The 115,343-nt window shown below is 64.3% G+C and carries 88 protein-coding genes, 4 pseudogenes and 2 riboswitches (2 of these 94 only partly in view); of the genes and pseudogenes, 58 read left to right on the plus strand and 34 right to left on the minus strand.

Features of this window, described 5'->3' with window-relative positions; all coding sequences use genetic code 11:
• Positions 1–2,763 carry the 3' portion of a dermonecrotic toxin domain-containing protein gene (locus LU684_RS04840; RefSeq protein WP_232894213.1) on the plus strand. The gene continues 1,716 nt to the left of window position 1, outside the view, so only the last 2,763 of its 4,479 coding nucleotides appear in the window; its start codon lies off the left edge, out of view; it ends in the stop codon at positions 2,761–2,763.
• Positions 2,764–2,936: 173 nt separating this feature from the next.
• Here LU684_RS04840 and LU684_RS04845 read toward each other — a convergent pair whose 3' ends face one another.
• Complete coding sequence (locus LU684_RS04845; protein WP_232894214.1) at positions 2,937–5,453, minus strand: UvrD-helicase domain-containing protein; 2,517 nt, start codon at positions 5,451–5,453, stop codon at positions 2,937–2,939.
• A 174-nt stretch (positions 5,454–5,627) separates the two neighbouring features.
• Here LU684_RS04845 and LU684_RS04850 point away from each other — a divergent pair, with 174 nt between their 5' ends.
• The 5 genes from LU684_RS04850 to LU684_RS04870 all read left to right on the plus strand — a co-directional run bounded on the left by LU684_RS04850 (position 5,628) and on the right by LU684_RS04870 (position 13,426).
• A complete protein-coding gene (locus tag LU684_RS04850; protein WP_016486065.1) occupies positions 5,628–6,326 on the plus strand; it encodes a pirin family protein in 699 nt (232 codons plus the stop codon).
• Between the two features lie 215 nt (positions 6,327–6,541).
• Positions 6,542–9,313 carry an amino acid adenylation domain-containing protein gene (locus LU684_RS04855; protein ID WP_232894215.1) on the plus strand — a complete coding sequence of 924 codons (2,772 nt, stop codon included), beginning with the start codon at positions 6,542–6,544 and terminating at the stop codon, positions 9,311–9,313.
• 97 nt (positions 9,314–9,410) lie between these two features.
• On the plus strand, positions 9,411–9,941 hold the full coding sequence (locus LU684_RS04860) for a sigma-70 family RNA polymerase sigma factor (RefSeq protein WP_023047927.1): 531 nt from the start codon (positions 9,411–9,413) through the stop codon (positions 9,939–9,941).
• A 2-nt stretch (positions 9,942–9,943) separates the two neighbouring features.
• Positions 9,944–10,891 carry a FecR domain-containing protein gene (locus LU684_RS04865; RefSeq protein ID WP_232894216.1) on the plus strand — a complete coding sequence of 316 codons (948 nt, stop codon included), beginning with the start codon at positions 9,944–9,946 and terminating at the stop codon, positions 10,889–10,891.
• A gap of 84 nt (positions 10,892–10,975) precedes the next feature.
• Positions 10,976–13,426, plus strand: a complete 2,451-nt coding sequence (locus tag LU684_RS04870; protein WP_232894217.1) for a TonB-dependent siderophore receptor — start codon at positions 10,976–10,978, stop codon at positions 13,424–13,426.
• Positions 13,427–13,587: 161 nt separating this feature from the next.
• Here LU684_RS04870 and LU684_RS04875 read toward each other — a convergent pair whose 3' ends face one another.
• From LU684_RS04875 to LU684_RS04895, 5 genes and pseudogenes are all read right to left on the minus strand, one after another.
• Positions 13,588–14,073 carry an isochorismatase family protein gene (locus LU684_RS04875; RefSeq protein WP_016486059.1) on the minus strand — a complete coding sequence of 162 codons (486 nt, stop codon included), beginning with the start codon at positions 14,071–14,073 and terminating at the stop codon, positions 13,588–13,590.
• 59 nt (positions 14,074–14,132) lie between these two features.
• Positions 14,133–16,619, minus strand: a complete 2,487-nt coding sequence (locus tag LU684_RS04880; RefSeq protein WP_232894218.1) for a TonB-dependent siderophore receptor — start codon at positions 16,617–16,619, stop codon at positions 14,133–14,135.
• A gap of 188 nt (positions 16,620–16,807) precedes the next feature.
• Positions 16,808–17,752: a FecR domain-containing protein gene (locus LU684_RS04885; RefSeq protein ID WP_023047922.1), complete on the minus strand. Its 945-nt coding sequence runs from the start codon at positions 17,750–17,752 to the stop codon at positions 16,808–16,810.
• A 3-nt stretch (positions 17,753–17,755) separates the two neighbouring features.
• Positions 17,756–18,265: a sigma-70 family RNA polymerase sigma factor gene (locus LU684_RS04890; RefSeq protein WP_016486056.1), complete on the minus strand. Its 510-nt coding sequence runs from the start codon at positions 18,263–18,265 to the stop codon at positions 17,756–17,758.
• Positions 18,266–18,405: 140 nt separating this feature from the next.
• Positions 18,406–18,741 (minus strand): annotated as a pseudogene (locus LU684_RS04895) (LysR substrate-binding domain-containing protein); the annotation flags it as partial.
• Position 18,742: 1 nt separating this feature from the next.
• Between LU684_RS04895 and LU684_RS04900 the strand changes: the two are divergent.
• A pseudogene (locus tag LU684_RS04900) lies at positions 18,743–18,937 on the plus strand (L(+)-tartrate dehydratase subunit beta); the annotation flags it as partial.
• Between the two features lie 43 nt (positions 18,938–18,980).
• Here LU684_RS04900 and LU684_RS04905 read toward each other — a convergent pair.
• Positions 18,981–20,039: a sigma-54 interaction domain-containing protein gene (locus LU684_RS04905; protein ID WP_016486053.1), complete on the minus strand. Its 1,059-nt coding sequence runs from the start codon at positions 20,037–20,039 to the stop codon at positions 18,981–18,983.
• A 293-nt stretch (positions 20,040–20,332) separates the two neighbouring features.
• Here LU684_RS04905 and LU684_RS04910 point away from each other — a divergent pair, with 293 nt between their 5' ends.
• The 6 genes from LU684_RS04910 to LU684_RS04935 all read left to right on the plus strand — a co-directional run bounded on the left by LU684_RS04910 (position 20,333) and on the right by LU684_RS04935 (position 29,323).
• Complete coding sequence (locus LU684_RS04910; protein ID WP_016486052.1) at positions 20,333–21,406, plus strand: ABC transporter substrate-binding protein; 1,074 nt, start codon at positions 20,333–20,335, stop codon at positions 21,404–21,406.
• 11 nt (positions 21,407–21,417) lie between these two features.
• On the plus strand, positions 21,418–22,641 hold the full coding sequence (locus tag LU684_RS04915) for a lipase family protein (protein ID WP_232894219.1): 1,224 nt from the start codon (positions 21,418–21,420) through the stop codon (positions 22,639–22,641).
• Between the two features lie 12 nt (positions 22,642–22,653).
• Positions 22,654–23,853 (plus strand): LLM class flavin-dependent oxidoreductase, encoded by a 1,200-nt coding sequence (locus LU684_RS04920; RefSeq protein ID WP_016486050.1) that lies wholly within the window; start codon positions 22,654–22,656, stop codon positions 23,851–23,853.
• 4 nt (positions 23,854–23,857) lie between these two features.
• Entirely contained in the window at positions 23,858–25,411 is a 1,554-nt protein-coding gene (locus tag LU684_RS04925; RefSeq protein WP_060516375.1) for an ABC transporter substrate-binding protein, read from the plus strand.
• A 218-nt stretch (positions 25,412–25,629) separates the two neighbouring features.
• Positions 25,630–28,206 (plus strand): TonB-dependent receptor, encoded by a 2,577-nt coding sequence (locus tag LU684_RS04930; RefSeq protein WP_232894220.1) that lies wholly within the window; start codon positions 25,630–25,632, stop codon positions 28,204–28,206.
• Between the two features lie 28 nt (positions 28,207–28,234).
• Positions 28,235–29,323, plus strand: a complete 1,089-nt coding sequence (locus tag LU684_RS04935; RefSeq protein WP_016486047.1) for an LLM class flavin-dependent oxidoreductase — start codon at positions 28,235–28,237, stop codon at positions 29,321–29,323.
• A 324-nt stretch (positions 29,324–29,647) separates the two neighbouring features.
• Here LU684_RS04935 and LU684_RS04940 read toward each other — a convergent pair whose 3' ends face one another.
• From LU684_RS04940 to LU684_RS04970, 7 genes and pseudogenes are all read right to left on the minus strand, one after another.
• On the minus strand, positions 29,648–31,432 hold the full coding sequence (locus LU684_RS04940; RefSeq protein ID WP_096425900.1) for a dipeptide ABC transporter ATP-binding protein: 1,785 nt from the start codon (positions 31,430–31,432) through the stop codon (positions 29,648–29,650).
• The gene (locus LU684_RS04945; protein WP_232894257.1) at positions 31,429–32,256 is read right to left on the minus strand and encodes an ABC transporter permease; all 828 of its coding nucleotides are present in this window, start codon (positions 32,254–32,256) and stop codon (positions 31,429–31,431) included. The genes LU684_RS04940 and LU684_RS04945 overlap by 4 nt, the downstream gene beginning before the upstream one ends.
• A gap of 24 nt (positions 32,257–32,280) precedes the next feature.
• Positions 32,281–33,324, minus strand: a pseudogene (locus tag LU684_RS04950) (ABC transporter permease); the annotation flags it as partial.
• Positions 33,317–34,888, minus strand: a complete 1,572-nt coding sequence (locus LU684_RS04955) for an ABC transporter substrate-binding protein (RefSeq protein WP_210668134.1) — start codon at positions 34,886–34,888, stop codon at positions 33,317–33,319. The gene LU684_RS04955 and the pseudogene LU684_RS04950, both read right to left, overlap by 8 nt.
• 10 nt (positions 34,889–34,898) lie before the next feature.
• Complete coding sequence (locus LU684_RS04960) at positions 34,899–36,086, minus strand: LLM class flavin-dependent oxidoreductase (protein WP_016486043.1); 1,188 nt, start codon at positions 36,084–36,086, stop codon at positions 34,899–34,901.
• A gap of 163 nt (positions 36,087–36,249) precedes the next feature.
• The gene (locus LU684_RS04965) at positions 36,250–36,981 is read right to left on the minus strand and encodes a class II aldolase/adducin family protein (RefSeq protein ID WP_016486042.1); all 732 of its coding nucleotides are present in this window, start codon (positions 36,979–36,981) and stop codon (positions 36,250–36,252) included.
• 18 nt (positions 36,982–36,999) lie between these two features.
• On the minus strand, positions 37,000–38,061 hold the full coding sequence (locus LU684_RS04970) for an ABC transporter substrate-binding protein (RefSeq protein WP_232894221.1): 1,062 nt from the start codon (positions 38,059–38,061) through the stop codon (positions 37,000–37,002).
• Positions 38,062–38,439: 378 nt separating this feature from the next.
• On the opposite strand from LU684_RS04970, the gene LU684_RS04975 reads away from it, so the two are divergent.
• From LU684_RS04975 to LU684_RS05030, 12 genes and pseudogenes are all read left to right on the plus strand, one after another.
• Positions 38,440–39,672 (plus strand): acyl-CoA dehydrogenase family protein, encoded by a 1,233-nt coding sequence (locus LU684_RS04975; RefSeq protein WP_016486040.1) that lies wholly within the window; start codon positions 38,440–38,442, stop codon positions 39,670–39,672.
• A gap of 92 nt (positions 39,673–39,764) precedes the next feature.
• Entirely contained in the window at positions 39,765–41,540 is a 1,776-nt protein-coding gene (locus tag LU684_RS04980; RefSeq protein WP_070086543.1) for an ABC transporter ATP-binding protein, read from the plus strand.
• Entirely contained in the window at positions 41,533–43,383 is a 1,851-nt protein-coding gene (locus LU684_RS04985; RefSeq protein ID WP_232894222.1) for an ABC transporter ATP-binding protein, read from the plus strand. The genes LU684_RS04980 and LU684_RS04985 overlap by 8 nt, the downstream gene beginning before the upstream one ends.
• Positions 43,384–43,802: 419 nt before the next feature.
• Positions 43,803–44,951 (plus strand): LLM class flavin-dependent oxidoreductase, encoded by a 1,149-nt coding sequence (locus tag LU684_RS04990; protein ID WP_016486037.1) that lies wholly within the window; start codon positions 43,803–43,805, stop codon positions 44,949–44,951.
• A 19-nt stretch (positions 44,952–44,970) separates the two neighbouring features.
• Entirely contained in the window at positions 44,971–46,035 is a 1,065-nt protein-coding gene (locus tag LU684_RS04995) for an ABC transporter substrate-binding protein (RefSeq protein WP_232894223.1), read from the plus strand.
• A complete protein-coding gene (locus LU684_RS05000; protein WP_016486035.1) occupies positions 46,032–47,090 on the plus strand; it encodes an ABC transporter substrate-binding protein in 1,059 nt (352 codons plus the stop codon). The genes LU684_RS04995 and LU684_RS05000 overlap by 4 nt, the downstream gene beginning before the upstream one ends.
• 205 nt (positions 47,091–47,295) lie before the next feature.
• Positions 47,296–49,540, plus strand: a pseudogene (locus LU684_RS05005) (TonB-dependent receptor).
• A 140-nt stretch (positions 49,541–49,680) separates the two neighbouring features.
• Complete coding sequence (locus tag LU684_RS05010; RefSeq protein WP_016486033.1) at positions 49,681–52,128, plus strand: TonB-dependent receptor plug domain-containing protein; 2,448 nt, start codon at positions 49,681–49,683, stop codon at positions 52,126–52,128.
• A 257-nt stretch (positions 52,129–52,385) separates the two neighbouring features.
• The gene (locus LU684_RS05015; protein ID WP_060518762.1) at positions 52,386–53,138 is read left to right on the plus strand and encodes an ABC transporter permease; all 753 of its coding nucleotides are present in this window, start codon (positions 52,386–52,388) and stop codon (positions 53,136–53,138) included.
• 10 nt (positions 53,139–53,148) lie between these two features.
• A complete protein-coding gene (locus LU684_RS05020) occupies positions 53,149–53,904 on the plus strand; it encodes an ABC transporter permease (RefSeq protein ID WP_016486031.1) in 756 nt (251 codons plus the stop codon).
• An 11-nt stretch (positions 53,905–53,915) separates the two neighbouring features.
• Positions 53,916–54,701 (plus strand): ABC transporter ATP-binding protein, encoded by a 786-nt coding sequence (locus LU684_RS05025; RefSeq protein ID WP_016486030.1) that lies wholly within the window; start codon positions 53,916–53,918, stop codon positions 54,699–54,701.
• Positions 54,702–54,990: 289 nt separating this feature from the next.
• Entirely contained in the window at positions 54,991–55,659 is a 669-nt protein-coding gene (locus LU684_RS05030; RefSeq protein WP_024717695.1) for a class I SAM-dependent methyltransferase, read from the plus strand.
• 59 nt (positions 55,660–55,718) lie between these two features.
• Here the strand turns inward: LU684_RS05030 and quiC are convergent, their stop codons facing one another.
• Positions 55,719–57,626: a 3-dehydroshikimate dehydratase QuiC gene (gene quiC, locus LU684_RS05035; RefSeq protein ID WP_060518764.1), complete on the minus strand. Its 1,908-nt coding sequence runs from the start codon at positions 57,624–57,626 to the stop codon at positions 55,719–55,721.
• 289 nt (positions 57,627–57,915) lie between these two features.
• Between quiC and LU684_RS05040 the strand changes: the two genes are divergently transcribed.
• Positions 57,916–59,289, plus strand: coding sequence for an MFS transporter (locus LU684_RS05040; RefSeq protein WP_016486027.1), 1,374 nt, complete (start codon positions 57,916–57,918; stop codon positions 59,287–59,289).
• A 137-nt stretch (positions 59,290–59,426) separates the two neighbouring features.
• Here LU684_RS05040 and LU684_RS05045 read toward each other — a convergent pair whose 3' ends face one another.
• From LU684_RS05045 to LU684_RS05065, 5 genes are all read right to left on the minus strand, one after another.
• A complete protein-coding gene (locus tag LU684_RS05045; RefSeq protein ID WP_016486026.1) occupies positions 59,427–60,839 on the minus strand; it encodes a DOPA decarboxylase in 1,413 nt (470 codons plus the stop codon).
• A 200-nt stretch (positions 60,840–61,039) separates the two neighbouring features.
• Positions 61,040–61,984 (minus strand): LysR family transcriptional regulator, encoded by a 945-nt coding sequence (locus tag LU684_RS05050; protein WP_024717697.1) that lies wholly within the window; start codon positions 61,982–61,984, stop codon positions 61,040–61,042.
• Between the two features lie 142 nt (positions 61,985–62,126).
• Positions 62,127–62,837 carry a YebC/PmpR family DNA-binding transcriptional regulator gene (locus tag LU684_RS05055; protein ID WP_016486024.1) on the minus strand — a complete coding sequence of 237 codons (711 nt, stop codon included), beginning with the start codon at positions 62,835–62,837 and terminating at the stop codon, positions 62,127–62,129.
• Between the two features lie 97 nt (positions 62,838–62,934).
• Complete coding sequence (locus LU684_RS05060; protein WP_210668144.1) at positions 62,935–64,326, minus strand: FAD-dependent oxidoreductase; 1,392 nt, start codon at positions 64,324–64,326, stop codon at positions 62,935–62,937.
• A 15-nt stretch (positions 64,327–64,341) separates the two neighbouring features.
• A complete protein-coding gene (locus tag LU684_RS05065; RefSeq protein ID WP_023048825.1) occupies positions 64,342–65,658 on the minus strand; it encodes an MFS transporter in 1,317 nt (438 codons plus the stop codon).
• Between the two features lie 244 nt (positions 65,659–65,902).
• Between LU684_RS05065 and LU684_RS05070 the strand changes: the two genes are divergently transcribed.
• Positions 65,903–66,772 (plus strand): LysR substrate-binding domain-containing protein, encoded by an 870-nt coding sequence (locus LU684_RS05070; protein ID WP_023048826.1) that lies wholly within the window; start codon positions 65,903–65,905, stop codon positions 66,770–66,772.
• A gap of 141 nt (positions 66,773–66,913) precedes the next feature.
• A complete protein-coding gene (locus LU684_RS05075) occupies positions 66,914–67,285 on the plus strand; it encodes a DUF2784 domain-containing protein (RefSeq protein WP_023048827.1) in 372 nt (123 codons plus the stop codon).
• On the opposite strand, the gene tam is transcribed toward LU684_RS05075, so the two are convergent.
• Positions 67,275–68,051: a trans-aconitate 2-methyltransferase gene (gene tam / locus LU684_RS05080; RefSeq protein WP_016486020.1), complete on the minus strand. Its 777-nt coding sequence runs from the start codon at positions 68,049–68,051 to the stop codon at positions 67,275–67,277. The two genes, LU684_RS05075 and tam, sit on opposite strands and share 11 nt — an antisense overlap.
• Before the next feature lie 104 nt (positions 68,052–68,155).
• Here tam and LU684_RS05085 point away from each other — a divergent pair, with 104 nt between their 5' ends.
• Positions 68,156–68,335, plus strand: coding sequence for a hypothetical protein (locus tag LU684_RS05085; protein ID WP_016486019.1), 180 nt, complete (start codon positions 68,156–68,158; stop codon positions 68,333–68,335).
• 3 nt (positions 68,336–68,338) lie between these two features.
• Here the strand turns inward: LU684_RS05085 and LU684_RS05090 are convergent, their stop codons facing one another.
• On the minus strand, positions 68,339–69,754 hold the full coding sequence (locus tag LU684_RS05090; RefSeq protein WP_016486018.1) for an amino acid permease: 1,416 nt from the start codon (positions 69,752–69,754) through the stop codon (positions 68,339–68,341).
• 325 nt (positions 69,755–70,079) lie between these two features.
• On the opposite strand from LU684_RS05090, the gene LU684_RS05095 reads away from it, so the two are divergent.
• Positions 70,080–71,504 carry an aminotransferase-like domain-containing protein gene (locus tag LU684_RS05095; protein WP_016486017.1) on the plus strand — a complete coding sequence of 475 codons (1,425 nt, stop codon included), beginning with the start codon at positions 70,080–70,082 and terminating at the stop codon, positions 71,502–71,504.
• A 141-nt stretch (positions 71,505–71,645) separates the two neighbouring features.
• On the opposite strand, the gene LU684_RS05100 is transcribed toward LU684_RS05095, so the two are convergent.
• Both LU684_RS05100 and LU684_RS05105 read right to left on the minus strand, forming a co-directional pair.
• On the minus strand, positions 71,646–72,884 hold the full coding sequence (locus tag LU684_RS05100) for a Zn-dependent hydrolase (protein ID WP_232894224.1): 1,239 nt from the start codon (positions 72,882–72,884) through the stop codon (positions 71,646–71,648).
• A 31-nt stretch (positions 72,885–72,915) separates the two neighbouring features.
• Positions 72,916–74,220 (minus strand): MFS transporter, encoded by a 1,305-nt coding sequence (locus LU684_RS05105; RefSeq protein ID WP_095114839.1) that lies wholly within the window; start codon positions 74,218–74,220, stop codon positions 72,916–72,918.
• 290 nt (positions 74,221–74,510) lie between these two features.
• Between LU684_RS05105 and LU684_RS05110 the strand changes: the two genes are divergently transcribed.
• The 3 genes from LU684_RS05110 to LU684_RS05120 all read left to right on the plus strand — a co-directional run bounded on the left by LU684_RS05110 (position 74,511) and on the right by LU684_RS05120 (position 76,980).
• On the plus strand, positions 74,511–75,419 hold the full coding sequence (locus LU684_RS05110) for a LysR family transcriptional regulator (protein WP_232894225.1): 909 nt from the start codon (positions 74,511–74,513) through the stop codon (positions 75,417–75,419).
• A 103-nt stretch (positions 75,420–75,522) separates the two neighbouring features.
• Positions 75,523–76,320: an SDR family NAD(P)-dependent oxidoreductase gene (locus LU684_RS05115; protein WP_095114838.1), complete on the plus strand. Its 798-nt coding sequence runs from the start codon at positions 75,523–75,525 to the stop codon at positions 76,318–76,320.
• A gap of 117 nt (positions 76,321–76,437) precedes the next feature.
• On the plus strand, positions 76,438–76,980 hold the full coding sequence (locus LU684_RS05120; protein WP_023048832.1) for a WYL domain-containing protein: 543 nt from the start codon (positions 76,438–76,440) through the stop codon (positions 76,978–76,980).
• A 51-nt stretch (positions 76,981–77,031) separates the two neighbouring features.
• On the opposite strand, the gene nfsB is transcribed toward LU684_RS05120, so the two are convergent.
• The gene (gene nfsB / locus LU684_RS05125) at positions 77,032–77,685 is read right to left on the minus strand and encodes an oxygen-insensitive NAD(P)H nitroreductase (protein WP_095114837.1); all 654 of its coding nucleotides are present in this window, start codon (positions 77,683–77,685) and stop codon (positions 77,032–77,034) included.
• Positions 77,686–77,796: 111 nt separating this feature from the next.
• On the opposite strand from nfsB, the gene LU684_RS05130 reads away from it, so the two are divergent.
• Genes LU684_RS05130 through LU684_RS05140 form a run of 3 tightly spaced genes read left to right on the plus strand, consistent with a single transcriptional unit; the run spans position 77,797 to position 80,234 of the window.
• Positions 77,797–78,720, plus strand: coding sequence for a LysR family transcriptional regulator (locus LU684_RS05130; RefSeq protein WP_016486010.1), 924 nt, complete (start codon positions 77,797–77,799; stop codon positions 78,718–78,720).
• 48 nt (positions 78,721–78,768) lie between these two features.
• A complete protein-coding gene (locus LU684_RS05135; RefSeq protein WP_016486009.1) occupies positions 78,769–79,599 on the plus strand; it encodes an AraC family transcriptional regulator in 831 nt (276 codons plus the stop codon).
• 50 nt (positions 79,600–79,649) lie between these two features.
• A complete protein-coding gene (locus LU684_RS05140) occupies positions 79,650–80,234 on the plus strand; it encodes a LysE family translocator (RefSeq protein ID WP_232894226.1) in 585 nt (194 codons plus the stop codon).
• Positions 80,235–80,407: 173 nt separating this feature from the next.
• Here LU684_RS05140 and LU684_RS05145 read toward each other — a convergent pair whose 3' ends face one another.
• Positions 80,408–81,607 (minus strand): sugar transporter, encoded by a 1,200-nt coding sequence (locus tag LU684_RS05145; protein WP_191087487.1) that lies wholly within the window; start codon positions 81,605–81,607, stop codon positions 80,408–80,410.
• Positions 81,608–81,812: 205 nt separating this feature from the next.
• Here LU684_RS05145 and LU684_RS05150 point away from each other — a divergent pair, with 205 nt between their 5' ends.
• Positions 81,813–83,129 carry a hypothetical protein gene (locus LU684_RS05150; RefSeq protein ID WP_023048835.1) on the plus strand — a complete coding sequence of 439 codons (1,317 nt, stop codon included), beginning with the start codon at positions 81,813–81,815 and terminating at the stop codon, positions 83,127–83,129.
• A 141-nt stretch (positions 83,130–83,270) separates the two neighbouring features.
• On the opposite strand, the gene calA is transcribed toward LU684_RS05150, so the two are convergent.
• Positions 83,271–84,323: a vanillin reductase gene (calA, locus tag LU684_RS05155; RefSeq protein ID WP_232894227.1), complete on the minus strand. Its 1,053-nt coding sequence runs from the start codon at positions 84,321–84,323 to the stop codon at positions 83,271–83,273.
• Positions 84,324–84,505: 182 nt separating this feature from the next.
• Here calA and LU684_RS05160 point away from each other — a divergent pair, with 182 nt between their 5' ends.
• Positions 84,506–85,411, plus strand: a complete 906-nt coding sequence (locus LU684_RS05160; RefSeq protein ID WP_060518777.1) for an AraC family transcriptional regulator — start codon at positions 84,506–84,508, stop codon at positions 85,409–85,411.
• 128 nt (positions 85,412–85,539) lie between these two features.
• On the opposite strand, the gene LU684_RS05165 is transcribed toward LU684_RS05160, so the two are convergent.
• Positions 85,540–86,139 carry a TetR/AcrR family transcriptional regulator gene (locus LU684_RS05165; RefSeq protein ID WP_095114835.1) on the minus strand — a complete coding sequence of 200 codons (600 nt, stop codon included), beginning with the start codon at positions 86,137–86,139 and terminating at the stop codon, positions 85,540–85,542.
• Between the two features lie 91 nt (positions 86,140–86,230).
• Between LU684_RS05165 and LU684_RS05170 the strand changes: the two genes are divergently transcribed.
• The 4 genes from LU684_RS05170 to LU684_RS05185 all read left to right on the plus strand — a co-directional run bounded on the left by LU684_RS05170 (position 86,231) and on the right by LU684_RS05185 (position 90,953).
• Positions 86,231–86,827 carry an NAD(P)H-dependent oxidoreductase gene (locus LU684_RS05170; protein WP_016486002.1) on the plus strand — a complete coding sequence of 199 codons (597 nt, stop codon included), beginning with the start codon at positions 86,231–86,233 and terminating at the stop codon, positions 86,825–86,827.
• Positions 86,828–86,949: 122 nt separating this feature from the next.
• Positions 86,950–87,456 carry a sigma-70 family RNA polymerase sigma factor gene (locus LU684_RS05175; RefSeq protein WP_016486001.1) on the plus strand — a complete coding sequence of 169 codons (507 nt, stop codon included), beginning with the start codon at positions 86,950–86,952 and terminating at the stop codon, positions 87,454–87,456.
• The gene (locus tag LU684_RS05180) at positions 87,453–88,427 is read left to right on the plus strand and encodes a FecR domain-containing protein (RefSeq protein ID WP_191087486.1); all 975 of its coding nucleotides are present in this window, start codon (positions 87,453–87,455) and stop codon (positions 88,425–88,427) included. Before LU684_RS05175 ends, LU684_RS05180 begins: the two co-directional genes overlap by 4 nt.
• A gap of 93 nt (positions 88,428–88,520) precedes the next feature.
• The gene (locus tag LU684_RS05185) at positions 88,521–90,953 is read left to right on the plus strand and encodes a TonB-dependent siderophore receptor (RefSeq protein ID WP_095114833.1); all 2,433 of its coding nucleotides are present in this window, start codon (positions 88,521–88,523) and stop codon (positions 90,951–90,953) included.
• A 7-nt stretch (positions 90,954–90,960) separates the two neighbouring features.
• On the opposite strand, the gene thpR is transcribed toward LU684_RS05185, so the two are convergent.
• The gene (thpR, locus tag LU684_RS05190) at positions 90,961–91,506 is read right to left on the minus strand and encodes an RNA 2',3'-cyclic phosphodiesterase (RefSeq protein ID WP_095114832.1); all 546 of its coding nucleotides are present in this window, start codon (positions 91,504–91,506) and stop codon (positions 90,961–90,963) included.
• Positions 91,507–91,664: 158 nt separating this feature from the next.
• Here thpR and lpxO point away from each other — a divergent pair, with 158 nt between their 5' ends.
• The 3 genes from lpxO to LU684_RS05205 all read left to right on the plus strand — a co-directional run bounded on the left by lpxO (position 91,665) and on the right by LU684_RS05205 (position 93,670).
• On the plus strand, positions 91,665–92,564 hold the full coding sequence (gene lpxO, locus LU684_RS05195; protein WP_060518784.1) for a lipid A hydroxylase LpxO: 900 nt from the start codon (positions 91,665–91,667) through the stop codon (positions 92,562–92,564).
• 113 nt (positions 92,565–92,677) lie between these two features.
• Complete coding sequence (locus LU684_RS05200; protein WP_013973174.1) at positions 92,678–93,022, plus strand: carboxymuconolactone decarboxylase family protein; 345 nt, start codon at positions 92,678–92,680, stop codon at positions 93,020–93,022.
• 78 nt (positions 93,023–93,100) lie between these two features.
• Complete coding sequence (locus LU684_RS05205; protein ID WP_060518786.1) at positions 93,101–93,670, plus strand: GNAT family N-acetyltransferase; 570 nt, start codon at positions 93,101–93,103, stop codon at positions 93,668–93,670.
• 132 nt (positions 93,671–93,802) lie between these two features.
• On the opposite strand, the gene LU684_RS05210 is transcribed toward LU684_RS05205, so the two are convergent.
• Positions 93,803–94,549 carry an outer membrane beta-barrel protein gene (locus LU684_RS05210; protein WP_016485995.1) on the minus strand — a complete coding sequence of 249 codons (747 nt, stop codon included), beginning with the start codon at positions 94,547–94,549 and terminating at the stop codon, positions 93,803–93,805.
• 160 nt (positions 94,550–94,709) lie between these two features.
• Positions 94,710–94,917: riboswitch (cobalamin riboswitch) on the plus strand.
• A 109-nt stretch (positions 94,918–95,026) separates the two neighbouring features.
• Between LU684_RS05210 and LU684_RS05215 the strand changes: the two genes are divergently transcribed.
• From LU684_RS05215 to LU684_RS05245, 7 genes are all read left to right on the plus strand, one after another.
• Entirely contained in the window at positions 95,027–97,153 is a 2,127-nt protein-coding gene (locus tag LU684_RS05215; protein WP_191087485.1) for a TonB-dependent receptor, read from the plus strand.
• A gap of 185 nt (positions 97,154–97,338) precedes the next feature.
• On the plus strand, positions 97,339–98,505 hold the full coding sequence (locus tag LU684_RS05220; protein WP_023048892.1) for a DUF1624 domain-containing protein: 1,167 nt from the start codon (positions 97,339–97,341) through the stop codon (positions 98,503–98,505).
• Positions 98,506–98,533: 28 nt separating this feature from the next.
• Positions 98,534–98,730, plus strand: a riboswitch (cobalamin riboswitch).
• A 111-nt stretch (positions 98,731–98,841) separates the two neighbouring features.
• On the plus strand, positions 98,842–99,852 hold the full coding sequence (locus LU684_RS05225) for an ABC transporter substrate-binding protein (RefSeq protein WP_023048893.1): 1,011 nt from the start codon (positions 98,842–98,844) through the stop codon (positions 99,850–99,852).
• Positions 99,852–100,868 carry a FecCD family ABC transporter permease gene (locus LU684_RS05230; RefSeq protein ID WP_016485991.1) on the plus strand — a complete coding sequence of 339 codons (1,017 nt, stop codon included), beginning with the start codon at positions 99,852–99,854 and terminating at the stop codon, positions 100,866–100,868. Before LU684_RS05225 ends, LU684_RS05230 begins: the two co-directional genes overlap by 1 nt.
• On the plus strand, positions 100,865–101,653 hold the full coding sequence (locus LU684_RS05235; protein WP_031312375.1) for an ABC transporter ATP-binding protein: 789 nt from the start codon (positions 100,865–100,867) through the stop codon (positions 101,651–101,653). Before LU684_RS05230 ends, LU684_RS05235 begins: the two co-directional genes overlap by 4 nt.
• Before the next feature lie 17 nt (positions 101,654–101,670).
• A complete protein-coding gene (locus LU684_RS05240) occupies positions 101,671–102,105 on the plus strand; it encodes a pseudoazurin (protein WP_023048895.1) in 435 nt (144 codons plus the stop codon).
• A complete protein-coding gene (locus LU684_RS05245) occupies positions 102,102–103,439 on the plus strand; it encodes an OprD family porin (protein WP_060518796.1) in 1,338 nt (445 codons plus the stop codon). Before LU684_RS05240 ends, LU684_RS05245 begins: the two co-directional genes overlap by 4 nt.
• Before the next feature lie 47 nt (positions 103,440–103,486).
• Here LU684_RS05245 and LU684_RS05250 read toward each other — a convergent pair whose 3' ends face one another.
• Positions 103,487–103,810: a hypothetical protein gene (locus tag LU684_RS05250; protein ID WP_332880187.1), complete on the minus strand. Its 324-nt coding sequence runs from the start codon at positions 103,808–103,810 to the stop codon at positions 103,487–103,489.
• Positions 103,811–103,932: 122 nt separating this feature from the next.
• Positions 103,933–104,430, minus strand: a complete 498-nt coding sequence (locus tag LU684_RS05255) for a GNAT family N-acetyltransferase (protein ID WP_024717700.1) — start codon at positions 104,428–104,430, stop codon at positions 103,933–103,935.
• 130 nt (positions 104,431–104,560) lie between these two features.
• On the opposite strand from LU684_RS05255, the gene LU684_RS05260 reads away from it, so the two are divergent.
• The 6 genes from LU684_RS05260 to LU684_RS05285 all read left to right on the plus strand — a co-directional run bounded on the left by LU684_RS05260 (position 104,561) and on the right by LU684_RS05285 (position 111,934).
• Positions 104,561–105,040 carry a hypothetical protein gene (locus tag LU684_RS05260; protein ID WP_016485985.1) on the plus strand — a complete coding sequence of 160 codons (480 nt, stop codon included), beginning with the start codon at positions 104,561–104,563 and terminating at the stop codon, positions 105,038–105,040.
• 64 nt (positions 105,041–105,104) lie between these two features.
• Positions 105,105–106,676 (plus strand): sensor domain-containing diguanylate cyclase, encoded by a 1,572-nt coding sequence (locus LU684_RS05265; protein ID WP_016485984.1) that lies wholly within the window; start codon positions 105,105–105,107, stop codon positions 106,674–106,676.
• A gap of 146 nt (positions 106,677–106,822) precedes the next feature.
• Positions 106,823–107,599 carry a ParA family protein gene (locus LU684_RS05270; RefSeq protein WP_016485983.1) on the plus strand — a complete coding sequence of 259 codons (777 nt, stop codon included), beginning with the start codon at positions 106,823–106,825 and terminating at the stop codon, positions 107,597–107,599.
• Between the two features lie 169 nt (positions 107,600–107,768).
• Complete coding sequence (locus LU684_RS05275; protein ID WP_016485982.1) at positions 107,769–108,179, plus strand: DUF2946 family protein; 411 nt, start codon at positions 107,769–107,771, stop codon at positions 108,177–108,179.
• Between the two features lie 68 nt (positions 108,180–108,247).
• The gene (locus LU684_RS05280; RefSeq protein WP_232894229.1) at positions 108,248–110,398 is read left to right on the plus strand and encodes a TonB-dependent receptor; all 2,151 of its coding nucleotides are present in this window, start codon (positions 108,248–108,250) and stop codon (positions 110,396–110,398) included.
• Positions 110,399–110,596: 198 nt separating this feature from the next.
• Positions 110,597–111,934 (plus strand): MFS transporter, encoded by a 1,338-nt coding sequence (locus tag LU684_RS05285; RefSeq protein WP_095114828.1) that lies wholly within the window; start codon positions 110,597–110,599, stop codon positions 111,932–111,934.
• Between the two features lie 32 nt (positions 111,935–111,966).
• On the opposite strand, the gene LU684_RS05290 is transcribed toward LU684_RS05285, so the two are convergent.
• Together LU684_RS05290 and LU684_RS05295 are read right to left on the minus strand one after the other, a co-directional pair.
• On the minus strand, positions 111,967–115,113 hold the full coding sequence (locus LU684_RS05290; RefSeq protein WP_016485979.1) for an efflux RND transporter permease subunit: 3,147 nt from the start codon (positions 115,111–115,113) through the stop codon (positions 111,967–111,969).
• A 16-nt stretch (positions 115,114–115,129) separates the two neighbouring features.
• Positions 115,130–115,343, minus strand: the 3' end of a protein-coding gene (locus tag LU684_RS05295) for an efflux RND transporter periplasmic adaptor subunit (protein ID WP_095114827.1). It continues 1,001 nt past the right edge of the window; only the last 214 of its 1,215 coding nucleotides appear in the window; its start codon lies off the right edge, out of view; it ends in the stop codon at positions 115,130–115,132.

Consider the following 115,343-nt stretch of genomic DNA (forward strand, 5'->3'; position numbering starts at 1 on the left):
GTGATTCGGGACAATGGCGCAGGCGCGTGGCGCGCGGCACACGAAGTGCCTCTGGAGTGGGATGACCTGCAGCTCTTGCGGCGTTTGGGGCCGATCAGTGAGGGCCTGACTGACAGCGAGTTGCAGGCCGCGCTGGAGTGCTCAGGGGTGCAAGGTGATGAACTGCGCCACACCCAGGTGGCCGCACAGTATCCGCCCACCTTGCTGGCCGACGCACTCGAGCGGTTGAAAGCGCCAAACCCGCCCAGGCTACCCGAAGAGGCCGGGCCGCTGGGCAGGCAATTCCCAGGCCTGCCGCAGCATGCCATCGAGCAGATCATGGCCAGGACCTGTGCCCGTGAACGCCTGCTGATGGCCCAAGGCAGGGTGCCCTTGCGCGTTGCCGAAGAGGCCCGGGCCCTGCAGGCACACACCCGCCTGAGCAGGGCCTTGCTGGGGCTGTATCGCACTGATCTGGCCACCGCCGACAGTGAGGTACTGGACCTTGCGCTGCAAGCAGAACACCCTGATCTCGATGCGCGCCAACGGTATCACGTGGCCATCGCCGACCGGGGGCATGCGGCCAGCCTGATCGGGCAACAGCCCATCAGGCCTGGTTACCGTTCGCCAATGCGCCTGGCCGATGGGCGCGTTGGCTACCCACTCAGCGGGAGGCTGCCTTGGCCCAATACTGCAGATCGACGTTTGCGTGCGCTCTACCCCGGCCTGAACGCAAGCGCACGCAATACATTGCGGGGCCAGCTACGCCAGCGCGGTAGCGTCTCGGCACAGCTCAGGGCACTGGAAATCGAGCGCGACACCCTTGACGACTCGCTGCGTGACTGGGCGAACCAAGGCAGTGAAAGCCAGCGCAACGCGCGCACCGTGGTGCGTGAACTGTTCAATGCCGCCTGGCGCCGTGACGACCCGTACAGCCTGACACTGCAAGACCTGGAACTCGACACCCTGCCATCACTGCCAGCGCGCTTCGATCACATCACCACCTTGAACATCCGCGCCATTGGCATCCGCCAGATACCGTCAGACTTTTTCCAGAGCTTCCCCTCGCTGCGCGTCCTGCGCCTGACGCAAAACCCAGAACTCGACTTCGAAGGGCTGTTCCAGGCACTGGCGGCCACCCCGCAACTCGAAGTACTGGATCTGGGCAACAACCAGTTGAACAGCCTGACTGAGGTAATGCGTCACCGGCTGGGTGGCCTTACCCGCCTGCGCCGGCTGAGCTTGCGTTTGAACAGGTTGCAGCTTGCCGAAGCCGACCTGCAGACCCTTGCACGGTTACCCCTCGAATACCTTGACCTGGAGAACAACCACATTGCGTTGAGTGAAGCCCTGGCAGCGCGTTTCGCCGACCTGCGCAGCCTGCGCCATCTGCGCCTGACCAACAACCCGCTGGGGCAGGCGCCTGACGTGACCGGCCTGACATTCCTGGCCAACCTGCAACTGCGCAACTGCGGCCTGCGTGAATGGCCACGTGGCCTCACCTCGCTGATGACGCCGACCGCCCCGCAATTGCGTCACCTCAGCCTGAGCTACAACCCGATCGGCGAGGTGCCGGACCTCGATCAGGTACTGGCCAGCCCCTTTGCCGAAGCCTTGCGTACGCCTGGACGCGATAGCTTCTGGGACTTCAATGAAAACAACCTGGATGCCGCCAGCAACCGCCGGCTGCGCACGGCAGGGGTCGAAGTGCACGGCGCCGATCAGCTGTCGGATATCAGCGAGGACTTCTGGCTGGTGGATGCCAGCCCGGAACAGGCGCAGCTCTGGGACGCGCTGTTCGAGGGTGATGCAAACCGCCATTTGCGCGAAGTGGTCGAACGCGTGGCACGCTCGCAGCAAGCCGAGCGCAACCTGCGAGCGCTGACCCAGCAGGTTTGGCAGCTGCTTGAACAGGCCGGACGTGACGAGGCGTTGCGCACCCATCTGGACAATGTCGCGCAAGATTACCCACCTACCTGTGGCGACGCCGGCACCGATGCATTCAGTGCCCTGGAGCTCGAAGCCCAGGTGTTCAGGCAAGTGGCCGAGGAAGCGGAGCGCCCTGCCTACCTGTTCACCTTTTTCAGAAACCTCTATCGCCGCGAAATGGTCAACGCGCTGGCCGAACGGATTCAGCTTGCCCGCCTGGCCCGCCAGGCGCGCCTGCTGGAGCTGGAACGGCTGCCCGCCCAGGCTCAGCCCGCAAGGCTTGACGTACCTGAACTGGACCCCCTGGACGAACTGAGTGACGACGCCCTGCTCACCGGCGGCACTGACCTGATCGAAATACGCCTGGCCTTGCGCCAGTCACTGGCAGAACCGCTCAATTTCCCGGAAACCAGCCAAGGCATGCTGTATCGCCAAGAAGCGATGATCTCGGCACGTGTGGCCAGCAATGTCGAACGCGCTGTCCTGCAGCTCGACGATACTGTTGCCGAACGCAGGGCCTGGGTTGCCCGGCAGCCCAGCTGGCAACGCTACCTTGCCCAGCGCTTCGCCAGCCGCTTCGCCGCGCTGGATGAGCGTTGGTACCACGGCATGCAGTACCTGGATTATTGCCTGGATGGCGAAAGCGAAGCCGTCACCTTATTGGATGGCGCGGTGCTGCAAACCCTCACCGAGGTACTGCCCGCGCCACCGCTGGATGTAAACGGTCAATTGCACAGGATGGACTTGGGTAGCCAGGCTTACGACCTGGCCAGTCGGCGCCTGAATGCCGGGCGTGACCAGCAGCGCGAAGCATTGTTCGAAACGCTGACCCACGCGCAAGACCCGAACCGCTGAGCCTCTCATTTGAACAGGTTCACCTGAAGCCTCTCAGTCACGCCATTTGGGGCCGCTTTGCGGCCCTTCGCGGGCACGCCCGCTCCCACAGGTACTGCACATTTGGGAAGCTGTGGGACCGGGCGTGCCCGCGAGGGGCTGCAAAGCAGGCCCAGGAGTGCTTAGGCTTTGGCCTACTGCCCACGCAGGTCTTCGAAAAAGGCCTGCCTGCCATCCACCTGGCTGGACGCCCGCGGGGCAGCGGCCGCATCACCATTGGCGGCCTCGACATGCCAATAGCAGTGCTGCACTGCGCGCGTCACCGCCACGTAGGCCAGGCGTTGCACTTCGTCCTTCTGCGCCGTATCGAACGGCTGGGCGTCACCGGCCTTGCCCAGACCGGCCTGGCGATACACCTGGTTCTTGTAAGGCGAGCTGGTCAGGTAATGGCAGTCGCCCAACATGAACACCGCATCGGCCTGCAAGCCCTTGGCACTGTGGTAAGTCAGCTGTCGCAGCCGGCGCTGCTCGGCCGGCAATGCGGCCTCGGCGTGCAGCACGCTTTGCAGGTGCTCGCTCATCAAGGCCCTGTCACTGCCCTTGCGGTACAGCATCATGACCGTCTCGCCCCGTTGGTAGTGCTCGATCAGCGTCTCGCCCAGGGCAGCCTCATCACGGTCGAACACCTTGACCGGCGAGCAGGGCAAGCCGGCTGCCGGGCCGCTGGCGCGGGCTTTCTTGCCGGCAATTGCCGGGGTCCCTTTGACCAGGTGCTCAGCCGCGTCGATCACCTGCTGCTGGCAGCGGTAGTTGTCGACCAGCATCACCCGCGTGCTGGCCGGTGACGGGAAGGCTTTGCTGAACTCCATGAAATACTTGGGCGAACTGCCACGCCAGCCATAGATCGACTGCCAGTCGTCACCCACACAAAGCAATGACGAGTGCTGTGCATGGCGCCCGGTGTGCATGGCGGGGCCACGCCGGCGGATTTCTGCAAGGCTGGCACGCAACCAGCTGACGATCTGCGGCGACACGTCCTGGAACTCATCGATCATCAGGTGAGCCAAAGGCCGCAACAACGGGTCGGGCAGCAGTTGAAGGTTTTCCGGGTTGTTCTCGCCGAACAGAGCGAACATGCGGTTGTAGCTCATCACCGGCGGCGACTGGTCCAGCAGGTGTGCCTCCAGTGCCTTCCAGTACAGCGCCAGGGCCTCGAAGAACAAGGCATCGCTGTCGCCGGAAGGAAAGCTCATTGCCGCCACCGCGCTGTTCACGTCCAGGCCAAGGTTCTCGATGAAGTTGGCCGCACCGACAAAGGCATCCAGCAACGGCGCCGGGGCCAGTTCACCCTTGACCTTGTACTCGAACCCGGGGCCGGCCACAGCATCGCCAGCCAGCGAAGCCGCCAGGCGCCGGGCCATGGCGTAGTTGTCGAGCCAGATCAGCGGCCGATCACAAAAGGCCTGCAACAGCGTGCGCTTGACCGCCCACTCGGCACGCACTGCCAGCTTGGCCCCGGGGCGCTGGTACTGCGCGCTCTCGGCAGGGTCGAAGCCCAGCACGACCAGAGGCCCTTGGCCAGCCAGGCGGCCATGCACATGGAAGCGGCTGCCCCGGATATCCACGGTTTCGCGGCAAGGCTCTATGCCCTTGATCGGCCAGGCGCCGGCGGCGAACCACAGGTCTTCGATCACGTCGCACAGTTCTTCGTCGCGCTGGGCCGCCAAATGGGTCACCTGTGCACGCTTCTGTACGTCGGGGTTGTTCGGGTCCAGTGGTTTCAGCTGCAAGGCTTCGCTGCGCAACAGGCCTACCAGCTCGGCAAAACGCGGGCTCTCGCCCAGCAAGCCGCTGTAGCACTGGTTAAGTTGCTGGCGCTGGGCATCGTTAAGGCGCAAGTCGAACGGGTTACTGTCAGCCTCGGCTTCGCGCCCGGCAGGCATCTCGTTGCCCAGGGTTTCGAATGCGCGTACCTGGCCGAAACCCGGCAGGCTGCGCACCAGCGGCAGGATGCGTGAATGGAAGGTACGCACCAGCTCGCGCGCCTGTGCCGGCTGCAGGTTGATCTGCCACAGGGCGAACACCTGCAGCAGGCGCTTGATGAAGTCCTTGCGCGACTCGCGGGTGAACGTGACCACGGTCATCGCGTCCAGTTCGTAACCCAGATAATGGCGCAGCAGCAGAATGCGTAACACCAGCGACGTGGACTTGCCTGCCCCGGCGCCGGCCACTACACAGGTAGACGGGGTGTCACTGAAGATCAGCTTCCACTGCGCGGCGCTGGGCTGCGCCTCGGCGGGCAGGCGCTGGGCGACATCGGCCTTGAAGCGTTTCTTCAGCTCGGCCGTCAGCGGCAGCCGCCAGTCGTCGAACAGGTTGTCGTCCCGGCCGGGTACCGCAGCGGTGTCAGGGCGCGAATCGCGAATCACCAGTACCTGGCGCCCAGCCTCATAGCCCTCCAGCCGGCCGCGCTCGAACCCCTCACGCACACCGTCGGCATGCCCAGTGCGCTGGCCCGTGGCGTGGCCCAGGAACCAGGAGTCACGATGCTGGGCTTGCAGGCGGGTCAGGCCACGCCCCAGCAGGCGGGCGGCCAGGCGGCGAAACCAGGGCAGTTGTGCAGGCGGCGTAAGGTCGGCGGGGGCCTGGGGTTGCTCGTGGGCCACGGTCACTCCGTTGAAAAACAAAAACAGCCGGCATGTTCGCCGCATCGACGGAAAATCGCCAGCGAATGCTTGCAGATCAGTGGATTAGGCGATGAAGCGAGTCAAACACTGCACAAATAATATCGACCAATATGATTGTTTTGAGCCGATATTTACGCTTATTTTCGATGTTTCTTTAGCGCATCATGGCGTCATTCCACTGATTCAAGGAGCACGATCATGCTGCAACTGCGACCCTTCGAAGGCCTTGGCCACGCCAACCACGGCTGGCTCGATGCCCATCACCATTTCTCGTTCGCCGAGTACCACGACGCGCAGCGCATGCACTGGGGCAACCTGCGTGTATGGAACGACGACCTGATCGCGGCTGGCAGTGGCTTCCCGCCGCACCCGCACCGCGACATGGAAATCATCACCTATGTGCGTGAAGGCGCGATCAGCCATCAGGACAGCCTGGGTAACAAAGGCCGCACCGAGGCCGGTGACGTGCAGGTGATGAGTGCCGGTAGCGGCATCGTGCACAGCGAGTACAACCTGGAAGACGTCGACACGCGTATTTTCCAGATCTGGATTGTGCCTGAGCGCACGGGTGAAGCACCGCAGTGGGGTAGCCGGCCGTTCCCCAAAGGCGAGCGTGGCGAAGGCTTCGTCACCCTGGCCAGCGGCCGTGCCGGTGATGAAGACAGCCTGCAGATTCGTACCGATGCCCGACTGGTAGCTGCCACCTTGCGTGCAGGTGAAACCGCCGAGTATCGCTTTGAGGCCGCACGCCGGGGTTACCTGGTGCCGGCCAAGGGGCTGGTGGAGATCAATGGGCTGCGGGCCAAGGCGCGCGATGGTGTGGCGATCGAGCAGGAAGAAGTCCTGCGGGTCACCGCCGTCGAGGACAGCGAGATCGTGCTGGTGGATGTGGCCTGAAATCGCAGCGGACAGGGCTCCCACAGAGTCCCTGCCAGATCAATGAGTCATGGTTTGTTCTAGGAGAGCGGGCTTGTGCCGCGATTGGGGCGCACAGCGCACCCGACTGTCGACAAGCCTCGCCCAATCCCGCTGAACATTGGCGCCATCGGCCACCCTGCACTAGCGTTGTGCTACCAGCCAGCCCCAACGTTCATGCGGAGCCCTCACCCATCATGCCGGACCTGCGCCCGAACCCGACGCTGTGCCTGGAGTACCGTGCCGACCAGCCGATTCATTGCGCCTTCCTCGAGCAGGTCGGCCGCTGCCCGGGTGCCACCGCCATCCTGGCCCGGCACACCACCTGCAGCTATGCCCAACTGGCGCAGATCAGCCAGGGCATTGCCGCCTGTCTGCTGGAACAATCTGCCAGTGGCGCCGATCGTGTGGTTATCGTCGCCAGCCGGGGCGCGGGTCTGGTGTACGCCATGCTCGGCTGCCTGCGCGCCGGCCTGGCCTTCACCGTGGCCGACGCCGCCTACCCGCCCGCGCGCATCGGGCAGATCATCCGCACACTGACGCCGGCTGTGGTCTTGCGCTGTGGCGAGGCATCCGTCGATACCGACAGCCCCCTTGTCATATCGGTGCCGGAAACCACCGCCGAGGCACTGCAAGCCTTCCCTTGCCACTGCGTCGCGCTGCCCAGTGTGAGCCCCGAGCAACCGGCTTACATCACCTTCACCTCGGGCAGCACCGGTGAACCCAAGGGTATCGTTACCCATCACGCGCCCCTGGTGCATTTCATCGACTGGCATGTGCGCCAGCATGGCTTCACCCAGGCCGACACCTTCTCTCTGCTTTCCGGTCTGGGCCATGACCCGGTGTACCGCGACGTGTTCACGCCCCTGTCAATTGGCGCAACCCTCGCCTGCCCCGCCCAGTCGACCCTGACCGACCCGGCACGGCTGGCAGGCTGGATTCACCAGCACGGCGTGAGCGTGATCCACCTCACCCCGCCGCTGGGCAAGCTGATCGAAACCGGCGCACACCTGAATGGCCAGCTACTCGATCAACTGCGCTACCTGTTCTGGGGTGGCGATGCACTCAGCCCGGCGCTGTACCAGCACATCCGCGCCATTGCGCCCAATGCTGTCAACGTGAACTTCTATGGCACCACGGAAACGCCACAAGCCATGGCCTTCCATACCCTTGACCCTGATTCGGACAGTACCCGGGTGCCCTTGGGCAAAGGCATCGCCAATGCGCAGCTGCTGGTGGTCGACTCGACCAATCAGCTGGTCAGCGTGGGCGAAACCGGTGAAATCCTGATCCGCAGCCCCTACCTGTCGCAGGGATACTGGGGCGACCCGGCGCTGACCGAGGCCACGTTCATCGCCAACCCGTTCACCGGCGCCGCAGGCGACCGCTGTTATCGCACCGGTGACCTGGGCACCTACCTGGCCGATGGCAGCGCCAGTTTCCTGGGGCGCGCTGACAACCAGGTCAAAATCCGTGGCCATCGCATCGAGCTGGCGGAAATCGAGAACGCCATTACCCGTCACCCGCTCATCGGCCAATGCGTGGTGGTGGCCAACCGCGACAGTGCGTCGCCCCGGCTGGTTGCCTATTGCGTTGGGCAAAAACCCATACCCGCCGATGACCTGCGCCAGGCGCTCACACGCCAGTTGCCGGACTACATGGTGCCAGCGCTATTCGTGTTCCTCGACGCCCTGCCGCTCACCCCTAACGGCAAGGTGGACAAACGCGCCCTGCCTGCGCCATTTGACGACAGTGCCCACCCACCTTTGTCCCCTCTGGCCGAAAAACTGAGCTCGGCCTGGGCTCGCATTCTGCAGGTGCCACGCCTGGACGCCAGGTTGAGCTTTGTCGAACTGGGGGGCGACTCGTTGTCATTCGTGCAGGCCTCGCGGGTGCTGGAGGAGCTGATCGGCCACCTGCCGCAGCGCTGGGAAACGCTGCCGGTGTGCCAGCTGGCCGAGCTGAGTGCGCCCCCCAAAGGCGCGTTGCGGTCGATGGAAATGCCGGTGTTCGTGCGCATGCTCGCCATCATCCTGATCGTGGTCGGCCACCTGAGCGAGTTCGACCACTGGCTGATCGTCGGCGAAACGTCTGTGCTGTTCCTGGTGTCCGGCATCAGCCTGGCGCGGTTCCAGCTCAAGGCAATCGACGAACGCGGCGATGCCCGCACGCTGCTCAGGTCGCTGGCGGCCATTGTGGTGCCGACGCTGTTGTACACCGCGCTGATCCAGTTGGTGTTCGACCGGTTGCACTGGCAATCACTGCTGCTGGTGTCCAACTGGTTCCCGGCCAATGAGGTGAGCCTGTTCAATTACTGGTACATCGAAGTGCTGGTACAGATGATCGTGATCATCGGTATCGTGCTGTCGATCAGGCGCGTACGTCGGGTCGTCCTCGCCGACCCGTTCCGCTGCCTGATCATTGCAACCTGTGCGCTGGTGGCGCTGGATGTGCTGCTCAACCGCTTCGTGTTCGACGCCAGTGCGCTGCTCAACCGGGTACCGCAGCACTTCCTGGCGGTCATGGTGCTGGGCATGGCCGTGCACCATGCCGACACCACAGCGCGCAAGTGGGTAGCCAGCGCGGTGGCCGTGCTGGTGGTCGCCGAGCTGGATTTGATGGCGGTTGCCGGCGTTGGCTGGGAGGCTTTCTCGCGCTATGTCGATATCGCCCTGCCAGCAATCCTGGCCCTTATCTGGTTCCGCTCGGTGCCAGTGCCTGCCCTGGTCGCACGGGCAGGTGCGGTCATCGCATCGTCAACCTTGTTTATCTACCTGACGCATTTCCAGTTCCAGTCGCTGGCAGACCATGTTTTAAGGCACCCGTTGTTCGAGGTAGCCCTGGCACTCGCCGGAGGGGTGCTGGTGGGTTACTGCTGGAACACCCTGTTGCGTCTGCTGTTTACGCGCAGGCACAAGCAGAACCAGGCGCGTGAGGCTGATTCGGCCAGGCGTGCTACCTCTGCCTGAGCTGAATTGCCGGCACGGGATCTGTGATTGCAAACCCTGAAACACTCTGCCTAAAATGCGAACAATTAACATTTGCAAGCATTTTCAGGCGGCACGGATGAGCATCCCGGATGTAGCGTTCACTTCTCAAGTCAGCCAGCTGTACCGGGCCCAGAGCAAATGGTTGCATAACTGGCTGAAACCGCGGGTGAACTGCAGCCACCTGGCAGCAGACCTGGTCCAGGATGTGTTCGTGCGTGTCATGTCTGCCGCCGACGCCGCCGTCAAGCTCGCCGCCGTACGCGAACCTAAAGGCTACCTGGCGACCATCGCTCGCCGCCTGATGATCGATCACCTGCGCCGGGTGCACCTGGAAAGGGCCTGGCTTCAGGTGCTCGCCGAGCAACCCGAAGCACTGGACATCTCACCAGAGCAACGTTTGGCCTTGCTGCAAACCTTGTTCGAACTCGACGCCATGCTGGCTTCGCTCGGGCCCAAGGTACGTGAAGCATTTCTGCTTTCGCAGATCGACGGCATGCCCTACAAGCACATCGCCATCCAGCTGGGTGTTTCCGAAGTCAGCGTGCGCCGCTACATTGCCAAGGCCGCCGAGCACTGCATGATCTACAGCCTTGGCCATGGCCAGTGAGCATGAACCTGAACGCCGAGCAACTGGCCTCGCTACGCCAGGCCGCGCACTGGTTCAGCCAGCTCAACAGCGGTGAGGTGCAGGCCAGTGATTACTCGGCCTGGCAACTGTGGCTGAATGCAGCGCCCGTCAATGCCTGGGCCTGGCAGCAGGCCGAGCGCCTGCAAACGCGCATGGCAGCAAGCGAAAACCCGGCATCGGCACGGGTGTTGGCGCTGGCAGCGCATGACCGCAACGCCAGCCGTCGGCGGGTGGTCAAGGCAGGCTTGCTGCTGCTGGGCGGCGGCGCGCTGGGCCTGGGGGGGTACCGCGAGGTCAAGCAGTCTGCAGTGTTGGCAGACCTGCGCACCGGGGTGGGCGAACAGCGCTCGCTGATGCTGAACAATGGCACCGCGCTGATGCTCAATACCGCCTCTGCGGTCGATGTGGATGACGCGCTCGACCCTGCGCGCTTGCGCCTGCGCCAAGGTGAAGTCATGGTCACTGTGCCGGCGCGCCAGCACTGCAGGGTCAGCACCCGAAGCGGCACGGTCGAAGCCGGCGAAAGCCGCTTTGCCCTGCGGCTGTTCGATGACGGCAGCAGCCTGGAGGTATTTGCCCGGCAGGCCCGTGTAACCCTGAGCTCGGGCCAGACCCTGCTGGTAAACAGTGGCGAGCGTTGTCGCTTCAATGAGCAAGGCTTCGCCGCGCTGGAACCCGTCCCCCTGGCCGCAGATGCCTGGGGCCGCGGGTTGCTGATTGCCAATGATCAGCGCCTCGACGCCTTCATCAGCAACCTTTCACGCTACCGCCCGGGCTGGCTGCGCTGCGCGCCAGCCGTGGCAGGGCTGCGTATCAGCGGCACCTACCGGCTCGACGATACCGACCAGATCCTGCGCGCGCTGACCACGTCGCTGCCGGTGCAGGTACAGGTGCGTACGCGTTTCTGGGTCACCATCACGGCGGCGTAAAAAAATGCTGGGCGCCTGATCACTTTGCCAGGGCTTATCCGACTCATAGGTATCCCGACTTTTACCTATCAGAGAAACGCGACGATGACCTGCCGCTTCAAACCCAGGCCTTTCACTGCGCCAGGCCTGCGCACCTGCCTGCTACTGACTGCACTGCTCGCGGGGCCTGGCGCTGCCAGCGCTGCGCAAGCCCATGACTACCACCTGCCACAGGGCGACCTTGGCGAAACGCTGACCCAGTTCGCTGCCGAGTCTGGCATCGTGCTGTCGTTCGACACCCACTGGACGCGCGGTAAACGTTCGCCTGCGCTTGAGGGGCGCTATGACGTCGACCAAGCCTTGCAGATCCTGCTCAGTGGCACCGGGTTGCAGGCCACCCGGGAAAGCGACGGGCGCTACTCGCTGCTGTTGAGCACCCAACAGGGGGATGTGCTTGAGTTGGCCCCCAGCCGCGTCGATGCGCTGGGGCTGGGTAACGTCACCGAGGGTACCGGCGCCTACACCACCGGCGGTTCCACCAGCGCAACCAAACTGCCACTGACCCTGCGCGAAACGCCGCAGTCGGTCAGCGTGATCACCCGCCAGGTTATCGACGACCACGGCTCGCAAGACATCGGCGACGTGCTGCGCAACACGCCCGGGGTTTCGGTCCAGGCGTACGACAGCGAACGCATGGAGTACTCCGCACGCGGGTTTGCCATTACCAACTACCAGTACGATGGCATCAATACCATTTACGACGGCGTTTACGATGAGGGCGTGACCCACGTCGACATGGCGCCCTACGACCGCATCGAAGTGATCAAGGGTGCCACCGGCCTGATGACCGGCTCTGGCGACCCCTCGGCGACGGTCAACCTGGTGCGCAAGAAGCCCACTCAAGACTTCAAGGCGTCGATCACCGCCAGCGCGGGGTCCTGGGACAACTACCGTACCGAAGGTGATATTTCGGGTTCGCTCAACGACAGCGGTAGCGTACGTGGCCGCCTGGTGGGGGCCTACCAGGACCGCAAGTCGTACCTGGACCACTACAAGCAGAAAAAGGATGTTTACTACGGCATTCTTGAAGCCGACCTGACACCCGACACCCTGCTCACCTTCGGCATCGACAACCAGACCACGACTCCGCGTGGGTCGTCGTGGACCGGTAACCCGACTTACTTTTCCGACGGCAGCCGCACCGATTTCTCGCGTTCGCACAACCCGGCGGCAGACTGGAGCCGTCGCGACTTCGAGTCAACCACGTACTTCACCTCGCTGGAGCAGGCCCTGGCCAACGACTGGAAGGTCAAGCTCAGCCTCAACCACATGATCAGCGACCATGACACGCGCCTGGCGTCTGCCAGCGGCGGCAACCCAAACCCGGCAACCGGCGAGGGCATGTTCCTGTACTGGGGGCGTTGGGAAGGTCACCGCGTGCAAAACACCGCAGACGTGAATATATCCGGCCCGTTCACCCTGTTCGGCCGTGAGAACGACCTGGTGGCAGGCTTCATGACCTCGCATTCGAAGCAGACCGGCGATACCTACGACGCCAGCGCGTTCGCCATGGTGCCCGGCTCCATCTTCGACTGGAACGGCAAACTGCCGGAGCAGAACTTCCCGAAAAACGGCGACTACACCACCACGCAAAGCCAGAATGGCGCCTATGTGGCCACCCGCCTGAGGCCGACCGACAAGCTCTCGGTCATTCTCGGCACCCGGGTCAGCACCTTCAAGTACAACGATGATCAGGACTATTACCCAACGTCTTCGTTGAGCGACACCCACGCAAGCTACAAGGAACACGGTGTGGTCACCCCCTATGCGGGCGTGGTCTATGACCTGGACGACACCTACTCGGTGTATGCCAGCTACACGTCGATCTATCAGCCGCAGGTTTACAAGGACATCAACGGCGCCACCCTCGCACCCGTCGAAGGCGACGGCTATGAAGCCGGGCTGAAGGCTGCCTGGTACGACGGCAAGCTGAACGGCACCCTGGCGTTCTTCCGCATCGAGCAAGACAACGTCGCTTCCAATATCGGCACCAACCCGGTGACCAACGAAGGCATCTACAAAGCCATCGACGGCGCCACCACCAAGGGCGTCGAACTGGAGCTGGCCGGCGAACTGGCACCCGGCTGGAACGTCACCGCCGGCTACACCTACGCCCGTACCCGCGATGCCGACGACCAACGGATTTTCGGCTTCCCACTGGCAACCACCAAGCCCGAGCACGTGGTACGGCTGTTCAATACTTACCGCCTGCCTGGCGCATTCGACCAGCTGACCGTGGGCGGTGGGCTGCGCTGGCAGAGCGGCTTCTACGGGAATATCTACAGCCCGATCGCCAACGACTATACCCGCATCAAGCAAGGCGGCTACACACTGGTGGACCTGATGGCCCGCTATCAGTACAGCGAGCACTTGAGCTTCACGGTCAATGCCAACAACGTGTTCGACAAGGTTTACCTGACCGGGCTTGGAAACTTCGATACCACGTACTACGGCGAACCACGCAACCTGATGGTCACGACCCGCTGGGACTTCTGACAGGGCGGTGAACCAGCGCCCAGCCATTGTGGGAGCGGGCTTGTCCCGCGAGGGGGACCGTGCACTGCATGGCACCGGCTTTGCCGGTGTTCGCGGGGCAAGCCCGCTCCCACAGGACTGACAGACTAGCCTGCCTGCACGATGATCTGGCACTGCAGGTCTTAGCGTTGTCCCGCCAGTTCGGCCAGCACTTCAGCCGAGGTCGTGACGTGGCGAAAGTGATGCTGCCACAGCTGGATCCCCAGCTTGGCCGACCGGTCCAGTGAAGACCCAACCGTCATGTCCGTCACCAGGGTGGGCGTCAGCCCCGCATCGAACAGGGCAAAGCCGGCGGCCAGCACACAGGTTTCGGTCTGCAGCCCACACACCAGCACGCGCTCCACACCCAGTTGCCTGATGTACTCGATGGCTTCGGCGCTTTGCCCGTAGCCATGCTTGACGAACACCTGGTCGGCTTCGACCAGGCTTTCGTCCTCGGCAGCCGGGTGCCAGCCGAGCTGCCGTTCGAACGGCGTGACCTGTTCGTCGTGCAACTCGACCGAGGCAACGGTAGGGATGTTCGCTGACAACCGTCGCAAGCCATCGACCAGCCACTCGGGCGGGCTGAAGGTGGACTGGACATCGACGATGAGCAAAACCTGGCGCATAGCGTTCTCCCGCCATTGGCAAAATGGCGCGGAGTATACCGCGTGGCGCGGGGGCTTGATCACCAGTCGTAGGTCAGCTCTACCGACGCAACCCGCTCCTGTCCGTAATAGCAGCCAAACGCGTAGTTGCAGTCAGAAACGTACTCGCGATCGAAAATATTCTGAACATTCACGCTGGCCTGCAGGCCACGCAGGCTTGGGTCGAGCTTGGCCAGGTCGTAGCTGACGGTAGCGTCATACACGGCGTAGGCCGGTACTTCGAAGGTATTGGCCGAGTTACCCTGTTTGCGGCCGGTATAACGTGCCCCGGCGCCAAAGGTCAGGCCATTGAGGGTGGCCTGGGTGAAGTGGTAATCCACCCACAATGTGGCAGACACCGGGGCCTGCGCCTCATTGCGGTTGCCCTGGTCGCCATAGGTGCTTTTGGTATAGAACGAGTCGATGTAGGTGGCCGCGGCCAGTACATCGACATTCTCGATGCTGGATTTGAGCTCCAGCTCCACACCACGGGAGCGCACCTCGCCATTTTGCGTCTGGTACTGCGGGTACTCGGTATCGCCGGTCAGCATGTTCTTCTGTTTTACCTGGAACACCGACGCCGTGAACAAGGTCCCGTCGACAGGCTGATACTTCAGCCCCACCTCGTATTGCTCGCCTTCGCTTGGCTCGAACGCCTTGCCACCGCGCTCGGGCGCTGCCGTGCCCACGGTTGGCAAGAACGACTGCGAATAGCTGACATACGGCGCCAGGCCAAACTCGGTGACATAGGTAAGGCCGATGCGCCCGGTGAACTTGCTGTCGCGCTGGGAGGCAATGCTGTGCGCCAGCAGATCCTTGTTGTCCACTTCCGCCCAGTCCTGGCGCCCGCCTACCGTCAGGATCCAGTTATCCAGCTTGATCTGGTCCTGCACGTAGACCCCGGTCTGGCGCAGTGTATTGTCCCAACGGGTATCCAGCACCGGCGTTACGTTGCTGGTGGGGTAGTTGTTCTTGCCATACAGGTCGACCGGCAACACGTTGTAGGCGTTGTAACCATCGTACTTGCGCGAGAAGTGACGGTAGTCCGCGCCGGCCAGCAAGGTGTGCCGCAGTGCGCCCGTGTCAAAGGTGTACTCCAGGTTGTTATCGAGGGTGTAGGCGATGTTGTGCTGACGCCAGTCAAGCTTGACCCGGTTGGCGCGGGTGTAGTCGACCACATCACCTTCTGTCACGAAGCTGCGCAGGTAAAAGCCTTTGTAGCGGTCTCGTACGTCGGTGTAGCGCGCGGTAGATCTGAATGCCAGCTCGTCATTGAAACGGTGGCTGAAGTCATAGCCGAAGATGTACTGGTTGCGCTTGTAATCGTTGTACCGCGAGTCCCCCGAAAAGAAGTCGCGGTCGATATGCTGGCCTGTCGGGCCACGCTTGAGCGAGCCGATCATCGGCAACGTCTGATAATCGGGCAGGCCATCATCACGCTGCACTTGGGCGAGCAGCGTCAGGGACGTGTCTTCGTTTGGCGCCCAGGTCAGGCTCGGCGCCAGCAACAAGCGCTCGCTGTGCGAGTGAGCGACCATTTCGTTGCCTTTGTCGGCAACCCCGACCAGGCGATAGGTAAAGACCTTCTGCTCGTCCAGCGGGCCGCTGGTATCGAAGGCGCCGTTGACCCGGTTGTAGCTGCCAGCGCCAAGCTTCACCTGGCTACGCGGCTCGCGGGTGGGGCGCTTGGAAACCATGTTGATCAACCCACCCGGCTGGTTCTGCCCGTACAGCACCGAAGATGGGCCTTTGAGTACTTCGATACGCTCCAGCGTGTAGGGGTCGATCTGGGGTGCACCCCCGAGGCTACCGGCGTACGGCAGGTATGCGCCGTCCAGGTACAGCGGGGTCGGAGCAAACCCGCGGCTGGTGATTTCGTCAGCAATGCTGTTGCGATCGGTAAAGCCGCCGGTGGCCAGGCCCGGGGTGTAGCGCAGCGCCTGGGTCAGGTTGCGCGCGCCCTGGGCTTGTACCTGGTCGGCGGTGATCACGTTGATGGCCTGAGGGATCTCCAGGATGGGCGTGTCAGTCTTGGTCCCGGTGGCACTGCGGCTGGCAACGTAGCCATTCACGGGCCCATAGGCGGACTCCGCAGCCGCACCGGTGATGCTGGTGGTATCAAGCTGCAGGGTCGAATCGTCACCGACCATGGGCAGCAGCGAGTAGCTGCCATTGGCCTGCTTCAACACCTGCAACCGGTTACCCGCCAGCAACTGGCGCAGGCCGGCATCGGAGCTGTAGCGGCCATGCAGGCCGGGCGACTTCAGTGCCTGCACCGATGACGGCTCGAAGGACACCGTCACTCCCGCAGCCGAAGCAAATTGCGTAAGCGCCGTGGCCAGGGGGCCGGCGGCAATATCGAACGAAGTTTCAGCCTGGCTTTGGGCAATGGCAGGGCTGGTCACCATCAGCGTTGCCAATGGCGTCGCCAGCACCACACTGAACATTGCGCGATTCACGGCACGCGCCAGTCTGGTTTTGGTCGAGTTGATCAAGAGGATGCGGTTGCAATCGTTGACAGCGAGCATGCGGTTTCCTTTCGCCCTGCGGCAGTGTTTTCATTGCGCTTGGTGCGCGTCTACCTACAAGTCGAACGAGAACGACAATCGATAACCCCCCCAGGCAAAAAAATCGCCAGCCTTCAGGCCATGACACTCAATCAAGCATCCTGGGGCCGCGTTGCGGCCCTAAAATGCTCAACTACCGGCATCAGGCTTCAGGCAGCCTCGACGCGCGTCCAGTAGCGGCTGAAGCGACGAATGCGCACAGGCAGCGTGGTCGTGAGGTTTTCCAGGACGATATCGATGTCGCCCAAGTGAAACGCCCCGGACAGTCGCAACCCACCCACGGCCTCATCACAGCCCAGGTACCCGGGCCGATACCGCTGCAGTTCGCTGACAACATCGGCGAGGCGCCAGTCATCCACGATCAACATCTCGCGGGACCAGGCGTCTGCCATCGCCGCTAGCGGTGTCACGTTGCCGGTTTTCCCCGCGCTGAATTCCAGCTGTTGCCCGGCCTCTACCCGCACAGACGCCAAGGCAAGTGCACTGCGCACCTCCACGGCATGCTGCAATACACAGACCCGCACAAGGTCGTTGTCGCAGCGCACGATGAAGCGCGTACCGAGTGCGCGGACGCTACCCTGCCCGGTATGCACGACGAAAGGCCGAGACAATGCATCCGAGGCGGTTTGCACCAGAATCTCTCCTTTGAGCAACTCAAGGGCCCGCCACTCGCCGTTGTAGCGAATATCAACAGCAGTGTCGGTGTTCAGGCGCAACTGGGTCCCATCGTCCAGCCGCAACGAACGCTGCTGGCCAACGCCTGTGCGCACATCGGCTGTCAACCGTGCAACGATGCCATCCTGCAACACTACCCCCCCTGTCGCGCTCCCGACCAGCAGCACTGAAAGCACCTTGAGGACCTCACGTCGCTTGGCCCTGGCACTGGTTAACGTCGGCCGTGCAATGCCGGGCGTAACCTGCGCCAGCTTGCCCTGCAAGCGTGCCAGGCGCTCCCAGGCCAGCAAGTGTTGCGGGTTACTCGACAACCAGCGCTGGTGCGCCGCTCGCAGGGTGTCATCCGCCCCGCAGCGCAGCTCGACATACCAGCGTGCGGCAGCCTCCAGTGTATCGCGGTCCAATGGTTCGGCCGCCATGGTTCAGGCCTCGGCCAGCATCAGGCAATGGGTCAGCGCCCGCACTGCATGCTTTTTGACAGTAGTGAGCGAAACATCCAGGCGCCGCGCAATTTCCACATAGCTCAAGCCATCGAGCTGGGCCATGAGGAAGATCTCGCGGGTACGCGAGCCCAGCCCGTCGAGTAGCCGATCAATTTCCAGCAGGGTCTCGATGATCAGCAGGCGCGCCTCCGGCGAAACTTCTACAGGCTCAGGCCGTGCCGCGAGGGTTTCCAGGTAGGCCTGCTCCACGGCACGCCGCCGAAACATGTCGATCATCAGGCTGCGGGCAATACTGCTCAGATAAGCCCGTGGCTGTTGCAGCTCGGCCGCCTTGCGCAGGGTCAGTACCCGCATGAACGTGTCCTGGGCCAGGTCGGCCGCATGCTCCACACACCCGAGCTTGCGGCGCAGCCACCCGCACAACCAGGCATGATGGTCCTCGTAAAGCGTGTGCACGGCTTTTTGCAGGGAAGGGTCAGCACAGGACATGGTAGAACCGATGAGAGCGTCTTTAATAATGACTCTCATTTAACCTGAGTCTGACCGGATTTCGCAATTGCTTTGCGCAGCGGTCATGGGAAACCAAGGTCTTCGGCCAGGCCCAAGAACGCTGAGCTGACGATGCGCCATCGCAGGTGGTCAGCCAGGTTCCACTCGGCCCGCATCAGGATGCCTTGCCCATCGAGGGCCCAGTTCAGGGCGACCTCGCCATCGTTTGTGCTCAGGCTGCCGCGCACTTTCACCGACTCGCTCTGCTTGCCGCGGCTGAGCCGCCAGATGCCGAACGCGGCATCGTTCTGGCGCAACACGATGCAGTTGTGGCTGGCCAGGTCTTTTGGTGCTTCAGGGGTGCCGTGGGCCTCCAGGTAAGCGGGCGCCGCGCACAACCGGCGGCGGTTGGCAGCGATCTTGCGCGCGATCAGGCGCGAATCAGGCAGCTCACCAAAGCGAATGGCCACATCGATAGTAGAGCGTGCGGAGTGGCAGGACCTGGGCATGCCGGAGCCCCTTTGGGTGAACCGTGTTCGCGAGTTCGGGCCGCTGATCATCTCCATCGATACCAAGGGCAACAACCTGTTCGAGCAGAACAAGGCCCGCTTCAACGAACGTAAAGGGGCAGTGATCGAGAAGATCATCAGCCAGGTGCGCTTCATCAAATAACCAAGCCACTTTCGGGCCGCTGTGCGGCCCCAAGACAAGCAAATCAAGCCTTCGACAGTTCGCCAATCTTCTCCAGCCGCGCCCGCACGATGTTGCGGCTGATGTTCAGCAACCGCCCTGTCTGCAACTGGTTGCCGTGGCAATACCGATACGCCGCCCTGAACACCGTCTCCTCAATATGCTCATACAAATTCGGCACGTTCTGCTCGAACAACGCCAGCAACGCGCTTTCCAGGTCAGGCGGTGCCGCGCTCGCTGCCGGCAAATACGCATGGGCCGCAGGCGCCGCCACCTGTGGCCGCATATCGACCAGGTGCAGGTCCGCCGGCGCCACCACCTGATACCGGCACACCAGCAACGCATGGTGAATGGCGTTTTCCAGCTCGCGGATGTTGCCCGGCCAGCTATGCGCCAGCAATTTGCGTTCGGCATCCGGGCTCAACGAAGCACGCTCGTAACCCAGGCGTCGGCAATGTTCCTCGATGAAGAATTCCGCCAGCGGCAGGATGTCCCCCGGCCGCTCGCGCAACGGCGGCAAGCGAATCGTCGCCACATGCAGGCGGTAGAACAGGTCTTCACGAAAGTGCCCCGCCACCACCGCATCGGCCAGATTGACGTTGGTCGCCGCCACCAGCCGGACATTGATCGGAATCGGCGTTCGTGAACCCAGGCGCACCACTTCACGCTCCTGCAGCACCCGCAGCAACTTCACCTGCATGTTCAGCGGCAGGTCACCGATTTCATCCAGGAACAACGTGCCGCCATTAGCCGCCTCGAACCAGCCAGCCTTGTTACTGGTGGCGCCCGTAAACGCGCCTTTTTCGTGGCCAAACAGCTCGCTCTCCACCAAGGTTTCGGCAAAGGCACCGCAGTTGACTGCCACGAATGGCTCACGCCCACGGCGGCTAAGGTGGTGGATATGACGGGCGACCAGCTCCTTGCCGGTGCCGGTTTCGCCGATGATCAGAGTGTTGGCCTCGCTGGGCGCCAGGCGCTCGATGCGGCTGAGCAGTTCCTGGGAGCGCGGGTCCTTGAACACGAGCACGGTGGCACGTACCGACTTGGTCAGCTCGCGGGCATTGGGGTGGGTGATCAGCGACATAGGGGCATTCCTGGCAGTTGACGCGCAGGCCCATAGTGCATGAAACAAATTAGATCAAAAAATTATTAATTAATATTTAGATATTCGAATTAAGAATATTCAAATTTTCAGCAGCTGATTGCTGCCACAGCAGCAACCCGTCAGCACTCCCCTGCCCGCCGATCAGCAGACCTTGCCTTGCACACCTACGTGCTCATGGCTGGAGGCCCTGTAAATAGGGGGCTTGCGCCACTTCAAGGCATGCTGGCATGCATTTCGCTCCTGGCCTGTAGAACCTTTGCCTGGAGCTGCACATGAACAATCCCTGGCGTAATGCCCTCGCCCTGCTGGGCGGCCTGTTCCTTAGCCTGACTGCGCTGGCCGCCGAGCCACCGGCGGCGGTGCGCATCGCCATTGTTGCCTTCACCCAGGGTGGCGCCCCGGTGTTCGGCGGCATCCCGGGGCGGGTGATTGAAGAAGGCTGGCTGGAACAGCAACTGGCCGCCCGCGGCGTGAAACTGCAATGGACCGCCCTGCCGCATGCCGGCGCCGGGCCGCAGATCAACGAAGGCTTCAGCAACGACAGCCTGGACTTTGCCGTACGCGGCGACCTGCCCTCGGTCATCGCCGGCGCCGGCCAGGTGCCGGGCAAGCTGGTGGTACCGGGTGGCAGCGGCAACAACATCTACCTGGTAGTACCGAGCGACTCGACGGTGCGCAGCATTCAGGACCTCAAAGGCAAGCGCCTGGCTTTGCACCGCGGCCGCCCATGGGAGTTCGCCTTCAGCAATTTCCTGCAAAGCCAGGGCCTGGCACTCAGTGATTTCAAGATCGCCAACCTCAACCCGCAAGTAGGCGCGGCTGCGGTGTCCGCCGGCAAGGTCGACGCTGCCGTGCTGCTCAACGAAGCCTATGCCCTGGAAGACAAAGGCGTGGCGCGCATCCTCTGGTCGACCAAGCAAGGCGCCAACGACTGGCGGCTGGTGTCGGACCTGTGGGGCACTGACCGCTTCGTGCAGCAGCACGCCGACCTGACGCAGCTGGTGGCCACCGCCTGGGTGCGCGCCGCCTGGTGGATTTCTCAGGAGCAGAACCGCGACGCCTACTACGGGTTGTCTTCGCGCGCCGGTGTGAGCGAAAGCGTGCTGCGCCGGGACGACCAGGACGACCCGGTCGTGTGGAAGGCGCGCTGGGCACCGAAAAGCGATGCCCAGCTCAAGGCCCACTACGACGCCCTGGGCCAGTACGCCCTGGCCAACCGGCTGATCCGCACGCCCTACGACATTACCAGCGACCTGGCCACAGGCTTTACCCGCCAGGCGCTGATCGACCTGCAACTGACCCACTACTGGCCGTCCCTCGACGCCCAGATCAGCCAACAACCTTGAGAGCCTTACCCATGAAACTGCCTGCTTCGCTCGTCTTCGGCCTCAGCGCCCTGGCCCTGTCCATCGGTGCCATGGCCGCCGAAACCTACGCACCCAAACCTGATCCGCAGCAGGGCGATGGCCGTGTGTCGGCCTTCTACACCTGGAGCAAGGCCATCCCCGGCACGCCCGGTAAACTGCTGCGCAGCGAACCGCTGGACCAGGCACTCAGCCTGCCCAACGCAGCCAGCGCGCAACGCATTCTCTACACCTCGCTGGATGGTATCGACGGCAAGACCCCGATCGTGGTGTCCGGCGCACTGTTCATTCCCAAAGGCCAGGCACCGGCAGGCGGCTGGCCGGTCGCCAGCTGGGGCCACGGCACCGTCGGCGTGGCAGATATCTGCGCACCGTCCTGGGCTGGCCGCAGCTACCGCGATGTGCAATACCTCAACCGCTGGCTCGATGAGGGCTACGCCATCGTCGCCACCGACTACCAAGGCCTCGGTGTACCGGGTGGCCATCCGCTGCTGAACAACCGCATGGCCGCCTACGGCATTCTCGATGCGGCCAAGGCGGTGGTCGCCGGCGTGCCAGGGCTGGCAGACAAGGTGCTGATCATTGGCCAGTCGCAAGGCGGCGCCGGGGCCTTTGCCGCCGGTGCCTATGCGGCGACCTATGCGCCCAAGCTGGGCGTCAAGGGCAGTATCGGCACGGGGGTGATCTACACCGTGGGCTCGAAGAATGTCGGTGAACAAGACCAGGACAAGGTCGACCCGGCCCTGGCCTATGGCTTCTACACCCTGCTGGCTGCGCAGCAGTACGACCCAAGCATCGACCCGCGCGACTTCTACACCGACAAGGCCTTGCCGCTGTTCGAGCAGGCGCGCACCAGCTGCCTGTCAGCCTTGGTCAGCGACGTGGTCGGCACAGGCCTGACCCCGGCCAACGCCAAGAAAGACTACAAGGGCGACCAGCTCAAGCCATGGCTGGCGCAGGTGTCGTACCCGACCCTGAAACTGGCCCAGCCGATCTTCATCGGCACCGGCGCCGAGGACAAGACCCCCGCCGCCGCTACCCAAGTGGCGCTGATGCAGGACGCCTGCAAGGCCGGCTCGGTGGTGCAGGGCCACCTTTACAAGGGCCTGGGCCACAGCGAAACGGTGAATGCCTCGCTGAAGGACTCGATCCCCTTCGCCCACCAGGTCATCAGCGGCCAGCCGGTCACCCCCAATTGCAGCCCAAGCGTCCAGTAAGGAGGCCAACCCATGAGCATCGAATTCTTCACCCGCCTGCCCTTGCATGGCGAAACCCAGTTCCTCCCCGGCGACCCGCGCAACCGCGGCGACTGGCATGCGGGCGGGCCCAGCACCGGTGCGGTGTCGGGGTTTGCCGTGGGTGATCACTTCACCTATATCGACTACCTCGGTCAAATCGCCCGCGCCGCTGAAATAAACGGCTTTGGCGGCGCACTGATGGTCAACGCCCCCACCGGCGAAGAGCCATGGACGGTGTGCTCGCTGCTGGCACGGGAAACCCGCACGCTGAAATTCGTCACCGCGTTCCAGCCCTATCACTACACCCCGTGGGTGGCCGTGCAACAGGCCGCGACCTACCAGCGCGCCACCGGCAACCGGCTGGTGTGGAACATCATCAACGGCGGTTCCGATGCTATCCAGCGCCAGGTGGGCGACTTTGAAGACCATGACCAGCGCTACGCCCGTGCCACCGAATTCATGGACGTGGTCCGCGGCTATTGGCACAACGAGCAGTTCCACTACGAAGGCACCTACTACCGCGCCGAGGGCGGTGGCCTGCGCGGCCCGCTGAAAAAGGCCGAGCTGCCGCTGATCTGCACCGCAGGCTCGTCGGTGGCAGCGCGCGAGTTCGCCGCCAAGCACGCCGATTTCTATCTGATGCGCGCCGAGCACCCGGACGAGATCGCCGCGCTGATCGCCGACATCCGCGCCCGGGCGCTGAAGTGGGGCCGTACCGACATCCGCTTTGGCCTGTCCATCGACGTGATCGCACGCGAGACCGAAGCAGCCGCGCTGGCCGAGGCCAAGCGCTTCTTCGACGAAGGCGTGGCCAAAGGCACGGTCAAGGCCCGCGCCGCCCACGCCGGCCTGCGCACGGCGCGCAAACTGAGCTACGAGCACGGCTACAGCGACCAGGACCAGCAGCAGGCCTTTGACGACTTCTTCATCCACCCCAATGTGTGGACCGGTTTCGGCTACATCGGCATCCCGCCGGGCTGCGCACTGGTGGGCAGCTACACCAACGTGGTGGCGCGTATCCGCGAGTATCACGGCATCGGTGTCGATCTGTTCTTCCTCGCCGGCTACCCGCACCTGGAAGAGGCCTACCGCATCGGCGAACACATCCTGCCGCACTTCCGTGCGCAGCGCGCAGCCCTTGCCCGCCCGGCAGCCGAACCCGTGCAACTGCACGCCAGCAACGGGGCCTGACGCCATGGCCAGGGACGGTTACCCACTGAGCCGGCGCGGCTTCCTCGGCCACGCTGGCGTGCTGGCGGGCGGGCTGCTGGCCGGCTGCGGCCCCGCCGACAGCCCCACCCACGCTGCAGCCGACCAGCCGCGCCACGGCGGGCGCTTGCGCCTGGGCATCATCGACGGCAACCAGAGCGGCAACCTCGACGCCCACAAGCCCATCGGCAGCGGCATCGTGCGTGGCTTTGCCCTGTACAGCAAACTGTGGGAATGGGACGAGCAGATGCAGCCGCGCCTGGCCCTGGCCGAGTTCGCCGAGCCCAATGCCGATGCCAGCAGCTGGACCTTGCGGCTGAAACCGGGGCTGGAATTCCACCACGGCAAGACCATCGACGCCGACGACCTGATCTTTTCCATCCGCCGCCTCACCGACCCGCAGCTGGCCTCGCCCTATGCGGCGCTGCTGCACTGGGTAGACCGCGACAACCTGGTCAAGCTGGACGACCGCACCGTACGCCTGGGCTTTCGCGAGGGGCGCAGCTACCTGCCGCTGGCAGAAACCTGGGTCAACTTCGGCGGCATCGTACCGGTGGACTACCACCCGGTCACCAACCCGGTCGGTGCCGGGCCGTACAAATTGAAAAGCTTCACCCCAGGCCAGCGCTCGCTGTTCACCCGCTTCGACAACTACTACAAGCCCGGCAAGCCCTACGCCGATGAACTGGAGATCATCGACTTCAAGGACCAGACCGGCCGCCTGGCAGCGTTGCGTGCGGGGCAAATCGACATGGCCAACGTCATGTCCACCGAGCACTTGCAGGTACTGCAGGCCGACCCTCGGCTGCGGCTGCTGAAATCGGTGAGCGGCAACTGGCTGTCGTTCGACATGAACACCGCCAAGGCGCCCTTCAACGACCCGCGCGTACGGGAAGCATTCCGCCTGCTGGCCGACCGTGACGAATTGGTGCGCCGTGCGCTGAATGGCCAGGGCCGGGTGGCGAACGACCTGTATGCACCGTTCGACCCCACCTTCGACCACAGCCTTGGCCCGCGCCCTCATGACCCGCAGCGTGCGGCGCAGTTGCTGCGCCAGGCCGGCCATGAACAGTTGCAGGTGGATCTGGTGACCACACCAGGGCCGGGGCTGGCTTCGGCCCTGGTATTGGCCGAGCAGGCCCGACGTATCGGCGTGACCCTGAACGTGCGCCAGGTCGACCTGGCCACCTTCCAGGGCCCGCAGCGCGACGACTGGACCTTGAGTACCGGCGGCAGCATCGGTGCGCCGTTCCTGGCCAGTGCCATCCACACCGACGCGCCGTTTGCTGTAGCCAACAAGACCCACTTCCACGACCGGGAATTCAGTGAGGCCTTCCTCGCCGCCATGGCCCAGCCGGACCTGGAGCAACGCAAAGCGCTGGTACACCGGGCGCAACGCATTCAGTACGAGCGCGGCGGCATGCTGATATGGGGCTTTGCCGACCTGCTCGACAGCGTCAGCACCCGCGTGGGGGGCGCGCAGGCCGAGCAGTCGCTGTTCAGTACCTGGCGGTTCGAGAGCCTGTGGCTGAAAACCTGATCCGCCCCAAGACAGCCTATTCCCCTGTGGGAGCGGGCTTGTCCCGCGAATAGGCCCGCCTGGACACCAGAGGTGCATGGCCAGGGCTTCGCCCTGGTTCGCGGGACAAGCCCGCTCCCACAGAACCTCCTGACAGGCTTGAGAGATACCCACCCAACCGCAGGCGCGGCTGCGCCCTCGCTTCTCCCACATTCCTGCTATTGAACGAGGCCCAGCCAATGTCCCGCGTGACCTTGCTGCACCCCAAATTCCCGCCCAGCGCCCTGGCGCTGGCCATGCTGGCCGCCAGCGCGCCGCTGGCCCACGCCCAAGACACCCAACTGCAAACCGTCACGGTGCAGGCCGAACAGACTGACGACGATGCCCTGCCCACCCGACCGCCCGCCTCGGTCTATGGCGGCCTGGAAGCCAAGGTGCTGGACACCCCGCGCTCGGTCACCCAGATCAACGCCGAGCAACTGGCCAACGACCCGATCCGCAGCTCCGACGACCTGGTCAAGTACGCCCCCGGCATCACCCGCGGCGGTGGCCAGAACGCCGGCATCGCCCCGCAGATGCGCGGGCAGAATACCGAGGTGTTCCAGGATGGCCAGCGCGCCTACGGCGTGCGCCACCCGGCCAACTTCAACGCCTACGAAGGCGCCGACATCGTCGCCGGGCCGTCGTCGGTGACCTACGGCTCGGTCAGCGGCAGTGGCGGCTACGTCAACTACCTGAGCAAGAAGCCTGACTTCAACCGTTTCCGCACCAAGCTCAGCGGCGAAATCGGCAGCTGGATCCCCGATGGCGAATCACGCGATGCCACCAAGTTCAGCATCGACAACACCGGCCCGCTGACGGACAACCTGGCTTACCGGGTGAGCATCACCCGCCAGCGCCAGGAAGACTTCTACGACAATGTCGAGAACAACTTCGACGCCTTCTACGGCGCGCTGGCCTGGCGCAACGACAACCTGCGGGTGGACTGGAACGCCGCCTACGACGACTACTTCGACTACAACATCACCCACGGCTGGAACCGCGCCACCCAAGACCTGGTCGACCACGGCAAGTACTACGCCGGCCGCGCCACACCGGTCATCCAGAACGGCAATACACTGTGGTCGCCAGTGCTGTCCTCCGGTGCCTCCGATGCCCAGGTGCTGGGCTGGGTGCAACGCCAGCGCAATGCCCAGGGCCAGTACCAGGTGGTCAACGGTAGCTTTCAGGGCGCGTCACCCAATACGCAGGCCAACCCCGGCAGCCTGCGGGGCTGGGTCTATGACCCGTCGCTGGCGGGCAACGGCCTGACCTCCTTGTCGTCACAAACCGGCCAGCGTGCGCAGGACGAAAACCGTTCGCGGCGCTTTACCACGCAACTGCGCATCGAAGGCGACCTGACCCCGTCGATCACCTTGGCCAACAGCACCTTCTACCAGCACTCCACCGACACCACCGATGCCGTCGGGGCGTTCCAGGTGCAGGGCAAGGACGACATCTTCGACAACCGCTTCGAATTCCGCGCACGTGGCCAGTGGCAACTGGGCGACCTGACCCTGGTCGACGACAGCAACACCGGGCTGATCTACCGCCGCGAGCGCAATGAGTCGATCGCCGCCAACAACAGCTTCGGTAGCACCATCAACGCCTATGACCTGACCCTCGACCCCACCTTGAAAAACCCCGGCGACCTGCTCGGCCTGAGCGGCCGCAACCCCGCCGGTGGCAACGCCGCCTGGATCGGCCAACCCGGTGTGCCGCAGCTTTCCAGCTACTACGGCTGGCTCAACCTGTCCGCCATGTACCCGGCCGGGCACGGTCTGTATGCAGAATCGGTGGCGCCCTACACCGCCGACAGCACCTGGACCACCCAGACGCTGTTCAGCCAGCACAACCTGCGCCTGGGTGAACGTGTGGGCCTGAACGTGGGCGCCAGCCGCAGCTGGATCGACGCCCGCATCGAAAACCCGTTCGTGCTGACCGGCGGCAACCCGCGCAAGGACTCGGATAATTACCGGCTGTTCTCGGTGCAGGTCAGTCCCTATTTCAAACCCACGGAAAACAGCACGCTGTACTACACGTTCGACCGTTCCCTCGCAGTGAATACCGGCTTCTTCACCAACGGCCTGGGCTGGGGCAGCGGCACGGGGGCCAACCAGCTCAACCCACTGGCCTTCGAGAGCCTGAGCGTGTTGCATGAGGTCGGTTTGAAGGTGGAGGCTGTGCCCGACCAGCTGTTCTTCACCCTGGCTGCCTACAAGCAGGCCCGTGACCAGTCGCCGGACAGCAACAACAACATTGCCCGGCTGATCGTCAAAGGCTGGGAAGCCACCCTGCGCTACCAGGACCAGCACCTGCGCGGCGGCCTCAACCTCAGCCGCATCAGCGCCTACAACGAGTTCACCAGCCAGGCCGGGTTTGCCTCGGCCGGCTTCATCCCCGACAACGGCACTGTGTTTGGCGACAACAACAGCCTCAACCAGCGCCCGGCCGGCAAGTTCGATGCGGTGCAGATCCCCAAATACAACGCTGGCGGGTATGTCGACTACCGCTTCGACTCAGGGTTTGGCGTTGAGCTTTCCGGCTGGTGGACCAGCAGCTGGTACCTGAACCTGAGCAAGACGGTGAAAGTGCCGGACGAATACAACCTCGATCTTGCCGTGTACTACCGCCAGCCGCAGTGGGGCGTGACGGTGCGCATGCTCAACGTCACCGACGAGCTGAATTTCGTCAGTGGCCTGGCCGGGTCCACCAATACCTTTCTGCAACCGATGCCGGGCCGCACGCTGCTGGCCCAGGTCGATTACCAATTCTGATTCCTCCTCAACCTGAAAGGCCTTAGCCATGTCCATTGAATTTGTCGGCATGATCTTCCCCCGCCAGTGGTCCGAGACCCGTGGCGTACGCACACCCGACTTCGACCTGCCATTCATCCGTCACCACGCCCGCGCCCATGAGCATGCCGGGTTCGACCGGGTGCTGATCGCCAGCGGCCCTGGCAGCGCCGACAGCCTGCAGATTGCCGCCTATGCTGCCGCGCACACCGAACGCCTGGGTTTCATGATTGCCCACCGCCCGGCGCTGACCGCGCCGACGGTGGCCGCACGGGCATTCGCCACGCTCGACCACACCACCGGCGGCGGGCGCATCCGCCTGCATGCAATCACCGGTATCACCGCCGAGCCGCAAGAGGGGGACACGCTGCTGGACAAGACCGAGCGCTACCGGCGTGCCGACGAATACCTGGAGATTGTCCGCCGCACCTGGACGGCCGAGGCGCCGTTCGACTTCGAGGGCCGCTACTTCAATATCAAGGGTGCCTTTTCACCGGTGAGGCCGCTGCAGCAGCCGCATATCCCGATTTCCTTCGGAGGCTCGTCCGACATCGCCTACCAGATCGCCGTCAAGCATGCGGATCTGTATGCGCTGTGGGGGGAACCGCTGAGCGGCGTCGCCGAGCAGATCGGCAAACTCAAGGCTGCCGCGAACGCCGCAGGCGTGGCGGCGCCTAGGGTCAGCTTATCGGTGCGGCTGATCCTGGGTGCCACCGAGGAACAGGCCTGGCAGCGTGCCGAACAGATCCTCGCGCAGATCAAGGCCAACCCGCAATTTGCGGCCGACAGCCCTTGGCAGAAACGCATCAAGGGCACCGGTTCTGAACGCCTGCTGGCAGCCGCCGCCCGTGCCGACCGGCATGACCGGGCGTTGTGGATGCCGACGGCGACGGCGGTGGGTGCCTATGGCGATACCACCGCACTGGTGGGCACGCCGGAGACCGTGGCCCAGGCGTTGCTCGATTATGTCGACCTTGGTGTGACCACCTTTCTCAACCGGGGCTATGACCCGCTGTATGACACGGTGGATTACGGGCGCTGGGTGATACCGGCGGTGCGCGAGGAAGTTCGACGGCGCCAGGCCCGGTTTGTGGGGTGAAGGTGGGGGGGTATGGCTGTGGGGTGCATCTGGTTTGCCGGGTGCATGCCTTGGGTTGTTTGGCGCCTGTGAGATCGAGCGCCGCCCGCGCGGCGCATCGCGACGCAAGGCCGCTCCCACATCTGTTTCGGGCCAATTACTCCTGTGACATGGGCGCGCGTCCCCTTGGCGCCCACCTCAATATCGAGACGGGCCAACAAGGCGGTCGCGCGCATTGGTACAGGTATGACTGGCCCGAAACAGATGTGGGAGCGGCCTTGCGTCGCGATGCGCCGCGCGGGCGGCGCTCGGTCTCACAGGCGCTGCATACCCCAAGGCAAGCACCTAGAGGCCAACACGCAACCTGGGCGAATGCTCCACCAGCGTGCGGGTATAAGCATCAACCGGTCGCCCCAGCACCTGATCGGCAATGCCCTGCTCCACCACCCGCCCCTGGCGCAACACCAGCACGCGGTCGGCAATCGCCCGCACCACCCCAAGGTCATGGGTGACGAACAGCAAGGTCAACCCCTCCCCCTGCAAGCGCTGCAACAAGGCCAGTATCGATGCCTGCACCGACACATCCAGCGCCGAGGTGATCTCGTCACATACCAGCAACTTCGGCTCGCAGATCAACGCCCTGGCTATCGCCACCCGCTGGCGTTCACCACCAGACAAGCTATGCGGATACAAGTCGGCCACACGCGCCGGTAGCGACACCCGCTCCAGCACGGCCTCGACCCGCTCGCGCGCTTTACCACCGCGCACCCCGAAAAAGTGCGCCAACGGCGCGCTGAGCGTTTGCCCGATGGTCTGCCTCGGGTTCAAGGCCCTATAGGGGTTCTGGAACACATACTGGATCTGGTGACGCAGCCCCGCATCACGTTCGCGCGCGGCAAACGCCAAAGGCGCGCCGGCGTAACTGAGTTGCCCCTGAACGTTTTCGCCCAGCCCGGCAATGGCCCTGGCCAGGCTGGTCTTGCCCGAACCCGACTCGCCCACCAGCGCCAGGCACTCCCCTTGCCTCACCCGCAGAGACACATCGAACAACACCTGGCGATCGTAAGCTACGTCCAGCCCCTGCACCTCCAGCAACACCGCTGCGCCCGGCGCAGCAGCCGCCTCGACAGCCGCTTCACCGAGGGGCAGCGGCTCTCGGTGCGGCACCAGGCAGGCCACCCGATGCCCGCCGTCATGCGCCAGCAACGACGGCTCGATCACTGAACACTCTGCACGACGCCTGCCGCAGCGCGGCGCAAACGCACAGCCATCCGGGCGCTGCCCCGGTGCCGGTGCATGCCCGGCAATCGCCTGCAAGGGCTGGCGCCGGGCAATGTCAGGTATGGCCGCGAGCAAAGCGCGAGTGTAGGGATGCGACGGCGCGCGGAACAACGCCTCACGCCCGGCCACTTCCACCAGCCGCCCGGCGTACATCACCATCACCCGGTCGACCAGGTCACGCACCACCGCCAGGTCATGGGTGACGTACAGCGCCGCCACACCTTGGTCACGGCACAGGCGCTTGAGGGTCTGCAGCACATGGGCCTGGGTGGTAACGTCCAGTGCGGTGGTGGGCTCGTCGAGTACGATCAGCTTTGGCCGCAAGACGAACGCCAGCGCCAGCATCACCCGCTGTTGCTGCCCGCCAGACAGTTGATGCGCAAAACGCCGCAGGAAGCCGTCGTCATCGGGCAAGCCCACATCCAGCAGGGTTTCGCCGATGCGCTGGCGCACCGCTTCACGCGACAGCGCAGGCTGGTGCGCCAAGAGGGTTTCACGCAGCAAAGCCCCCAGGCGCAGCGCAGGGTTCAGCGCCGTGGCCGGGTCCTGGGCGACGTAGCCGACCAGCCCGCCACGGGCCAGGCGCAAGGCCTCACCTTCGAGCTCGAGCAGCGACTGCCCGGCCACCACCACTTGCCCGCCAACGATACGCGCACCCTGCCGGGCATGGCGCAGCAACGCCGTGGCCAAGGTGGTCTTGCCCGAGCCGGACTCACCCACCAGGCCAACAATCTCGCCCGCTGCAACGCTGAAGGACACCTCGGCCAGCACATCGACCTGCCCGGCCAGCTCTACCCGCAGGTCGCTGACCTGCAACACTTCACTGGCCACATTCAACAGCGCGCTCATGGCTGCTTCTCCCCAATCCGGGCACTGGCCCGGCCAACCCCTTCGGCCAGGATGTTGGTGCCATAGGCAAACACCCCGATCAGCAATGCAGGTGCCAGTACGGCCCAGGGCTGCACCAGCAGGCCGGCCTGGTTTTCGTTGATCATCAAACCCCAGTCGGCCGACGGCGGTGCCACCCCGTAGCCCAGAAAACTCAAGCCGGACAGCATGCCCACCGCCCAGGTCAGCATGTTGCCGAAGTGCACCAATAGCGGCGTGAGGATGTTCGGCAGGATTTCATGAAAGAGGATGCGCCAACGCGGGTAACCCATCATCTGCGCCGCCTCCACGTACTCCTGCCCGGCGACCGCCACGGCACTGCCGCGGGCCAGGCGGACAACCCCCGGGGTAAAGGCGATGGCCACGGTCAGCACGATCAGCCAAGGTGCACGGCCGAGCATGGACACGATCAGCAGCACCAGGATCAGGTCCGGGAACGCCAGCGATACGTCCGCCGCCCAGCTGATCGCCTGGTCCAGGCGCCTGCGCGAGAAGCCGGCCAACAGGCCCAGGCTGCCGCCAACCAGCAATGCGAGGGTGGCTGCTGCCACCGACATCCACAGCACCGACAGGCCGCCGCTGAGCAACCGCGAGAGCAGGTCGTGGCCCAGAAAATCGTGCCCCAGCGGTGCCCCGGCAGCCGGGGGGCCGTACACCAGCCCGACCATCGCCGTGGGCGCATGAGGTGCCAGCCAGGGGCCGAAAGCGGCCAGCAGCGCCACCATCAAGGTGATTACAGCGCCACGCCGCACCTGTGGGTCGGCCAGCCAACGGGATTCAATCATGGTTGCCTCCTGGGCAGGGGTGCTGCGCGCGCGTCGCCACCAGGGCCGAATGCCGCGCCGGATACGGCGGATCATCCGCACCCGGCGCGCCGTGCGCAGCTTGGGGGTGAGCAATACGGTCAGCAGGTCGGCCAGCAGGTTGATCAGCACCACCGCCACGGTGATGACCAGCACCACGCCCTGGATCATCGGCAGGTCGCGCATCTGGATCGCCGCATTCAACGCAGTGCCAATACCGGGGTAGCTGAAAATCACCTCGGCCAGCAATGCACCGCCGACCAGCGTGCGCAGGGTCAGTGCCACGCCCTGGATCGCCGGGGTCAGGGCATTGGGCAAGGTGTGCCGCCAGACGATGCGCCGCTCGGGGACACCCCGCAGGCGCGCGGCGATCACATACTCGGACTCCAGCGCCTCGATCATCGAGGCCCGCACCATGCGCGTGAGGTACGGCAGGGCCGTCAGGCTCAGGGCCAGCACCGGTAGCACCAGTGACGGCCACTGCCGCCACAACGGCAACTGCGGGTCGAGGATCGACACCGCCGGCAGCCAGCCCATGCCCGGCATTGAAAACAGCAACACCAGGCCGATGGCCAGCAGAAAGCCCGGCGTGGCCTTGAGCAGAATCAACGCCGACAGGCCCCAGCGGTCCAGCCGGCTGTCGCGGCGCAGGGCCAGGCTCACCCCCAACAGCAAGGCCACCGGCACCACCAGTGCCAACACCCCGGCCAGCAGGGCAAGGGTGTGGCCCAACCGGCCGAACAGCAGTTGTGCCACCGGCACCTGTGAGTCCAGTGAAATGCCCAGGTCCCCGCGTAATGCTGCGCCTAGCCAGCGCAGGTACTGCACCAGAATCGGCTGGTCGAGGCCCAGTTGCCGTTGCAGGGTGAGGATGCTTTCCAGCGGCGCATCCGGGCCGAGAATCACCCGCGCAGGGTCAGAAGGCAGTGCCTGGGTGGCGATGAACACCACCAGGCTGATCACCCAGGCCGTGAGCAACCCGTAACCGAGGCGGCCGATGAACCAGGCCAGCCAGGCCGGCGTGCGGGGCGTGTGTCGAGGATCAGGCATTGGGGTTCAACCAGAGTTCGTCAAAGCGCCAGGAGGCGAAGGTGGTCTGTTCCGGGGCAAGCCCGCCAACCCTGGACGACGCCGCATCGAGCACGTCGGAAAAGCCCCAGATCAGCAACCCGCCACGTTCGTGCTGGATGGCCTGGGCTTCATGCACCAAGGCCCTGCGCCGCGCCAGGTCGGGCTGGGCCAGGGCTTGCTGGAACAGTTCGGTAAAGCGCGGGTCGTGGAAGTTGCTGCGGTTGTAGATGGCCTGCGGCGCATCGTTGTGCAGCGCCGAGGCGAGAAAGCCGCGCGCCGGGGTCGACCCGGGCGACAGCTGCCATTGCTCACGTTGCGGGCCGTTGAAAACGGACCCGTCCACCTGGTTGACCTTCACCTGCACCCCGGCCTTAAGGGCCTGCTGGGCAAACACCAGCGCGGCGTTGACGCCAGGCCCTGGCGTGGTGGTCAGTGCCACACGCAAATCGTCCTGCCCCGCCTGGCGCAGCAGCGAACGGGCCTGGTCCAGCGCGTAAGGGCGCTGGGCAATGGCGTGGTTGAAGGTGGGGTCGTGAGGCGAATACAAGTCGTTGGCCACCCGGCCAAAGCCATTGAGCCCACGCGCCACCAGCTCCTGACGGTCGGCCAACAGGCGGAATGCCTGGCGCACCCGTACATCCTGGAACGGCGCCTTGGCCAGGTTCAGGTTGAAGCCGGTGAACGAGGTGCTCGGCGAGGCGTACAGCCGCAGCCGTGGGTCGGCCTTGAGCAGTGCACTGTGCTCAGCCTGCACACCACTGGCCACATCGATCTGCCCGGCGCGCAGCGCTGCGGCCCGCGACACCTGGTCCTTGAATTCGATGATTTCCAGCTCGTCCGCGTAGGGGCGATTGGGCTTGTAGTAGTTTTCAAAACGGGTGTAGAGCGAGCGCTGGCCAGGTATGAAGCTTTTCAGCCGGTATGGCCCGGCGCCCACCGGGTTGGTCACCGGGTGGTAGTCGGTGGGCACGATGCCGCCGAAGCTGATCAACGTTTCATCGAGCGGGTAGAAGCTTTGCCCCTGCTTGAAACGTATTTCAATTGTGCGCTCGTCCAGTTTGCGCAGTGCCTGCCGATCGATAGCGCCGACCAGCCCGGCGAAGGGCGAGGCCAGCTGCGGGTCGGTCAGGCGCAGGATCGAGAACAGCATGTCGTCGGCGGTGATGCTTTTGCCGTGGTGAAACTCCAGCCCAGGCTTGAGGCGGATGGTCCATGCGCTGGCGTCGGCATTCGGCTCGGCGAACTCGGCCAGTGCCAGGCGCGTGCTGACGTCGGCGTTCCATTCCCAGCACTTGGCGTACAGCGCCCAGCCCCGGATGATGCCGCCGCCCACCGGCTTGTGCGCATCAAGGTTGCCGGCCTGGTCGCCATCAATAATGCCCACCCGCAAGCGCCCACCGTGCACCGGCGTGCCAGGCAGCGCCGCACTGGCCGCTGAAGACGCGCCGCTGTCGCAGCCACTGAGCAGCCCCCCCAGCAGCAAGCTGCCGCCAACGGCCAGGCTGTTGCCGAGAAACACCCGGCGCGAAAACAGCTCGCTCATTACCTTCTCCTTACGCCGGTTGCGCCACGCCGGGCTTGCTGACTGCGCCCAGGCGCGGCACCTCGAAGCCATGATCCAGGTCAAGCAGCGGGAACAGCAGGTCTGCCACCCGGTGCGCCTCATCGATCAGCGGGAAGCCTGACAGGATGAATGCCGACGTGCCCTGGGCCTCGTATTCACGGATGCGTTCGGCGACCTGTTCGGCGCTACCCACCAGGTACGTGCCGGCTGCCGGGCCGAGGATGTTGAAGCCGAACAGGCTGGGGCCCAGCCAGACGTTGGGGTAGATCTCCAGCTCGCGGGCGGTGGGCAGCCGCCCGGCGCGGAGGCTGTCGAGGTTGCGCTGGATGCGCGGGTCGTCGCTGACGTAGCTGTCGAAGGTTTGCCCCGGCGGCAACTGGCGTTCGATGGCCGCGCGCGCGGTGGCCAGCGAGGTGCGCTGCAACAGGCGCTCGGCATGGGCCCAGGCCTCTTCCTCGGTTTCGCGCACGATCACTTGCAGGCGGGTGCCGTAGGTCAGCTCACGGCCAATCTTCGCCGCCTCGGCCGCTACCCGGCGGAACTTGTCGCCGAGCTTTTGCGGGGTGTCGGCGAAGCTCAGGTACACGTCCAGCAACTGCACCGAATGGGCCACGCCCGGTGCCGACGTGCCGGCGCCCCACAACGGAATGCCGGGCTTTTGCTTCGGTGGGTGCCAACCGCCCAGCGGGTGATGGGCGGCGGCCGGCGAACGGGGTGAAAGCTTGACGTAGCGGCCGTCGTAACCCGCCGTTTCACCGGCGTAGAAACTCTGGAAGGCGCGCCAGTATTCCAGGCTGAAGTCGTAGCGTTCATCGTGCGGGTAGTGCACGCCCAAGGTAGCCAGGCCGGCATCGTTGCCGTTGACCACGTTGAACAGCAGGCGGCCGTTGGAAAACTGGTCGAAGGTGAGCGCCCATTTAGCCAGCACCGCTGGCGACAACTCCCCCGGGTGCTGGGCGACCAGAAAGCGCAGGCGCGTGGTGGCGTCGATCAGTGCTGCCGACACGGCCAGGCTTTCGTTGGGGCTTGAGCCGAGCAGCGAGCCGTAGAAGCCCAGACGGTCAGCGGCGATGGCCAGTTGCTTGAGGTGTTCGAAATCGGTGTGCCAGCGGCCTTCGGGCTCCCAGGGATAGGGGCCGTCGGGGGTGGTGAGGTACCAAAGGATTTTGACTGCCATGGGGCTGGGTCCTTTTCAGATGAGGTGTTTGAGGGCAGGCCTCTGGGGCTGCTGCGCAGCCCTATCGCGACGCAAGGCCGCTCCCACATTGGTCGGCGTACGCGGGCCTTGTGGGAGCGGCCTTGTGTCGCGATAGGGGCGCAAAGCGCCCCCAGCGATCGCATCAGTTACGCCGATCGATGCCAGGCACCAGGCCCAACTCGGTAGCACGGTCGTACAACCCGCTCATCTTCCACTGCTGGGTCAGCACCCCTGGCCCGTAAGGCCGCGACCCGCCCAGGGCATCGGCCAGCAACTGGATCTGCGCCCCCTCCTCCAGCAACAGGATGAACTCCGCCGTGGCCCGCAGCCCCTGCTTGCCCCACACCGTGGAGCCGCCGTTGGCTTCCAGGATGGCCAGGTTGAACGGGTTCTCGGCAATCTTGTCGAGGATGAAGTCCACCTCGGCCTGGCGCCGGTCGATGTACACCGGCAGCTCGCGGGCCAGCTGATAGCGCTGCACCGGCACGTAGTGGAACGGCAAGGTGCGGTGGGTTTGCGCCCAGGCACCGAGGTACGGGCTGTGCACGTGCGACACGGTGGTGACGTCGGCGTGGGTCTGGAACAGCTTGGTGTAACGCCCCAAACCGCCTTTACCTTTGCCGACGATGACGTTGCCCGCAAAATCGGTGACGGTGGCCTGCAGCGGCTTGCGATGGTTCCACGGCCCGCCGTAATTCACCGACACCAGCAGCTCTTCACCCGGCACACGTTCGATGAAGCCAACCGTGCCATTGGCGGTAATGGTGTTGGTTTCGCGAAAGACGCTGAAGGCCGCTTCGGCGTCGGCCACTACCTGGTCGATAAAGGCTTGCAGTTCGGCAGTGACAGGGCGTTCGTTGATCAGTACGGTCATGTTCAATCTCCAGTCAGGTCAGGCGCGGCGTTGGGCCAGCAGTTCATGGGCAGCTTGCAGAGGCCGCGGGTCGACCCAGTCGGCAATGGCGAAATCGGCTTCGAGGAAACCGTGCAGGTACAGAAAGTCCTTTTGGGTGCCGAGGAAGGCCAGGCGCTGTGCGGACAGGTCCGGCGCCAGCGTGGTGTGGAAGTCACCGCGGTAGGCCTCGGCCACACCCTGGCTGCCCGCGCGGGTTTCTTCTTCGAGAATGCGGTTGAGCGCGTCGCGGTTGCCGGCTGCCCACTCGGCGGCACGCAAGGTCTGGGCAAGGAAGCGCACCACCAGGTCGAAATGGTTGTCGAGCAGGCGTTGATGCACGGTGATCGGCCGTGGCGTGCCGTTGTTGATGCGGTGGCGCGGGTCGGGCAGCAGGTCGAGGTCGACGCCCACCACCAGGCCCAACCGGCGTGCGGCATCGGCTGCTGCCGCGCCCTTCACGTACACGGCATCGACTTCACCGCGCGCCAGGTATTCCAGCCCCGACCACAGCCGCTGCAAGCCCAACGCCGGGGTGGCGGCACTGGCCTGGTCGAGCAGGGCCACTTCCACCAGTTGCACGTCATCCAGGTGCAGGCCCGCCGAGGCCAGGGCGCCTTTGTAACCCTGAAGGCTCATGGCCCGGGCAATGCTGCCAGGCCGACTATCGCCCCAGGCCGGCAGCGCCAGGCGTTTGCCGCGCAAGTCGGCGGCGCTGCGGATGCCGGAGTCCGGGCGGACCAGGATGGTTTGCCATTCCTCGATCCAGGTCAGGCCGATCAACCGACTGGGGGAGCCGGCCGCACGTGCCGCCAGCGCCGGCACGTTGCCGCCTTCGCGAAACAACCCGGGCAGTTGGTGATCGTAGTGGTGATGGCCTAGCTGGCGGGCCTCCTGCAGGGTCGAGACGGGCAAGCCATCGGCAGCAAACTCTTGCTCAAGCCAGCCAAGCTTGTAGGCCAGGCCTGAGGCGGTGGGCACAGGGCAGCGGGTGAACCAGATGCGTTCCAGGGCGGATGGGTCGTCTGCCAGGCGTTTTGCTGTGGGGGTTGCGAGGGTCATGGGGTGGCTCCTTGGGCGTCGTGCAAGCACCATTGCAGCGTGCGTGCCAACCGCTGGAGGCCTTGATTTCCGTAGGATTGGCTGTTGTGTCGGAGGGCTGGGTGCTTGGCTGGGAGCAGGATTGCGGGCGGAGTGCTGCCAGATCAGCAACATGACTGCTGCTGAGGCAGCAAAGGCCGCTGGAAGCCACACAGGATGTGGCCTGAGGAGGGGTGGCAAAGATATTGCTCTAGGGCTTGGTACCGCGGTGTGGCCATTCGCGGGCATGCCCGCTCTCACAAGGGCCAGCACAACCCCCAAGGGCAGTGCTGCCTCTGTGGGAGCGGGCAAGCCCGCGAAACAGGCGCACTGGCCCTTCTGACAATTCGAGACCCCACCATGAGTGCCATAGAACCTTCCCCTGCCCGCCGCCTCACCAGCGAAACGGAAGCCATCGAAACCGCCCGCCAGGTCGCCGCGCACATCGCCGAACTGGCCGCCGACCCGCGCAACAACGGCCAGCTCCCCCACCGCCAGGCCGAGCTGTTGTCCAGCAGCGGCCTGACCGCCATCGCGGTGCCCGCCCAGTTCGGCGGCCTCGGTGCCTCGGTGCAGACTGTGGTGGAAACCGTGCGCCTGGTCTCCACCGCCGACGGCGGTGTCGGCCAGCTGCTGCAAATTCACAATGTGATGCTGCGCGGCATCTTTACCGGCTACCCCGACGAAATACGCGACCGGCTGATTGCCGACGTACTCGCTGGCAAGCGCTTTGGCAACGCCCTGGCCGAAGTCGGCGGCAAGAACAAGTTCGCCCTCAAGACCCGCGTCGAGCGCCGCGCCGATGGCCAGTGGGTGCTCAACGGCAGCAAGTTCTACTCGACAGGCTCCTACCTGGCCGAGTGGATCTCGCTGACCGCCGCCAGCGAAGACGGCGGCGTCGGCGTGCTGCTGCACCGCGACACTCCGGGGCTGACCCTGATCGATGACTGGCAAGCCTTTGGCCAGCAGAACTCGGTGAGCGGTACGGTGAATTTCGACAACATCGTGCTCGATGAGCGCTACCTGACCCGCCGCAACGGGCCGATGAAACGCACTGGCCTGACCTTCCCGCAGATCCTCCACGCCGCCATCGACACCGGCATCGCCGCTGGCGCCTTGCAGGCGGCTGTCGAGTACTTGCGCGAGCATGCCCGGGCCTGGGTGGAGAGCGGCGTGGAGCGCGCCAGTGACGAGCCGCATGTCATTCGCCAGGTCGGTGAGTACGCCGTGGCGCTGCGCGGCGCTGAGTCGGTGCTGCGCGAGGCGGCGCGGGTGTTCGACGAACACGAGCGCGACCCGGAGAACAAGGCGTTGCAGGATGAGCTGATCCTGTCGGTCGCTACCGCCCGTGCGCATTCCGATGCTGCATCGCTGAAGATTTCCAGCGACTTGTTCTCGTTGCTGGGGGCCAGCGCTTCGCTGAGTAAGTGGAACCTCGACCGCTTCTGGCGCAATGCCCGGGTGCACACCACCCACGACCCGATCCGCTGGCGGCTGCACAACGTGGGCAACTACTACCTGAACGGGGCAGACCCGGGGGAGTACACGGCGGTGCTTAATGCCAAGGAGAGCCAGGGCGCTACCCGCCGTTGAACCCAGCTGGAGCCGGGGGGGCGCGTCGCGCCCCATTCGCGGCACAAGGCCGCTCCTGCAAGGGCGGTGTCGCATTCTGATCGAGCATCTACATGAACCACCCGCTTCTTCGGGCATTGGCCATCTACCGCGAAATGCCTTGGCGCTTTGCTCTGGTCACTGCCTTGTACATCGCCGGCAACCTCGGCCTGGCCTGGCAGCAGTGGCTGATCGGCCATGCGGTCGATGATGTCAGCGCCGGCCGCGCCGTGCTGCGCCTGGCCGACGGCAGCCTGGACGCCAGCGTGGCCTGGCACTGGTTGTGGCTGCTGCTGGCCATCGCCCTGGGCCGCGGCCTGCTGCAATACGCCGCCGCCGTGCTGTCGCTGGTGCTCAGCCAGGCCCTGCTCACGCGCCTGCGTGAACGCATCCTCAGCCAGGTGCAGCGCCTGCACCTGGGCTATCACTGGCACCACGGCATGGGCGAACTGGTCACCCGCACCACCCGCGATGCCGACAAAGTGCGCGACGCACTGATCACCTTCTGGCGGCAGATCATCGAAACCCCGCTGGTGGTGCTCGTCGCGGTGGGCCTGTTGAGCTGGTACGACCCGCTGCTGGGGCTGGTGCCACTGCTGCTGACCGGCGCCGGGTTATGGCTGTTCGTGGTGCAGACCGATCGCCTGGTCACGCTTGACCGCGCCGTGGGCGCTGCCTATGACCAGGTCAGCCAGGACTTGGCAGAAGGCATCGGTGGGGTGCGGGTGATCAAGGCCTTTGGCCTGGAGCAGCAGCGCATTGCCCGCTTCGCCCGGCAGGTCGAGGTGTTCACCGACCATGCCCGCGCCGCCCTGGCCTACGCCAGTTCACGCATTCCGCTACCGCAGGCGGTGGTGGCGCTGGGGCATGTGTGGATCCTGGTATACGGCGCCCATCGCGTGGCGGCTGGCGCGCTGGGCATCGGCGAGCTGGTCACTTCGCTGCTGGTGGCCACCACGCTGGTGTTCCGCATCGAAGGCATAGGCCGAGTAATGCAGACCTTCGCCGATGCCCGCGCCAGCGCCGAACGCATCTGGCAACTGCTGGACGAACGCCCGGCCATTGTCGGCGGCCATGCCACCCTGCCTGCGGGGCCGTTGGGGCTGAAGCTTGACCAGGTGCAGGTCAGTGCGGCAGAGGCTGGCCGGCCTGTTCTGCAGGGCTGCTCGCTAACCCTGCTGCCCGGTGAAGTGGTGGCGTTGGTCGGCGCCACCGGCACCGGCAAAAGCCTGCTGGCCAGCCTGCTGCCACGTTTGGCCGATGCACAGCACGGCAGCGTGCAGGTCGGTAGCGACACTGCCGGTTGGTACAACGTACGCGACCTCGACCTTGCCGACCTGCGCCGCCGCGTGCACGTGCTGGCGCAGGAAAGCTTTCTGTTCTCCGACAGCCTGGCCGCCAACCTGCGCATGGCCGCACCACAGGCCAGCGACGCCCGGTTGCGTGAAGCCTTGCGCCTGGCCGCCGCCGAGGACGTGCTGGAGCGCCTGCCCCACGGCCTCGACACCCCGCTAGGCGACCGCGGTGTGACCCTGTCCGGCGGCCAGCGCCAGCGCCTGTGCCTGGCCCGGGCGCTGCTCGGTGCACCCGACATCCTCTGCCTGGACGACGCCACCAGCGCCCTGGATGCCCTGGGCGAACGCCAGGTGCTGCACAACATCCGCCGCCTGCACAGCGCCAGCGGCCAAGGCCCGACCTTGCTGCTGATCACCAGTCGCCTCTCCACCCTGCTGCTGGCCGACCGCGTGCTGATGCTGGAAAACGGCCGCATCACTGCCAATGGCAGCCATGCCGAACTGTGCACGAACAACGCCCATTATCGCGACTTGCTGGGGATCGACCATGACTGATGCGCAGCACACCCCCGCCAGCGATATCGACATCGAGCAGCGCTTGGCCCGCCAGGCGCTGGACCGAGGCATGTTCCACCGCTTGCTGCCGCTGTTGCAGCCCATTCGCGGGCAGATCCTTGCCGTGATCGGCATCGAGCTGCTGCTGGTGTTCACCGTGTTCCTGCGCCCGTGGTTCGTGCGGGAACTGCTGGACAAGGGCCTGGTGCCCAGCGCCGACCACTGGCTGCTCGACGAGCGCCTGGTACTGTGGTTGGGCCTGGGGCTGGCCGCGAGCTGGCTGGGGCGCTTTCTGCTGGCCGGGGTATCGCAGTTCATCGCCGGGCGCGCGGCGATCGGCGTGCTCAATGCCCTGCGGGTGAAAGTGTTCGCCCATGTGCAGGCGCTGTCGGTGAGCTACTTCGACCAGACCCGTGCCGGGCGCATCATTTCCCGTGCCGACCGGGACGTGGATGCGCTGGAGCCGTTGCTCGTGCAAGGCCCGCCCGAGCTACTCGGCGCCCTGCTGCGTTGCGGCCTGGCAGCGGTAATGCTGTGGCGTATCGAGCCCAGCTTCTTTTACAGCCTGGCGGCCACAGTGCCGTTGCTGGCCGTGGCCACTTGGCGCTTCAAGCGCGTGTCGCAACGCAACTGGGCCAAGGTGGCCGAGCAGCGCAGCCGCTTCACCGCGCACTTGGTGGAAAGTGTGAGCGGGGTGCGGCTGATCCAGCAATGCGGGCAAGCGCAGACCAACCAGGCACGCTACCGGCGCCTGCTGGAGGACTTCAACCAGGCGCTGATCCGCGGCAGCCTGCGCGCCGGCTGGTTCGCGCCGTTTACCGCGTTGCTCAGCACCGCCGGCATGGCCGTGCTGTTGCTGGTCGGTGCCCATGGCCTGGCCGAGGGCAAGGTCAGCGTGGGGCAGGTGGCCGAGAGCCTGTTCTACGTGTTCCTGTTCCTTGGCCCGCTGCAAGAGCTGTCAGACCTGTTCGAGCGCTACGCCACCGGCAGCGCTTCAGCCCAGCGCATCTTCCTGCTGCTCGACACCCGCCCGCAAGTGCTCGACCCGCCCGCGCCACACGCCCTGACCCGGGCGCGCGGCCAAGTGGACTTCGACGCGGTCGGCTTTGCCTATACCCCTAACAGCTCGCGCCCGGTGATCGACGGGCTCGACCTGCACATCCGCGCCGGTGAAGTGCTGGCCATCGTCGGCCCCTCCGGGCATGGCAAGAGCACCCTGGTGCAGTTGCTGACGCGTTTCTACGAAGTGCAGCACGGCGCCGTGAAGCTGGACGGCATCGACCTGCGTGCGCTGGCCCAGCATGACTTGCGGCGCAACGTGGGCGTGGTGCTGCAGGACAACGTGCTGTTCAGCGGCAGCATCCTCGACAACCTGCGCCTGGCCGCGCCCGACGCAGACGATGCGCGGTTGGTGGCCGCCGCCCGTGAGCTGGGTGCCGACGAGGTGCTGGAACGTCTGCCGCAGCGCTACCACACCGAAGTCGGCCCGCTGGGCGCGCACCTGAGCCATGGCCAGCGGCAGCTGGTGTGCCTGGTGCGGGCTTACCTGGCCGACCCGGCGGTGCTGGTGCTGGACGAAGCCACCTCGGCGGTGGACGTGCACACCGAGCGGCGTATCCAGCGCGCGCTGCGCAGGCTGTGCCAGGGGCGCACTGCAATCATCATCGCCCACCGCCTGGCGACCATTCGCGATGCCGACCGGATTGCCGTGGTGAAGCATGGTCGGGTGGTGGAACAAGGGGCGCATGCCGATCTGATCGGGCGTAGTGGCGCGTATGCGGCGCTGTACCAAGCGTATCTGCGCAGCGCCGGGGAGGTTGCAACCGAGCAAATCGGGGTCTGACTCGTCGGCCTCTTCGCGGGGCAAGCCCGCTCCCACAGGTATGGCGCCGGACTGACTGACAGCGCCGAACCTGTGGGAGCACCTCTTCGCGGGGCAAGCCCGCTCCCACAGGTATGGCGCCGGACTGACTGACAGCGCCGAACCTGTGGGAGCGCCTCTTCGCGGGGCAAGCCCGCTCCCATAGGTATGGCGCCGGACTGACTGACAGCGCCGAACCTGTGGGAGCGGGCTTGCCCCGCGAAGAGGCCGGACCTGTTCATGCTGCTACCCCAGCATCCGTTGCTGCCGCACTGCTGCCACAGCAGCACCCCTCCCCCCCTCTACGCCTCAAACCCCCGCCCCACAGGCCATGCGCCGCGCATGGCACAGCCGTTGCACCACCCTCCTCATCCGCACAACCGCCCCCTTCAGGAGCCCCCATGACCACCGAATTCTTCTGGCGCCTGCCCTTGGGCACCGATGGCCCGCAGCTGTCCACCGACCGCCACAACCGCGGCAACCCCGCGCACCGCCCCGGCAATATCGCCCCCGGTCGCCTGCCCGATGGCCAGGCTGACGGTTTCAGCTACATCGACTACATCGCCCAGGTGGCCAAGGCCGCCGAGCTGGCCGGGTTCGAAGGCGCCTTGCTACCCACCGGCCCGGAGCCGTGGATAGCCGCCGCCGCGCTGGCCCGCGAAACCCGGCGCATCCGCTTCCTGATCGCCTTTCAGGCCACCTGGACCCTGCCCGCCTATGCCGCTCAGCAGGCGGCAATTCTGCAAAACCTTAGCGGGGGCCGGCTGGACTGGAACATCATCACCGGCGGTAACCCGGCCAGCCAAAGGGCCAATGGCGACTTCCTGGAGCATGACCTGCGCTACAAGCGCACCGGCGAATTCCTCGACGTGATCCAGGGCCTTTGGACACAGGAAAAGTTCTCCTACGAAGGCGATATCTACCGCCTGGAAAACGGCAGCCTGCCGCCGGGCCTGCAACACGAACGCAAACCGGGCGTGTACTTCTCCGGCTTTTCCGATGCCGCACTGGACGTGGCCGCGCGCCATGCCGATGTGTACCTGAACTGGGCCGAGCCCATCGACAAGCTCAAGCCGCATATCGAACGCGTGCGTGAACTGGCCGATAAACAGGGCCGCACGGTGCGTTTCGGCCTGCGTGTCGACCTGTTCGCCCGCGAGACCGAAGAACAAGCCTGGCGCGAACTGCGCCAGCAGTTCGAGCGCCTGGAAGGCAAGGCCAGCGCCAGCGCCAAGGGCTTCGTGACCGGCTCGGACTCTGTCGGCGGTGCACGCCAGGCCGCCTATCACCAAGGCTTGCAGGGCTTCGATGAACTGATCCTGGCGCGCAACCTGTGGGCCGGCTTCGCCAAGGCCAAGCCCGGCCCCACCGTGGGCCTGGTGGGCAGCCATCAGAACATCGCCGAACGCCTGGCTGAATACCGCGATGCCGGTTTCAGCACCTTCATCCTCGCCGCCAACCCGCACCTGGAAGAGGCCTTGCGCATCGGCCAGGAAGTGTTGCCGCTGGTGCAGCAGGCTGCCACCACACCGTTGCAGGCCAGTGCCTGAACCCCAACCGGAGCTGAACATGAGCCAACCCCTCGATACCTTGTGGTACACCCGCTGTCCGGTGCCCACCGGCCTGGGCATTGCCGTGCAGCAAGGCTGGCTGCAGGAAGACCTGGCCGGCCTCGGCACCCAGGTGCAGTCCCTGCGCGAAGCCGACCAGCAGGCAGTGCGCGAATCGCACTTTGACCACAGCCTGCTCAATTCGGTACGCCACGGCGGCAGCATCCCGGCTATCTGGGCCCGCGCCCAGGGCCGCGACACCCGGGTCATCGGCCTGTCGTGGGCCGATGAGGCGCAGTTGATCCTGACCCGCCCAGACAGCGGCATCCACACCGTAAAAGACCTCAAAGGCCGCCGCTTCGGCCTGCCCGACTGGGCCGCCGCACAGATCGACTTCACCCGTGCCCAGGCCCTGCGCGGGCTGGAAAACGCCCTCAAGCTCGCAGGCTTGCAAGTGGGCGACGTGGACTTGGTCAACTACCGCTACGACGGTACCTTCAGCGACCGCCCGGTACGCAGCGTGGCCGGCACGCCGGTGTCCAGCACCCAGAGCGAAGGCCGCAACCTGGAGCTGACCGGCCTGCTGCGCGGCGAGGTCGACGCGATTTTCCTCAAGGGCGCCAGCGCCGTACAACTGGCCCACGCCTTCGCCCTGCACACGGTGATCGACACCGGCAGCCACCTCGACCCGCTGATCCGCAGCAACAACGGCACGCCACGCACCCTGGCGGTGGACAGCCACCTGCTGGCGCAGCACCCGCAGGTGGTGCGCACCCTGCTCGGTTCGGTGCTGCGCGCCGAACGCTGGGCCCACCAGCACCCCGACGAAACCCGCCGCTATCTGGCGCGGGAAACCAACAGCAGCGAGTACTGGGTGCAAGTGGCTTACGGCACCGACGCCCACCTGCGCCTGAGCACGCGCCTGGACGAACAGGCCATTAATGCCTTGCAGGACTTTGTCGAGTTCCTCAAGCGCTGGCGCTTCATCCCGGCGCGCTTCGAGGTGCGCGACTGGATCACTCGCCAACCACTGGACCAACTGCTGGCCCCCCTCCACATGGACAGGAAACCCGTTACCCCATGACCAAGCCCCTGGAAACGCTCTGGTACACCCACAGCCCCGTGCCCACCGGCCTCGGCATCGCCGTACAATCGGGGCGGCTGGCCGAGGCCTTCACGCCGTTTGGCACCAATATCCAGTCGCTGCGCGAGTCCAGCGAACGCGAGGTGCGCGAAGCCCACTACGACCATCATCTGCAAAACTCGGTGCGCCACGGCGGTAACATCCCGGCGATCTGGGCCTACGCCAGCGGCGTCGAGACCCGCGTGCTGGGGCTGTCATGGAGTGATGAGGTGCAGTTGATCCTCACCACCGAAGAAAGCGGCGTACGCAGCATTCGCGACCTGAAGAACCGCCGTTTCGGCATACCCAAGTGGGCCAACGTACAGATCGACTTCACCCGCGCCCAGGCCCTGCGCGGGCTGGAAAACGCCCTGAAGCTCGAAGGCCTGGCGGTGGCCGATGTGGAACTGGTCGACTACCCCTACGGCGGCACCTACAGCGACGATGCCAAGCAGCACCTGTACGGTGCTGAAGTGAGCCTGGACACCAGCCGCTTCAGCCGCCGCAACAATGAGCTGATCGGCCTGCTGCGTGGCGACATCGACGCGATCTTCCTCAAAGGTGCGCATGCGGTGCACCTGGCCCACGAGTTCGGCCTGCGCGTGGTGGTCGACACCGGCAGCCATCCGGACCCGCTGATCCGCAGCAACAACGGCACCCCGCGCACACTGACCGTGGACAGGCACTTGCTGGAAAACCACTTCGATGCCAGCCGTACGCTGGTCGACACGGTGCTGCGCACCGAGCAATGGGCCTGGGCTAACCCGGAAGAGACCCGGCGCTTTCTGGCGCGCGAGCTGAACACCAGCGAGTACTGGGTGGCGGCGGCCTATGGCGATGATGCGCATCGGCGCCTGCGTACTACCCTGGACAGCCGCTCGATCGAGGCGCTGCAGGACTTTACCGAGTTCCTGTTCAGGTGGGGGTTCATACCGCGGCGTTTCGATGTGCGCGAGTGGATTGATTTTCGTGTGCTGGAGAGTGTGATCGGGTCGACTTCGCGGTTGGCGGTTTGAGATTGTTGGGGCCGCTTTGCGGCCCCAACAATCTCAGCCCCGCCACTGCTGCCCCAGCAGCACCCGGCCAGCACCCCACTGCTGCCCCACCTGCAACACCCGCTCAAAAACCAAATAAAAACCCTATATTTCAATAGCTTAACAATATGGCACAGTCCCTGCTCTAGCTCTCCCCAACAACGCTTTACATACGGGGAGATCCACCATGCACCAGCTCAATCCACTGGCCCGCCAGATCAGCCTGGCGCTGCTGCTGGCCGGCACCGGCAGCCAGGCCATCGCCGCCAACGAAGACACTAAAAACGAACCGGCCCTGGAAACCGTCACCGTCACCGCCCAGCACCGCGAACAGACCTTGCAGGAAGTACCGGTGGCCGTATCAGCCATCAAAGGCACCAGCATTACCGCCGATGGGGTGCGCTCGATGGGCGACATCACCACCTTCGTGCCCAACGCCTCGGCCAAGAACCCCGACGGCGACGGCCGCCCACGTTGGTATATCCGCGGCCTGGGCACCGGCGACACCGGCGCGGCAACGGTCTTCCCGGTGGGCATCTACGCCGATGACGTCTACCTCAACGCCCCCATCGCTGGCGGCGGGCCGCTGTTTGACCTGGAGCGCATCGAAATCCTGCGTGGGCCACAAGGCACCCTGTATGGCAAGAACACCACTGCCGGTGCAGTGAATGTGATTTCCAGGAAACCCACCTTCGACACCGACGGTTACGGCACCGTAGGCTTTGGCAGCAAGAACGAACGCATCGTTACCGGTGCCATCGGCGGCGCGTTGGTGGACGAAAAACTGGCCGGGCGAGTGGCGCTGTATTCCGAGGAGCGTGACGGCTTCCAGAACAACGACTTCGACGGCAACACCTATGGCGATGTGAACAAGAAAGCCATCCGCCTGCAGTTCCTGGCCCAGCTCAACCCCGACCTGGACGCCCTGCTCAAGGTGCACAGCCGCCAGTTCAAGGGCGACGGCAGCAATGGTTCGCTGCCCGTGGGCCGCTACTACAACGTCGGCTACGAACGCCCGCATGGCCGCGACATCTCGCTGAACGTCAACGAAGACTACCGCCTGGACCACGATGGCGCCTCGCTGACGTTCAACTACTACCTGGGCGACTACACGCTGACCTCGATCAGCGCCTACGACTACATCCGCAACCGCTCCACCAGCGACGCCGACTACACCCCCTACGAGGTCAACGGCGCGTCGATCACCGATAACAGCTATCGCCAATGGTCGCAGGAGCTGCGCCTGGCCTCGCCGGAAGACCGCCCGCTGCACTGGCTGCTGGGTGCGCACTACTTCCACGAAGACCTCGACAGCGCGGCACAGCGGGTGGTAACCCCCCGGGCCGACGCCAAACGGTACCGGCTCGAACCAGGTGGGCACCACGGCGTTGCGCGATATGGGCTTCGATCACCGCACCGACAGCTACGCGCTGTTCGGCAACCTGACCTACGACTTCACCGATGACTTCAGCGTCACGGGCGGCCTGCGCTGGACCCAGGAGAAAAAGGACATCGACCTGGACCTGGTGCAGCTGACCCGCGCCACCGCCAACGGCCCGCTGATCCCGCTGGCGGGCGTGGGCACCAACGGCAATCGCCAGGAAGACAAGACCTGGGAAGCCTGGACCTACGACCTGACGCCCGAGTACCGCATCAATGACAACCTGCGGGTGTTCTTCCGCTACGCCCACGGCTTCCGCTCAGGCGGCTTCAACACCGGGCTGTCGACCAGCCTGGCGCAGCTGACCACGGTCGACCCGGAAGAGCTGGATGCCTACGAGCTGGGGCTGAAGTCGGAGTGGTTCGACCGCCGCCTGACCGTCAACGCCAACCTCTTCTACTACGACTACTCCGACATCCAGGTGAACCTGCTGACGGTGAACAACGGCGTGCTCACCACCGCGCTGACCAACGGCGCCAAGGGCAAGGTCAAGGGTGCGGAGCTGGAGATCGAAGGCCAGCCGACCGAGCGCCTGCACCTGCGCGCGGCGGTGTCGTTCCTCGACACCGAATACACCGACTTCAAGAACACCAACCCGACCACTGGCGCGGTCACCGGCGACTACAGCGGCAACAGCTTCGTGCGTTCGCCGCGCAACGTGGTGTCGCTTGGCGCCGACTACACCATTCCATTGGAAGTGGGCGGCAAACTGGTGGCAGGGGGCGACGTGAGCTTCCGTGACAAGGAGTACTTCCTGGCCGACCGCCAGAGCAGCGCCGACGAAACCCTCAGCCAGCCGCACTACACGTTGGCCAACGCCCGCCTGAGCTGGTTCAGCCACGACGACAAGCTGAGCGTGACCGGTTTCGTCAACAACCTCACCGACCGCCGCTACCAGGTGCACGGCCGGCCCAACGGCACTGCCGGGCAGTACGTGATCACCTACGGCGACCCGCGCACCGTCGGGCTCAGCGTTACCAGCCGGTTCTAGGTTGCCCTTTCGGGCCTTAGCGCCGGCAAGCCAGCGCCCACAGGTACAGCACAGGGCCTGAAATGTGTGGGGACCTGTGGGAGCTGGCTTGCCGGCGATAAGGCCAGCACTGCCAATACATCATTCAGCAGGAACACCCCATGCCCCACCACAACCCCTTGGCCAGCGCCATCGCCCTGGCCATCGCCGGCCTCGCCGTGCCCGCATTCGCCGCCGAACCCGCAGACCGCCTCGACACCGTGGTCGTGGTCGGCACCCATCGCAGCGACGTCACCGCCCTGCAAAGCGCCGCCCCGGTCGATGTGCTGAGCGGTGAAAAACTCCAGGAAACCGGCGCCAGCGACCTGTCCGCAGCACTCACCGCGCTTTCGCCCTCGTTCAGCTTTCCGCAGTCGCCCCAGGGCGCCTTTGCCGGTTCCATCGCGCAGGGCGCCTCGCTGCGCGGCCTGGCTTCGGATCAGGTGCTGGTGCTGGTCAACGGCAAGCGCCGCCACACCAGTGCCAACGTCACCCGTCAGGGCCTGGTCAACGCCCGTGGCGCGGCAGCCGTGGACCTCAGCCTGATCCCGCTGTCGGCCATCGAACGGGTAGAAATCCTGCGCGATGGTGCGGCCGCCCAGTACGGCTCGGACGCTATTGCCGGGGTGATCAACATTGTCCTCAAGGAGCGCGACGAAGGCGGTAACGCCGGCTACCGCTTCGGCGGCTACAAAAAAGGCGACGGCCTGCAGCGCAAGCTCAGCGGCTGGAAGGGCTTTGCCTTGCCCAACGACGGCTTCCTGACCCTGGCCTTCGACGCCGGCAGCCAAGACCCTGCCAGCGACACCCGCGACGACAACCGCCTGTTCTACCCCGGTTCCACCCGCATCGATACCCCGCGCGAGCAGAACAACCGCTACCGCAACTGGCGCTGGGGTTCGGGCAATGTCTCGGACCAGTACAACTTCACTGCCAACGCCGAAATGGGTTTGAGCGAGGGGCTGAGCGCCTACGGTTTCGCCACCTATGCGCACAAAAATACCGATGCAGAGAACTTCTTCGACCCGCCCACCACACTGCGCAACAACTACGGCAGCGTAGCCCTGGCGCGCTACCCGGACGGCCGCCTGCCGGTCACCCGCTACGGCCTGGAAGACGTTGCCGTCACCGGGGGCTTGCGCTTCGAGGACCAGGCCCTGGGCAAATTCGACCTGGCGCTCAACTACGGCGACAACCGGGTCGACTCCACCGACCGCGACGCCATCAACCCCAGCTGGGGCAGCGCAAGCCCCTCGACCATCTACACCGGCCGCCGCGAAGCCGACCAGACCAACCTGACCCTGGACTGGACCCGTGACTTCGCCAACGACTGGCTGTTCAAGCCGTTGACCGTTTCCGCCGGGCTGGCCTGGCGCCAGGAACACTACGACCTCAGCGAAGGCGACGCCGCCGGTTGGTCCAACGGGCCGCTGTTCAATACGATCGACCCCATCACCGGCCGACGCATCCCTGGCTACTACTCGGGCATCACCCAGGTCGATGCCGTGTCACTGGACCGCCGCGTGATCGGTGCCTACTTCGATGTCGAAGCCCAGCTGACCGAAAAATTCCAGGCCGGCGTGGCCGTGCGCAGCGAGCATTATTCGGACTTTGGCGATACCACCAACGGCAAGCTGTCGCTGCGCTACGACTTCACCCCGCAGATCGCCGCACGCGCCAGCGCCAGCACCGGCTACCGTGCGCCTTCGCTGGTGCAGAGCGGGCTGTCGTCGTTCAGTGTGCAGGTGGTGGAACAGCCACCGGGCAGTGGCAACTGGGTCGAGGTGCAGCAACGCACCCTGCGCGCCGACAGCCCAGAGGCAGCCTTGCTCGGAGGCAAGGCGCTGAAACCGGAAGAGTCGACCAACTTCTCCGTGGGCCTGGTCTGGCGGCCATTGCCTAACGCCTCGGTCACACTCGACGCCTACCGTATTGACATCGACAACCGCATCACCCTGTCCGACCAGTTGCCTGCATCGGTGGTAGGCCCGATCTTCGCCGGTACGCCCTACGCCAACATCCAGAGCGCGGCGTTCTATACCAACATTGCCGACACCCGCACCGACGGTTTCGAGCTGGCAGGCCATTACCAGCTGGATGCGGGCCGCTGGGGGCGCGTGGATTTCAACGGCGGTTACGCGCGCAACAACACCCGCATTACCGGGCTGGACGATGTGGGCAGCATCCCCGGCAACCAGATCATTGGCCGCAACACCCAGGGGCTGATCGAGGATGGCACGCCCGAGGACAAGCTGACCCTCAGTGCCAACTGGCTGTATGACGGCTGGAGCGTCACCGTGGCCCAGCGCCGTTATGGTGAATGGAAGAACCGCAACGCTGCCAACCCCACGCTGGACCAGACCTTCAGCCCGCAGTGGGTGACCGACCTGGACGTGTCGTACCGCTTCGACCTGGGCCTGACCTTGTCGGCGGGCGCGATCAACCTGTTCGACAGCCACCCGGACAAGCTGGAAGGTGCGCAGCTGTATGGCGTGCCCAAGTATTCCATCACCAGCCCGGAAGGGGCGCAGGGAGCGTTCTACTACACCAGCGTGAGTTACGACTTCTAGCTGAAACCAGGTTGTCTTCTTCGCGGGCTCGCCCGCTTCCACAGGTACTGCACAGGTTCGCAGACGGGTGCCATCCTGTGGGAGCGGGCATGCCCGCGAAGAATCCAGCACCGATGCTGCTGACTGACTGCTGCTGTAGCAGCACCTCGCTGCTGCTCAAGCATCACCCTCGCCCTCCAGCCCCGCAATACGGGGCTCCCGCCCCCTGGCACAGCTCTTGCGATACACCTTTACCTTCTGCTTTCCCAAGGCCAGCCATGCGCGTGCTCCCTCATCTTTCCTGGTTCATCTCCCCCTTGGCCCTGCTTACCTGCTGGGCGGTGGTGGCCAATGCCGGGCTGTTTCCGGCCAACCTGCTGATCCCGCCGCTGGAGGTGTGGCACAGCCTCACCGACCTGCTGGCCACCGGCGAGTTGCAAGAGCACTTGGCTGGCAGCCTGTCGCGACTGGCCCTGGGCTTTACCGGCGGCGCACTGGCCGGCCTTGGTTTCGGCGCAGCGCTGGCCTTGTCGAAGACCGTGGAGGCCTACTGCGCACCGCTGTTCCACACCCTGCGCCAAGTGCCCAGCATTGCGCTGATCCCGATGTTCGTCCTGCTGTTTGGCGTGGATGAAACCTTCAAGGTGGTCATCGTCGCCAAGACTGCGTTTTTCCCGGTGGCACTGGCCACCTGCGAAGGTATCCGCGCCATCCCACGCAGCCATTTCGAAGTGGCGGCGGTGTACCGCCTGCGCTGGCCCACGCTGGTAGGCCGGATCGCCCTGCCCGCTGCGGTGCCGGCGATCGTCACCGGCATACGCGTGGCCCTGACCCGCGCCTGGGTGGTGCTGGTGGCGTGCGAGCTGCTGGCAGCCGACAGTGGCCTGGGGCAGATGATCGAGATGGGCCGGCAGATGCTGCGCATCGACGTAGTGATGGTTGGCGTGGTGCTGACGGGGCTGATCGGTTTCACCCTGGACTACACCCTGCGCCGCGTGGAACGACACTTGTCCGCCTGGCAAAGCCGTTGAGGAGGCTGTGATGAAACGAGCTGATTTGCGTGGCCTGGTACTGCCACTGTTGCTGCTCGGCGCCTGGGAGTACGCCTCGCGCCAAGGGGCGGCCGGGGCCTATGCGTTCGTGCCACTGGCGCAGGTGGGTACGGCACTGGCCGAACTGCTGGGCAGCGGCGAATTGCTGGTCAACCTGTGGGCCAGCCTGTTGCGCACCTGCAGCGGCCTGGCCATCGGCATGGTCGGCGGTGTCGGGCTGGGTGCGTTGATGGCCCTGTCCACACCCGCAAACCGCCTGATCGCGCCGCTGTTCCATGCCTTGCGCCAGGTGCCGATGCTGGGCTGGATCCCGCTGATCGCCTTGTGGCTGGGTAACGGCGAAGGCGCCAAGCTGCTCATCGTAAGCCTGGCAGCGTTGTACCCGATGGTGCTCAACACCTTCGAGAGCCTGCGCCAGGTTGCAGGCCAGCACCGCGAAGCGGCACGGGTGCTGATGCTCGGCCGCTGGCAGCAGCTTTGGCTGATCCTGTTGCCCGCCGCACTGCCAGGCATTGCCGCCGGGGTGCTGCAAGCCTTGGCCTTCGCCTGGGTTACCTCAGTGGGCAGCGAGCTGTTCCTGTCTGCCGGGGCCGGCCTGGGCAGCCTGATGATGAACGCCGAAGCTGCGGCGCGCATGGAGATCATTGTGGTCTGTGTGCTGTGCATCGGCCTGAGTGGCTACCTGATGTCCTGGCTGTGCACCCTGCTCACCCGCCGCCTGCTGCGCTGGCGCACCAACCATTGAAAGGCCCGACCATGAACGCCATCGCTCACGCTTTACCCACCACCGCCAGCACTGGCGCGCTGACCATTCGCGGCCTGAACAAGGCGTACCCGCTCAAAGGCAAGCATGTACCGGTGCTCGAAGGCATCGACCTGGACATCCGTCCTGGCGAATTCGTCAGCATTGTCGGCGCCAGCGGCTGTGGCAAATCAACCCTGCTGCGGCTGATCGTCGGCCTCGACCAGGACTACCAAGGGCAGATCCTGCTAGACCGGCAACCCGTGCGCGGGCCGGGCCTGGAGCGCGGTATCGTGTTCCAGGACCACCGCCTGTTCCCGTGGATGACCCTGCAGCAGAACATTGCCCTGGCCTTGAAAAACCATGCGCTCCCCGCAGAGGAGAAAAACCGCCTGGTAGCCGAGCACATCGAACTGGTGGGGCTGAGTGGTTACGAGCAGGCCTACCCGCACCAGCTGTCCGGGGGCATGGCCCAGCGCGCGGCAATTGCCCGGGCGTTGGTGAACAAGCCCAAGGTGCTGTTGCTGGACGAACCGCTCGGCGCACTGGATGCCTTGACCCGGGTACGGTTGCAGCAGGAGCTGCAGCGCATCTGGGTGCAGGAACGCTGCACGGTCATCATGGTGACCCATGACATCGAGGAAGCACTGTACCTGGGTGACCGGGTGCTCGTCATGGATGCGCACCCGGGGCGCATTCGCGAGGATTTGCGTATCGACCTGCCGCACCCGCGCCAGCGGGACAGCCAGGTGTTGCAGGGGTACAAGCAGCGGTTACTGGGCGAGCTGGTGGGGCATTGAGCGCGAATGATACTGTGCCTGGACCTCAACAAGGAGCTTCGCACACGCACCAAACACGTCGACCAGCGTATCCTCAAGCAATAGCTGCGTCCTTGAAGTTCAGGCTATGATCGGGCCCTATGCCTCGGACGTCCTGCCCATGCGCGTAGACCTTCAAGCCTTGTACCCCAGGCTCATCCACCTGAGGCTGGACACCGTGTTCGTGGTCGACAGGGACAACCAGATCGTCTTCATCAGCGATGCCTGCCCATCAGTGAATACACGCAAATTCACCCACAGGGGCACCACCATGCATGACCCTGAAAGCACCCTGCTCGACAGTTGGCAACACAACGCCCGGGCCTGGATCGACGCCGTGCGCAGTGGCGCCATCGAGAGCCGTCGGCAAGTTACCGACCAGGCCATTTTGCTGACCATCCTTGGCCGCCAGCCCGGACGGGTGCTGGACCTGGGCTGTGGTGAGGGCTGGCTGCTGCGTGCACTGGACGACCGCGGTATCGAAAGCGTGGGCGTCGATGGCGACCGGGCACTGGTAGAGGCCGCGCGCGCTGCGGGCTCGGCCGAAGTGCACCTGGCCAGCTATGCGCAGCTTGCCGATACGCAGGTTTATGTGGGCAAGGGCTATGACCTGGTCTGTGCCAACTTTGCGCTGTTACACCAGGACATCATCCCGCTGTTGGCGGCGATGAATGAGTTGCTTGTGCAAGGAGGGGCGCTCGTGATCCAGACCCTGCACCCCTGGAGCGTGGCGGGCGGTGACTATCAGGATGGCTGGCGAGAGGAGTCTTTTGCCGGCTTTGCCGGGGACTGGCAACCGATGCCGTGGTACTTCCGGACTTTGGCCAGCTGGCTGAATGCACTGGACATGGCCGGCTTGCGGCTGGTCAGTTTGCAGGAACCACAGCACCCGCAAAGTGCGGTGCCGCAGTCGCTGTTGATGGTGGCTGAGCGCCCCTGAGGCATACACGCTCGGTGCAGGAGCAGCCTTGCGCCACTCCTGCACCGACCGCGTCGGGGTCAGAGGACCGGCTTGCGCGCCGCGCCGCTGCGGGCCTTGGCCATGGCCGCCAGGCGCACCGGGACGTTGGCCGCACCGTAACCGGCATAGCCGCCCTTGCGCTGAATGATCTCGAAGAAGAAACGGTCCTCGAACGGCTCGGTGTACACGTGGAACAGCTCGCCGCCCTGAGCATCGCGGTCGTACAACACGTTGTAGTACGCCAGTTCGCTGAGGAACTCGTCATCAAAATCGAAGCGCGCCGCCAGGTCGTCGTAGTAGTTCAGCGGGATTTCCAGCAGCGGTACACCTGCCAGCTTGGCACGCGCCACTTCACGGAAGATATCTGCACAATCGAAGGCGATGTGATGAACCCCCGAGCCACGGTAGCTGGACAATGCATGAGCGATGGCGGTATTGCGGTTTTCCGAAATGTTCAGCGGTAGGCGCAAAGTGCCGCACTGGCTGCGCAGGGCGCGGCTCTTGACCAGGCCATACGGGTCGGGCAGCACCACTTCGTCGTCGGCGGCGAAACCGAACAGGCTCTTGTAGAACAGCACCCAGCTGTCCAGCGATTCGGCTGGCAGGGCCAGGGCCATATGGTCGATGCGGCGCAGGCCGCCAGTGGCCGCTGCATCCTTGTCCAGGCTGAAATCGGTGTCGTACAGGGTGTGGCCGGCGGTGCCCTGCTCTACCAGGTACAGCAGGCTGCCATCCGGCGCACGCACCGCCGGCACTTCGCACTCGTTGGGGCCGACCAAGCCGCGGAACGGCTGCCCGCGGAAGGCCGTGGCACGCTTCAGAGCGGCTTGCTGGTCGTTGACCCGCAGCGCGGTGGCGCACAGCGACGGGCCATGGGCCTCGAAGAAGTTGTGGCCGAAGGAGTACGGTTCGGCGTTCAGGACAATGTTGATATCGCCCTGGCGCAGCAGTTGCACTTCCTTGCTACGGTGCTTGCCGGCTTCGGCAAAACCCAGGCGCTTGAGCCAGCTGCCCAGGCGCGCCCCAACGGCTTCGTCGACTGCAAACTCAAGGAACTCCACGCCGTCATAGGTACTGGCCGCTGGTGGAGTGAACAGCACGCCAGGTTCGATCGGCGTGTTTTCCTGCTCCAGGCGCAAGCGGGTCTGTTCTTCGAGGTACAACAGCGACCGCAGACCATCGGCGGCATTCTGCCGGGTGGGCGCGGCGCGGAAGCCATCGTTGAAGATTTCCAGCGACAGCGGGCCGCGGTAGCCAGTGGCAAGAATCGGCGCCAGGAAACCGGCCATGTCCATTTCGCCCTGCCCCGGGAAGCAGCGGAAGTGACGGCTCCATTCCAGCACATCCATGGCCAGGATCGGCGCGTCGGCCATTTGCACGAAGAAGATCTTGTCGCCTGGGATGTCGCGGATCGCGCTCGGGTCGCCCTTGAGCGACAAGGTGTGGAAGCTGTCGAGGATCACCCCGAGGGCCGGGTGGTCCGCCTGGCGTACCAGGTTCCAGACTTGCTGGTAAGTGTTGACGTGGCGGCCCCAGGCCAGGGCTTCATAGCCAATGCGCAGGCCACGTTTGCCGGCATGCTCGGCTAAAAGGCGCAGGTCGTCGACCAGCAGCTGTTCGTCACCCAGGGCATCGGCCTGAACGTTGCTGCACACCAGCACCAGGTCGGTACCCAGCTCTTGCATCAGGTCGAACTTGCGCTCGGCGCGGTCGAGGTTTTTTTGCAGGCGGTCGCGACGGCAGCCTTCAAAGTCGCGGAACGGCTGGAACAGGGTGATGGCGATGCCCAGATCGGCGCACATCTGGCGCACCTGGCGCGGGCTGCCAGCGTAATAGAGCAAGTCGTTTTCGAAGATCTCGACGCCGTCAAAACCGGCGGCGGCGATGGCTTCGAGCTTTTCCGGCAGGGTGCCGCTCAAGGACACGGTAGCGATCGAACGCTGCATGGCGGGAGTTCCTTGTTGTTAGAAAATGACGGTGCCAGTCGGGTAAAAAAACCACTGTCACAGTTTATGGCACGATCAATTATTCGCAGGTAAAGTCGTCGCTTCAATCCCTTTGTACGGAATGGTTAGTTTTTCGTTCGATTATCGCACAAAACCCGTTTTAACGAATTGCTAGACCGCTGGCCCGTGGTCAACATGGACCACAGACGCAGGCATACCGACCACTGCCTCCTGCCCTGGCTAACCAACGGCGGAACCTGCGCAAACAACAATAACAACGGAGACAACGATGGCTCACTCCAGCTCGCAAGCCAAAAAAGCGACCGCCAGTGGATGGATAGGCTCGGCACTCGAGTACTACGACTTCTTCATCTACGCCCAGGCCGCTGCACTGATCTTCCCACAGATCTTCTTCCCCAATACCGACCCGAAAATGGCCATCATCGCCTCGCTGGCCACCTACGGTGTGGGCTATCTGGCGCGTCCGGTCGGTGCCTTCGTGCTGGGCCACTGGGGTGACACCCGCGGGCGCAAGAACGTACTGCTGCTGTGCATGTTCCTGATGGGCTTGTCGACCATGGCGGTAGGCCTGCTGCCCACCTACCACGACATCGGTTACCTCGCGCCAGCCTTGCTGGTGGTGCTGCGCCTGATCCAGGGCTTTGCCGTGGCCGGCGAAATCTCCGGGGCCAGTTCCATGATCATGGAGCATGCGCCGTTCGGTCGAAGAGGCTACTACGCCAGTTTCACCCTGCAAGGCGTACAGGCCGGCCAGGTGCTGGCGGCGGCAGTGTTCCTGCCACTGGCTTACTTCATGCCTAGCGAAGCCTTTACCGAATGGGGCTGGCGCATTCCGTTCCTGATGAGCGCCATCGTGCTGATCGCAGGCTTCATCATCCGCAAGGAAGTGCATGAAACCCCGGCATTCGTGAAGGAAGAGAAGCAGGAAAAGGTTGCCAAGTCGCCCATCAGCGAAGCCTTCCGTCACAGCTGGAAGCACATGGTGCTGGTGATGTTCATGGCCTTGATGAACGTGATTCCGGTGGTGGCCACCATCTTCGGCGCAGCCTACGCGGTGCAGCCGGCCTATGGCATCGGCTTCGACAAGAGCGTGTACCTGTGGATCCCGGTGGTCGGCAACATCGTCGCGGTACTGGTGATTCCGTTTATCGGCAACCTGTCGGACAAGATCGGCCGTCGCCCGACCATGATCGCCGGCTGCCTGGGCTCTGGCCTGCTGGCCTTCGTTTACCTGTATGCGATCAGCATCCAGAACGTGCCAATGGCATTCGCCGCCTCGATCGTGATGTGGGGCATGGTGTATCAGGGTTACAACGCGGTGTTCCCAAGCTTCTACCCAGAGCTGTTCCACACCCGCTACCGCGTTTCGGCCATGGCCATCGCGCAAAACATCGGCACCATGCTGACCGCCATGCTGCCCGCGCTGTTCGCCCTGGTTGCACCGCCTGGCTCGGACAACATCCCGCTGGTGGTCGGTAGCCTGGCGTTCTTCATCACCTGCGTGTGCGCCCTGGCCGCTTACATTGCCCCGGAAACCCACCGCCTGGCGATGGAAGACCTGGGTAACCCGAACGCCAAGCCGATGGAAAAGGCAGCGTATGAGGCGAGCCGCAAGGGTAGCTTTCAGGCGGTGAGCCACTGATAGACCGCCGGGGCGCTTCGCGCCCCATTCGCGGCACGAGGCCGCTCCCACATTGACCGCATCGCCTTCAAGCCATGCGCCATACCTGTGGGAGCGGCCTTGTGCCGCGGATGGGCCGCAACGCGGCCCCGGCAATCTCAGCCCTCAACCACTTCTTGCAGTCGCTTCCAAAGCGTCTCGACATGCTCCCGCTCAGTCGGCAGCGCCCCCACCGACACCCGCACCATCCATCGTCCGTCCAGCGTCGCCGGCGTCACATACGCATCCCCGGAGGCATTCAACCGCTCGGCCCACCCCTTGGTATGCGCATCCAGCGCCTCCCCTTCCAGCCCCGCCGGCCGATGGCGAATGCACAAGGTCTGCAATTGCACCGGTGCCAGCACTTCCCAGTGCGCCGCAGCCCCAACCTGCTCCGCCAGCCACCGGGCATTGTCCAGGTCACGCCGCAACCGCGCCTGCAACGCTTCAACACCCTCGCTGCGCAACATGAACCACAGCTTCAACGCGCGGAACCGGCGGCCCAGCGGGATGCCCCAGTCACGCAGGTTTTTCACCTCGCCATCCACCGCCGATTGCAGGTAGCTGGGGTTGGTGCTCATCACCCGGATCAGGTGCTGCGGATCACGCACGTAGTAGATCGAGCAGTCAAAGGCCACACCCAGCCACTTGTGCGCATTGACCACTACCGAATCGGCCAGCTCGATGCCGTCCCACATCCAGCGGCATTCGGGCAGGATCATCGCCGAACCGGCCATGGCCGAATCCACATGCAGCCACAGGCCATGGGCCTGGGCGATCTCGCCAATCGGGCGCAACGGGTCCAGCGCAGTGGTGGTGGTGGTACCGGTAGTAGCCACTACGGCGCATGGCTGGTTACCCGCTGCCAGGTCTTGCTCAATGGCTGCCTGCAGCGCCTGCGGGCGCAGGGCGTAGCGTTCGTCGGTGGGGATCAGGCGAATATTGTCGCGACCAAAACCCGCCAGCAACGCGGCCTTGTCCACCGAGCTGTGAGCGTGGGCGCTGACGTAGACGATCAGGGGTTTGGCCTGGGCTTGCAGGCCACCGCGCACCAGTGCGTAGTCGCTGGCGCGCTCGCGGGCGCTGATCAGCGCCACCAGGGTGCTGGTAGAGGCAGTGTCCTGGATCACCCCGCTCCATTGGCCCGACAGGCCGAGCAACTGGCGCAGCCAGTCGAGGGTGGTTTCCTCCAGTTCGCTGAGTGCGGGGCTGGACTGCCACGACAGGCCTAGCACACCCAGGCCGGTGCTGAGGAAGTCGCCGAGTACCGAGGACAGAGTACCGTTGGAGGGGAAGTAGCCGTAGAAGTCCGGATGCTGCCAATGGGACAGGCCGGGCATGACCAACCGGTTGACGTCGTCGAGGATGGCTTCGAAGGGTTCACCTTGCCGGGGAGCGGTGTCGGGCAAGGCGGCCTTGAGGTAGCCGGGCTCGACCTGGGCCATGACCGGGCGCTCGCCAACGGTCTGGCGGTAGTCGGCGATCAGGTCGATCAGTTGGTGGCCGTACTGGCGGAATTGTTCGGGGGTCACGTGGGCTCTCCTGTGGGTAATCCACTGCCTGTACTGGCCTCTTCGCGGGTAAACCCGCTCCCACAGGTACTGCACCAAGTTCTAGAACGGTGCAGTACTTGTGGAGCGGGTTTACCCGCGAAGAGGCCGGAACAGGCAACACAATGCCCCCAGTCTAGGCACCTATCCCCCGGCGAATAACCCCGCCTTGCGCATACCTGCTATGGCAAACCCGCATGCCCGCCCTGCACGCCAAACTGCGACTGACGCCACAGCTCGAACACCCGGTTGCGCAACCAGCGATGCTCGGCCGAAGCCTGCAGCCGCTGGTGCCACACCACCCAGTAGCGCTGGCTATGCTCGATAAAGCCCAACGGCCGCCAGGCCAGGTCATGCAAGCGGCACAGTTGCCGGGCGATGTGCTCGGGCACGGTGGCCACGGCCTGGCTGTTGGCAACGACCTTTACGGTGGCGGAAAAAAACGGCACTTCCAGGCTGACACGCCGCTGCAGGCCTTGGGCGCGAAGGTGACGGTCGATGAAACTGTCCTTGTCGCCACCGCCAGAAATCCGCACATGCTTGTGCGCCAGGTAATCGGCCTGGCTGAGCGAGGTGTGGGCGGCCAGCGGGTGATCGTGGCGCATCAGGCACACCGCGCGGTCCTCACCCAGCAAGCGCCCGTGCAGGTTGGGTGGCGACTCGTCGAACAAGGTGGTTGCCAGGTCGATTTCGCCGCTGGCCAGCAACGCATACTGGCCGGCCTGCCAGGTACGGTACTCCAGCGATACGCCGGGCGCTTCGTGTTCCAGCGCGGCCACCAGTAACGGCAGCATGTGCTCGGCCACGTAGTCCGAAGCGGCCAGGCAGAAACGGCGCTCACAGCGCGCTGGATCGAATACGGCGGGCTGGCGCAGGGCGTGCAGTTCTTCGAGGACCTGGCGTAGCGGTTCAACCAGGGCTTCGGCGTATTCGCTGAGTACGTAGCCGCGGCCTTGGCGAACCAGCAACGGGTCGTCGAAGGCTTCGCGCAGGTGGGCCAACTGGCGGCTGAGGGCCGACTGGCTGACGCCCAGGCGCTCGGCGGCGTGGCTGAGGTTTTTCAACTGCAGCAAATGGTCGAGGGTGCGCAGGTGGGCGAGGCTGAGGGAGGCGAAGGTGGGGTTCATGCAGGCTGCCTGCGGTGGCATTCAAGGGCCTATTCGCGGGCTCGCCCGCTCCCACAGGTTCACTGCTGTGCCGGAAGCTGCGGTGAACCTGTGGGAGCGGGCAAGCCCGCGAAGGGCCGCAAAGCGGCCCCGGATACACACATTAGTCAGTGAGGCCGACGTAGACGTTCTGCACGTCATCGTTCTCGTCGATCGCTTCGAGGAACGCTTCAACCTCAGCCAGTGCTTCAGCACTCAGGCTGGCTGCGCTCACCGGGTTCTTCGGGGTATAGCCGATTTTCGCCGCGGTCACGGTGAAGCCGTGCTCCGGCAGGGCCTTCTGCACGGCATCGAGGTCAGTGGTGTCGGTAATGAACAGGGTCGAGCCCTCTTCTTCACCTTCTTCGAAGTCCTGAGCGCCGGCTTCGATGGCCGCCATTTCCGGGTCGGCGTCACCTTCCGGGGTGGCTTCGATCAGGCCGACGTGGTTGAAGTCCCAGGCCACCGAGCCGCTGGCACCCAGCTGGCCCTTGCGGAACAGCACACGGATTTGCGCGACGGTGCGGTTGACGTTGTCGGTCAGGCACTCGACGATCAACGGCACCTGGTGCGGCGCGAACCCTTCGTAGGTTACTGCCGAGTACTGCACGGCATCACCGTCCAGACCAGCGCCCTTGCGAATCGCCCGCTCCAGGGTTTCACGGGTCATCGAAGCCTTCTTGGCTTGCACGATGGCCAGGCGCAGGCGTGGGTTCATGTCGGGATCGGCGCCCGATTTGGCAGCGATCTGGATTTCCTTGGACAGCTTGCCCATGACCTTGCCTTTGGCATTGGCCGCTGTTTCTCTATGTTTGGCTTTCCACTGTGCGCCCATGTCGACTCTCTTGTTTCAGCGGCCGGTTCAGGAAGCGACCGGCCAAAAGTGGGGGCATTTTATACGCCCTCGAGCATGGGATCGACAAGAAATCTCATCAGCCTTTATCGGCTTTGCCCGCCGCCGCCGCAAACCGCGCCAGGCGCACATCCAGGCGACGCGGCCGCAAGCCGTGATCCTCGGCGCGCTCCTTGCGACGGATGGCATTGCGCACCATCAGCGAGCCCAGGTAGCGGATCGGTTCGGGCGGGAACAGCCCCAGCGGCCCCTTGACCAGCGGCGAACGGGTCCACGGGTTATCCAGCCCCAGCGCCAGCGACGAAAGAATCTGCCCGCCCATATGACACGGGCCAACGCCGCTGCCGGAGTAACCAAAGCCGTAGAACACGTTGCCCTGACCGTCCAGGCGACCAAAGAACGGCAAGCCGGTCACCGAACGGTCCGACGGCCCGTTCCAGCTGGCCGCCAGTGGCACCTCGGCCAAGGCCGGGAAAAACTCGCCAAGGGTTTCGCGCAGCAAGGGCCGGTACGGCGAAGGCTGGTCGAATACCGGCAGCATGCGCCCGCCATACGCGAAGGTGTTGCCACCCTTGCCGAGCATCAGCCGACCATCAGAGGTGTTGTGGTAGTAATGCACGAAAATACGCGAGTCGAGCACGCTGATTCCGCTGTCCAGGCCACTCTGGCCGAGCAGTTCGGGGCACGGCTCGGTGATCACCATGTCGCTGGAAACGATCGCCACACTGCGCTCGAACTGCGGGAAGGCGCGTGCCATCCAGGCATTGAGGCCCAGCACCACGCGGTCGGCGCGCACGGTGCCATGAGCGGTGCGTACCTGCACCGGGGCACCGTGCTCCAGGCCAGTCATGGCTGTGCCTTCATGAATGCGCACGCCGCGTTGCAAGGCCACCCGACGCAAGCCGCGCACCAGCTTGCCCGGCTGCACCGTGGCGGCGGCCGGCGAGAACCAGCCCTCCAGGTGCCGCGCCGAACCCGCCAGGCGCTGCACCTGCTCCAGTGGCAGGCGGCGGAACGAGTTGATCCCCTTGTGCTCCAGCGCGGCGATCACCGCATCGGTGGCGCCTACCTGGGCCGGGTTGGTGGCAGTGTACAACGTGCCGTCCAGCCGAAAGTCGCAGTCGATGCCATTGGCCGCGCAAAACTCGCCGATGCCGGCGATGCTGCGCTCCGACTCGCGCACCAGGCGCACCGCCTCGGCCACGCCGAACAGGCGTTCGAGGGTGAAGTACTTGGCCGACCAGGACAACGCGCAGCCACCATTGCGGCCACTGGCACCGGCGCCGCAGATGTCGGCTTCGATCAGCACCACCTCCAGGGCCGGTACGGCCTCCTTGAGCATCAGTGCCGTCCACAGGCCGGTATAACCGCCACCGACAATGCACACATCGCAACGGGTATCGCCTTGCAGCGGCGGGCACACCGCCTCCTGCGTGGAATCCAGGGCCTGTTGCAGCCAGAAGGGTCTCATTTGCTCGCTTTCCTTTCAGGTACGCAGTGGCTTGATTGCCATGCTGGTATTCGGTGCTACGTCGGTACTTTGTGCATTGCTGGCCGGGCGGCTGTTCCAGTGCGGTAACAGCACCAGCGCCGAGAACAGCGCGCAGCCAGCGAACACGATGAACACCGTGACGCCATCGAAGTAACCGGGTAGCAGCCCGCCCAGCACCGCCCCCACCGAGCCACAGCCGTTGACGAAACCTGCGGCGGTGGCGCCGGCCTTGGCGGTGCCGAAGTCGATGGCTGCAGCACCACTGATCATTGAGTCCGGCCCGTACAGGGTCAGGCCCATGACGAACAGCAAGGCCACCACCAGCATCACGCTACCGGTATGCATGGCCGCCATGAACGCCGCCAGGGTCATGGTCAGCAGCACCAGGCTGATCACGCAGGCCGGCATGCGCCGGGCGCCGAACAGTTTGTCGGAGGCCAGGCCGATCATGATCGGGCCTAGCAACCCCGCCAGTTCGAAGGCGGTCGGGATGATTGCCGCCCCCACCTTGCCCACCGATGGCATCTGTTCGAAGACAATCACCGGCCCCCACAACAGGATGGCGTAGCGCGCCGGCTTCAGCAGAAAGTACGCAAGCCCCAGGGTCAGCACCGTGCGGTTGCGCAGGATCTCCCTCAGCGGTGCCCACACGCTGCACAGGTTGTCCGCCGGGGCCATGCTCTGCGGCTCGGGCTCCACGGCCGGCAGGCCGACATCTTCAGGCTTGTTGCGCTGCAGGAAGAAAAACAGCACGGCCACCAGGGCCACCACTGCGGCACTGGAGAAGAACGCTGCGTGCCAGGTGCCCACCAGGGTATAAGCCCACCACCCCGCGAACGGTGAGGCCACCAGGCCGCCGAAGGCATAGCAGGAACTCCACAGGCCCAATACCCGCCCGCGCTGCGAAGCCGGGAAGAAGCTGCCGATGTTCTTGCACAAGCCGGCCCAGCCGGTGGACTGCGCCAGGCCCTGCACCAGCATGCAGGTGGCAAAGATCGGGAAGGTGGCGTAACTGCCCATCACCACTGCCGCCACTGCAGAAATCAGCAACCCGCCAAGCACCACCACACGCGGGCCGAAGCGGTCGGCGAGCATGCCCCAGGTGAACTGGCCCACAGCGTAGGCGGCCAGGTAGATGGCGTCGAGGTTGGCCATGGCGGCCTTGTCGAGCATGAAGCCTGGGTCTTCGGCAATGCCCAGCTTGGCTACCGAGAAGGCTTTACGGGTGAAGTAGAAGGCGGCGTAAGCCAGCCAGGTGATGGCGAAAATCTGGATGCGCCAACGTTTCAACGCGGCTAGGGATTGATTCATGTAAGTCTGACCTCTTGCTCAAGTGTGCCGGCAGAATGTGAAGAAACGCCTGTCTTGTTCTTGTGTTACGCACAGCGATGACGAGGCTGTCATCGGGTCAGATGGCGCCGTGTGGGTGCCATGGCCCAGGCGGTACTCGTGGTACCCGCATCGGGCTGACATTCATGGAAACAGTTGCGCTAAGATAAATAAAATCGATTTATCGTATTACACACATAAGCCCAGCTTGTTACTGAGGTCTGTCATGTCGCTTTCCCACGCACAACTGAAGGCCTTCCATGCGGTGGCCGTGCACGGCAGCTTTACCCGCGCCGCAGAAAAGCTGTTCCTTACCCAGCCAGCGGTGTCGGACCAGGTGCGCAAACTGGAGGAGCGCTTCGGCGTCTTGCTGTTCCACCGCAACAAGCGTTCGGTGCAGCTCACTGATCTTGGCGAGCGCTTGCTGGGCATCAGCCAGCGCCTGTTCGCCTGCGAGGTCGAAGCTCAAGAGCTGCTGCACGATTCGCGTGCGCTGCACACCGGCAGCCTGGTGCTGGCGGTGGATGCGCCGGTACACGTGCTGCCGCAGATCGCCCGCTTCTGCCAGCGCTACCCGGGCATCCAGGTGAAAATCGAGACCGGCAACACCGATGAGTCGCTGGCCCGCTTGTTCAGCTACCAGGCTGACCTGGCCCTGCTCGGCCGGGATGTCGATGATGAGCGCCTGCATTGCCTGCCACTGCGCCGCGACCCGATGGTGGCGTTTGTTTCGCATAACCACCCGTGGTCCAGCCGTGGCTCGATCAGCCTCGCCGACCTCGACGACACGCCCCTGGTGCTGCGCGAGCCCGGCTCGGTGACGCGCCAGACGCTGGAAGAAGAGATGCAACGAGCGGGTTTGCGGATTCGCCCGGCGATCCAGGTGGAAGGCCGGGAAGCGGCGCGTGAGGCGGTGGTGGTGGGGATAGGCGTGGGGGTGGTCTCCGCGGCCGAGTTTGGCGCCGATGCGCGGGTGTGCGCGTTACCGATTGTGGATTGTCAGCGGCATTTGACCGAGACGCTGGTGTGCCTGAGCGAACAGCGTACGCGCCGGGTAGTGGCGACCTTTTTGCAGATGGTTGAGGAAGGGTTGTAAGCCTGTACCGGCCCTTTCGCAGCGCAAGGCTGCTCCTACAGAGGAATGCGATAACCTGTAGGAGCAGCCTTGTGCTGCGAAGAGGCCAGTGCAGGCCACCCGACTATGCTGGGATAACTTCAACCCCCGGGCACACTAACCATGCTCTACCGCCTGGCCGCCGACACCCTGGTCCTGCTGCACCTGGCCTTCATCCTGCTGGTGCTGTTCGGCGGCCTGCTGGTACTCAAGTGGCGCCCTGCCCTGTTCATCCACTTGCCGGCCCTGGCCTGGGGCGTGGCGGTGGAATGCCTGCACCTGGGCTGCCCGCTCACCACCTGGGAAAACCGCATGCGCAGCGCAGCCGGGGGCGCAGGCTACCAGGGCGGCTTTGTGGAGCACTACATCTGGCCACTGATCTACCCCGCCGGGCTGACACCGCACATCCAGCTGTTACTGGGCAGCGTTGTGCTGCTGCTCAACCTCGGCGTCTACAGCTACGTGGCCTGGCGATGGCACCGCCCTAGCGGGTAGCGATCACGAACAACCGCGGGAACGGCAGCAGCACCTTGCCATCGGTGGCCGGCGGGTAGTCGCGCTGCATGGCCTGCAGGTACATCTGCAGAAAGTCGCCCTGCTCCTGCTCGTCAAGCCTGGCCAGGTAAGGCCGCAAGGCCGAACCCTTGAACCACTCCACCACCGCTTCGGCGCCACCCACCAAAGGGTGGTGATAGGTGGTGCGCCACACATCCACCCGCGCACACAGCGGGCTGAGCAGGTCGTAGTAGAACGCCGCACCGTGCCGTGGCGGCAACTGGAAATCGGCGAATTTCGCCGCCCAAGGGCCTTGGCTGGCAATCTCGCGCAACTGCCGATGGGCTGGTTCGTCGAGGTTGTCGGGGGTCTGCACGGCCAGGCTGGCGCCTTCACTCAACTGACGCACCAGGTGCGGGTACAGCGAGGCGTGGTCAGGTACCCATTGCAGCGAGGCATTGGCCAGGATCAGGTCTTGCGGCTCTGGGGCGGACCAGCCGGCAATGTCGGCAATGACCGTGCGTACCCGCGGGATGCACAGCCGTTTGCGTTCGCGGGCCTTGTCGATCATGTCCGGGTCGCTGTCCAGTGCCGTCACCTGGGCATCGGGGTAGCGCTGCAGCAGCACCTCGGTGGAGTTGCCCGGGCCGCAGCCCAGGTCGGTGGCGTGGCGCACCGGCCGTGGCGGGATGGCGGCGAGCAGGTCGCGTACGGCACGGGTGCGTTCGTCTTCGAACAGGGAATACTGGTTGGCGGACCAAGCCATGTGGGGCTCCTTTTGGGCGGGCAATGTGCCTAGCATATGCCATCTGTCGACTGTGAGGGCCCTATCGCCGGAACTGACCGCCTATGCGTGAAGTCAGTCCATGTATGCGCCTGCCCATGAAGACCTACATCGCCCTCGCCATCCTGGCCCTGATCGCCGCCGCCGCCCTGCTCGGTTCGCCGTGGATGAACCAGCGCTTCCACATGCCCGCAGAAAAAACCCAGGCCCAACAACGCGAAACGGCCGGGTCCCCAAGGGAGCCGGCCGTTTCCAGGCACGAGTGACGCTTAGTGCTGCTTGCTGCTGCCAGAGCGGATCTGGTGCACCACGCCCATTGCCACCACGACTGCCGCCGCAATACCGGTGGAAATCACCAGGATCTGGTAGTCAGGCATGAAGGCCATGGTGACCAGTGCGGCCACGATGAACGCGATCACCAGGTAGGTCAGCCACGGGAACAGCCACATCTTCAGGCGCACTTCCTTGCCTTCGGCAATCAGCTTGCGGCGCATGCGCAGCTGCGAGAAGGCAATGACCAGGTACACCAGCAGGGCGATCATGCCGGTGGTGTTCATCAGGGTATCCAGCACGTCTTTCGGGCGCAGGGTTTCGCTGAAGTTGATCAGCGCACACACCACGGCCACGGCGCACGAGCCCATGATCGCGTATACCGGTACACCGGTGCCGGCGCGGGTGATCTTGAAGAACGACGGCGCATCACCCCGTTGGGCCAGGGAGAACAGCATGCGCGAAGCGGTGTAGTGGCCCGAGATCAGGCAGCTGCTCACCGAGGTCAGCACCACGAAGTTCATCAGCAGCTCGGCATACGGCACGCCCAGCAGTTCCAGGGTACGGCGATAAGCGCCATAGCCGGAAACACCCAGGTGCGGGTCGTTCCACGGTACCAGGCAGACGATCAGGAAGATCGAACCGACGTAGAACAGGCACACACGCCATACCACCGAGTTGGTGGCCTTGACGATCTGCGCGGCCGGGTCCTTGGCTTCGGAAGCGGCGATGGTGACGATTTCGGCGCCCAGGAAGGCGAACATCACCCCAAGCAATGCACCGATCACGGTGGTGATGCCATTGGGCATGAAGCCTTCGGCGGTGAGGTGGCTGATGCCACGCACTTCACCAAACTGCCAGACGTTCATCACGGCAGCGGTACACACGATCAGGAAGCAGACAATCGCGATCACCTTGATCAAGGCGAACCAGAACTCGAACTCACCGTAGTGCTTGACGTTGAAGAAGTTGACGGTAATCAGCAACAGGGTCGTGGCCAGCACGAACACGTTGACGCTGACATCCGGGAAGAAGCCATGCAGGATCTTGCCCGCCACATAGGCTTCCCAGGCCATGAGGATGACCCAGTACCACCAGTACAGCCAGCCGATGGTGAAACCGGCCCAGCGGCCAATGGCGCGGTCGGCGTAGGTGGAGAACGAGCCGGTGTCTGGCGAGGACGTCGCCATTTCACCCAGCATGCGCATGATCAGTACCACCAGGATGCCGCCCGCCAGGTAGGCCAGGACAGCGGCTGGGCCGGCGCTGTGGATCACGCTGCCGGAGCCGACGAACAAGGCGCCGCCAATAACCCCGGCGATCGACATCATCGTCAGGTGGCGCGACTTCAACGAGGCACTGAGCTTGCTCTCGTGCCCGCCTTTCGCGGTGGTGGTTGTGGATGTTGCGTCCATCAGTTGTGTACCCCGTGCTTCTTTTTATCCAAGGAAAACCGTGAAACCCCGATGGCTGGCGGTTTCACCTGTACATCAGTGCTAATGCGGGCAGGATGGTGTGAGCGAACACACGCAGGCCCTCCATGGCGGCCTGCTGACGCGCCCCAGGACGACTGCCTGAAGCGAACTGAACATGCTTTATGTGGCGATATCCGACACCTAATGTAAAAATGTCCGACGCAGAGAGCCATGCACAGTGGCATGAATCTCGCACTGCACTGTACAGGTCGCCCATGCAGTACACCCTGCAAACGCCAGGCGATACGCACCCTGAAGGCCCCGAATGTTCGAATTACATCCAGACTCCCCCACCCCGCTGGTCAACCAGATCATCGACGGGTTGCGTGAGTTGATCGACAACCAGACCCTCAAGCCGGGCGCCAAGGTCCCGTCTATACGCGCCTTTGCCGCGAGCTATTCGGTGAGCACCTTCACCGTGGTCGAGGCCTACGACCGCCTGGTCGCCCAGGGGCTGCTGGTGAGCCGTGGCAATGCGGGGTTCTTCGTCAACCGTGCGGCGGGCGAAATGCTGGACCGGCACACTACCGAGGCCGACGCCAGTCGACCAATGTTCAACTCCGAGTGGTACCTGCAGCAGATCTTCGAGATCCGTCAGTTGCCCTACAAACCGGGGTGCGGCTGGCTGCCCAACGACTGGATGTACGAAGACGGCCTGCGTCGCGGGCTGCGCCAGGTGGCCGGCAGCCCACTGGAACTGTCGGGTTACGGCGACCCCATGGGCCTGATGGAACTGCGTACGCTGACAGCGCAGAATTTGCAGCAAGAGCTTTCCATCGTCGCCAACCCGGCACAGCTGATGCTCACCCACGGTGCCAGCCAGGCCCTGGACCTGGCCGCCCGCACGCTGGTGCGCCCAGGCGATGTGGTGCTGGTCGACGACCCTGGCTACCCCAACCTGATGAGCATCCTGCGTACCCAGGGCGCAACCCTGGTAGGCGTGCCACGCACCCCGGCCGGTTACGACCTGAACCAGCTGGAGCAGTTGCTCACCCACCACCGCCCGACGGCGTTCTTCACCCAGCCGCACCTGCACAGCCCGACCTGCTCACGCACACCGCTGCCGCAGTTGCACCGCCTGCTGCAACTGGCCAGCCAGCACGGCTTCCGCCTGGTGGAAAACAACCTGTACGCCGACATGGTCACCGAACCGCAGCCATGCCTGGCCAGCCTCGACCACCTGCAGCAGGTGGTGTACGTGGGCAGCTACTCCAAGAGCATCTCGCCCAATGTGCGGGTCGGCTACATGCTGGCCAACCCCGAACTGATGCAGAAGCTGCTGCACCTGAAGATGCGCTCAGGCCTGACCACCTCGCAGGTGATGGAGCGTGTGGTGTACGCCGCGATCATCGACGGCCGCTGGCGCAAGCACCTCAAGCGCCTGCGCCAGCGGCTGGCCGAGGCGCACCAGGAAGTTGGCCGGCATCTGCATCGACTGGGCTTCGAACTGTTCACCGAATCGGATGAAGGCATGTACATCTGGACCCGCCACCCGGCGATTCCGGACAGTGCCGCATTGCTGGATGATGCGCTGGAGAAAGGCATCATGCTAGGGCCTGGGCAGTTGTTCATGGTCGATGCCAAAGCGACCGGGTGGATGCGCTTCAATGTGGCGTTCAGTACGGACCCGGCGATGTGGGAGTTGCTGGAGAAGGTGTTCGTCAAGCATGTGCGAAGGGGTGGGATGTAGTTCGCCACGACATCCTCAGCGTGGGTAAGGTTTGCAGGAACTTGTGGGAGCGGGCTTGTCCCGCGAAGGGGGCCTGGCGATGCATGGCACCGGCTTTGCCGGTGTTCGCGGGGCAAGCCCGCTCCCACAGGGTCCCCCTATTCAATGAGTTATGTCGACACGGCCTGCCCGTGCCAGCACAGCGTTCAGCAGTACATCCGCGCCCTGTCGGGCATCATCAGGCAGCACGTCCTCAGCCTCGTTGTGGCTCAGGCCACCGACGCAGGGGATGAACACCATCGCCGTCGGGCAGTACCGCGCCAACAGAATGGCATCGTGACCCGCCCCGCTGACAATCGATTGCTGCGCATACCCAAGGCCATCCACCGCTTGCTGCACGGCAGCCACGCAGTCGGCATCGAACGGGGTCGCCGGGCTCACCCAGTGGCGCTCGATACGCACTTGCAGGCCGCGCTGGCTGGCGATGGCTTGCAGCTTCAGGGTCAGCTCGCGCTCCATGGCTTCGATGGCCTCGTCGCGGTGATGGCGCAGGTCGACCGTGAACTGCAGCAGGCCGGGAATGGTGTTGCGCGAAGACTTGGCAATGGAGAGCTCACCTACGGTGGTCAGGCCTTGGGGGGCAAAGTCCGCTGCCAGTTGCTCGACCGCCTGGATCATCCGCGCAGTGCCGTACAGCGCATCCTTGCGCAGCAGCATCGGCGTGGTGCCGGCGTGTGCCGCCATGCCCTCGACCGTCACGTCCAGCCAGCGGATAGCCTGGCCACCACTGACCACGCCAATGGCCTTGGCGTTGTCTTCAAGGATCGGGCCTTGTTCGATATGCGCCTCGAAATAGGCATCCACCTCGCCGCCCAGCGGGCGTTGGCCGGCGTACCCGGTGCGGTGCAGTTCGTCGGCGACGCTGACGCCATCGGCATCGCGAATGGCCAGCGCCTCGGCCAGCGCGAGGCTGCCGGTGAACACCGCCGAGCCAAACATGGCCGGGGTGAAGCGCGCGCCCTCCTCGTTGGTCCATACGGCAATTTCCAGCGGCTTGCGGGTGTGGATGTTCAGGTCATTCAGGCGGCGCACCACCTCCAGGCCGGCCAGCACGCCATACACGCCATCGAAACGGCCACCTTCGGGTTGGGTGTCGAGGTGGCTGCCCATCATGACCGGGGCGGCATGCGGGTCACTGCCGGCACGGCGGGCGAACAGGTTGCCGATGGCATCTACCGACAGGCTAAGGCCCGCTTCGCGGCACCAGTGGCTGAACAGTTCACGGCCGGCTTTGTCCTCCTCGCTGAGGGCCAGGCGGCAGTTGCCGCCGCGGGCGGTGGCGCCGACTTCGGCCATGGCCATCAGGCTCGCCCACAGGCGTTCGCCATTGCTTTTCAACATATGCGGGTACTCCAGAATAGTGGGGGTTCGATCAGGCCAGTTCCAGGCGCTGGCTACGGGCGTACTGGCGCGCCAAGGCGAGCACGCAAACCAGCGAAATGGTGGCGATCAGGGTGTAGAAGGCTGCCATCGGCCACCATTGGCCGCTGAAGGTATGGGCCAGCCAGGTGCCAATCAGCGGGGTCAGGCCGCCAGCGATCGCGCCGCAGATCTGATAGGCCAGAGAAATGGCGGTGTAGCGCACGCGGGTTGCGAACATGCCGCTGACATAGCCGGCAATCACCGCGTAGAAGGAAGCCATGCAGGCTGCGGCCAGGGCGATGCCAAGCACGATCAACGGGCCCTGGCCCGAGCTGACCAGCACGAACATCGGGTAGGGCGAGGCCATCGCCAGCAGCGCAACCAGCGCCAGGAAGCGCGTCGCGCCGACCTTTTCCGACAGCCACGCCGCAAGCGGCTGCACACAGAACTGGATGATCGCCACAAAGAACAGGCATTCAAGGATCAACGAGCGCTCCAGGTGCAACTGCTGGGTGGTGTAGCTGATCATGAAAGTGTTGGTGAAGTAGACCCCGGCAATGCCCAGGGTGTTGGCGCCGATGCACAGCAACAGCGGGCGCCAGGCGGTGCGCAGCACTTCAAGCACTGGCGCCTGCTCCTTGCGCCGAGCCTTTTGCGCCTGCTCGCGGCTGGCGATGAACTCGGGTGACTCATTCACCCCCAGGCGAATCGCCAGGCCCACCAGCAGCAGCAACGCGCTGGCCAGGAACGGCACGCGCCAGCCCCAGCTCATCAGTTCCTCTTCAGGCAGGCGGGTAACCGCGCCAAAGGCCAGAAGCGACAGAATCAGGCCAGCCGGGCTGCCCAGCTGGGCGAACGAGGCGAAGAAGTTGCGCCGACCTTTGGGCGCATGCTCGCCGGCCATCAATACCGCCCCGCCCCACTCGCCGCCCACGGCAATGCCCTGGACGATGCGCAGCAGGATCAACAGCACCGGCGCGGTGGCGCCGATCTGCGCGTAAGTCGGCAGCAGGCCGATGCACACGGTAACGATGCCCATCATCAGCAGGGTGATGACCAGCGACTTCTTGCGGCCGATTCGGTCGCCCACGTGGCCGAAGACGATGCCGCCCAGCGGCCGGGCGAAGAAGCCCACGGCGAAGGTGCCGAACGCGGCCATGGTGCTGAACAGGCTGTCGTCAGAGGGGAAGAACAAGGCACCGAACACCAGGGCGGCGGCGGTGGCGTAGATGTAGAAGTCGTACCACTCGATCATGGTACCGATGAACGCGGCGGCGGCTGCACGGCGCGGCTGGGCGGAAGCGGTGGGGTTCATGGGGGCTCCTTTGCTTGTTGTTCTGGCAGGAGTTGCTGGGACACGGTGGCGCTCTGGTGGCGCTTGGCCTGCTGGTTCGGTGCTGGCTTGTTCGCGGGCTCGCCCGCTCCCACAGGGGTCGCACCCTGTCTGCAACAGTGCAGTACCTGTGGGACGGGGCAAGCCCGCGAAAAAGCCGCCGCCGACACACCGGGCTTCAATGCATGCGATTTATCGGCCCGGGGCTATGATTAGTCAATTTTCTATTTATTATTCGAACTATTAACCACGCTTATTATCGAGCCCCCGCCATGTCTGACCGCCTGCTCAACGACCGCCTCGACTGGAACCTGCTGCGCACCTTCCGGGTCATCGGCCAGGAGCTGTCCATCAGCCGCGCCGCCGCCCGCCTGCACCTCACCCAACCGGCGGTAAGCCAGGCGCTCAAGCGCCTTGAAGAGCAGCTCGGCCGCCAGCTCATTGCCCGCCGTGGGCCGCGCTTCGTGCTGACAGAAATGGGCGAGCAGCTGTTCCAGCTGGCCGGCGAGGTGTATGGGCAAATGTCGCAGATCGGCGGCTTGCTGGAGCAACCGGCGGACGAAGTGGAGGGCAAAGTGCGCCTGCTGATGATCAGCCGCATCGTCAGCGAACGCTTCGACAACTTCCTCGCCGACTTCCACCGCCAGCGCCCGCGAGTGGAACTGGAAATCGACGTGATGCGCAGCTCCGACATCGTCGCCGCCCTGCAGGAAAAAACCGCCACGGCGGGCCTTAGCCTCACCCGGCGTGCACAGCCACGGCTGGAACAGCGGCTGTTCCTGCGCCAACGCTATGCGTTTTTCTGTGGCAAGCACCATGCCCTGTTTGGCAAGGCCGAAGGCGACCTGCAACGGGAGAACTTCGTCAGTTTCACCAGCGATCAGATTGGCGGCATGTTGTCGCCGCTGACCATTTTCCGAGACCTGCAAGGGTTCGCCGGGCGGATCGTGGCCTCATCGCCAAGCCTTGAAGAAGTCCGCCGGCTGGTGATCGCCGGGTTTGGCATCGGCTGCCTGCCCGAGCATGTGGTGGCACCGGATGTCGAAGCGGGGTTGCTGTGGAAGCTGGCGCCGCAGGAAGGGATTGCCGATGTGGATATTCACCTGTTGTGGAACAGGGAACAGCGGTTCAGCCGGGCGGAAGAGGTGTTTATCGAGGCGTTGCAGCGTGTCATAACCTAGCGCTTCTGAGCGGCTCCATAGACCTCGCGCGCTCGCGCTTGCCAACCTGCGTGCTTCACTAGAATGGCTTGCATCACTGCAACTCACTTACAGGAGCCATCCCATGAACATCGACCTCGGCGGACGCACCGCCATCATCAGCGGCTCGACCGGCGGTATTGGTCTGGCCATCGCCCGTGGCCTGGCCCGCGCCAATGCCGACGTGGTCATTGCCGGCCGCAGCCAGAAGTCGCTGGACGCCGCCCTCGCCGAAGTGCGCAAGCAAGGTGGGCGTGGCCAGGTGCAAGGCGTGGTCGCCGACCTGGGTACCGCCGCCGGTGCCGAAACCCTGTTCGCTGCCCACCCACGGGCCGACATCCTGGTCAACAACCTGGGCATCTACGACGACGTCGACTTCTTCGATGTAGACGACAGCGAGTGGGCGCGCTTCTACGAAACCAACGTGCTCAGCGGTGTGCGCCTGGCCCGCCACTATGCCCCGGGCATGATCGAGAACGGCTGGGGGCGGATCCTGTTCATTTCCTCGGAATCGGGTGTCGCCATTCCTGCCGACATGATCAACTACGGCGTAACCAAGGCCGCCAACCTGGCCGTTTCCCATGGCTTGGCCAAGCGTCTGGCCGGCACCGGGGTTACCGTGAACGCAGTGCTGCCGGGCCCGACCCTGACCGATGGCGTGACCGCGATGGTGGCCGATGCAGCCAAGGCTTCCGGGCGCAGCATTCGTGAAGAGGCGGACAACTTCGTCCGCACCGCGCGGCCAAGCTCGATCATCCAGCGCGTCGCCGATGTCGATGAGGTTGCCCACCTGGTGGTATACCTCGCCTCCCCTTATTCCTCCGCCACCACCGGCGCGGCCCTGCGGGTCGACGGCGGCGTGGTCGACAGCCTCGCTATCTGAATTCAACTGGAGGCATTCGGGGAAAACTTGGATCCCATTCTATGAGAGGGTATGCTGCGCAATAGCTATACGCCACTATCCAGGCAGGTTTGACGCCTGCCTTCAAGGACGAAGCCTTTGCCCAGCCACCCAACCCGCCATACCATCGCCCGACAGTGGCAGCTGCTCAAGTTGCTGCCCGGCCGCCACCCCGGGATGAGCTCTACCCAGTTGCAGGCCGCCCTGACAACCGTGGGCCATACCACCAGCAAACGCACCGTCGAACGCGACCTGGTCGAGCTTGCTGCGTTGTTCCCGTTGCAGTGCAACAGTAAAGGCATGCCTTACGGCTGGTACTGGCAACCGGGCCTGAGCCTGAGCGAAGCGCAGCAGCTGCAACCCGACGTGCTTACCCCCCCGGACCACGTTGAACTGCATGCCTGGGTCGATGACGCGCTGGCCCGCCGCCTGGAACAATCACCCCTGTCAGCAGATATGCAACTGACACCGCAAGCGAGCGGCGGCGCCGTGCTGGTCGCTACCGTGGCCGACAACCGGGCGCTGATGGGCTGGCTGCTGTCCCAAGCAGGTTCTATCCGCATCCAGGCCCCGCTGGCGCTGCGTGTGGCCATGCTCGAACAGCTGCGCCAGAGCCTGGCACTGCACGATGGCAGTTATTGACTGGCAAGCAAAATTCATTGTCGGGCGGGGCCGTCTGTGGCCCCGGTAATCTCACAAGAAAGTGAACACTTGCGAAGCCGGCAAGCGTGATTTGTTCAGCCCGGCGTTGAAGTCCGACTCGCTGCGATAACCCAGGCTGAGGATCACCACACTGGTAAAGCCACGCTCACGCAAGCCCAGCTCAGCATCGAGCACCTTGCTGTCGAAGCCTTCGATCGGGGTGGCATCCAGACCATGCGCCGCTGCCCCCAGCAGCGCCGTACCCAAGGCCAGGTAAGTCTGCTTTTCCATCCAGTGCTGCACGTCCTTCTGGTCATAGCGGTGCAGGTTGACGTAATGGCGGCGGCTCTGGTTTTGCCCGGCGCGGGCTTGCTCGTCACGGAAACGGCCATCGGCAGCCTCTTGATCAAGCACCGCATTGAGGTGCGCTTCGGTCATTTCGGTGCGGGTGCAGAATACGATCACGTGCGACGCATCGAGGAGCTTGGGTGTGTTGTAGGCAAAACCCTCGTTGGTACTCTTTGCCAGGCGGGCCTTGCCTTCGGCGGTATCAGCAACGATGAAGTGCCACGGCTGTGAGTTGACCGAGGACGGGCTGTGGCGCAGTTGTTCAAGCAAGGCATCGACAGTGGCCTGGGGAATACGGCGCGAGGCATCGTAGGCTTTGGTGGTGTAGCGGCGCTTGGCCAGCGAGACGGTATCCATGCAACAACTCCGGGAATCAACGGTGTATGTGGCGTGTATCTTATCTTTCCAGTACAAAAGAAAAACCGGCACAATGCAGCAACACTTTCATCCACGGAGTGAAAATGCAACATGCTGCGTATTGCCGACCTCGAACTGTTTGCCCGCAGCAGCGTACTGGGCAGCTTCACAGCCGCCGCCCATGAAGCCGGCCTGCTGCCGGGCCAGGTGGCCGCAGCAATCAAGCGCCTGGAGCGCGACCTCGATGTACGCCTGTTCGCGCGCACCACGCGCAGCCTGCGCCTGACCGCCGAGGGCGAGCGCTACCTGCCCACCGCGCTGAATGTGCTGGAGAGCTTGCGCCAGGGCCATGAAGACCTGCATGGCAACCCCAATACCCTGCGCGGCACCCTGCAGGTGTCGGCACCTTCCGACATGGGCCGCAACATGTTGCTGCCCTGGCTCAGCGCTTTTCGCCGCGAGCACCCGGCATTGCAACTGCGTTTCTTCCTGTCCGACCAGATTGCCGACCTCAACCGCGACCCGGTGGATGTGGCCATCCGCTATGGCCTGAACCAGGATGCCAACTACATCGCTCTGCCATTGGCCGACTGGAACCGCAGAGTGCTGGTCGCATCGCCCGACTACCTGGCCCGCCACGGCCGCCCGCTCAGCCCCGACGCCCTGCAGCAACACGCCTGCCTGCTGTACATGCAGCACAACCGGGTATACGACAAGTGGCAGCTGGGCAACCGTACCGTGCAGGTGCGCGGGCCGCTGGTCAGTGACGATGCCGACGTCATCCGTCGCCTGGCCATTCAAGGCGAAGGCATCGTCTACAAGTCGTGGCTGGATGTCAGCGCCAACATTGCGGCCGGTGAACTGGAAATCGTCCTGCCCGAACTGCTCGGCGAACCTACCCCGGTCACCTTGGTCTGCCCGCATCGCAAGCAGCTCACACCGGCAGTTTCGCAATTGCACCTGTGGCTGCGCGAGCGCTTCGAGGCCCTGCGTGATCGGGCACTGACCAACGGCTGCACAATCGTTCCAGACTGAGCCGGGGGGGTGCGCTAAGGTAGCCATTTACCCCAACGGCACACGTTCATGAGCAACTGGATCGACCTCAAGCAAGACGCCGATACCGGCATCGAATCGGTCCGGGCGCATTTCGTCGGACATGCCTACGACCCGCACTGGCACGACAGCTTTCTGGTCGGCGTGACCGAGCAGGGCGTGCAGCAGTTCAACTGCCGTCGGGTGCGCCATCGCAGCACGCCGGGGCAGGTATTCTTGCTCGAGCCTGGTGACATCCACGATGGGCTGGCGCCCACCGAAGAAGGCTTCACCTATTCGACGCTGTACCTGCAGCCCGCTTGGCTAGACCAACAGCTGCGGTCGCTGTTCGAGCACACACCGGGCGACAGCCTGCCCAGTTTTGCCGATACCCTGTGCCACGATGAGCGCCTGGCGCGGGCCACCGCCCTCGCCTTCTGCACCGTGCACGACCGGGACTTGCGCATCGTGCGGCAAACGGCCATGGACGACCTGCTGGCCTGTCTGACCCGCCACATGCACTGGCGCCGACGCATCAACCCCGACCCGCGCCTGCCGCTGAGCGCGCAGCGCGCGCGTGATTACCTGCACGCCCACCTGGAGCGCGACGTCGGCCTGGAAGACCTGGCCCAGGCCTGTGGCATCGACCGTTTTCGCCTGACCCGTGCATTCAAGGCCGCGTTCGGCATTGCACCGCATGCCTACCTGATCCAGCTGCGCCTGGCCCGGGCACGGCGCCTGCTCGCCCAGGGCCAGACGCCTGCCGATGTGGCCGTGGCCTTGGGCTTCGCCGACCAGAGCCACCTGGGGCGCTGGTTCCGTCGGGCCTACCGGCTGACCCCTGCCGACTACCGCAGGCGCTGCTCAAACCTTCCAGACTGAACCCCTGAAGGCAGCGAGCATGGTGCTTCGATTTTCCGGAGCCATGAACCATGTCGCAGTCGTTGTTGCCTTTCATTCTGTTCGCCCTGGTGGCCAGCATCAGCCCGGGGCCGACCAACCTGCTGATCCTGGCCCATGGCGCGCGCGCAGGTTTGCGCGCGAGCCTGGTGCCAATCGTGGCGGCCTGTGGCGCGGCAGCGGCAATCGTGTTGATGGTCGGTCTAGGGCTGGGTGAGCTGCTCCTGCGTCACCCCTTGGCCCAACAGCTGATGAGCTGGGCCGGCGTGTTGTGGCTAAGCTGGCTGGCGTGGAAGATGCTGCGCAGTGCCGCCACCCCCTTGCAAGCGGCCACCGCGCAAGGGCTCAGTGCTTTCAGCGCCGCATCGTTGCAGGTGGTGAACCCCAAGGTGTGGCTGATGGCTGTGGCGGTGGTCGGGGTATTTGCAGCGCCGTCATTGCCGGTGTGGCAACTGGCGCTGGTATTTTTGCTGATCGCCCTGCCGTGCATGGCAGCCTGGGCGGTGCTGGGGGTGGGGAGCGCCAGGTGGTTGCAGGCACCGCGGCGGTTGCAGCTGTTCAACCAGGTGTTGGCGGGGATGCTGTTGATTTCTGCCTGGGCTGCCGTACTGGCTTGAAGATCAAGCGGTATCCCCTCGGGTCTACGGGGCACCTGCAGGAGCGGCCTTGTGTCGCGATCGGGGCGCGCAGCGGCCCCAAGATGTCAGCTTCGCCGCAGACATTGCCGGGGCCGCTTTGCGGCCCATCGCGGCACAAGGCCGCTCCTACAAAAAGCCCGCTGGCCATTGGGTCAGTGCGTCAGCGCCTCGCGGAAGCGCCGGGTGCTGGCAACAGCCATTACCAGCCCGACCACCGCCACGCTACCGCCCACCAGGCCGATATCCGCCACATCCATCTGGCTGCTGACAATACTGCCCAGCAGCGCACCGCCCCCAATCCCGATGTTGTAGATACCCGAGAACAGCGCCATGGCCACATCGGTGGCATCGGATGCCAGCTTCAACGTCTTGGACTGCAGCGACAGGCTGAAGCTGAGGATCGCCACACCCCAGAACATGCTCAGCGCCGCGAACGCGTAGAAATTGCCCGACAGGGGCAACATCAGCAACAGGCATGCGGCGAGCAAGCCGATCGAGCCTACCAGGAAGCCATGGGGGAAACGGTCACTGTAGCGGCTGAACAGCAATGAACCGAATACCCCGGCACCGCCGAACAGCAACAACAACAGCGTGGTGCGCTCACCGCCAATCTGCGCCACGTGCAGGGCAAACGGTTCGATATAGCTATAGGCGGTGAACTGAGCGGTAATCACCAGCGTCACCAGCAGGTAGGTAATCACCAGCGCCGGGCGCTTGAACAGGATTGGCAGGCTGCGCAACGAGCCCGAGTTCTGGCTGGGCAGCAGCGGCAGCGACTTCATCAGGCACAGCATGGTGGCCAGCGCGACCCCGGCAATGCTGAGGAAGGTAACACGCCAGCCCAGCGCCTCGCCCACCACGCGACCCAACGGAATGCCCAAAACCATGGCCAGGGTGGTACCGGTGGCCAGCAGGCCCAGCGCCTTGGCCTGCTGGCCAGGTGGCGCCACGCGTACTGCCAACGAGGCGGTAATGGCCCAGAACACCGCATGCGACAGGGCGATGCCGATACGGCTGACCAGCAGCATGGCAAAGCTCTGCGACAGCCACGACAGCAAGTGGCTGACGATGAACACCAGGAACACGAACAACAGCAGGCGCCGCCGTTCGATGTTGCGGGTCAGCAGCATCATCGGCAGCGAGGCCAGCGCCACCACCCAGGCATAGATGGTCAGCATCAGCCCGACCTGGGCGGTGCTCATGTCGAAGCTGCGGCCAATGTCACTGAGCAACGCCACCGGGACGAACTCGGTGGTGTTGAAGATGAAGGCCGCCAGGGCCAGGGCGATGACGCTCAGCCAGCTGCCGCTGCCGGCCGCGGGCGGCATGTGGGTGGGTATGGGTCCGTTCATGGGTGGAAAACGCTTCTCCGCAGACAAGGCAACAGTTCGCACGCCAGCCACCCGCTTGCAGGGGTGCCGACGTACGCGCTGTTATTGATAGGAATGCACGGCATGGTACGCGTCAACCCGGGGCCTCACAACCGCAAGGCAGGCAGAAGGAGTACCATGCGCGCTTTGTGTGAAACGCGTGTGCAACAAGGAGCCCGATCCGCTCATGGACAAGCAGCACCCCCAGCAGCAGTGGCAGCAGGCAGTCATTGCCTATGCCCAGGCCGTCAACGAATACGTCGCGCAGGGCCGTGCGCAAGGCTGGGACAATCTTGAAGAGCCGCAGGCGCCAGCCACCGGGCACCTGCTGGACGCCTGGCTGACAGCCCTGCAGGCAGCCAATCACCCTGGCGCCGACGAACAACAGCGTCGAGCCTTCCGCGAAGCCTGGCCACCTGCGCACCACCCCCTGGTACCGTTGCTCGAAGACCACGGCCAAGGCATCAGCAATGTCCTGCTGCTGGAGGATGGCAGCCTGCTGGCACGCATCGGCATGCCTTACGACAAGGGCCATGTGGTGCGTATCGGCCACCAAGAGGTAACCCCGGTCATCGGTATCGAACACTTTGGCCGCTGCCCGGCCCGTCGCTACTTCGCCCTGGCCAACGCCGAAGGCGTGCGTGTGACCGATGGCTGGGGCGGCCCACACGTGCAGCGCCTGGCCTGGCCAACCGGGCTGGAGGGGTTGCCGCCAGGTTACCCGTTCGAACCGTTCGACCTGCCGCCCACCCCGACCGCGCTGATCCCCTTCCCGGATGGCCAACGCGTGCTGCTGGTGAGTGCCGAAGGTATCTTCGTGCTGTCCACCGAGGGTGCGACTCGCCTGCTGCCACAGCAGACACGCGTGCTCGATGAATTGGCCGAAGGCACCGACCCGGACGACATCAGCCTGGGGCTGAGCATGGAGCATGGCGCGGTGTCGGCGGATGGCCGGCTGATCGTGGTGGGTGAGCAAGGCAGCCGGCACCTGGTGCTGGACGCGCAACTCAGGCTGCTGGCGGACATCGGCCCTGGCAGCGAGTACCCGCACTTTGCGTTGTTCAACCGCGCGGGTGACCACCTGGCCCTCAATGCCTGTCATTTCTACAGCGGCGCCACGTTGGGGGTAAACGTCGCCGATTTGCCGGGGCTGGAGACCGACTACTACAGCCAGGACCCACGTACCCCACTGCTGCAGGATGGCGCGCGGGTATACGCCGGCGTAGCGCGTAATGGCGAGTACATTGTGGGGGATGCCTATGGCTACCTGCGGGCGTTTGGCGAGGACGGTACGGAACACTGGCAGCATTACCTGGGCTCGACCATCAGTGCGATGGATATCAGCGCCGACGGGCAAACGCTGGTGGCGGCTAGCCACGCGGGGGTGGTGTCGGTAATTGCGCTGGATAACGGGCGGCCTGAATGGCAGATCGGCACCGGGGCACATGGCGAGGTGCGGCGGTGGTTGTTCTGGCGGGGGTGGGACAAGGCGATGGTCTGGTAACAGAACCAGGATTTGTTGCAGCCTGTACTGGCCCCTTCGCGGGTGAACCCGCTCCCACGGGACCGCACATAGCGTGAATGCCGTGGTGCAACTGTGGGAGCGGGTTTACCCGCGAAGAGGCCAGGACAGGCAGCCGATCAATCAGCCTTGCAACGTGGCCATGTCGATCACGAACCGGTACTTGACATCACCGGCGATCATCCGCTCATACGCCTGGTTGATGTTACGGATATCCAGCATCTCGATATCGCAGCGGATGTCGTGCTCGGCGCAGAAGTCCAGCACTTCCTGGGTCTCGGCGATGCCACCGATCAACGACCCCGCCAGCACCCGGCGCTTCAACACCAGGTTGGCCGCATGCACGGGCGGGACGATCGGTTCGATCAGGCCAACCAGGATGTGCACACCATCGAACTTCAGCGTTTCCAGGTACGGGTTGAGATCGTGTTGCACCGGAATGGTATCGAGCAGGAAATCGAAACGACCAGCTGCGGCGTGCATCTGCTCGGGGTCGGTGGACACGATCACATGGTCGGCACCCTGGCGACGGGCTTCCTCAGCCTTGGCCTGGGAGCGAGTGAACAGGGTCACTTCCGCACCCAGAGCCTTGGCCAGCTTGATGCCCATGTGGCCCAGCCCGCCCATGCCGAGGATGCCGACCTTGTGGCCCGGACCGACGCCGTGATGCTTGAGCGGCGAATAGGTGGTAATGCCGGCGCACAGGATAGGTGCGGCGCTGGGCAGGTCCATGCCGGCCGGGATGCGCAGCACGAAGTGCTCGCTGACCACGATGCTGCTGGAGTAACCGCCCATGGTGTTGCTGCCGTCGACCCGGTCCGGGGTGGCGTAGGTCATGGTCGGGCCTTCCGAGCAGTATTGCTCCAGGTCCTTGGCGCAGGCTTCGCAATGGCGGCACGCGTCGACCATGCAGCCGACGCCAACCAAGTCACCCACCTTGTGTGCGGTGACCTTGGCGCCCACCGCCGTGACCCGGCCAATGATCTCGTGGCCAGGCATCAGCGGGTACACGGCAATCCCCCATTCGTTGCGTGCCTGGTGGATGTCGGAGTGGCATACGCCGCAGTACAGGATGTCGATGGCGACGTCGTCCGGGCGCGGGCTGCGGCGCTCGAAGGTCATGGGGGCCAGAGGGCTGGAAGGGGTTTGGGCGGCGTAACCGATGGCGGTATACATGCAGGTCCTCGCAGGGAAGTGAAACGATTCAGGCGACGCATTTTGCGCGTCCAACCGCGTCACGCCCACGGCAGATTCTCCGGCATCCATGCCTGATTATCCGAAGATGCCATCTGATAAATCGCGCCATCCCCTTAATCTGCAATGATTAAGCTGTCTGATCCTCTGCCCTTGGGTTTAACATGCAACTGACCCGCCACGTCGACGCCAATTCGCCGCTCTGTACGCTGATCCGCAGCCTCGCCACGCGCCCGGGCTTTGTGCCCACGCACCTGCCCCAGGTACAGGTGCTGAGCTGGGACCACTATGTGGCCAGCAGCCCGCAGATCTACGAACCCAGCCTGATGATCCTGGCCCAGGGCAGCAAGCTGGCGCGCCTGGGGCCGCGCACCCTGGAGTACGGCGCCGGGCATTACCTGGTGCAGGCGTTGTCGGTGCCGTTCATGTGCGAAACTTTCGCCACCCCTGACGCGCCATTGCTGGGCGTGGCGGTGGACATTGACCGTGGCGTGCTGGGTGAACTGGTGCAGAGCATGGGCTTGGTGCCGGACGCTGCAGTACAGGCACAAACACCGCAATCGATGACCTCGGCGGCACTGGATGCGCCAATGCGTGACAGTGTGGAACGGCTGCTGCACTGCCTGCAGGACCCGCTTGACGCCAAAGTACTGGGCCCAGCGCGCGTGCGTGAGGTGCTGTATACCGCGCTGCGCGGCCCGCAGGCCGGTGTGTTGCGAGCACTGGTGGAGCAACAGGGGCATTTTGCCCGCATCGGCGCCGCCCTCGCCCACCTGCGCGAGCACTACGCCGAGCCCCTGAGCGTGGAGGCACTGGCCGCGCGGGCCAACATGAGCGTTTCGACCTTCCATGAACACTTCAAGCGCTGCACCGACATGGCACCGATGCAGTACCTCAAGCGCTTGCGGCTACTCAAGGCGCAGCAGATGCTGATCGGTGAGGGCCTGGGGGTGGCGCAAACAGCGCACCGGGTGGGTTACCAGAGCACCTCGCAGTTCAGCCGCGAGTACAAGCGCCAGTTCGAGCGCAGCCCGGGGGATGAACAGCCCTACCAGAGCTTGCCTGTGTAGCGAAGCCAGTTATCAAGCATGCTCGATCACTGTGGGAGCGGGCGCGCCCGCGAAGCAGACAACGCGGTGGATGGCACCGGCTATGCCGGTGTTCGCGGGTGCGCCCGCACACAATGGTCGCATGCGCTTCATGTTTGCCGTTCGACCATGGCGATAATGGCGGCCTTGAGCTCAGCCTTGGCCTGCCCGGCTTCCAGCTCTCCCGCTGCAGCCGCCTGGGACAGCGCATCCGCTGCCCCGACCAGCAGGCGCATGCCGGCAACCCCTACATTGCCGCTGGGCGAAAACCCGGCCAAGGCTTCGCGGCACTTGTCCAGGAACGGCTGCTCGTACGCCCGTTTCAGCGCCTCCAGTTCCGGCGACCCGGCCAGCGCTGCCGACACCCCGGGTATCTCCCGGCCCTGGCTCATCACGCAGTCCACGTAGGCCTCGGCAATCACCCGGGCGCGGCTGGCCAAGCTGGCTTCACAGCTGGCCAAGGCTTGCGCCAGCATCTGCGACTGACGCGCATCGTATTCCTGGTACAGCGCCACCAGCAGCCCGTTGCGGGTCTCGAAATGGTCATAGACCACCGGCTTGGTTACCCCCGCCTGTTCAGCCAGGCGGCCCAGGCTCAAGGCATCGGTACCCTCCTCCCGAACCAATTGCCAGGCCATGTCCAGCAACTGCCTGCGTCGGTCGTCGCGGCTCAGGCGCTTGCGGGAACGGGCTTGATCGTTGCTTGACATCGATTACCTACCAAAAGTAACTTACTAAACGTAACTTACCTGGAGTATATAACGCTTCAGGCTACCCTGCACCGTTGAATGGAGAGCCACCATGCACGCTCTGATCGTCGTCGGTCACCATGACCCGCAATCCCTCACCCACGCGCTGGCCCGGCAGGTTGCCGACGGCCTGGCCAGCGTCGGCCACAGCAGCGAAATCGCCGACCTGGCCAGCGAAGGCTTCGACCCCCGCTTCAGCCTGGCAGACCATGCCGTGCACCGCCGGCTGGCAGCACCGCCGGCTGATGTACTCAACGAGCAGGCACGCATCGAGCGCGCCGATGCCCTGGTGCTGGTCTATCCGGTCTACTGGTGGTCACTGCCGGCCCTGCTCAAGGGCTGGGTCGAACGGGTATTCAGCAATGGCTGGGCGTTCGACTATGAAGAAGGCGCCACGGTGAAGAAATTGCGTGGCATGAAGGTTCACCTGATCGGCGTTGCGGGTGCCGATACAGGCACCTTCGAACGGCACGGGTATGGCGAGGCGATGCGCGTGCAGATCGAGCACGGCATCTTCGACTATTGCGGCGCCGAGGTACTCAGTTCCACCTTGCTGGATGACAGCGAAGGGCCTGACCAGCTTCCCCACTTGCACCATGCACACGCCTTGGGCAAAAAACTGTTTGCAGATTGCCAGGCCGCAGCCTGAACTGTGCGCAGTGCCGCTACTCAAGTAGCGGCAGCTCGGTTCTGCACACCGGCCCATTGCAGGAAATCAGATGACCCGGCTACCATTGAGAACGATTCACACTCACAACCGGAAGCCAGGCGTTGGACAGCACATCGACCCGTAAACTGGGCTTTTTCTTCAGCGACCACCATCGCTGGTTGCTCCAGCACATCCACAAACGCCTGCGCAACCACGCCGACGCCGAGGACACCGCCGCCGAAGCGTTCTGCCAGATGCTCGGTGCACGCGTCGATCCAGACAGCATCCAGCAGCCTCGCGCCTACCTAACCGTCATCGCCCGTCGGCTGATCTTCGACCGCCATCGCCGTCGCCAGCTCGAGCAGGCCTACCTGGAACACCTGGCGCGGCTGCCGGAGGCCGTAGCGCCATCGGCCGAGGAGCAACTGCTGCTGATCGAGGCCCTGGTGAGCATCGATCAGGCACTGGACGGCTTGCCGGCACTCGTCAAAGCCACCTTCCTCTTTAGCCAGCTCGATGGCATGCACTACGCCGACATCGCGACAAAGCTGCAGATCAGCGAACGCTCTGTCAGCCGCTACATGAAACAGGCGTTGCGCCAATGTTACCTGTGTGAGCTGCAGGCATGAGCAGGCCTGCCCTGGACCGGGTCAGCGAGCAAGCCATCGACTGGATGGTCGAGCTCAGGGCCGCTACGCCTGACCCGGCGCTGCTGCAACGAGTCAGGCTGTGGCTGCAGCAAGACCCCGCTCACCAACAAGCCTGGAACCGCCTGGAGCAACGCCTTGGCCATCCATTCGCCGCGTTGCTCGCCCTGGATCAACGTGCCCCTGGCCAAGCAGCAGAGGCACGCCGATTGCTGATGCAGCCTACTCGCTCACGGCGTGAGGTACTTGGCGCCATGGCCAGTCTGGGGCTGTTCGGCGCGGCGCTGTGGGGTGGATGGCGCAGCGACACCGCCCAAGGCTGGCTGGCCGACCTGCACACAGGCCGTGGCGAGCGGCGCAGCTTCACCTTGGCAGACGGCAGCCGCCTGAGCCTGAACAGCGCCAGTGCGGTAGACGTACAGTTCGATGCCGGGCAGCGTCTTCTGATGCTGCGTCACGGCGAGTTGCTGATTCAGGTTGCACGCGATCCATTGCGGCCTTTGCGCGTGCGTACCGCACAAGGGCAAGTACAGGCTTTGGGGACACGGTTTCTGGTCAGCCAGGAACAAGACGCCACCCGGGTCGTGGTGCTGCAGCACAGTGTCCGCGCCAGTCTGGCCGATGGACAGTGGGCGGAGCTGCACCAAGGGCAGGCTGCCCTGCTGCGCAGCAACACCATAGAACGGCTGACGGGCGAGCAACAGCAACGGGCTGCATGGCTTGAGGGCCGCCTTGAGGTCCTCGACCAGCCCCTGCATGTAGTGGTTGACGCGCTGCGCCCCTACCTGCGCGGCTACATCCGGCTCGCCCCAGCGACACGCGATCTGCGGGTACAGGGCGTATTTCCTCTGGACCAGCCACAGCAGGCGTTCAAAGCGTTGGCCGAGGCCCTGCCAATCAGCGTGGCGCGCTATGGCCCGTGGCTGATATTGATCGACGTGAAAACCGCTTGATAAAAATATTTATCGAAATCATTCGCAATCGTGGCAAGTTTTCTTTGCTCATCCCACATACCTCCTGACAGCCACTTTATTCGGGAGTAATCCGTGTACAACCCCTTGCCCCGCGCTCTGCCCCTGGTCGCTGCCCTGGTCAGCTACAACGTGCTTGCCCAGGCGCAAACCCAAGTGTTCGACCTGCCACCCGCCAGCCTGGCTCACACGCTCAACCGCATCGCCAGCCAGAGCGGCCACATCATCGCGCTGGAGCCAGCACTGGTGCGCGGCAAGCAGGCACCTGCCGTGGTCGGCCAGATGAGTGCCGAGCAGGCCATGCAAGCTGCGCTGGCCGGCAGCGGCTTGCAGTTGCGGGTTTCCGCCGAGGGCCATTTCAGTGTGGCGCCCGGCAACCTGGGCAGCGACGTCATGGAGCTGGGCAGCACCAGCATCACCGACAACTATGTGGATGCAACCAGCGAAGGCACCGGGTCGTATGCTGCCCGCGCGGTGACCCTGGGCAAAGGCACGCATACCCTCAAAGAGATTCCCCAATCTGTCACTGTCATCACGCGCAAGCAACTGGATGACCAGGGCATCACCGACTTGCAGGACGCGCTTAACCACACCACGGGCATTGTAGGCGCGCAGGGCATTGGCCCTGGCGTGGTCGTGACCTCGCGTGGCTTTCAGATTGATGACTGGCAGTACGACGGTGTGCCGATTCCGCGAAACAACTATTCGCTGGGCAACTGGGCAACCCAGGACCTGGTGTTCTTCGACCGCGTGGAAGTGCTGCGTGGTGCTTCGGGCCTGTTGCAAGGTACAGGCAGCCCAGGTGGTGCGATCAACCTGGTGCGCAAGCGGGGCCAAGCGGCGCCGACCGTTACGCTGACAGGCAAAGCCGGCTCGTGGGACCACTATGGCCTGCAACTGGATGCCGGCGGCCCGCTGACGACCGACGGCCGTGTGCGCGGGCGGCTTGTCGCTGACGAAGACCAAAGCGACAGCTTCATCGACTATGTCTGGAGCAAAAACCATTCGCTGTACGGTGCGCTGGACATCGACCTGACCGATGCGACGACAGTGGGCGGCGGCATAAGTTACAACCGTCAGCAGTCCCGGCCGATGCTGCGCGGCCTCCCACGCTACGCCAATGGTAAACCGGTCGAACTACCGCGTTCGACTTACACCGGCGCCCGCTGGAGCCGCGCAGAAACCGACGTCACCACGTACTACCTGGACCTTGAACACCGCTTCAACGATGACTGGACCTTCAAGGCCGCTGCCGTGCGCATGGATGAAACCAACACATCCACCCACCAGCGCGTGCAGAGCACCCGCCAAGGCGTTGCGCCTGACGGCAGCGGCATCACCTACGCCGACTGGCTCACCGATTTTCACTCGACCAAACTGGGCCTGGACATGAACGTGGTGGGCCACTTCGACACAGGTTCGCTGGCCCATGAGATCACCGTGGGTGGCAACTATTCCAAGCTGACCTCGGATGATGCCTACTGGCGCAACTTCGACGCAGGCGGCAACATCTTCGACATCGACCATGACCGCCCGGAACCCAGCCGCGACAGCGTCTTCGAGGGCGAACTGGCACGTGCCAACAGGGCCAGCTACGACATCCGCCAGAAAGGCCTGTACGGCGCCTGGCGCATCAAGCCTACCCAGGATCTGACATTGATCCTCGGCACGCGTGTCAGCTGGTTCGACTACAGCTGGGATTCGATCGACTTTGACAGCCTGACCGACCCTGGTACCCGCTACCCGACCAGTCGCATGACCGAAACGGGCCAAGTCACCCCTTATGCCGGCTTTGTCTACGACCTGACCCGCGAATGGGCCTGGTACGCCAGCTACACCGACGTGTTCGTACCGCAAACCGAACGCGCTGTGGGCAATACGCCGCTCAAACCGGTGATCGGCAGCAACTACGAAACGGGCTTGAAAGGCGAACTGCTCGACGGCCGGGTCAATGCCTCGATCGCACTGTTCCGCTACGACCAGGAAAACCGCGCCGTCACCGACGTAGCCTCGGGCTTCGCTTGCGATGACTGGTACTGCTCCACCGCAGCGGGCAAGGTGCGCAGCCAAGGCGTTGAAGCCGAAATCAGCGGCGAAGTGCTGAGTGGCCTGCAACTGTTCGCAGGCTACACCTACAACACCACCAAGTTCCTCGATGACCCTGACGACAAAGGCCGCACCTTCAGCCAGTGGACACCCAAGCACATGCTGCGCGCATGGGCCGATTACACCCTGCCACTGGACGGCCAGCGCTGGAGCACCGGCCTGGGCTTCACCACCCAGAGCCACACCCTCGGCTACGAGCGTACCTACACCGTGCCTGGCTATACCGTCTGGAGCGCACGCCTGGCCTACCAGCTAACCTCCGAAGTGAACCTTGCCGTGAACGCCAACAACCTGTTCGACAAGAAGTACTGGGTTGCAGGCTTCAACCAGCTCAATGGCAGCAACAATTATGGCGAGCCACGCAATTTCATGCTGACGGTCAAGTACACCCCGCAACTCTGACCCTGGGTCAGTCTGCCAGCGGCCACTGCGCCAAGGGCCAGTAAGCGCCCTTGCGCGACTCGTAGAGCGTGAAGTGGCGCGCGCTGAGGTAGAACTCCGGCGCGCTGCTGGCCTCGGGTGGTTGCCCGTGGTAATCCCTGGACAGGGTCAAGTGCGGCCGATACTCACGGTTGGCCGCCTCCACCCCCAACGGCAGCAGTGCCTGCTGCAAGCCGTACACCAGTTGCAACAGGGCCGGCGGTGTCTGCTGTGCCTCCAGCACCAACGCGCCGGCCCGCTGCCACACCTGCAAACGGTCAAGCAACAGCCGCGGTGCCAGAGTTGGCAACGTCAGTTGATCGACTGCCGCACAGATCGCCGGCACCTGTGCGGTATCCACATCGCCGAGGAACAACAGCGTGACATGGAAGTTGGCCGCGGGGACGGGTTTGCCGCTGCGCAGGTTCAGCGCCCGGCGCCACTGAGCCAAGGCATGGCGCTGGGCATCGCTGACCGGCAAGGCGAAGAACAGCCGTTTGAACGGGCTACCGCTGGGGCGTATATCCTGAACCATACCAACTCCCTGACATGAAACGTTTGCGCAAGACTGTAGGGCATTACACCAATGTCGCCCCGGTGTTTCGTAACAATAAGTACAAACTACCCCCATGATTGTTTATGCTGGCGAGCTTATGCCATGACGCATGGCCATTTTTCGACAAGTAAACGTCCATGAAAATTGCACTCGTACTTATCTTCGCCCTCTCGATTGCCTACGTGCACCTGCGCGGTCGGGTTCGCCACAAATTGACTCGCCAGCTGGGCGACCACTCCAGCTTCCTCGCCCCGGTCAACAGTTTCCTGTACCTGTTTTCCAAGCTCCCGGCCAAGCCATACTTGCCGGTCGAAGCCTTCCCCGAACTGAAGCCGCTGCAAGACCACTGGCAGGAAATCCGCGAGGAAGGCCGCCAGTTGCTGCACGTGGGCGAAATCAAGAAGTCCGACAACTACGATGACGTCGGTTTCAACTCGTTTTTCAAGACTGGCTGGAAGCGCTTCTACCTGAAGTGGTACGGCGAAAGCCACCCTTCGGCGATGGCCCTCTGCCCACGCACCACCGAACTGCTGCAAAGCATCGGCACGGTCAAGGCTGCCATGTTCGCTACCCTGCCGCCGGGCGCCAAGCTGGTGCGCCACCGTGACCCGTATGCCGGCTCGTACCGCTATCACCTGGGCCTGGACACGCCGAACGATGACGGTTGCTACATCGACGTGGACGGCGAGAAATACTCATGGCGCGATGGCGAGGGCGTGATCTTCGACGAGACCTACATCCACTACGCGGCGAACACGACCGAGCACAACCGCATCATCCTGTTCTGTGACGTCGAGCGCCCGCTCAAGTACCGCTGGGCCACTGCGTTCAACCGCTGGTTCAGCCGCAACGTCATGGCCGCCGCCGCCGCGCCCAACGGTGCCGGCGACAAGACCGGCGGTATCAACCGGTTGTTCACCCGCATCTACAAGATCCGTGAACGCGGCAAAGCGCTGAAGAAGCGCAACCGCCTGCGCTACTACGTGGAAAAATGGGCGGTGGTTGCAGCGCTGGTGCTGGTGTTCATCTACATTTGAAGGCTCAACGCGCCCACAAGTGCTGCTGCACACCCACCAAAGTACAAGCCTCGCAGGTGTCACTCTTCGACTAGCCTGAAAGCTCCACTCGCAACCACCACAAGGTGAAGACGATGAGCATGATGGACTGGGACGCCTACCGTAAGCAGTTGATGGCCGGCATCGGCGATCTCAAGCAACTCTCCCCCGACACCGTGGCCGGTTACATGACCGCCAGCGGTGCAGGGGCCAAGACCAACCACCTCGACGCCAAGACGCGTGAGTTGATCTCACTGGCCGTGGCCGTGACCACCCGTTGCGACGGCTGCATCGCCGTGCATTCGCAGCAGGCGGTCAAGCACGGGGCCAGCCGCGAGGAAATTGCCGAAGCCCTCGGCGTCGCCGTGGCGATGAACGCCGGTGCTGCGCTGGTGTACTCGGCGCGAGCCATGGATGCGGTGGGCAAGGCCAACGGCTAGGCACAAACGGCGTCGTCGCCCTTGCGCGACGGCGCCGCGCCCCACAGACTTGGCGGCCCAGCCCTTGCAGGAGCCCGCATGATCCACGTTCGCCCTATGACAGCCGAAGACTTCGAGCGCTTCTGGCCCACCTTCCAGGCCATTGTCCAGGCCCGTGAAACCTACGCCTTTGACCCCGAGCTGAGCATCGATCAGGCCCGCCAGCTGTGGCTGGAGCTGCCATTGCACACGCTGCTGGCCGAAGAAGATGGCGAGCTGCTGGGTTCTTATTATCTTAAGGCCAATGCCGCCGGGCCTGGCGCGCACGTGGGCAATTGCGGCTATATGGTGTGCGAACAGGCACGCGGCCGAGGTGTGGCACGCCTGATGTGCGAGCACTCGCAGAAGCTGGCGCGCCAGGAGGGCTTTCTGGCCCTGCAGTTCAACTCGGTAGTGGCCAGCAATGAAGTTGCGGTGGCACTGTGGCACAGGCTGGGATTTGAAACGGTCGGCCGCTTGCCCAAGGCTTATCGCCATGCCCGCCTGGGGCTGGTGGACTGCCTGGTGATGTACAAGTGGCTGGCAGAGGAGCCGGTGGTGGAGAAACCACCGCTGCTGATCGGGCGCAAGAACATCGAGGCACGGGTGTCGCGGCGTCGCGGGCGCTAACCTTCTCTCGCAGGTTCGGCCCCTTCGCGGGCTTGCCCGCTCCCACAAGTACTGCGCAGCACCTAAAGGCTGTGCGGTCCCTGTGGGAGCGGGTTCACCCGCGAAGAGGCCGGGCCTGCTAAACGCTCAGCTTCAGAACGCCAAGCCCACCTTTACACCAAACTCGTCACGCTTGAGCTTGGTGTTGTCTGCCACTGGCGAATCTTCGTCCAGCTTGTATTCGGTGCGGGTGTAGTACACCCCGGCCTGCACCGGCAAAGCGCCCTGCTGGTTCATCAGCAACGTCACTTCGGCGTACGGGTTGGTGCGGTCTTTGAGGTCGACCGTGTCGCTGCCAAAGTCGTCCACTTTCAGCCGCGCACGGCCGTCCAGGGTGTGGCGCGCGCCCACTTCAACCCGCAGGGTCGAGGCGTCGAACTGGTGGTTGTAGCCCAGCGCCGCCTTGGCAAAGGGCGACTTCACGGTGAGCTTGGTATCAAGGTCGTTGATTTCCGGCTCGAAGCGCGACCAGCTGTAGCCGCCGCCCACGGTCACATCGACGAAGTTGCGAGCGTCCAGCGCCGCACGCCAGCCAAGGTCCAGGTCAGCCTGGGCTTCCTTGAGCTTGTTGTCGTTCTTCTTGCCGTATTTGGCTTCGGCGCCGATTTGGTAGATGAAACCGGATTCGGCTGTCAGCTTGTTGCCGAAGGTGGCGAACACACCGCCCTGGCCCATGTGTTCCTTGTCGCTTTCACTGCCACCTTCGAACTTGAACTTGTCGTAGGCGCCCTGCAGACCGATGGTGAACAGCGGGTCGGTGCTGGGTGCGGCGGTGGCGGCCAGCGGTGCGGCGATCAAGGCGAGCAGGCAGGTGTGGCGCAACAGATGACGAGCAGGCATGCGTAAAGTCTCCATGACTTGGTAACGAAAGACGAACGTGCGGTTCGAGACAAACGCCACACGAAAAGTTCGAAAAAAAATCAGTAAAAACACGCAACCCTGTGTTTTATCGGCGTATTCATGGCACGCCAACATTTGACGCCTTAGCCTTTCAGTGGTCAGATGCGCGCCAGTTTCAGGTGCCCTTCGCCGCCGCGCGCAGGGTGAAACGGGAAGCCGGTGCGTCATGTTACCCATGACAAGTCCGGCGCTGCCCCCGCAACGGTAAGCGAGTGAACCCTTCGAGATACCACTGTGCACGTGCATGGGAAGGTGAAGGTTTCATGCCCCTCGCAAGCCCGGAGACCGGCCTGGAGCTTCACTTGGCAACCCGCGGTGGGCGGGCGCAGGCCGGAATCCGTGCGCGCGCCTGCCTGCATGGTTCGCCTTTGCGTGTTTTCCACCGGGATCCATTCATTCCTGCAGCAGTGGAACGACATGTCCCGTATGTTCAAGCTTCACCCCCTGGCGGCCTGCCTGGCCGTCGCCCTCCCGGCCCTGGCCGATGGCCATGACCGGCAGCCCTTGGCCTTGCCTTCCACGGCCATCACCGACACCCTCGACAGCCGCACCCTCGACCTGGCCACGCCGACCCAGGCAGGCTCGCGCCTCGGCCTCAGTGCCCTGGAAACACCGGCCAGCACCAGCAGCATCAGCGCCGAGCAGATTCAGCAGCGCAACAACCTCACCGTGCAGGATGCGGTGACGCGGTCGCCGGGCATCACCTTCGTCGGCTCCCCCGGCGACGGCGGCACAGGCCTGTCCGCCCGCGGCTTTGCCGGTCACAGTTCGGTGATGACCCTGTTCGACGGCGCACGCCTGTACACCGGTGCCGGCACCCAGACGTTCCCGGTCGACCCGTGGATGGTCGAGCGTATCGATGTCATTCGCGGCCCGGCTTCGGTTCTGCATGGCGAAGGCGCCACCGGCGCGGTGATCAACGTGATCCCGAAAAAACCGTTTGCCGGCGAGGTGCGCAACCACCTGCGCCTGGGCTACGGCTCGTGGGACCGCCAGCAGCTCGGCCTGGACAGCGGCGGCAGCCTCAGCGAGCGCCTTAGCTATCGCCTGACCCTTAACCAGCAGGCCGGCAACGGCTGGGTCGACCGCACCACATCGCGCAGCCTGGCCCTGAGTGCCGCGCTGCGTTTCGATGCCAGTGACGACCTCAGTTTCACCCTTGCCCACGACCGTGGTGATGCAGAGCCTGCCAACTACTACGGCACCCCGCTGATCGACGGCCACTACCGCAGCAGCCTGCGCAATAAAAACTACAACGTGCAGAACGACGTGCAGCACTACGTCGATGAGTGGACCCGGCTGACCACGGACTGGACGCTGAACGACCACGTCAGCGCCAGCAACCAGCTGTACTACATCAAAAGCCGCCGCCACTGGCGCAATGCCGAAGACTACAGCTGGGACGCCGAGCGCCAGCAATTGCAGCGCGGCAGCTACCTGGAGATCAAGCACAACCAGGAACAGTTCGGCGACCGCCAGACCTTCACCTTTGACCACAGGCTGTTCGGCCTTGCCAGCAAGACCGTGGTCGGCGCGGAATACAACAAGGTCCGCTTCAACGTCGACAGCAACGCGCCCTACAACGATGTGGGCGGTGACTACATCGACCCATGGCAGCCAGAACCGGGCGGGTTCCACAGCGCCTCGCCACTGCGCCCGCAAACCTTGTCCAGCACCCACACCTTCGCTCTGTTCGCCGAGAACCGCTTGCAGCTGAGCGACCGGCTGTCGCTGGTCACTGGGGTGCGCCGCGACCAGAACCACATCGACCGCACCAACCTGGCCAACGACAACCGCAGCGACCGCAGCCTGCAAGGTGGCAACTGGCGCGCCGGGCTGGTGTTCGCAGTCACCGATGACTTGGCGCTGTACGGGCAGTACTCCACCAGCCAGGAGGGGGTCAACAACCTCATCAGCCTCAGCCCCACCCAGATGCACTATGACCTGACCGAGGCGAAACAGACCGAGGTTGGCCTCAAGCAGCGCTTCTGGAACGGCCGTGGCGAATGGACGCTGGCCGCCTACCACATCGTCAAAAAGAAGCTGCTGGTGGACGACCCGATCACCCACGAGAAACAACAGGCTGGGCAGCAGACGTCCGATGGCCTTGAGGCAACCCTGGAACTGGCACTGGCGCATCAGTGGCAGGTGTCGGCCAATGCATCGCTGGTACGCGCCAGGTATGACGATTTCGACGAGATGGTCGGCGGTGTAGCGCAGGACCGTGCCGGCAACCGGCCGGCCAACGTGCCACGGCGTACCGCCAACCTGTGGCTGAGCAAAGGCTTCGGCCAGCAGGTAGAGGCCGGCGTGGGTGTGCGCTACGTGGATGAGCGTTATGCCGATACTGCCAATTCCCAACGTGCCCCCGGCTACGCCGTGGTCGATGCCAACATCGCCTGGCAGGTGCTGCCGGATGTGAAGTTGGGGTTGCAGTTGAACAACCTGTCTGATCGTGAATATGTGCAGTCGGCGTTCAGTGGGCAGCAGTGGTTGATGGGGATGCCACGATCGTACTTTGCGACGGTTGATTACACCTTCTGACCTGAGTTGCCTGTAACGGCCTCTTCGCAGCACCAGGCTGCTCCTACCAGTCACCACCGACCGGTAGGAGCAGCCTTGCGCTGCGAAGAGACCGGCACAGGCAACACAAAAACCTCTACCAACCTCTCGTCGATTAGTTATAAGATAACGTTTCACATGACATTAATTCCTATCAGCGACCCTCCATGACAAGCGCCAGCGCCACGCCCTCCTTGATCACCCAGCGCCTGCAAAGCATCGATGCCCTGCGCGGCCTGGTGATCCTGTTCATGCTTCTGGACCACGTCCGCGAAACGTTCTTCCTGCACCGACAGGTCAGCGACCCGATGACCATCGACGCTACAGAGCCTTCGCTGTTCTTCAGCCGGACCCTGGCCCACCTGTGCGCGCCAGTGTTTGTCCTGCTAACCGGGCTGTCGGCCTGGCTGTACGGCGAAAAGCACCAAGGCCGCGGCGATGTCTCGGCGTTTCTGTTCAAGCGCGGGTTGTTCCTGGTGGTGCTGGAATTCACCCTGGTCAACTTCGCCTGGACCTTTCAGTTGCCCCCCAGCGTCATCTACCTGCAAGTCATCTGGGCCATCGGCGTCAGCATGATCGCCCTGTCGCTGCTGGTATGGCTGCCACGTGCTGCCCTGCTCGCCCTGGGCGCAGCCATCGTTGCCGGCCACAACCTGCTCGACGGCCTGCACTTTGGCGTGGAGTCAGCCCTGCACGTGCCATGGGCAATCCTGCACGACCGGGGCTGGCTTGAGTTTTCCGAAAACCTGCGCCTGCGCACGTCTTACCCGGTGCTGCCATGGATCGGCGTCATCGCGCTGGGTTATGGCCTGGGCCCCTGGTTTGCCCGGGGCAGTGCGGCTGGCCAACGCCAGCAGCGCCTGCTGCTGGCGGGTTTGATCGCGTTGCTGGGCTTTGTCGCGTTGCGCATGTTCAACGGCTACGGCGAGGCGCCGTGGAGCGGTTACCCCACCTTCACACAAACCGTGATGAGCTTCTTCAACATCACCAAGTACCCGCCTTCACTGCTGTTCCTGGCCTTGACCCTGGGCTGCGGCCTGCTGTTGCTGCGCGCCTTCGAGCGCGCCGGGCAGGCCCGCTGGGTCAGCGCGCTGGCAGTGTTTGGCGCAGCACCGATGTTTTTCTACCTGTTGCACCTGTACGTGCTGAAGCTGTTGTACCTGGCCTGCGTGGCGCTGTTCGGCCTCAACCATGGCGACTACTTCGGCTTCGACGGCATCGCGGCGGTGTGGCTGGGTGCAGTGGTGCTGGCGGTTTCGCTGTACCTGCCGGTGCGCGGGTTCGCTCGCCTGAAAGCGCGCCGCCGCGACATCACCTGGCTGAAGTACTTCTGAAAAGCGTTTTCACCCGGCGGCACGATGGTCTACCATGCGGGCCGCCGGTTTCCACCACGGAATTAATAGGGAATCCCAGGCCCGCCAATACGGGCCAAACGGAACTGCCCCCGCAACTGTAGGTGCCGAGCCTGCTCCATTGATGCCACTGGGCCACAACCCGGGAAGGCCGGAGCCGGGCCATGACGCACCAGTCAGGAGACCTGCCGGCCTACATTTACCAACCGGCGGGGTGTCCGGGATTGGCCATCAGTGTTGCCCCTGCCCTCGGCGGGGGCTCGGCGATGCCTGTCCGTGCGTTCCTCACCCGAACTGTCCGATAGGAGATCGCCCAGCATGCTGCCCCGTTTTGCCACCCTGCTCGCCGGCCTCGGCCTCACTGGCCTGGCCCAGGCCGCCGCCACCCACTACCCGCTCACGGTCGAGAACTGCGGCAAACCGCAGACCTTCGCCCAGGCCCCGCAGCGCGCCGTCACCATCGGCCAGGCCGGCACCGAGATACTCTACGCACTCGGGCTTGGCGACAAGCTGGCGGGCACTTCGTTGTGGTTCAACAACGTGCTGCCCGAGTACCAGGCGCAGAACGACAAGGTGCCGCGCCTGGCCGACAATGACCCCAGCTTCGAGGCCGTGGTCGGCAAGCGCCCGCAGCTGGTGACCGTGCAGTTCGAATGGATGGTCGGCGCCCAGGGTGTGGTCGGCACCCGCGAGCAGTTCGATGAGCTGAAGATCCCCACCTACCTGCTGCCGTCGGACTGCGAAGGCAAAGACAACCTGGTCGGCGCCGACGGCACCCGCCTGCAGGCGTTTCAGGTAAACAGCATCTACAAGAGCGTCAGCCAGCTGGCCGAGATCTTCGATGTGCAGGACCGCGGCACTGCGTTGAACGCCGAGCTGAAAGGCCGCCTGGACAGCGCCAAGGCGCAACTGGCCGGCAAGGACCTGTCTGCCACCTCGGCACTGTTCTGGTTCTCCAGCGCTGACCTCGACATCGACCCTTACGTGGCGGGCCGTCAAGGGGTCGCGGACTTCATGCTACGCACGTTGGGCGTTCGCAACGTGGTCGAATCCACCGAGGAGTGGCCGACCGTAGGCTGGGAAACCCTGGCCAAGGCCAACCCCACCTGGCTGATCATCGCCCGCATGGACCGCCGCCGCTTCCCCGCCGACGACTACCAGAAGAAGCTGGAGTTTCTGCGCAACGACCCGGTAACCCGCAACATGGACGCGGTGAAACACGACCGCATCATCGTCCTCGACGCCGACGCCATGCAGGCCGGCATCCGCCTGTTCCGTGGCCTGCAGACGCTGTCCGCCGCCTTTGCCAGCGGTAAAGCACCCCAGTGATGAGCCGCCTGCTACCTTGTATCGCCGTTGCCCTGGCGGCACTGCTGACCGCCTTGCTGGCCGGCACCGCCATTGGTGAGACCAACCTGTCGCCAAGCATGGTCGGCCAGGTGCTGGCCAACCAGCTGTGGCAGGCCGGCTACCCGGTTGACCCGATCGACGCCGGCATCGTCTGGAACTACCGCCTGACCCGCACCCTGGTCGCGGCAGCCTGCGGTGCCGGCCTGGCCACCTGTGGTGTGGTTCTGCAGGCGCTGTTGCGCAACCCGCTGGCCGAGCCGTACCTGCTGGGGCTGTCGGCCGGCGCCTCGACCGGTGCAGTGCTGGTCGGCCTGCTGGGCCTGGGTAGCCTGACGCTGAGCATGTCCGGGGGCGCCTTCATGGGGGCGCTGGCTGCGTTCGCCCTGGTGCTGGTACTGGCCCGCGCGGCCGGCCCTGGCAGCAACAACGCGCAGGTGATCCTCGCCGGTATCGCCGGCTCGCAACTGTTCACCGCTCTCACCGCTTTTCTCATCACCAAGTCGGCCACCGCCGAACAGGCACGCGGCATCCTGTTCTGGCTGTTGGGCAATCTCAGCGGCGTGCGCTGGCCATCGGTGTGGCTGGCCGTACCGGTGGCGCTGTTTGGCCTGGTAGTGTGCCTGTGGCACCGCCGCGCACTGGATGCCTTCACCTTCGGCGCCGATTCGGCTGCATCGCTGGGCATCCCGGTGCGGCGCACCCAGCTACTGCTGATCAGTTGCACAGCGCTGGTGACGGCCGTGATGGTGTCCATCGTCGGCGCCATCGGTTTTGTCGGGCTGGTGATTCCGCATGCCCTGCGCCTGCTGCTCGGCCCAGGCCACAGCCGCCTGTTGCCCGCCAGCGCACTGGGCGGTGCACTGTTCCTGATTGCCGCCGACGTCCTCTCACGCACCTTGATCACGGGCCAGGTGATTCCCGTGGGCGTGGTCACCGCACTGATCGGGGCGCCCGTCTTCGCGCTTATTCTGGTCAGCCGCCGAGGGCACTCATGACGGTCATGACAGCTGTACAGCTTGCGCCGCTGAGTTGCCAGGGCCTAGGGCTGCAACTGGCCGGCACTGCCGTGCTGCGCGATATCGAGCTGAGCGTTGTAGCAGGTGAAACCCTGGGCATCGTAGGCCCCAACGGCTCCGGCAAGTCCTCACTGCTCAAGTTGCTGGCCGGGCTGCGCAAGCCGGCCAGTGGCAACGTGCAACTGCTGGGCGAACCGCTGGCACAACTGCCCCGCCGCCGGGTTGCGCAGGCCGTGGCACTGGTCGAGCAACAAGCTGACACCCTCGACGCAATCCGTGTGTTCGACGCCGTTGCCTTGGGCCGCACACCTTGGCTGTCGGCATTGGCACCCTTCTCTCGAGAGGACCGTGCCATCGTCGAACAGGCCCTGGCTGACCTCGACGCCCTGCACCTGCGCGCACGCCTGTGGGGGTCGCTGTCGGGTGGCGAGCGCCAGCGCGTGCACATCGCCCGCGCCCTGGCACAACGGCCACAGGTACTGTTGCTGGACGAGCCGACCAACCACCTGGACATTCAGCACCAGCTAAGCCTGCTGCAACAGGTTCAAGCCCTGCCCGTGACCACGCTGGTGGCCTTGCACGATCTCAACCAGGCACTCACCTGCGACCGCGTCGCGGTACTGGACAAGGGCCGCCTGGTCGCCCTTGGCAAACCGTTCGAAGTCCTCACCCCCGAGCGCCTGCTGTGCACCTTTGGCGTGCATGCCCGCTACCTCACCGATCCCTTCGATGGCGCGCGCATCCTGCGTTTTCGCGCCCCCTGAACCAGGAAGTTCCACTGATGCTGTTGCGCCCTGTCGCCCTGCTGCTTGCCAGCGCCCTGCTTGCCCCCGCCGCACTGGCCGAGGTGCATGAAGTGAAAATGCTCAACCGCGGCAGCGAGGGCGCCATGGTGTACGAGCCGGACCACCTGCGCATTGCCCCCGGCGACACGGTGCGCTTTCTGCCCACCCAGAACGGGCACAATGCGGCCAGCGTGACCGGCCTGCTACCGGCGGGGGCCGAGGCCTTCAAGAGCAAGTTGAACCAGCCGTTCGAGCAGACCTTCAGCGTGCCGGGGGTATACGGCATCCAATGCATTCCGCACCTGGCGATGGGCATGGTGATGGTGATTCAGGTCGGTGACGCGCCGGCTACCGAGTTGCCAGCCAGCTTGCCTGCGCGGGCGCAAGCCCGCTTCGCAGCCCAGTTGCAGAAGCTTGAGGCAGCGCGATGAACCGGCTGTTGTGGGCGCTGCCACTGTTGGGGTTGTCGCCCTTTGCCCTGGCCGACTCCGCTCAGTCGCAAAGCAACGGTTTTGTCGAAGACAGCAGCTGGAGCATCCTCAACCGCAGCGTATTCGACCAACGCAACTACCGGCACGGCGGGCGCAACAGTGCCGCGCGCAATGGCTACAAACCGCGCAGCGAACGTGATGGCAAGGCTGAGGAATGGGCCTACGGTTTGATGGGGACATTTCAGTCCGGCTTCACTCAGGGCCTGATCGGTGTCGGCGTCGATGCCCATGCCTATCTGGGCGTACAACTCGACAGTGGCGGCGGGCGCGCGGGCAAAGCACGCCTGCTGGGGATGGATAACGACGGGCATCCAAAAAACGAATACAGCCGCGCAGGCGCGGCGCTGAAGTTGCGGGTATCCAATACTGTACTGTCCTATGGCGAACAACGCGTCAAAACCCCGGTGTTCAGCTCTTCCGACAGCCGCCTGCTGCCCGAAACCGCCACAGGGTTCTTCCTCACCAGCAACGATTTCGACACGCTAAAGCTGGTGGCCGGGCACTTCAACGAAAGCGCCGACCGCAATGCCTCCAGCCACGACCAGGGCTTCGTGGTGAATTACTCCAACGGCAAGCAGGGCAACAGTTTTGACTTGGCGGGCGTGGTCTGGAACCCCGGTGCAGCCTTCAGCGGCAGCCTGTACACCTCGCGCTACGAGGACAGCTGGAACCAGCACTACCTGGGTAGCACCCTCAGCCACGCGCTGGATGACCGACGCAGCATCAGCCTGGACCTCAACCTGTACCGCACCACAGACACCGGCAAGGCGCTGTCCGGGCGCATCGACAACACCACCTGGAGCCTGGTCTCGCGCTACAACCAGGGGCCGCACGGTTTCAGCCTTGGCTGGCAACAGGTCGACGGCAACACCCCGTTCGACTACGTGACGCGAGGGGCAATCTTCATTGCCAACGCCGTGCAGATGTCGGACTTCAACGCCCCGAACGAGAAGTCCTGGCAGGCACGCTATGACCTGAACATGGGGGCCTATGGGGTGCCGGGGTTGAACCTGACGGCGTTGTATGTGCGGGGGTTCGATATCGACGGCACGCATGTCGACCCCAATGGCGGGTATGCATACCTGGGGTATGGCAAGGGTGGCAAGCATTGGGAACGCGACCTCGAGGCGAGGTATGTGGTGCAAAGTGGCAAGGCCAAGGGGACGACGTTCTCGGTGAGGCATAACGTGCACCGGGGGAACACGGCGCAGGCGGAGCTGGACGGCGACCAGATACGCTTGGCGGTGGAGTGGCCGTTGTCTGGGGGGGGCTGATAGACCGGGTTGCCTGGACTGGCGGCGGTTTGCGGCCCCAGGATCCATCAGGCAACAGCGCTACCCGCAGGCAGCAACCCCCACTGCGCTTGCTCCTGCTCACTCATCGCGACCAGCACCTCGGCAAACGTGCGCTGCAGCTCCGAACTGACATTGCCAAACGCCCGGTAATGGGTAAGCAAGTAGCGCTTCACCGTCCTGGGCCAGCGCCGCTCGTTGTGCGCCGCGTTGATAATGCCTTTGGCATCATGGCGCGTCGCCCCACGCCACAGTTCCATCAACCTGTTCTCGAAATCACCGAAGGTCCACAGGCCAGTGCGGTCTTCGAATTCGTCAAGCAGTTTGAGTTTGTACAGGGCCATGTGTGGCATCGTGAGCCTCCCTCGTGTGCAGTGAATAAGCCGTGCACAGGGGAAGGTAAGCAAGCCGGACCGGCCTGGATATGAACGCGTCGATCACACCCAAAGCGCCGTTGTAGGCACTTTCCCACAGATCAGGGCAATCGCAAGTGCATGTGCGTGGTCTGCCAGACCGGGTCTTGCTCCACATTCACCACGGCAAACCCTTGCCGCTCCCAGAACGCAATCGCACCCGGCAGAAACGGATGCGTATGCAGGTACAGGCAGTCGATACCTGCCTGCTCCGCCCGCTCGCGCAACGCGCCGAACAACGCGGCAGCCAGGCCATGCCTGCGGTAGGCCGGCAACACGAACAGGCGCACCACCTCGACCACCCGCTCAGCGTGATAATCAAGCTGAGGGAAGCGGTGGTCATAGGGCACGTAGCCGATCACCGCAACCAGCCGCCCGGCATCACGCGCCTCAAGGAAGCACCCCGCACCGTCCAGGTAAGTCTCGGCAAAATGCGCAAGGTCGTGCGGCAATGGCGCTTTTGCAAGCATCGGGAACAACTCGCGGCGTGCGCTATCGACAAACGCCACGACTTCGGCAATGGCGACGCGCGCCACAGGTTGCAGGGTCCAGTTCGGCATGGGGCTGTTGGCAGTGGTGGGAGGGCAAGGTTCTACCCCAGTGTGCCGTTCAAGGCAAATCACAAAGCTCGTCGTGGCCGGGCGGACATCGGTATAATCGGCCGTCTTCACTGCCCGACCAGGCCACGCCATGCCTCGCTTCCAGACGTTGCTGTTGCCCCTGCTGCTGACTGCCGCCCTCACCGCCTGCGACCAGAAACCCTCTCGTGAAGACCAGATCCTCGCTCAGTTGCCGCTGCAAGAGGCCTATACCCATAACATCGAGCGCATGGCCGCGCTGCTCGGCCGCACTCACCCGCAGCTGTCGCAAGCCACCATCCAGGGTGTACTGCGCAAGTACCTGACCGTCGAGGACCAGCGCCAGGACCTGTTCCGGCTGTACAGCGAAAAGAACTTCAGCGACGCCGAATTTGCCACCATCGTTGCTGCCACCCAGGACCCGGCCAAGGCCAGAGCGCTGGAAGACACCGAAGCGGGCAAGCGCCTGAGCGAAAAACTCACCGCCCTGATGCGTGAGACCGCCCGCGACGTCAAGGTGCAGGCACTGGTCGAGCGACGCATGCAGCAGGTAGAAGACGAGCTGAATGCGCTGGACAGGGCTGGTTCCTGAACGCGGTTCCCCACTTCCCCTAGCGCGAAAGGTCGTCGCTACTTTCAATCAATCGAGGTCAGGATTGCCACACGCCAAGCACGGATTGCGCCTGGATCTACGCACACTCATTCTGGTGCTCTGCGCCCTTACCGCCCTGGTCATGCTGTGCGCCAGCTATTTCGCCAGCTACCGGGTGCAGCGCCAACTGCTGATCGACCACGCCCTGGAAGCCAACCGGGTGTATGCGATGAAGCTGGCCAGCATCACCGAGACATTCATCGGCAACGCCCAGCAGCAGCTGAGGTTCAGCGCCGGCGTACAAGGCCGGCAGCTAAGCGATGCCGCGGCGCTGCTGGGGGAAACCGACCGTGTACTGGGCCAGAGCATGGCCTTCAACTCCACTTTCGTCATCGATGCCAACGGCGTGCTGCGGGCCGTATCCCCCGCCCCGCTGCGGCATCTGATTGGCACCCTTGTCCAGTCGCCCGGCGCTCAGGAAGCACTGCACGAACGCCGCCCGCTGGTTTCCACACCCTACCTTTCGGCGGCCGATAACCTGGTGGTGGCGCTTTCACACCCCATGTTCGACAGCGACGGTCGCTACCTGGGCTATGTCGGCGGCAGCCTGTACCTGCGTGAACGCAACATCCTCAACAGCCTGCTGGGCGAACACTTCTACAAGGACGGTTCGTACCTGTATGTGGTCGACCGCAACCGTCGCCTGCTGTACCACCCCAATCACGAACGGGTAGGCACGGTGGTAGAGGGCAACGCCCTGATCGACCAGTTGGCGACGCTGGACAACGGTACTCGGCAAATCACCAACAGCCTGGGCGTGGAAATGCTCGCCGGGTTCGCCACCGTACCCAGCGCCGGCTGGGGGGTAGTGGCGCAGCAACCGCTGGCGCAGACGGTGACGCCACTGAACCACCTGATCCTCAACGTGGTGGGCACTTCTGCGCCTCTGGCGCTGGTGGGCTGCCTGTTGCTGTGGTGGCTGGCCATGACCATCGCCCGGCCGCTGTGGCAACTGGCTGCCGGTGCCCGCTCGATGGACCGTGCAGGCACCGCCGAGCGCTTGCACCGCGTGCGGGCCTGGTACTTCGAGGCGGCCGAGCTCAAGCGTGCCCTGCTGATCGGGCTGAACCTGCTGCAGGAGCGCATCGGCCGGCTCAACCGCGACGCCCAGACCGATCCGCTGACCGGCCTGGGCAACCGCCGCAGCCTGGAGTTCAGCCTGTCATTGCTGGAAGCCGAAGGCCGGGCCTTTGCCGCCATTGTGCTGGACATCGACCATTTCAAACAGGTCAATGACAAGCATGGGCATGAGGTCGGCGACCAGGTGCTGCGCCGACTGGCAGAGTTGATGCGCCGCTGCTGCCGCGAGGGCGACCTGCTGTGCCGCACCGGGGGCGAGGAATTCCTGATGCTGCTGCCGGGGGCCAGCCTGGACGTGGCGACAGTGGTGGCCGAGCGGCTGCGGGTGACGGTGCAGGATACGCCCGTGCCGCCGGTGGGCGCGGTGACGGTTTCGCTGGGGGTGGCACGCTGGGATGGCGAGGCGGGCAGCGAGCCTGTGGAAGCATTGAGCAAGGCTGATCGGGCGCTCTACCTGGCAAAGCAGAGCGGGCGCAATCGGATGTGTGTGGCCTGAGCCTCCTGTTGCACCTTTACCCGCGAAGAGCCCGGCACAGGAGAAGTTGAAACCAGCAGCTGTAACAATCTTTGTCATAAAACTGTCGCGTTACAGTCATAGGATTGACCCCAACCTGACATTTTCACTTCATGGATGAGCGTCTCATGCGTCGTGTGGTCTTCAATCAGAAAGGTGGCGTCGGCAAGTCCAGCATCGCCTGCAACCTCGCCGCTGCCAGTGCTGCCGAGGGTTACCGAACGTTGCTGGTCGACCTCGACCCGCAAGCCAATGCCACCTATTACCTCACCGGCCTGGTCAATGACGCCATACCTGCCGGCATCGCCGACTTCTTTCGCCAGACCCTGTCAGCGGCCACTGCCGCCGGCAAGAAGCACCGGGTGGCGATCACCGAAACCCGTTACAGCAACCTGCACCTGGTCACCGCAAGCCCCGATCTCAGCGACCTGCAAAGCAAGCTGGAGAGCAAGTTCAAGATCAACAAGCTGCGCAAGCTGCTGGTGGAACTGAGCGAGGACTACGAGCGGATCTACATCGACACCCCGCCAGCGCTCAATTTCTACACCTTCAGTGCGCTGGTGGCAGCAGAGCGCCTGCTGATCCCGTTCGACTGCGACAGCTTCTCGCGCCAGGCCCTGCACAGTGTCATGGCCGAGGTCGAGGAACTGCGCCAGGACCACAACCCGGCGTTGCAGGTAGAAGGTGTGGTGGTCAACCAGTTCGCCGGGCGCACCGCCCTGCACCGGACCCTGATCGACCAGTTGCGCAGCGAAGGCATGCCCGTGCTGCCGGTGTACCTGAGCAGTTCGATCAAGATGCGTGAATCGCACCAGGCGTCAGTGCCGTTGGTGCACCTGGCGCCACGGCACAAGCTGGCGCTGGAGTTTGTCGATTTGCTGGATGTGCTGGAGCGGGCGGCCTGACAGCCCCTGGGGGCGCTCTGCGCCCCTATCTCGACACAAGGCCGCTCCCACAGGAGATCGCGGTTGCCTGTGGGAGCGGCCTTGTGTCGCGATAGGGCTGCAACGCAGCCCCAAAAACTTGCAGTAAAAGCACTACCCGACCGTTCATCCGGATGGTAGATTCGCCGCCATGAAAATCACCCGGCACACTCGCACGCTGACTGCCTGGACGCTCTATGCCAGCGTCCTGTTCAGCCTGTTGCTGTGCGGCCTGCACCATGGCCAGATGGGTGGCCTGCGCCTGGCCGGGCTGGAAGGCGGCTTCTGCTCGGTCAACAGCGAACACGGCGTGGCCATTGACCTGGACGGTGCCGGCGGTGACCAGCACATGGCCCAGCTCGACTGCCCGGTGTGCTCCTCGTTTGGCCTGGCCGTACCGCTCAGCAGCGGCGGCTGGTCATTCACCCCGGCACAAGCCGTGGCCACCTCGCCCATCGTCGTGCGCAGCTGGGCACAACCGCCGCCACGCTACCAACGCCCCGCCCTCAACCCACGTGCCTCCCCCGCCGCCTTCCCCGCAGCCGTACTTCATTTCGCCTGACATCAGCCGGGCGCGCCTGCGTGTGCGCTCGCCGTCAGCCATGACCTTTGCGTGGAAGACATACCAACATGCTTCGCAAGACCTCCCTGGTGCTCCTCATGGGCACCTGCAGCTTTGCCTGCGCTGAAACAGCCCCTGTGGAACTCGGCGCCACCACCATTGACGGCGAACGCGACGCCGCCAGCGGCGTGCAACTGGACGAGCCGATCCGTACCGGTTCGCGCCTAGGCCTGACCGCGCGGGAAACACCCGCCTCGGTCAGCGTCTCGGACCGTCGCCTGATCGAAGAACGCGGCGCCAAGGACAGCCAGGACGTGGTCAACGCCATGACCGGCGTCAACGCCTCGGCCAACCCCGGCTTTGGCGGCTTCGTTGCCTACCGCGGCTTTACCCAGAACCAGGTCACCCAGTTGTACAACGGCATCAACCTGGGCTACAGCAGCGCCACCCGCCCAGTGGACGCCTGGGTTCTCGACCGTGTCGAGCTGATTGGGGGGCCGTCTTCGTTCCTGCACGGCGCGGGTGCGGTGGGCGGCTCGATCAACTACATCACCAAGCTCGCCAGCCGCGACCAACAGACAATCGATGGGCGTATCCGCTATGGCAGTTTCGACGACAGCGAGGTGGCGTTCGGTATCAACCAGGCGCTGGCCAGCAACCCCGCCGATGCCCGCCATTTCATGCGCCTGGACTTCAGCCGCGGGCATGGCAACGGCTACGTCGACCGCAACGAACGGGATACCGACAGCCTGGCCTTTTCGCTGCTCAGCGACCTGGCCCCCAACCTCACGCACACCCTGGCGGTCGAGTACCAGGAAGACCGCGAACAAAGCCCCTACTGGGGCTCACCGATTCTGCCCGGGCGCAGCACGATGAAGATCGACAACAGCCGCCGCTTCGAAAACTACAACGTCGCTGACGGCCGCTATGAGCAGCGGGTGCGCTGGCTGCGTTCGATCCTCGACTACCAGATCAGCGACAGCACCAGCGTGCAGAACACGCTGTACCACTACAATGCCCAGCGCGATTACCGCAACCTCGAACGCTACGCCTACACCCGCGATGGCAAGGTGCAGCGCAGCAGCCCCTACCTGCAGCGCCACGACCAGAACCTGCTGGGCGACCGCATCGAACTGCGCCATGACAACCAGCTGCTGGGCCTGACCAGCCAGTGGTCGCTGGGGCTGGAGTACTCGCGCATGCGCCAGACCCTCTACCCCACCTCCGGCAGCTGGAGTGACGTGGTCGATGCCGACCACTTCAACCCCGGCAGCTTCGATGACATCCCCGGGGTGAATGCCGGCCTGACCAAGCAACGTCACCACGAGGTCATCAACCGCGCCGTGTTTGCCGAAAACCGCTTGCAGCTGACCGAGCGCCTGGCCCTGCTGACCGCCCTGCGCTACGACTACCTGGACATGGAGGTCACCAACTACGGCGCAGTCTCTCCCACCTCGCCGGCCTATTTCGAACGCCGCTGGGAACCGCTGTCCGGGCGCATCGGCCTGACCTATGCGCTGACGCCTTCGGCCAGCCTGTATGCGCAGTACAGCACCTCCGCCGACCTGCCCGCCGGCTCGCTGGCGGCAGCGACCTATTCCAACGTCGGGCTGTTCGACCTGTCCAAGGGCGAGCAGTGGGAAGTGGGCAGCAAGTTCGACTTCCTCGATGGTCGCGGTGCGGCCACGCTGGCGCTGTACCAGATCGTGCGCAAGGACTTTGCCGTGCGCGATTCGAACGACGCAAACCTCACGGTCCAGGCCGGGCAGCAGACCTCACGTGGTGTCGAACTGTCCGGGCGCCTGCAGGTAACGCCGAAACTGCTGGCCGAGGCCAACTATGCCTATGTCGATGCGCGGTACGATGAGTTCAACGAGGCAGTCAGCGGCAAATCGGTTTCACGCAAGGGCAATGCGCCGACCAACGTGCCGGCCAATGTCGCCAACCTGTGGCTGACCTACGGCCTGTCGCCGGCATGGTCGGTGGGCGCCGATGGGCGCTACGTGGGCTCGGTGTATGCCGACAACGCCAACAGCCTGAAGGCCCCGGCCTACACCCTGTTTGGCGCTTTCGCCCGCTACCGGCTGGATGAACACACCACGCTGACCGGGCGGGTGCGCAACATCACCGATGAGGTGTATGCCAAGCAGGCCTATAACAGCCAGTACTACATGGGGCCGCCACGCACCTTCGAGCTGGCGCTGGACATGCGCTTCTGACGCAAGCCAGGTTGCCGTATTCATTGCTCTGGCAGGTTGGCTGTTAACCGCAATGGCGGTTAAATCAGGTATCCCGAGGTCGCACTCGACAAAGCATCGTCCAGCGCCCGGTTATCTACTGGCAAGCACAATAATGATGGCGCGGCCCGACCGCGCCACTTTTCATCATGGCTGCCAATGGAACCGGAGAGCACCCGCATGTCCGCACCTCATGAGGTATCCCCCGCCACCCTGCGCAGGGTGATCGCCGCCTCGGCCATCGGCAATTTCGTCGAATGGTTCGACTTCGCCGTGTATGGCTTTCTCGCCACCCTGATCGCCAGCCAGTTCTTTGCCAGTGAAGACCCCAGCGCGGCGTTGCTCAAGACGTTCGCGGTGTTTGCCGTGGCCTTTGCCCTTCGCCCGCTGGGCGGGATCGTGTTTGGCGCGCTGGGCGACCGCCTGGGACGCAAGCGCATCCTGTCGCTGACCATCCTCTTGATGGCAGGCTCCACCACCCTGATCGGCCTGCTGCCGACCTACGCCAGCATCGGTCTGGCAGCCCCAGTGCTGCTTACCCTGGCGCGCTGCCTGCAGGGTTTTTCTGCCGGTGGCGAATACGCGGGGGCCTGCGCCTACTTGATGGAGCATGCACCCAATGACAGGCGTGCCTTCTACGGCAGCTTCGTGCCGGTCTCGACTTTTTCCGCCTTCGCCTGCGCCGCCGTGATCGCCTATGGGCTGGAAGCCAGCCTGTCGGCCGAGGCGATGGGTGCCTGGGGCTGGCGCGTTCCCTTCCTGATTGCCGCACCGCTGGGGCTGGTCGGCCTGTACCTGCGCTGGCGTATGGAAGAAACCCCGGCATTCCGCGAAGCCGTCGCCCAGGGCAAGGAGCATGAGCATTCACCGCTCAAAGACACCCTGCGTCACCATGGCCGGGTCATTCGCAACCTGGGGGCATTCATCTCGCTGACTGCCCTGTCGTTCTATATGTTCACCACCTACTTCGCCACGTACCTGCAACTGGTGGGCAACCTGACCCGCGCGCAGTCACTGCTGGTGACCACCGTGGCGCTGCTGTTCGCCGCCGTCGGCTGCCCGCTGGCCGGGGCGTTCTCGGACCGCGTGGGGCGGCGCAAGACCATTGGCTTTACCTGCCTGTGGGTGATGCTGTGCGTGTTCCCGGCGTACTGGCTGGCCAGTTCGGGCTCGATGTCCGGTGCGCTGCTGGGGGTGATCCTGCTGGCGGTGGGGGCCTTGTGCAGTGGTGTGGTGACCGCAGCATTGCTGTCGGAGAGCTTCCCCACCCGCACCCGCTATACCGCTTCGGCGATTACCTACAACGTGGCCTATACCCTGTTTGGCGGTACCGCGCCGCTGGTGGCGACCTGGCTGATCGGGCAGACCGGCAGCAGCCTGGCACCGGCGTTTTACCTGGTGGTGATTGCGCTGGTAGCGTTGGTGGGGGGGTTGGCGTTGCCGGAGACTTCGCGGATTTCATTGCATGATGAGGTGGGATCGGATGCTGTACGGCCTGGAGTCCGTCGTACCGTCTGAGATTATTGGGGCTGCTTTGCAGCCCCAGAATCTCACCCCTCCTGCTGCTCTTCGCGCCGATACGCCCACTGATACAAAGCCGGCAGCACCAGCAATGTCAGTGCAGTAGAAGACAGGATCCCGCCAATCACCACCGTCGCCAACGGCCGCTGCACCTCAGCCCCGGTCCCCGTAGCCAGGGCCATCGGAATGAACCCCAGCGAAGCCACCAGCGCGGTCATCAGCACCGGGCGCAACCGCGTCAACGCGCCCTCTTCAACCGCCGCCCGCAATGGCCGCCCCTCTTCGCGCAGGGCACGGATAAAGGCGATCATCACCAGCCCGTTGAGCACCGCCACTCCCGACAGGGCAATGAACCCTACGCCAGCTGAAATGGACAACGGGATGTCCCGCAACCACAGCGCCAGCACCCCGCCGGTCAGGGCAAACGGAATGCCGGTGAACACCAGCAAGCCATCCCTGAGGTTGTTGAACATCATCAGCAGCAGCGCCATGACCAGTAGCAAAGCCACCGGCACCACCACCTGCAGGCGCTCGGTTGCCGATTGCAACTGTTCGAACTGGCCCCCCCAGCGCGTCCAGTAACCCGGCGGAATCTGCACCTGCCGGATCAGGGCCTGTTCGGCATCCGCCACAAACGAGCCCAGGTCACGCCCACGTACGTTGGCACTGACCACCACCACCCGCTTGCCATCCTCGCGGCTGACCTGGTTAGGCCCCAGTTGCAGGTTCAAACTGGCCACTTGGGACAGCGGGATGAAGCCGATTTGCGCAGCGCCCGCAGCGGCACTGGCCGGTACCGGAATCAGCAGGCTGGACAGCCCGTCCACATCGGTGCGCAAGGTTTCGGGCAGGCGCACCACCATGTCGAAGCGCCGGTCGCCTTCATACAGCGTGCCTGCCGTGCGGCCACCCACAGCAATTGCGATGGCGTCCTGCACGTCACCCACGTTCAGGCCATGGCGGGCCGCCTTGTCGCGGTCGATGTCGATGGTCAGCACCGGCAGGCCGGTGGTCTGCTCGACCTTCACCTCGGACGCACCCGCTACCCCCTGCAGGCTGCTGGCGATCTGTGTGGCGGTGCGGTTGAGCACATCCATGTCATCACCGAACAACTTCACCGCCACATCGCTGCGCACCCCGGAAATCAGCTCGTTGAAACGCAACTGGATCGGCTGCGACAGCTCGTAGTTGCTGCCCGGTACGCTGGCGGCAGCACGTTGTACCTCGGCGATCAGTTCGTCACGCGGCTTGCCAGGGTCTACCCACTGCTCGCGCGGGCGCAACATCACATAGGCGTCGGAGATGTTCGGTGGCATCGGGTCGGAGGCGATCTCGGCGGTACCGGTACGGGCGAACACCCGCTCTACTTCCGGCACCTGGGCGATGATCGCCTGCTCCAGGCGCTGCTGCATGTCTACCGACTGCGACAGGCTGGTGCCCGGCACACGCAGGGCCTGCAAGGCAAAGTCGCCTTCGCTGAGGCTGGGGATGAACTCGCTGCCCATGCGGCTGGCCATGACCCCGGACAGCACCACCAGAGTGGCCGCGACGGCAAACGCCAACTTGCGTCGCCCCAGCACCCAGGCCAGCACCGGGGCATAGCGCTGACGCGCCGTGCGCATCACCAGGCCTTCCTCTTCCTTGACCTTGCCGGTGACGAACAGGGCGATGGCTGCCGGCACGAACGTTACCGACAGGATCATGGCGCCGAGCAGGGCCATGACCACGGTAAAGGCCATGGGGTGGAACATCTTGCCCTCGACCCCGGTCAGGGCAAAGATCGGCAGGTACACCACCATGATGATCAACTGCCCGTAGATCAGTGGCCGGCGCGCCTCACGGGCGGCAGCGAACACTTCATGGAAGCGCTCGCTGCGCGTCAGCATGCGGCCATGGCGTTGCTGGGCATGGGCCAGGCGGCGGATGGCGTTTTCCACGATCACGACTGCGCCGTCGACGATGATGCCGAAGTCCAGTGCCCCCAGGCTCATCAGGTTGGCGCTGACCTTGTTGCTGAACATGCCAGTGAAGGTGAACAGCATCGACAGCGGAATGACCATGGCGGTGATCAGTGCGGCGCGGATGTTGCCCAGGAACAGGAACAGCACAGCGATGACCAGAATGGCGCCTTCGACCAGGTTCTTCTTCACCGTGGCGATGGCTTTTTCCACCAGGTTTGTGCGGTCGTACACGGTCACAGCCACCACACCCTTGGGCAGGTTGCGGTTGATCTCGACCAGTTTGGCGGCAACGGCCTGGGATACCGTGCGGCTGTTCTCTCCAATCAGCATGAACACCGTACCCAGCACCACTTCCCGGCCGTTTTCGGTGGCTGCACCCGAGCGCAGTTCTAGGCCCAGGCCAACCTCGGCAACATGGCTGACGCGGATCGGCGTGCCATCGACGCTGGCGATGACGATGTTGGCGATGTCTTCGGCCGAGGCCACCTGGCCCGGTGCCCGGATCAGCAACTGCTCGCCATTGCGCTCGATGTAACCGGCGCCAACGTTGGCATTGTTGCGCTCCAAGGCCGCGATCAGGTCGTTGAGGGTGAGCTTGTAGGCTGCCAGCCGCTTGGGCTCCGGTGCAATCAGGTACTGCTTGGCATGGCCGCCGATACTGTTTACCTCGGCCACCCCCGGCACATTGCGCAGCTGCGGCTTGATGATCCAGTCCTGGATCACCCGCAGGTCTGTCGGGGTGTACGGGGTGCCATCCTCTTTGAGAGCGCCCTGTTCGGCCTCCACGGTCCACAGGAAGATTTCACCCAACCCGGTGGAAATCGGCCCCATGCCCGCTTCTATCCCTTCGGGCAGTTGCTCGCGGGCCACTTGCAGGCGCTCGTTGACCAGCTGACGGGCGAAGAACAGGTCGGTGCCATCATCGAAAATCACCGTGACCTGCGACAGGCCCGAACGCGACAGCGAGCGGGTTTGCTTCAACCCAGGCAGGCCGGCCATGGCGGTCTCGATGGAGAAGGTGATGCGCTGCTCGGTCTCCAGCGGCGAGTAACCGGGTGCAGCGGTATTGATCTGTACCTGGACGTTGGTAATGTCCGGTACAGCGTCGATCGGCAGTTTCTGGTAGCTGTGGATACCCACCGCGGCCATCAGGACCACGGCCAGCATCACCACCAGGCGCTGCTCGATGGCAAATTGGATCAGGCGTTCGAACATGCAGGTGTCCCCGTGATCAATGGCTATGCTCGGCCGAGCCCTTGCCCAGTTCCGACTTGAGGACAAAGCTGCCGGCGGCGGCTACCTGGGTGCCGGCGGCCAGGCCGCTGATAATTTCCACCTGGCCGGCGTCGCGGCGGCCGGCCTTTACCGGGCGGGCCTCGAAGCCTTCCTCGGTGCGGGCAAACACAACGGTCTGTTCTTCCCAGGTTTGCAGGGCGCTTTCCGGC

It is taken from the genome of Pseudomonas sp. NMI542_15 (assembly GCF_021283425.1).
GTDB lineage: Bacteria > Pseudomonadota > Gammaproteobacteria > Pseudomonadales > Pseudomonadaceae > Aquipseudomonas > Aquipseudomonas fortuita.

Coding starts and splice junctions, on each gene's coding strand:
- LU684_RS04845 (WP_232894214.1), bottom strand. CDS start 5,453: ATGCGGCGAACATGCCGGCTGTTTTTGTTTTTCAACGGAGTGACCGTG.
- LU684_RS04850 (WP_016486065.1), top strand. CDS start 5,628: ATGCTGCAACTGCGACCCTTCGAAGGCCTTGGCCACGCCAACCACGGC.
- LU684_RS04855 (WP_232894215.1), top strand. CDS start 6,542: ATGCCGGACCTGCGCCCGAACCCGACGCTGTGCCTGGAGTACCGTGCC.
- LU684_RS04860 (WP_023047927.1), top strand. CDS start 9,411: ATGAGCATCCCGGATGTAGCGTTCACTTCTCAAGTCAGCCAGCTGTAC.
- LU684_RS04865 (WP_232894216.1), top strand. CDS start 9,944: ATGAACCTGAACGCCGAGCAACTGGCCTCGCTACGCCAGGCCGCGCAC.
- LU684_RS04870 (WP_232894217.1), top strand. CDS start 10,976: ATGACCTGCCGCTTCAAACCCAGGCCTTTCACTGCGCCAGGCCTGCGC.
- LU684_RS04875 (WP_016486059.1), bottom strand. CDS start 14,073: ATGCGCCAGGTTTTGCTCATCGTCGATGTCCAGTCCACCTTCAGCCCG.
- LU684_RS04880 (WP_232894218.1), bottom strand. CDS start 16,619: ATGCTCGCTGTCAACGATTGCAACCGCATCCTCTTGATCAACTCGACC.
- LU684_RS04885 (WP_023047922.1), bottom strand. CDS start 17,752: ATGGCGGCCGAACCATTGGACCGCGATACACTGGAGGCTGCCGCACGC.
- LU684_RS04890 (WP_016486056.1), bottom strand. CDS start 18,265: ATGTCCTGTGCTGACCCTTCCCTGCAAAAAGCCGTGCACACGCTTTAC.
- LU684_RS04905 (WP_016486053.1), bottom strand. CDS start 20,039: ATGTCGCTGATCACCCACCCCAATGCCCGCGAGCTGACCAAGTCGGTA.
- LU684_RS04910 (WP_016486052.1), top strand. CDS start 20,333: ATGAACAATCCCTGGCGTAATGCCCTCGCCCTGCTGGGCGGCCTGTTC.
- LU684_RS04915 (WP_232894219.1), top strand. CDS start 21,418: ATGAAACTGCCTGCTTCGCTCGTCTTCGGCCTCAGCGCCCTGGCCCTG.
- LU684_RS04920 (WP_016486050.1), top strand. CDS start 22,654: ATGAGCATCGAATTCTTCACCCGCCTGCCCTTGCATGGCGAAACCCAG.
- LU684_RS04925 (WP_060516375.1), top strand. CDS start 23,858: ATGGCCAGGGACGGTTACCCACTGAGCCGGCGCGGCTTCCTCGGCCAC.
- LU684_RS04930 (WP_232894220.1), top strand. CDS start 25,630: ATGTCCCGCGTGACCTTGCTGCACCCCAAATTCCCGCCCAGCGCCCTG.
- LU684_RS04935 (WP_016486047.1), top strand. CDS start 28,235: ATGTCCATTGAATTTGTCGGCATGATCTTCCCCCGCCAGTGGTCCGAG.
- LU684_RS04940 (WP_096425900.1), bottom strand. CDS start 31,432: ATGAGCGCGCTGTTGAATGTGGCCAGTGAAGTGTTGCAGGTCAGCGAC.
- LU684_RS04945 (WP_232894257.1), bottom strand. CDS start 32,256: ATGATTGAATCCCGTTGGCTGGCCGACCCACAGGTGCGGCGTGGCGCT.
- LU684_RS04955 (WP_210668134.1), bottom strand. CDS start 34,888: ATGAGCGAGCTGTTTTCGCGCCGGGTGTTTCTCGGCAACAGCCTGGCC.
- LU684_RS04960 (WP_016486043.1), bottom strand. CDS start 36,086: ATGGCAGTCAAAATCCTTTGGTACCTCACCACCCCCGACGGCCCCTAT.
- LU684_RS04965 (WP_016486042.1), bottom strand. CDS start 36,981: ATGACCGTACTGATCAACGAACGCCCTGTCACTGCCGAACTGCAAGCC.
- LU684_RS04970 (WP_232894221.1), bottom strand. CDS start 38,061: ATGACCCTCGCAACCCCCACAGCAAAACGCCTGGCAGACGACCCATCC.
- LU684_RS04975 (WP_016486040.1), top strand. CDS start 38,440: ATGAGTGCCATAGAACCTTCCCCTGCCCGCCGCCTCACCAGCGAAACG.
- LU684_RS04980 (WP_070086543.1), top strand. CDS start 39,765: ATGAACCACCCGCTTCTTCGGGCATTGGCCATCTACCGCGAAATGCCT.
- LU684_RS04985 (WP_232894222.1), top strand. CDS start 41,533: ATGACTGATGCGCAGCACACCCCCGCCAGCGATATCGACATCGAGCAG.
- LU684_RS04990 (WP_016486037.1), top strand. CDS start 43,803: ATGACCACCGAATTCTTCTGGCGCCTGCCCTTGGGCACCGATGGCCCG.
- LU684_RS04995 (WP_232894223.1), top strand. CDS start 44,971: ATGAGCCAACCCCTCGATACCTTGTGGTACACCCGCTGTCCGGTGCCC.
- LU684_RS05000 (WP_016486035.1), top strand. CDS start 46,032: ATGACCAAGCCCCTGGAAACGCTCTGGTACACCCACAGCCCCGTGCCC.
- LU684_RS05010 (WP_016486033.1), top strand. CDS start 49,681: ATGCCCCACCACAACCCCTTGGCCAGCGCCATCGCCCTGGCCATCGCC.
- LU684_RS05015 (WP_060518762.1), top strand. CDS start 52,386: ATGCGCGTGCTCCCTCATCTTTCCTGGTTCATCTCCCCCTTGGCCCTG.
- LU684_RS05020 (WP_016486031.1), top strand. CDS start 53,149: ATGAAACGAGCTGATTTGCGTGGCCTGGTACTGCCACTGTTGCTGCTC.
- LU684_RS05025 (WP_016486030.1), top strand. CDS start 53,916: ATGAACGCCATCGCTCACGCTTTACCCACCACCGCCAGCACTGGCGCG.
- LU684_RS05030 (WP_024717695.1), top strand. CDS start 54,991: ATGCATGACCCTGAAAGCACCCTGCTCGACAGTTGGCAACACAACGCC.
- quiC (WP_060518764.1), bottom strand. CDS start 57,626: ATGCAGCGTTCGATCGCTACCGTGTCCTTGAGCGGCACCCTGCCGGAA.
- LU684_RS05040 (WP_016486027.1), top strand. CDS start 57,916: ATGGCTCACTCCAGCTCGCAAGCCAAAAAAGCGACCGCCAGTGGATGG.
- LU684_RS05050 (WP_024717697.1), bottom strand. CDS start 61,984: ATGAACCCCACCTTCGCCTCCCTCAGCCTCGCCCACCTGCGCACCCTC.
- LU684_RS05055 (WP_016486024.1), bottom strand. CDS start 62,837: ATGGGCGCACAGTGGAAAGCCAAACATAGAGAAACAGCGGCCAATGCC.
- LU684_RS05060 (WP_210668144.1), bottom strand. CDS start 64,326: ATGAGACCCTTCTGGCTGCAACAGGCCCTGGATTCCACGCAGGAGGCG.
- LU684_RS05065 (WP_023048825.1), bottom strand. CDS start 65,658: ATGAATCAATCCCTAGCCGCGTTGAAACGTTGGCGCATCCAGATTTTC.
- LU684_RS05070 (WP_023048826.1), top strand. CDS start 65,903: ATGTCGCTTTCCCACGCACAACTGAAGGCCTTCCATGCGGTGGCCGTG.
- LU684_RS05075 (WP_023048827.1), top strand. CDS start 66,914: ATGCTCTACCGCCTGGCCGCCGACACCCTGGTCCTGCTGCACCTGGCC.
- tam (WP_016486020.1), bottom strand. CDS start 68,051: ATGGCTTGGTCCGCCAACCAGTATTCCCTGTTCGAAGACGAACGCACC.
- LU684_RS05085 (WP_016486019.1), top strand. CDS start 68,156: ATGCGCCTGCCCATGAAGACCTACATCGCCCTCGCCATCCTGGCCCTG.
- LU684_RS05090 (WP_016486018.1), bottom strand. CDS start 69,754: ATGGACGCAACATCCACAACCACCACCGCGAAAGGCGGGCACGAGAGC.
- LU684_RS05095 (WP_016486017.1), top strand. CDS start 70,080: ATGTTCGAATTACATCCAGACTCCCCCACCCCGCTGGTCAACCAGATC.
- LU684_RS05100 (WP_232894224.1), bottom strand. CDS start 72,884: ATGTTGAAAAGCAATGGCGAACGCCTGTGGGCGAGCCTGATGGCCATG.
- LU684_RS05105 (WP_095114839.1), bottom strand. CDS start 74,220: ATGAACCCCACCGCTTCCGCCCAGCCGCGCCGTGCAGCCGCCGCCGCG.
- LU684_RS05110 (WP_232894225.1), top strand. CDS start 74,511: ATGTCTGACCGCCTGCTCAACGACCGCCTCGACTGGAACCTGCTGCGC.
- LU684_RS05115 (WP_095114838.1), top strand. CDS start 75,523: ATGAACATCGACCTCGGCGGACGCACCGCCATCATCAGCGGCTCGACC.
- nfsB (WP_095114837.1), bottom strand. CDS start 77,685: ATGGATACCGTCTCGCTGGCCAAGCGCCGCTACACCACCAAAGCCTAC.
- LU684_RS05130 (WP_016486010.1), top strand. CDS start 77,797: ATGCTGCGTATTGCCGACCTCGAACTGTTTGCCCGCAGCAGCGTACTG.
- LU684_RS05135 (WP_016486009.1), top strand. CDS start 78,769: ATGAGCAACTGGATCGACCTCAAGCAAGACGCCGATACCGGCATCGAA.
- LU684_RS05140 (WP_232894226.1), top strand. CDS start 79,650: ATGTCGCAGTCGTTGTTGCCTTTCATTCTGTTCGCCCTGGTGGCCAGC.
- LU684_RS05145 (WP_191087487.1), bottom strand. CDS start 81,607: ATGAACGGACCCATACCCACCCACATGCCGCCCGCGGCCGGCAGCGGC.
- LU684_RS05150 (WP_023048835.1), top strand. CDS start 81,813: ATGGACAAGCAGCACCCCCAGCAGCAGTGGCAGCAGGCAGTCATTGCC.
- calA (WP_232894227.1), bottom strand. CDS start 84,323: ATGTATACCGCCATCGGTTACGCCGCCCAAACCCCTTCCAGCCCTCTG.
- LU684_RS05160 (WP_060518777.1), top strand. CDS start 84,506: ATGCAACTGACCCGCCACGTCGACGCCAATTCGCCGCTCTGTACGCTG.
- LU684_RS05165 (WP_095114835.1), bottom strand. CDS start 86,139: ATGTCAAGCAACGATCAAGCCCGTTCCCGCAAGCGCCTGAGCCGCGAC.
- LU684_RS05170 (WP_016486002.1), top strand. CDS start 86,231: ATGCACGCTCTGATCGTCGTCGGTCACCATGACCCGCAATCCCTCACC.
- LU684_RS05180 (WP_191087486.1), top strand. CDS start 87,453: ATGAGCAGGCCTGCCCTGGACCGGGTCAGCGAGCAAGCCATCGACTGG.
- thpR (WP_095114832.1), bottom strand. CDS start 91,506: ATGGTTCAGGATATACGCCCCAGCGGTAGCCCGTTCAAACGGCTGTTC.
- lpxO (WP_060518784.1), top strand. CDS start 91,665: ATGAAAATTGCACTCGTACTTATCTTCGCCCTCTCGATTGCCTACGTG.
- LU684_RS05200 (WP_013973174.1), top strand. CDS start 92,678: ATGAGCATGATGGACTGGGACGCCTACCGTAAGCAGTTGATGGCCGGC.
- LU684_RS05205 (WP_060518786.1), top strand. CDS start 93,101: ATGATCCACGTTCGCCCTATGACAGCCGAAGACTTCGAGCGCTTCTGG.
- LU684_RS05210 (WP_016485995.1), bottom strand. CDS start 94,549: ATGCCTGCTCGTCATCTGTTGCGCCACACCTGCCTGCTCGCCTTGATC.
- LU684_RS05215 (WP_191087485.1), top strand. CDS start 95,027: ATGTCCCGTATGTTCAAGCTTCACCCCCTGGCGGCCTGCCTGGCCGTC.
- LU684_RS05220 (WP_023048892.1), top strand. CDS start 97,339: ATGACAAGCGCCAGCGCCACGCCCTCCTTGATCACCCAGCGCCTGCAA.
- LU684_RS05225 (WP_023048893.1), top strand. CDS start 98,842: ATGCTGCCCCGTTTTGCCACCCTGCTCGCCGGCCTCGGCCTCACTGGC.
- LU684_RS05230 (WP_016485991.1), top strand. CDS start 99,852: ATGAGCCGCCTGCTACCTTGTATCGCCGTTGCCCTGGCGGCACTGCTG.
- LU684_RS05235 (WP_031312375.1), top strand. CDS start 100,865: ATGACGGTCATGACAGCTGTACAGCTTGCGCCGCTGAGTTGCCAGGGC.
- LU684_RS05240 (WP_023048895.1), top strand. CDS start 101,671: ATGCTGTTGCGCCCTGTCGCCCTGCTGCTTGCCAGCGCCCTGCTTGCC.
- LU684_RS05245 (WP_060518796.1), top strand. CDS start 102,102: ATGAACCGGCTGTTGTGGGCGCTGCCACTGTTGGGGTTGTCGCCCTTT.
- LU684_RS05250 (WP_332880187.1), bottom strand. CDS start 103,810: ATGCCACACATGGCCCTGTACAAACTCAAACTGCTTGACGAATTCGAA.
- LU684_RS05255 (WP_024717700.1), bottom strand. CDS start 104,430: ATGCCGAACTGGACCCTGCAACCTGTGGCGCGCGTCGCCATTGCCGAA.
- LU684_RS05260 (WP_016485985.1), top strand. CDS start 104,561: ATGCCTCGCTTCCAGACGTTGCTGTTGCCCCTGCTGCTGACTGCCGCC.
- LU684_RS05270 (WP_016485983.1), top strand. CDS start 106,823: ATGCGTCGTGTGGTCTTCAATCAGAAAGGTGGCGTCGGCAAGTCCAGC.
- LU684_RS05275 (WP_016485982.1), top strand. CDS start 107,769: ATGAAAATCACCCGGCACACTCGCACGCTGACTGCCTGGACGCTCTAT.
- LU684_RS05280 (WP_232894229.1), top strand. CDS start 108,248: ATGCTTCGCAAGACCTCCCTGGTGCTCCTCATGGGCACCTGCAGCTTT.
- LU684_RS05285 (WP_095114828.1), top strand. CDS start 110,597: ATGTCCGCACCTCATGAGGTATCCCCCGCCACCCTGCGCAGGGTGATC.
- LU684_RS05290 (WP_016485979.1), bottom strand. CDS start 115,113: ATGTTCGAACGCCTGATCCAATTTGCCATCGAGCAGCGCCTGGTGGTG.